The 115,343-nt window shown below is 56.0% G+C and carries 101 protein-coding genes and 8 pseudogenes (1 of these 109 only partly in view); 33 read left to right on the forward strand and 76 right to left on the reverse strand.

Annotated features, from left to right (window positions below):
- The 4 genes from AC54AG_RS24610 to AC54AG_RS24625 all read right to left on the reverse strand — a co-directional run.
- A protein-coding gene (locus tag AC54AG_RS24610) for a hypothetical protein (protein WP_496631872.1) crosses the window boundary here: on the reverse strand, positions 1 to 350 show its 5' portion. 46 nt of this gene lie to the left of the window's left edge; the window shows 350 of its 396 coding nt (coding positions 1-350); the start codon lies at positions 348 to 350; its stop codon lies beyond the left edge, outside the window.
- Positions 337 to 669, reverse strand: coding sequence for a hypothetical protein (locus tag AC54AG_RS24615; protein WP_485877350.1), 333 nt, complete (start codon positions 667 to 669; stop codon positions 337 to 339). Before AC54AG_RS24615 ends, AC54AG_RS24610 begins: the two co-directional genes overlap by 14 nt.
- A gap of 428 nt (positions 670 to 1,097) precedes the next feature.
- Complete coding sequence (locus AC54AG_RS24620; RefSeq protein WP_496631874.1) at positions 1,098 to 1,313, reverse strand: hypothetical protein; 216 nt, start codon at positions 1,311 to 1,313, stop codon at positions 1,098 to 1,100.
- 173 nt (positions 1,314 to 1,486) lie between these two features.
- A complete protein-coding gene (locus tag AC54AG_RS24625; RefSeq protein WP_496631876.1) occupies positions 1,487 to 2,026 on the reverse strand; it encodes a hypothetical protein in 540 nt (179 codons plus the stop codon).
- Between the two features lie 1,512 nt (positions 2,027 to 3,538).
- Between AC54AG_RS24625 and AC54AG_RS24630 the strand changes: the two genes are divergently transcribed.
- The 5 genes from AC54AG_RS24630 to AC54AG_RS24650 all read left to right on the forward strand — a co-directional run bounded on the left by AC54AG_RS24630 (position 3,539) and on the right by AC54AG_RS24650 (position 7,230).
- Complete coding sequence (locus tag AC54AG_RS24630) at positions 3,539 to 4,165, forward strand: helix-turn-helix domain-containing protein (RefSeq protein ID WP_456131213.1); 627 nt, start codon at positions 3,539 to 3,541, stop codon at positions 4,163 to 4,165.
- A gap of 13 nt (positions 4,166 to 4,178) precedes the next feature.
- Positions 4,179 to 4,994, forward strand: a complete 816-nt coding sequence (locus AC54AG_RS24635) for a ubiquinol-cytochrome C chaperone family protein (protein WP_152252951.1) — start codon at positions 4,179 to 4,181, stop codon at positions 4,992 to 4,994.
- A gap of 34 nt (positions 4,995 to 5,028) precedes the next feature.
- Positions 5,029 to 5,202 carry a hypothetical protein gene (locus AC54AG_RS24640; protein WP_193316777.1) on the forward strand — a complete coding sequence of 58 codons (174 nt, stop codon included), beginning with the start codon at positions 5,029 to 5,031 and terminating at the stop codon, positions 5,200 to 5,202.
- 27 nt (positions 5,203 to 5,229) lie between these two features.
- Positions 5,230 to 6,474, forward strand: coding sequence for a PIN domain-containing protein (locus AC54AG_RS24645; RefSeq protein WP_456131214.1), 1,245 nt, complete (start codon positions 5,230 to 5,232; stop codon positions 6,472 to 6,474).
- Between the two features lie 72 nt (positions 6,475 to 6,546).
- Complete coding sequence (locus AC54AG_RS24650; RefSeq protein WP_456131215.1) at positions 6,547 to 7,230, forward strand: hypothetical protein; 684 nt, start codon at positions 6,547 to 6,549, stop codon at positions 7,228 to 7,230.
- Between the two features lie 412 nt (positions 7,231 to 7,642).
- Here the strand turns inward: AC54AG_RS24650 and AC54AG_RS24655 are convergent, their stop codons facing one another.
- The 3 genes from AC54AG_RS24655 to AC54AG_RS24665 are packed head-to-tail and all read right to left on the reverse strand — an operon-like array spanning position 7,643 to position 9,776.
- Positions 7,643 to 8,002 carry a hypothetical protein gene (locus AC54AG_RS24655; RefSeq protein ID WP_496631880.1) on the reverse strand — a complete coding sequence of 120 codons (360 nt, stop codon included), beginning with the start codon at positions 8,000 to 8,002 and terminating at the stop codon, positions 7,643 to 7,645.
- Positions 7,993 to 8,700: a restriction endonuclease gene (locus tag AC54AG_RS24660; RefSeq protein WP_496631882.1), complete on the reverse strand. Its 708-nt coding sequence runs from the start codon at positions 8,698 to 8,700 to the stop codon at positions 7,993 to 7,995. The genes AC54AG_RS24655 and AC54AG_RS24660 overlap by 10 nt, the downstream gene beginning before the upstream one ends.
- Complete coding sequence (locus AC54AG_RS24665) at positions 8,697 to 9,776, reverse strand: integrase domain-containing protein (RefSeq protein WP_496631884.1); 1,080 nt, start codon at positions 9,774 to 9,776, stop codon at positions 8,697 to 8,699. The genes AC54AG_RS24660 and AC54AG_RS24665 overlap by 4 nt, the downstream gene beginning before the upstream one ends.
- Positions 9,777 to 10,980: 1,204 nt before the next feature.
- On the opposite strand from AC54AG_RS24665, the gene AC54AG_RS24670 reads away from it, so the two are divergent.
- The 9 genes from AC54AG_RS24670 (at position 10,981) to AC54AG_RS24710 (ending at position 20,603) form a co-directional block, all read left to right on the forward strand.
- On the forward strand, positions 10,981 to 12,033 hold the full coding sequence (locus AC54AG_RS24670) for a PRTRC system protein D (RefSeq protein WP_496631886.1): 1,053 nt from the start codon (positions 10,981 to 10,983) through the stop codon (positions 12,031 to 12,033).
- A gap of 3 nt (positions 12,034 to 12,036) precedes the next feature.
- Positions 12,037 to 12,318, forward strand: a complete 282-nt coding sequence (locus tag AC54AG_RS24675) for a hypothetical protein (RefSeq protein WP_496631887.1) — start codon at positions 12,037 to 12,039, stop codon at positions 12,316 to 12,318.
- A 9-nt stretch (positions 12,319 to 12,327) separates the two neighbouring features.
- Complete coding sequence (locus AC54AG_RS24680; protein ID WP_496631889.1) at positions 12,328 to 12,780, forward strand: hypothetical protein; 453 nt, start codon at positions 12,328 to 12,330, stop codon at positions 12,778 to 12,780.
- Positions 12,777 to 13,334, forward strand: a complete 558-nt coding sequence (locus AC54AG_RS24685; protein ID WP_496631891.1) for a PD-(D/E)XK nuclease family protein — start codon at positions 12,777 to 12,779, stop codon at positions 13,332 to 13,334. Before AC54AG_RS24680 ends, AC54AG_RS24685 begins: the two co-directional genes overlap by 4 nt.
- A 221-nt stretch (positions 13,335 to 13,555) precedes the next feature.
- Positions 13,556 to 13,996 (forward strand): tetratricopeptide repeat protein, encoded by a 441-nt coding sequence (locus tag AC54AG_RS24690; RefSeq protein ID WP_496631893.1) that lies wholly within the window; start codon positions 13,556 to 13,558, stop codon positions 13,994 to 13,996.
- Positions 13,997 to 14,275: 279 nt separating this feature from the next.
- Positions 14,276 to 14,824, forward strand: coding sequence for a hypothetical protein (locus tag AC54AG_RS24695; protein ID WP_496631895.1), 549 nt, complete (start codon positions 14,276 to 14,278; stop codon positions 14,822 to 14,824).
- A gap of 481 nt (positions 14,825 to 15,305) precedes the next feature.
- Positions 15,306 to 16,049 carry a translesion DNA synthesis-associated protein ImuA gene (imuA, locus tag AC54AG_RS24700; protein ID WP_496631897.1) on the forward strand — a complete coding sequence of 248 codons (744 nt, stop codon included), beginning with the start codon at positions 15,306 to 15,308 and terminating at the stop codon, positions 16,047 to 16,049.
- A gap of 16 nt (positions 16,050 to 16,065) precedes the next feature.
- Positions 16,066 to 17,451 carry a Y-family DNA polymerase gene (locus tag AC54AG_RS24705; protein ID WP_496631899.1) on the forward strand — a complete coding sequence of 462 codons (1,386 nt, stop codon included), beginning with the start codon at positions 16,066 to 16,068 and terminating at the stop codon, positions 17,449 to 17,451.
- 2 nt (positions 17,452 to 17,453) lie between these two features.
- A complete protein-coding gene (locus AC54AG_RS24710; RefSeq protein WP_496631901.1) occupies positions 17,454 to 20,603 on the forward strand; it encodes an error-prone DNA polymerase in 3,150 nt (1,049 codons plus the stop codon).
- Positions 20,604 to 20,642: 39 nt separating this feature from the next.
- Here the strand turns inward: AC54AG_RS24710 and AC54AG_RS24715 are convergent, their stop codons facing one another.
- A complete protein-coding gene (locus AC54AG_RS24715) occupies positions 20,643 to 20,972 on the reverse strand; it encodes a YegP family protein (RefSeq protein ID WP_496631902.1) in 330 nt (109 codons plus the stop codon).
- 142 nt (positions 20,973 to 21,114) lie between these two features.
- Entirely contained in the window at positions 21,115 to 21,324 is a 210-nt protein-coding gene (locus AC54AG_RS24720) for a DUF3892 domain-containing protein (protein WP_496631904.1), read from the reverse strand.
- Between the two features lie 562 nt (positions 21,325 to 21,886).
- Between AC54AG_RS24720 and AC54AG_RS24725 the strand changes: the two genes are divergently transcribed.
- The 5 genes and pseudogenes from AC54AG_RS24725 to AC54AG_RS24745 all read left to right on the forward strand — a co-directional run bounded on the left by AC54AG_RS24725 (position 21,887) and on the right by AC54AG_RS24745 (position 25,743).
- Positions 21,887 to 22,192 (forward strand): cyclic-phosphate processing receiver domain-containing protein, encoded by a 306-nt coding sequence (locus tag AC54AG_RS24725; RefSeq protein WP_496631906.1) that lies wholly within the window; start codon positions 21,887 to 21,889, stop codon positions 22,190 to 22,192.
- 137 nt (positions 22,193 to 22,329) lie between these two features.
- Positions 22,330 to 22,620 (forward strand): annotated as a pseudogene (locus AC54AG_RS24730) (integrase core domain-containing protein); the annotation flags it as partial.
- A gap of 115 nt (positions 22,621 to 22,735) precedes the next feature.
- Positions 22,736 to 24,070, forward strand: a complete 1,335-nt coding sequence (locus tag AC54AG_RS24735) for an HNH endonuclease (protein ID WP_496631908.1) — start codon at positions 22,736 to 22,738, stop codon at positions 24,068 to 24,070.
- Positions 24,071 to 24,204: 134 nt separating this feature from the next.
- A pseudogene (locus AC54AG_RS24740) lies at positions 24,205 to 24,474 on the forward strand (transposase family protein); the annotation flags it as partial.
- A 276-nt stretch (positions 24,475 to 24,750) separates the two neighbouring features.
- Positions 24,751 to 25,743: a hypothetical protein gene (locus AC54AG_RS24745; RefSeq protein WP_496631910.1), complete on the forward strand. Its 993-nt coding sequence runs from the start codon at positions 24,751 to 24,753 to the stop codon at positions 25,741 to 25,743.
- Positions 25,744 to 26,169: 426 nt separating this feature from the next.
- Here AC54AG_RS24745 and AC54AG_RS24750 read toward each other — a convergent pair.
- Positions 26,170 to 27,277: pseudogene (locus AC54AG_RS24750) on the reverse strand (IS3 family transposase).
- A gap of 117 nt (positions 27,278 to 27,394) precedes the next feature.
- On the reverse strand, positions 27,395 to 28,051 hold the full coding sequence (locus AC54AG_RS24755) for a TetR/AcrR family transcriptional regulator C-terminal domain-containing protein (protein ID WP_128142988.1): 657 nt from the start codon (positions 28,049 to 28,051) through the stop codon (positions 27,395 to 27,397).
- Positions 28,052 to 28,127: 76 nt separating this feature from the next.
- Here AC54AG_RS24755 and AC54AG_RS24760 point away from each other — a divergent pair, with 76 nt between their 5' ends.
- From AC54AG_RS24760 to AC54AG_RS24775, 4 genes and pseudogenes are all read left to right on the forward strand, one after another.
- Entirely contained in the window at positions 28,128 to 29,615 is a 1,488-nt protein-coding gene (locus AC54AG_RS24760; RefSeq protein ID WP_496631912.1) for an FAD-dependent oxidoreductase, read from the forward strand.
- A 284-nt stretch (positions 29,616 to 29,899) separates the two neighbouring features.
- A complete protein-coding gene (locus tag AC54AG_RS24765; protein ID WP_496631914.1) occupies positions 29,900 to 31,558 on the forward strand; it encodes a glycoside hydrolase family 13 protein in 1,659 nt (552 codons plus the stop codon).
- A 19-nt stretch (positions 31,559 to 31,577) separates the two neighbouring features.
- Positions 31,578 to 31,715, forward strand: a pseudogene (locus AC54AG_RS24770) (IS5/IS1182 family transposase); the annotation flags it as partial.
- Between the two features lie 1,190 nt (positions 31,716 to 32,905).
- A pseudogene (locus tag AC54AG_RS24775) lies at positions 32,906 to 33,088 on the forward strand (IS3 family transposase); the annotation flags it as partial.
- A gap of 453 nt (positions 33,089 to 33,541) precedes the next feature.
- Here AC54AG_RS24775 and AC54AG_RS24780 read toward each other — a convergent pair.
- Positions 33,542 to 33,670: pseudogene (locus tag AC54AG_RS24780) on the reverse strand (IS6 family transposase); the annotation flags it as partial.
- Between the two features lie 454 nt (positions 33,671 to 34,124).
- Here AC54AG_RS24780 and AC54AG_RS24785 point away from each other — a divergent pair.
- Positions 34,125 to 35,738, forward strand: a complete 1,614-nt coding sequence (locus AC54AG_RS24785) for a hypothetical protein (protein ID WP_496631916.1) — start codon at positions 34,125 to 34,127, stop codon at positions 35,736 to 35,738.
- Positions 35,739 to 36,194: 456 nt separating this feature from the next.
- Here AC54AG_RS24785 and AC54AG_RS24790 read toward each other — a convergent pair whose 3' ends face one another.
- Both AC54AG_RS24790 and AC54AG_RS24795 read right to left on the reverse strand, forming a co-directional pair.
- On the reverse strand, positions 36,195 to 36,812 hold the full coding sequence (locus AC54AG_RS24790; protein ID WP_496631918.1) for a hypothetical protein: 618 nt from the start codon (positions 36,810 to 36,812) through the stop codon (positions 36,195 to 36,197).
- 673 nt (positions 36,813 to 37,485) lie between these two features.
- The gene (locus AC54AG_RS24795; RefSeq protein ID WP_496631920.1) at positions 37,486 to 38,862 is read right to left on the reverse strand and encodes a hypothetical protein; all 1,377 of its coding nucleotides are present in this window, start codon (positions 38,860 to 38,862) and stop codon (positions 37,486 to 37,488) included.
- 398 nt (positions 38,863 to 39,260) lie between these two features.
- Here AC54AG_RS24795 and AC54AG_RS24800 point away from each other — a divergent pair.
- Positions 39,261 to 39,658, forward strand: a pseudogene (locus tag AC54AG_RS24800) (integrase core domain-containing protein); the annotation flags it as partial.
- A gap of 189 nt (positions 39,659 to 39,847) precedes the next feature.
- Here AC54AG_RS24800 and AC54AG_RS24805 read toward each other — a convergent pair.
- Both AC54AG_RS24805 and AC54AG_RS24810 read right to left on the reverse strand, forming a co-directional pair.
- The gene (locus tag AC54AG_RS24805) at positions 39,848 to 40,729 is read right to left on the reverse strand and encodes a hypothetical protein (protein ID WP_496631922.1); all 882 of its coding nucleotides are present in this window, start codon (positions 40,727 to 40,729) and stop codon (positions 39,848 to 39,850) included.
- Positions 40,729 to 42,273, reverse strand: a complete 1,545-nt coding sequence (locus tag AC54AG_RS24810; RefSeq protein ID WP_496631924.1) for a hypothetical protein — start codon at positions 42,271 to 42,273, stop codon at positions 40,729 to 40,731. The genes AC54AG_RS24805 and AC54AG_RS24810 overlap by 1 nt, the downstream gene beginning before the upstream one ends.
- Before the next feature lie 396 nt (positions 42,274 to 42,669).
- On the opposite strand from AC54AG_RS24810, the pseudogene AC54AG_RS24815 reads away from it, so the two are divergent.
- A pseudogene (locus AC54AG_RS24815) lies at positions 42,670 to 43,930 on the forward strand (IS3 family transposase).
- Positions 43,931 to 44,044: 114 nt separating this feature from the next.
- The gene (locus tag AC54AG_RS24820) at positions 44,045 to 44,302 is read left to right on the forward strand and encodes a hypothetical protein (protein ID WP_496631925.1); all 258 of its coding nucleotides are present in this window, start codon (positions 44,045 to 44,047) and stop codon (positions 44,300 to 44,302) included.
- 233 nt (positions 44,303 to 44,535) lie between these two features.
- Here the strand turns inward: AC54AG_RS24820 and AC54AG_RS24825 are convergent, their stop codons facing one another.
- From AC54AG_RS24825 to AC54AG_RS24845, 5 genes are all read right to left on the reverse strand, one after another.
- The gene (locus AC54AG_RS24825) at positions 44,536 to 45,969 is read right to left on the reverse strand and encodes a UvrD-helicase domain-containing protein (protein WP_496631927.1); all 1,434 of its coding nucleotides are present in this window, start codon (positions 45,967 to 45,969) and stop codon (positions 44,536 to 44,538) included.
- Positions 45,962 to 47,668, reverse strand: coding sequence for an ATP-dependent nuclease (locus AC54AG_RS24830; RefSeq protein ID WP_496631929.1), 1,707 nt, complete (start codon positions 47,666 to 47,668; stop codon positions 45,962 to 45,964). The genes AC54AG_RS24825 and AC54AG_RS24830 overlap by 8 nt, the downstream gene beginning before the upstream one ends.
- 844 nt (positions 47,669 to 48,512) lie before the next feature.
- Positions 48,513 to 49,754, reverse strand: a complete 1,242-nt coding sequence (locus tag AC54AG_RS24835; protein WP_496631931.1) for an RNA-guided endonuclease InsQ/TnpB family protein — start codon at positions 49,752 to 49,754, stop codon at positions 48,513 to 48,515.
- A gap of 122 nt (positions 49,755 to 49,876) precedes the next feature.
- Positions 49,877 to 50,875, reverse strand: a complete 999-nt coding sequence (locus tag AC54AG_RS24840) for a S49 family peptidase (protein ID WP_496631933.1) — start codon at positions 50,873 to 50,875, stop codon at positions 49,877 to 49,879.
- Between the two features lie 30 nt (positions 50,876 to 50,905).
- The gene (locus tag AC54AG_RS24845; RefSeq protein WP_496631935.1) at positions 50,906 to 51,601 is read right to left on the reverse strand and encodes a hypothetical protein; all 696 of its coding nucleotides are present in this window, start codon (positions 51,599 to 51,601) and stop codon (positions 50,906 to 50,908) included.
- Here AC54AG_RS24845 and AC54AG_RS24850 point away from each other — a divergent pair.
- Entirely contained in the window at positions 51,600 to 51,926 is a 327-nt protein-coding gene (locus AC54AG_RS24850; RefSeq protein ID WP_496631937.1) for a hypothetical protein, read from the forward strand. The genes AC54AG_RS24845 and AC54AG_RS24850 overlap by 2 nt on opposite strands.
- A gap of 7 nt (positions 51,927 to 51,933) precedes the next feature.
- Here the strand turns inward: AC54AG_RS24850 and AC54AG_RS24855 are convergent, their stop codons facing one another.
- The 28 genes from AC54AG_RS24855 to AC54AG_RS24990 all read right to left on the reverse strand — a co-directional run bounded on the left by AC54AG_RS24855 (position 51,934) and on the right by AC54AG_RS24990 (position 81,370).
- Positions 51,934 to 54,798 (reverse strand): conjugal transfer protein TraG N-terminal domain-containing protein, encoded by a 2,865-nt coding sequence (locus AC54AG_RS24855; RefSeq protein WP_496631939.1) that lies wholly within the window; start codon positions 54,796 to 54,798, stop codon positions 51,934 to 51,936.
- Positions 54,799 to 54,839: 41 nt separating this feature from the next.
- Positions 54,840 to 56,261 carry a conjugal transfer protein TraH gene (locus tag AC54AG_RS24860; protein WP_496631941.1) on the reverse strand — a complete coding sequence of 474 codons (1,422 nt, stop codon included), beginning with the start codon at positions 56,259 to 56,261 and terminating at the stop codon, positions 54,840 to 54,842.
- A gap of 10 nt (positions 56,262 to 56,271) precedes the next feature.
- Complete coding sequence (gene traF, locus AC54AG_RS24865) at positions 56,272 to 57,126, reverse strand: conjugal transfer protein TraF (RefSeq protein ID WP_496631943.1); 855 nt, start codon at positions 57,124 to 57,126, stop codon at positions 56,272 to 56,274.
- Positions 57,123 to 57,536: a hypothetical protein gene (locus tag AC54AG_RS24870; RefSeq protein WP_141169658.1), complete on the reverse strand. Its 414-nt coding sequence runs from the start codon at positions 57,534 to 57,536 to the stop codon at positions 57,123 to 57,125. The genes traF (AC54AG_RS24865) and AC54AG_RS24870 overlap by 4 nt, the downstream gene beginning before the upstream one ends.
- Entirely contained in the window at positions 57,530 to 58,843 is a 1,314-nt protein-coding gene (gene traN / locus AC54AG_RS24875) for a conjugal transfer protein TraN (RefSeq protein ID WP_496631946.1), read from the reverse strand. The genes AC54AG_RS24870 and traN overlap by 7 nt, the downstream gene beginning before the upstream one ends.
- A 2-nt stretch (positions 58,844 to 58,845) precedes the next feature.
- The gene (gene trbC / locus AC54AG_RS24880) at positions 58,846 to 59,559 is read right to left on the reverse strand and encodes a type-F conjugative transfer system pilin assembly protein TrbC (RefSeq protein ID WP_496631948.1); all 714 of its coding nucleotides are present in this window, start codon (positions 59,557 to 59,559) and stop codon (positions 58,846 to 58,848) included.
- A gap of 49 nt (positions 59,560 to 59,608) precedes the next feature.
- The gene (gene traU, locus AC54AG_RS24885; protein ID WP_496631950.1) at positions 59,609 to 60,616 is read right to left on the reverse strand and encodes a conjugal transfer pilus assembly protein TraU; all 1,008 of its coding nucleotides are present in this window, start codon (positions 60,614 to 60,616) and stop codon (positions 59,609 to 59,611) included.
- The gene (gene traW, locus AC54AG_RS24890) at positions 60,613 to 61,305 is read right to left on the reverse strand and encodes a type-F conjugative transfer system protein TraW (RefSeq protein WP_496631952.1); all 693 of its coding nucleotides are present in this window, start codon (positions 61,303 to 61,305) and stop codon (positions 60,613 to 60,615) included. Before traW ends, traU begins: the two co-directional genes overlap by 4 nt.
- A 14-nt stretch (positions 61,306 to 61,319) precedes the next feature.
- Positions 61,320 to 61,844, reverse strand: a complete 525-nt coding sequence (traF, locus tag AC54AG_RS24895) for a conjugative transfer signal peptidase TraF (protein ID WP_496631954.1) — start codon at positions 61,842 to 61,844, stop codon at positions 61,320 to 61,322.
- The gene (locus AC54AG_RS24900; protein WP_496631956.1) at positions 61,841 to 62,185 is read right to left on the reverse strand and encodes a hypothetical protein; all 345 of its coding nucleotides are present in this window, start codon (positions 62,183 to 62,185) and stop codon (positions 61,841 to 61,843) included. The genes traF (AC54AG_RS24895) and AC54AG_RS24900 overlap by 4 nt, the downstream gene beginning before the upstream one ends.
- A 5-nt stretch (positions 62,186 to 62,190) precedes the next feature.
- Positions 62,191 to 64,758 (reverse strand): type IV secretion system protein TraC, encoded by a 2,568-nt coding sequence (gene traC / locus AC54AG_RS24905; protein ID WP_496631958.1) that lies wholly within the window; start codon positions 64,756 to 64,758, stop codon positions 62,191 to 62,193.
- Positions 64,759 to 64,784: 26 nt separating this feature from the next.
- Entirely contained in the window at positions 64,785 to 65,447 is a 663-nt protein-coding gene (traV, locus tag AC54AG_RS24910) for a type IV conjugative transfer system lipoprotein TraV (protein ID WP_496631960.1), read from the reverse strand.
- A gap of 2 nt (positions 65,448 to 65,449) precedes the next feature.
- The gene (locus tag AC54AG_RS24915) at positions 65,450 to 66,226 is read right to left on the reverse strand and encodes a DsbC family protein (protein ID WP_496631962.1); all 777 of its coding nucleotides are present in this window, start codon (positions 66,224 to 66,226) and stop codon (positions 65,450 to 65,452) included.
- Complete coding sequence (locus tag AC54AG_RS24920) at positions 66,210 to 67,592, reverse strand: TraB/TrbI/VirB10 family type IV secretion system protein (RefSeq protein WP_496631964.1); 1,383 nt, start codon at positions 67,590 to 67,592, stop codon at positions 66,210 to 66,212. The genes AC54AG_RS24915 and AC54AG_RS24920 overlap by 17 nt, the downstream gene beginning before the upstream one ends.
- A 6-nt stretch (positions 67,593 to 67,598) precedes the next feature.
- Positions 67,599 to 68,405 (reverse strand): type-F conjugative transfer system secretin TraK, encoded by an 807-nt coding sequence (locus AC54AG_RS24925; RefSeq protein ID WP_496631966.1) that lies wholly within the window; start codon positions 68,403 to 68,405, stop codon positions 67,599 to 67,601.
- On the reverse strand, positions 68,356 to 68,958 hold the full coding sequence (traE, locus tag AC54AG_RS24930) for a type IV conjugative transfer system protein TraE (RefSeq protein WP_496631968.1): 603 nt from the start codon (positions 68,956 to 68,958) through the stop codon (positions 68,356 to 68,358). Before traE ends, AC54AG_RS24925 begins: the two co-directional genes overlap by 50 nt.
- Positions 68,959 to 68,974: 16 nt before the next feature.
- Positions 68,975 to 69,274 (reverse strand): type IV conjugative transfer system protein TraL, encoded by a 300-nt coding sequence (traL, locus tag AC54AG_RS24935; RefSeq protein ID WP_092804423.1) that lies wholly within the window; start codon positions 69,272 to 69,274, stop codon positions 68,975 to 68,977.
- Positions 69,275 to 69,318: 44 nt separating this feature from the next.
- Positions 69,319 to 69,699, reverse strand: coding sequence for a hypothetical protein (locus AC54AG_RS24940; protein ID WP_251373924.1), 381 nt, complete (start codon positions 69,697 to 69,699; stop codon positions 69,319 to 69,321).
- A gap of 171 nt (positions 69,700 to 69,870) precedes the next feature.
- Positions 69,871 to 70,440, reverse strand: coding sequence for an OmpA family protein (locus AC54AG_RS24945; RefSeq protein ID WP_496631971.1), 570 nt, complete (start codon positions 70,438 to 70,440; stop codon positions 69,871 to 69,873).
- A 137-nt stretch (positions 70,441 to 70,577) separates the two neighbouring features.
- Positions 70,578 to 71,201: a lytic transglycosylase domain-containing protein gene (locus AC54AG_RS24950; RefSeq protein ID WP_496631973.1), complete on the reverse strand. Its 624-nt coding sequence runs from the start codon at positions 71,199 to 71,201 to the stop codon at positions 70,578 to 70,580.
- Positions 71,202 to 71,290: 89 nt separating this feature from the next.
- Positions 71,291 to 71,797 carry a hypothetical protein gene (locus AC54AG_RS24955; RefSeq protein WP_496631975.1) on the reverse strand — a complete coding sequence of 169 codons (507 nt, stop codon included), beginning with the start codon at positions 71,795 to 71,797 and terminating at the stop codon, positions 71,291 to 71,293.
- Positions 71,798 to 71,952: 155 nt separating this feature from the next.
- The gene (locus AC54AG_RS24960; protein ID WP_496631977.1) at positions 71,953 to 72,567 is read right to left on the reverse strand and encodes an IncC plasmid conjugative DNA transfer DtrJ family protein; all 615 of its coding nucleotides are present in this window, start codon (positions 72,565 to 72,567) and stop codon (positions 71,953 to 71,955) included.
- A complete protein-coding gene (traD, locus tag AC54AG_RS24965) occupies positions 72,561 to 74,474 on the reverse strand; it encodes a conjugative transfer system coupling protein TraD (protein WP_496631979.1) in 1,914 nt (637 codons plus the stop codon). The genes AC54AG_RS24960 and traD overlap by 7 nt, the downstream gene beginning before the upstream one ends.
- 2 nt (positions 74,475 to 74,476) lie before the next feature.
- On the reverse strand, positions 74,477 to 76,291 hold the full coding sequence (gene mobH / locus AC54AG_RS24970; RefSeq protein WP_496631981.1) for a MobH family relaxase: 1,815 nt from the start codon (positions 76,289 to 76,291) through the stop codon (positions 74,477 to 74,479).
- Positions 76,292 to 77,050: 759 nt separating this feature from the next.
- The gene (locus tag AC54AG_RS24975) at positions 77,051 to 78,469 is read right to left on the reverse strand and encodes a hypothetical protein (RefSeq protein ID WP_496631983.1); all 1,419 of its coding nucleotides are present in this window, start codon (positions 78,467 to 78,469) and stop codon (positions 77,051 to 77,053) included.
- A complete protein-coding gene (locus AC54AG_RS24980; RefSeq protein WP_496631985.1) occupies positions 78,466 to 80,190 on the reverse strand; it encodes a VPA1262 family N-terminal domain-containing protein in 1,725 nt (574 codons plus the stop codon). The genes AC54AG_RS24975 and AC54AG_RS24980 overlap by 4 nt, the downstream gene beginning before the upstream one ends.
- 243 nt (positions 80,191 to 80,433) lie before the next feature.
- The gene (locus AC54AG_RS24985; RefSeq protein ID WP_496631987.1) at positions 80,434 to 81,015 is read right to left on the reverse strand and encodes a FlhC family transcriptional regulator; all 582 of its coding nucleotides are present in this window, start codon (positions 81,013 to 81,015) and stop codon (positions 80,434 to 80,436) included.
- Positions 81,016 to 81,022: 7 nt separating this feature from the next.
- Positions 81,023 to 81,370: a hypothetical protein gene (locus AC54AG_RS24990; protein ID WP_496631989.1), complete on the reverse strand. Its 348-nt coding sequence runs from the start codon at positions 81,368 to 81,370 to the stop codon at positions 81,023 to 81,025.
- A gap of 349 nt (positions 81,371 to 81,719) precedes the next feature.
- On the opposite strand from AC54AG_RS24990, the gene AC54AG_RS24995 reads away from it, so the two are divergent.
- A complete protein-coding gene (locus tag AC54AG_RS24995) occupies positions 81,720 to 82,415 on the forward strand; it encodes a S24 family peptidase (protein WP_496631991.1) in 696 nt (231 codons plus the stop codon).
- Positions 82,416 to 82,511: 96 nt separating this feature from the next.
- On the opposite strand, the gene AC54AG_RS25000 is transcribed toward AC54AG_RS24995, so the two are convergent.
- The 3 genes from AC54AG_RS25000 to AC54AG_RS25010 form a co-directional block, all read right to left on the reverse strand.
- On the reverse strand, positions 82,512 to 83,573 hold the full coding sequence (locus AC54AG_RS25000) for a DUF932 domain-containing protein (RefSeq protein WP_456131279.1): 1,062 nt from the start codon (positions 83,571 to 83,573) through the stop codon (positions 82,512 to 82,514).
- 166 nt (positions 83,574 to 83,739) lie between these two features.
- The gene (locus AC54AG_RS25005; RefSeq protein ID WP_456131280.1) at positions 83,740 to 84,762 is read right to left on the reverse strand and encodes a DUF7146 domain-containing protein; all 1,023 of its coding nucleotides are present in this window, start codon (positions 84,760 to 84,762) and stop codon (positions 83,740 to 83,742) included.
- Positions 84,763 to 85,104: 342 nt separating this feature from the next.
- Positions 85,105 to 85,644 carry a hypothetical protein gene (locus AC54AG_RS25010; protein WP_456131281.1) on the reverse strand — a complete coding sequence of 180 codons (540 nt, stop codon included), beginning with the start codon at positions 85,642 to 85,644 and terminating at the stop codon, positions 85,105 to 85,107.
- A gap of 677 nt (positions 85,645 to 86,321) precedes the next feature.
- Here AC54AG_RS25010 and AC54AG_RS25015 point away from each other — a divergent pair.
- Both AC54AG_RS25015 and AC54AG_RS25020 read left to right on the forward strand, forming a co-directional pair.
- The gene (locus AC54AG_RS25015; RefSeq protein ID WP_139248336.1) at positions 86,322 to 87,107 is read left to right on the forward strand and encodes a DUF1845 domain-containing protein; all 786 of its coding nucleotides are present in this window, start codon (positions 86,322 to 86,324) and stop codon (positions 87,105 to 87,107) included.
- 821 nt (positions 87,108 to 87,928) lie between these two features.
- Positions 87,929 to 88,330, forward strand: coding sequence for a helix-turn-helix transcriptional regulator (locus AC54AG_RS25020; protein WP_456131282.1), 402 nt, complete (start codon positions 87,929 to 87,931; stop codon positions 88,328 to 88,330).
- A gap of 4 nt (positions 88,331 to 88,334) precedes the next feature.
- Here the strand turns inward: AC54AG_RS25020 and AC54AG_RS25025 are convergent, their stop codons facing one another.
- From AC54AG_RS25025 to AC54AG_RS25045, 5 genes are all read right to left on the reverse strand, one after another.
- On the reverse strand, positions 88,335 to 89,531 hold the full coding sequence (locus AC54AG_RS25025) for a tyrosine-type recombinase/integrase (protein WP_072453988.1): 1,197 nt from the start codon (positions 89,529 to 89,531) through the stop codon (positions 88,335 to 88,337).
- A gap of 308 nt (positions 89,532 to 89,839) precedes the next feature.
- Positions 89,840 to 91,450 (reverse strand): glutamine-hydrolyzing GMP synthase, encoded by a 1,611-nt coding sequence (gene guaA / locus AC54AG_RS25030; protein ID WP_034752205.1) that lies wholly within the window; start codon positions 91,448 to 91,450, stop codon positions 89,840 to 89,842.
- Between the two features lie 66 nt (positions 91,451 to 91,516).
- Positions 91,517 to 92,977 (reverse strand): IMP dehydrogenase, encoded by a 1,461-nt coding sequence (gene guaB, locus AC54AG_RS25035; protein ID WP_034752206.1) that lies wholly within the window; start codon positions 92,975 to 92,977, stop codon positions 91,517 to 91,519.
- Positions 92,978 to 93,101: 124 nt separating this feature from the next.
- Positions 93,102 to 93,398 carry an RnfH family protein gene (locus AC54AG_RS25040; protein WP_496631996.1) on the reverse strand — a complete coding sequence of 99 codons (297 nt, stop codon included), beginning with the start codon at positions 93,396 to 93,398 and terminating at the stop codon, positions 93,102 to 93,104.
- On the reverse strand, positions 93,391 to 93,822 hold the full coding sequence (locus tag AC54AG_RS25045) for a type II toxin-antitoxin system RatA family toxin (RefSeq protein WP_034752216.1): 432 nt from the start codon (positions 93,820 to 93,822) through the stop codon (positions 93,391 to 93,393). Before AC54AG_RS25045 ends, AC54AG_RS25040 begins: the two co-directional genes overlap by 8 nt.
- 93 nt (positions 93,823 to 93,915) lie before the next feature.
- On the opposite strand from AC54AG_RS25045, the gene smpB reads away from it, so the two are divergent.
- Positions 93,916 to 94,365 carry an SsrA-binding protein SmpB gene (gene smpB / locus AC54AG_RS25050; RefSeq protein WP_034752217.1) on the forward strand — a complete coding sequence of 150 codons (450 nt, stop codon included), beginning with the start codon at positions 93,916 to 93,918 and terminating at the stop codon, positions 94,363 to 94,365.
- Between the two features lie 305 nt (positions 94,366 to 94,670).
- Here the strand turns inward: smpB and AC54AG_RS25055 are convergent, their stop codons facing one another.
- From AC54AG_RS25055 to ppsA, 5 genes are all read right to left on the reverse strand, one after another.
- Entirely contained in the window at positions 94,671 to 94,979 is a 309-nt protein-coding gene (locus AC54AG_RS25055; RefSeq protein WP_010397665.1) for an H-NS histone family protein, read from the reverse strand.
- Positions 94,980 to 95,590: 611 nt separating this feature from the next.
- The gene (locus AC54AG_RS25060; protein WP_034752220.1) at positions 95,591 to 96,535 is read right to left on the reverse strand and encodes an SPFH domain-containing protein; all 945 of its coding nucleotides are present in this window, start codon (positions 96,533 to 96,535) and stop codon (positions 95,591 to 95,593) included.
- Positions 96,536 to 96,550: 15 nt separating this feature from the next.
- Positions 96,551 to 96,967 (reverse strand): NfeD family protein, encoded by a 417-nt coding sequence (locus AC54AG_RS25065; protein ID WP_034752222.1) that lies wholly within the window; start codon positions 96,965 to 96,967, stop codon positions 96,551 to 96,553.
- Between the two features lie 177 nt (positions 96,968 to 97,144).
- The gene (locus AC54AG_RS25070) at positions 97,145 to 97,642 is read right to left on the reverse strand and encodes a Dps family protein (protein WP_034752224.1); all 498 of its coding nucleotides are present in this window, start codon (positions 97,640 to 97,642) and stop codon (positions 97,145 to 97,147) included.
- Between the two features lie 145 nt (positions 97,643 to 97,787).
- Positions 97,788 to 100,220, reverse strand: coding sequence for a phosphoenolpyruvate synthase (gene ppsA, locus AC54AG_RS25075; RefSeq protein ID WP_034752367.1), 2,433 nt, complete (start codon positions 100,218 to 100,220; stop codon positions 97,788 to 97,790).
- Between the two features lie 152 nt (positions 100,221 to 100,372).
- Between ppsA and ppsR the strand changes: the two genes are divergently transcribed.
- Positions 100,373 to 101,221 (forward strand): posphoenolpyruvate synthetase regulatory kinase/phosphorylase PpsR, encoded by an 849-nt coding sequence (gene ppsR, locus AC54AG_RS25080; RefSeq protein ID WP_034752226.1) that lies wholly within the window; start codon positions 100,373 to 100,375, stop codon positions 101,219 to 101,221.
- A gap of 38 nt (positions 101,222 to 101,259) precedes the next feature.
- On the opposite strand, the gene AC54AG_RS25085 is transcribed toward ppsR, so the two are convergent.
- The 14 genes from AC54AG_RS25085 to frr all read right to left on the reverse strand — a co-directional run bounded on the left by AC54AG_RS25085 (position 101,260) and on the right by frr (position 115,258).
- Positions 101,260 to 102,462 carry an aminotransferase class V-fold PLP-dependent enzyme gene (locus AC54AG_RS25085; protein ID WP_496632000.1) on the reverse strand — a complete coding sequence of 401 codons (1,203 nt, stop codon included), beginning with the start codon at positions 102,460 to 102,462 and terminating at the stop codon, positions 101,260 to 101,262.
- An 11-nt stretch (positions 102,463 to 102,473) separates the two neighbouring features.
- Complete coding sequence (locus tag AC54AG_RS25090; RefSeq protein WP_058049460.1) at positions 102,474 to 103,259, reverse strand: TrmH family RNA methyltransferase; 786 nt, start codon at positions 103,257 to 103,259, stop codon at positions 102,474 to 102,476.
- On the reverse strand, positions 103,256 to 103,894 hold the full coding sequence (gene rnhB, locus AC54AG_RS25095) for a ribonuclease HII (RefSeq protein ID WP_046684971.1): 639 nt from the start codon (positions 103,892 to 103,894) through the stop codon (positions 103,256 to 103,258). Before rnhB ends, AC54AG_RS25090 begins: the two co-directional genes overlap by 4 nt.
- A gap of 37 nt (positions 103,895 to 103,931) precedes the next feature.
- The gene (gene lpxB / locus AC54AG_RS25100) at positions 103,932 to 105,107 is read right to left on the reverse strand and encodes a lipid-A-disaccharide synthase (protein WP_496632003.1); all 1,176 of its coding nucleotides are present in this window, start codon (positions 105,105 to 105,107) and stop codon (positions 103,932 to 103,934) included.
- A complete protein-coding gene (lpxA, locus tag AC54AG_RS25105) occupies positions 105,091 to 105,882 on the reverse strand; it encodes an acyl-ACP--UDP-N-acetylglucosamine O-acyltransferase (RefSeq protein WP_319993058.1) in 792 nt (263 codons plus the stop codon). Before lpxA ends, lpxB begins: the two co-directional genes overlap by 17 nt.
- 1 nt (position 105,883) lies before the next feature.
- Entirely contained in the window at positions 105,884 to 106,378 is a 495-nt protein-coding gene (gene fabZ / locus AC54AG_RS25110; protein ID WP_034752234.1) for a 3-hydroxyacyl-ACP dehydratase FabZ, read from the reverse strand.
- Entirely contained in the window at positions 106,375 to 107,430 is a 1,056-nt protein-coding gene (gene lpxD, locus AC54AG_RS25115) for a UDP-3-O-(3-hydroxymyristoyl)glucosamine N-acyltransferase (protein WP_496632006.1), read from the reverse strand. Before lpxD ends, fabZ begins: the two co-directional genes overlap by 4 nt.
- A 25-nt stretch (positions 107,431 to 107,455) precedes the next feature.
- Positions 107,456 to 107,974 (reverse strand): OmpH/Skp family outer membrane protein, encoded by a 519-nt coding sequence (locus AC54AG_RS25120; RefSeq protein ID WP_051991282.1) that lies wholly within the window; start codon positions 107,972 to 107,974, stop codon positions 107,456 to 107,458.
- 52 nt (positions 107,975 to 108,026) lie between these two features.
- On the reverse strand, positions 108,027 to 110,363 hold the full coding sequence (bamA, locus tag AC54AG_RS25125; protein ID WP_034752241.1) for an outer membrane protein assembly factor BamA: 2,337 nt from the start codon (positions 110,361 to 110,363) through the stop codon (positions 108,027 to 108,029).
- An 83-nt stretch (positions 110,364 to 110,446) separates the two neighbouring features.
- The gene (gene rseP, locus AC54AG_RS25130; protein ID WP_496632009.1) at positions 110,447 to 111,808 is read right to left on the reverse strand and encodes an RIP metalloprotease RseP; all 1,362 of its coding nucleotides are present in this window, start codon (positions 111,806 to 111,808) and stop codon (positions 110,447 to 110,449) included.
- Positions 111,805 to 112,989, reverse strand: coding sequence for a 1-deoxy-D-xylulose-5-phosphate reductoisomerase (ispC, locus tag AC54AG_RS25135; RefSeq protein ID WP_070304012.1), 1,185 nt, complete (start codon positions 112,987 to 112,989; stop codon positions 111,805 to 111,807). The genes rseP and ispC overlap by 4 nt, the downstream gene beginning before the upstream one ends.
- Positions 112,990 to 112,997: 8 nt before the next feature.
- The gene (locus tag AC54AG_RS25140; RefSeq protein WP_070304011.1) at positions 112,998 to 113,831 is read right to left on the reverse strand and encodes a phosphatidate cytidylyltransferase; all 834 of its coding nucleotides are present in this window, start codon (positions 113,829 to 113,831) and stop codon (positions 112,998 to 113,000) included.
- On the reverse strand, positions 113,831 to 114,598 hold the full coding sequence (uppS, locus tag AC54AG_RS25145; RefSeq protein WP_034752255.1) for a polyprenyl diphosphate synthase: 768 nt from the start codon (positions 114,596 to 114,598) through the stop codon (positions 113,831 to 113,833). The genes AC54AG_RS25140 and uppS overlap by 1 nt, the downstream gene beginning before the upstream one ends.
- 99 nt (positions 114,599 to 114,697) lie before the next feature.
- Positions 114,698 to 115,258 (reverse strand): ribosome recycling factor, encoded by a 561-nt coding sequence (frr, locus tag AC54AG_RS25150; protein ID WP_034752256.1) that lies wholly within the window; start codon positions 115,256 to 115,258, stop codon positions 114,698 to 114,700.
- Between the last annotated feature and the right edge of the window lie 85 nt (positions 115,259 to 115,343).

Here is a 115,343-nt window from a genome sequence, read left to right on the forward strand (position 1 = left end):
CTTTGTCGCTCGTTCCTCCTCCATTGACGCAGGTGATATCTCCAACAGATACCACCTACTGTGTTGGCACAATCACATTTCCATCCACCATGCGCACGGCATAAGCGCATTTCGGCTGCCGTCTTGGCGAGGCGAATACCTTCCAGCCACAGTTCCTGCAGCGACTCATTGAATAGAAACACCAGCGGCATTTCCTCCCTTTCGTCGAAGTAGTCTTCGTAGCCTAAGTGCAGCGCTGCCCGAAATGCTTCCAGATGCACCAACTCATCGCTGTCCGGACGCCACCTCTCGGTCGCCTCCATGTATTGCCGGACGACAGCAAGACCATGAACCTCGTTAGCATCGTCCATCATCGCCTCCGTGAGGTTCTACCGCTTCGGCTGACTTCTGATGGCGCTTACGTTGCAACGCCCTTAACTGTTCAACACTGTCGCTGATAGCCGCTTGCGCAAACCCCATCAGCCAGGCATCCCGCAATCCGATCTCCTGGTTAAACAAGCGCGGCACCTGCTCATTGCCCCGCTTGTAGTCGTCATACCCCATCTCCTCAGCGCGATATAACATCACGCTCATTAGGTCGTGTCGACGCCGTTCATCGTAACGGATGTCAAGCGCGCGGCAATACTCGTGATAAATCAAACTAATTGTTATGTTGATGACTTCGTTCATGACAATACTCCTCAGTGCAAATGCCCTGCGCCGTCTTCCGTAGAACCACCGTGTCCATAGCAAAGATCCTTTGCTGAACACAGGTGTCCTGTCGTCAGGTCGCAAAAGCAAATGCACGTCCTGTTTGTTCGAATAAACTGCGCGCCGTCCCGAGTGACCACGCGCGCCCCTGGAGGCAGTGCCTCTAATTGTTCAATGAGCGGGTCAACTTCTCCAGCCGCGCTGGTGTATGGACTCCCACTCCTCTTCCAGAGTAAATAATGATGTTTCATGATGTCCTCCATGCTTGAGGGAATTGAAATGTCCTGGGCAAGCGATGCCAGCACACGGCAGGGAACCTGGACGATGCCAGCTTGGCGTATGCTGGCGACTTGAAATCTGCTCAATCCATGCCTATCCTGAGCAACGGTATCGGCATAGAAAGCCTTCTATGCCGAATCCAGGATCTGATGAGGGCCACGATTGGCAACAACATGCTGCAACTTGGCGTACATATCCGACTGACGGCGAGAGACGTGGAACGCTTGCGCTACGTCACTGGTTTTGAACCGGTGGGTATCAAAAGGCTCACCGATCTCGACGCTTACATCGAACAATGCAAACAGCATTTGCGGGGTCGTGCCGACGAGACGAGGTTGTTGCATAAGCTCATCGACGAAACGGTCGCCTCATGCCGCACATCGGCCGGCACAATACTTCACCGATCACCAGCTGGCTCCTAGTGCGTCCAGGCATGATGCGGTTCTCAGGCAGAAGGCTCACGATCCTGAATCTTTGCAGCGCGACCAGCGGCCGCTATGCCAGACTCGATCGTGAATCAACGCGCCCTGCCGCCAGCGCGCTCTGTCGGACGACGAGATGCGCTCATACCGGCCTGTTGCCCGGCGTCAGTTGCAACGGTTTCACGCAATGGGCGAGCAATCCCTGACGGTGACACTTCCTCGCAGGCCGCGAACGGGTCGGCATCCCCAGATGCCAACCTACCCAACTGAGCGGCTGCCTGATCCTCGCGTTCCGGCAAACAGGCCAACAGAACTGTTCCCATCGACCTGAACAACCTGCTCGTCAAACCGATCGGGACGCCGATCACCATATGGATTGCCCAACGGATCCCGGCGCCAATCTTGCGCAGGCGTGCCTGACGCGCTTTTTCCCTTCGCAACACATGTTTACAACGCAAATACAGACCACTATGCTGCAATCGCATTTCACCGTTTTTTTCCAGATGCGCCACCAACTCGGCGGCAATCACTGGGTCTGCCGCGCGCCGATAAAGACTCGCCCAAACCCGCTCCTCCTCAATGTCGACCAAGGAGCGCCGTCGCGTCCCTGCCCTCGCCTCTGCTTCGTGATGCATGATGTCCTCCGCAAAAACAAAAGGGAACGCCGGCATCCTATCGGATGCTAGTGCTCCCTCGTCTACACACGTCCCGCGCCCTTTAACAAGCAAACGAGACAATCTTTTTAGCACTCTCCCTCATCTGGCAACGAATAACCGCATGCGGGGCAATCAATGCTCCAGTGCTGATTGATCGTGCCAGACTCGGCGCTTTCCCAGCTGTGATACCTGGCCCGCTCATGCAAACATGCCGGGCACTCCGCTTCAAAGCGCTCATTGTCGAGTTCCATTCCGCCAGGCTCGACACTCCTTCCGAATACCCTGGTTCCCATGATGGTCTCCTCAGCAAGTGCCTTGTCTGGAGTGTAAGTCACTCCGGGCAAGGTGCCGCATCAGCTGGGTTCGCCGCAACCAGAGCTTCGTCGCGGTGTGAACAACACAGGTAAACAACGATCCGATGCCTGACCGCAGGTACGGGAACACACTGCCAGGATGACACTGATATGGCATCTGCGCGTACGCTGAAGTATGCGATATCCGAGGGTCGCCTGAGCCTGCCCGCAGCAGTGCACACACGACATGCACGTCCCCGTTCACCTCACGTAACCCGGTGCCGCCGAGTAAAATGCAAAGCGGGTATGGCTGATCCTGTAGAAATTGTCGTTGGGACATGATAGCTCTCCAAAAAAAGAAGGCACCATGGCCCCGTATGGGGACCGCGATGCCCCACACACGAGAAGATATGCATGGCTATCGTCCAATACCGATAGTCAAGCGAAAAAAGGCCCGCCATTCCTAAGAACAGGGGCCTAATCTGAGAAGTAACGAGTGAACTGTACTTCCATGGCGCAAACGATCCTTTGCTTGCGCACATCAGCCTGACAAATGCCAGGCAAAGATCGGTTGCCGAAGCAACGTGTCGAAGTCTTACTCGACAGGTAAATGACGGGTGACGACCGCAACGCTTGCCACGTGAGTGGCAAGATCCTGCCAGACATCCGCGATGGATGGAGCAGGAGCAATGTGAGAGCGATTCTCACAGAAAGCATTCACATTTTGTACAAAACGGTGAAATCTTCAAGCAAGCGAAAGCGGCAAGTTCACCGAATTTTAGCTGGCTAATATGCACCTACTCATTTTCCAGACAAAGCGAGTGCTGCAGGCCTTGCATCAAAGCGTCTTTGTTGATGGGTCCGCCAATCGGGGTCAATGCTCGTAGCTAGCTGGTCCAAATCCCTCATCAGGTCCGGTTTTGGGCACTCAAGAAGATTGGCCGCGAGGCTTGCTCTATCAGCAGAACCATAACCGTATTTTTGCACTAGGAATGCTGCCAGTTCCAGTGTTTCGGCACCTCGAGCCACATCTTTTTTTCGACTCTCTGCATAGCGATACATAGAATACCCACGACCACCTAAAAACGTAGCGCAGGAACTACAGTTCTTCCCATATCGTAGTGACTACGCTACAAAACATCTTGAATAGGTGTTTCTCAATCGATAAGCTGCGTTCATCTTATTGGAAAAGAGCAATATGCAAACGACTTATCTACCCGAGCGCAATGTCAGTCAGGTATTGCTAACAAATCTCATCAACGCACTTAAGGTCGCCGGCCCGGAGAACGAGGATGGCAATCCCACACGCCTCAAGCAGGTCGCCGTGCAGCGCGCTACTGGCATCGCCCGCAGCACGCTGAACGATCTTCTGAAGGCATGCGCCGATGGCGATGCCAACCCCGACCTACGTACGCTGTGCCGCCTGGCAAATGAACTGCACATTCCTGTGGCTTTTCTGCTGATGGGCCCACGTGAATGGCGCACGTTGCTGAGCACGTTTTCCAACATGGCGACGGGGGACATGCATCATGCCGCCGCGAAACGAGACTTTGGCAATGGGCTGCGTGGTCCGCAGGCCGCGCTGCAGATCCTGCGCGACGCCGATGTCTATCCACTGCCGGTTCCCAAGTTTGCCGATGCAGACGACAGCCCCGAAGTAGCCCGGCTTGAACGACAAAACGAGGCGTTTCGCCGCGCCACGCTCGTCACCGCGGCCCTGGTGCAAGCCGCCGGGTCGGATGCCGACATGCTAAAGCCCCTGACGCTTCTGGCCGCAGCGTATGCAAACAACGACAAATCCCGTTACCTGAACAATATTACTTGACCGAGGAGTTGCCATGCCACTAATTACCGATCCCGACCTGAACCAGTTATTGTCCGACGCCGCCAACGACGACCTGGGCATTCTGGCCGACTACATTACAGACAAGGGCACGGGCCGCATTTCCCTGTCGAGCGAGGTCTGCAACGTCCTGCACCAAGCCCGTACCAAAAACGACTTTCCGCAGGCGTCGCGCGCTTACATCGCTGAGGAACTGCAGCGATTTGGCGGCAATTCCCTCATGAATCTGTTCCGCGGCGGAGCGGGCGTGAGCTACAAGGAGGTGCTGTGCGATGTCGCGGAACACCTCAAGGCGGAATTCCGCAAGACGGATGATTGCGGCCGGATCGAAACCGCCATCCTCACCCGCTTGCTGGTGCAGTCGATGGAAAAAATGTCGGCTGCGGAGCGCGAAGACGTACTGAAAGACTTTGGTCAATCCGGGATGCCGATGGGCGCTGCCGGCCTGGCCGGAATGACCGCCGCGATTCTCGCCTCCGCTGCTCTGCGCTATCAGCTGGGCGCCATGGTTGCCGATGCTTCCGTCAAGGCCCTGCTTGGCCGGGGCCTGATCTTTAGCGCATCCGGCGCGACCGGACGAGGCGTGGCCGCCGTACTCGGGCCGCTCGGGTGGGCTATTGCCGGCATGTGGACGGTCTATGATCTGGCCAGTCCCGCATACCGTGTGACGGTGCCATGCGTGATCCAACTGGCATACATGCGCAACAAACCACTGGCACTGGGCCACGCATGTAACCGCTGCGGTGCGACGCTGGCATCAAACGCGAAATTCTGTAGCGCATGCGGTCAGCCTACCGGCGCCGTCAACTAACGCTCCCCTTTCATTCACCTGACCTGGAAAAGACATGTCGAACCAACTCAATTCACCACTCGATCACCTGGCAGCGCATGCGATTGCCTTTGCGGCAGGCGCCATCGTTGTCATCTCCGGCCAAGTGTATGGCCTGTATGTTCGCCGCAAGGCGCAGCGTGCAGCCAGCGACGTGCAAGGCAATATCAACGTAGGAGCCAGCCGCTGATCAGCGGTCAACTGAATCAAAAACATCATGGAACATTCTAATTACAACCCATTCACGATGCCCCTGGCGGCAGCCAGCGCGCAATTCGCACGCAATGCGACCGAATACGATTACGCGCACTCTACGCTTGCCTGGTACGAGGCCGCCTCCCCCGACGCGTTACACGCTAGCCTGCAGCGCGACAAACGAGTACTGACTGGTGTCGGCATCTCGCTGCAGGCATCGCGTACGGCGCTGAGCGAACACGACCTGAACATCACGCAGCTCAAGCAAGCCATTCCGTCGATCTGGCACCTGTTGTCAACTGAGCGAAAAGTCGCGGTGCGCATGCATGATGAGGCGGTGAACCAGCGGGGTCAGCTCGTGGCAACCGCAGACCGTCTCGCATTAGTGCAGGAAAGCACTGTCCAGAAAATACGGGAGCAAGAGCGGGAACTGGTGCGCTACCGGTCCTTCGATCCATTGCAGGCGCAGGCCAAGCTCGCGCTGATTCCGGCAGAGCAGGCGCATTTGACGGGCGTGATCGCGGATTTGACAGTCAAGGAGCAGAAGGTGGCAGCGGATCTGGCGCCGATGCTGGCGCAGTTGTATCAGCTCGATCAGGAAGAAACTAGTCTGATTCATCAGATCGGTCAGGCCAACGCATTTGACCAAGCCCTGAGCAGGGAAAGCGATGGCAGGGCACGCCGTGTCATTCACGAGCAATGCGACCGGTTGCTTGGCAACGCAAAGCCACGTGCTGCTGCCGCGATGCGTGAGAGAAAATTGAAGGGCGTGCGCGCGACGAAGGCGAAGGTAAAGGAGCGCCTCGAACTGGTGGCGCGCCGGCACAGCATGAACGTGCAAACGCTGGTCATCGATGGCAGCAATCTTCTGTATGCAAACAAGTCGAACGGCGAGAGGAGCCTGTTCGGACTATCGGCCCTCGACGCTTTGGTGCCGGAACTGGTCGCCAAGGACAAAAAAGTGATTGTGTACTTCGACCATGGTGCGCCCAATTTGTTGCGCAAGACACCGGCAGAACTGCGCCGGCGTTTTGCACGATGGACAGATGATGTCCACATTGCAGCGCCGGGCGAAAAGGCCGACGAAAGCATCCTGGCAACCGTTGACCTCGATCCTCACTCTTATGTCATCAGTGGCGATCGCTTCCGTGACCACGTGATGCAATACGACTGGCTCCGGGACCGCCTGCTCACGCCACACCTGACATCGGAACGGCTGTTCCTGCATGCTCTGGATATCCACCTTTCCCTGAAACCAGCGCCATAGTCGACCAGCCGCTGCGTCAGGTGGCGCGGTGGTAACGATGGCCCAATAATCACGATAGAAACGGAACAATGTATGGCACAAGGCAAGGCAGAAAACGACAGCAAAGCGGCGGGTTCGACCATCATGAAAGTCGTCGAGACGATTGCCATCACGCCCGAGGATGCACGCGCAATCGTGTGCCAGTACGAAATCCAGGCGCGGGCCAAACATGCTGACGCCAGCGACGACAAGATCAAAAAGCTGGTCGCCAACAAAATCATCAAGCGTTACGCGAAACTGGCAGCGACATCGGGCGGGGCTACCTCACTTGCTGGTGTCATACCAGGTGTCGGCACAGCGATCAGCATGGTGGGTGGCGGACTCGCAGACGTTTCCTTGAGCATGAAGTTTCAGATTGATATGACGATGTGCCTTGCGATGGCGCTGAAGGACAACCTGGCCAACGAAGATGCCAAGCACATGTCGTTCATCATCGCCTTGTGCGGAAGTCTTGAGAAAGCAGGTGTGGCAGGTGGGACAAAGATTGCGTCGCGGGCTGGCGTCAAAATGGTCGACCAGTATCTGAAAGGTACCGCGTTGGTCTTCATCAAGCAACTGTTTAGCAAGGTCGGCATCACCTTCACCAAATCGGCCACGCTCAAGGCCATTCCGTTCGGGGTAGGTGTCGTCCTGGCCAGCTCGGCTGGCTACGCCATGTCGCAATATGTCGGCAAATCCGCACGAGATTTTTTTCTGCTGGACGACGACCTGGATTGACGCGACGGTACCGGTGTCATAAAGCCGAAAGAAAAATCGATACTTCAAGGGTTTTTCTTCTAGCGGTGGGGCAGGAAGACGAACGACAAAGGCGCCTGTCTTTTTGAGCGGAATGCGTAGATTGCCAAGGGGCTACTTAGATGCCATTGCGGCCGACGATCTCTAATCCCTGCATCATCGTGTCCTTGCTTTGGCCGACCGTATTCATGAAAATCGAATGCACCAGGCTAAGCCCTCCCCTTACACACAAATTCAGCCTGCGCATCATTGAGCATGAAATCAACCTAGCTGGCCAATTTTAGCTTGGTATGGGTTATTTCATGGTCGCCTTTTTCATAAAAGAACATAAAAAATTAACCGTTCAACATTCATGTGCGTATCGCTGCTGGCACCATCGACCGGTACTGTGAATTCAATGTCCTTGCGGAAATAGATCGTCATGCGTCGCTCCCAGTCTCTTGTAACGCTCATGAACCAACTGATTAAAACAGCGCATGAATTTTCCCCCATCGTCACAAGTCACGATCACATGCTTTTCCAGGCGGCCACATCGCGAGACGCGCCGCGTATCAGCAATCACGCATGATGTGTGACTAAAATTGCATATAACAAATGGCCGCCCCTCCACCGGCGCATCATAATAAGCTTGCGCCGCGAGGCGGGCATCGGCCACTTCGATCCCCTTGCATCCGCTTTTCTCGATCACCGTGTAAGTGGATCCGGCTGTCCGGCATGCTCGCAACAACTGCTGGTCCCCCGCATTCAGTTCCATACGACGTCCTCCGCGCGCCTGCCCAGCACCAGTTTTACGAGACTAGCGCCGCTGACCAGCACTACTTTGCTTTTGGTCAGATGCGGATACACGGCAGCGCCACTGCGTCCGGTATGCAGAAATAGTCCCGCCCCAAAACCGTGATGGCAAATGGCCTCGCCAAAGGCCGCGACGTGGTGGTGATTCACATGGCCACCATAGCGCTTCGACTGCACAGCATACCAGCCCTGCCCAGGCAGCCACACCCTGCCGTCAATCCCGCCATCCCCGGAGTACCGCTGGTTGCGCAATACAAATAGCCCGGCGTCTTCCAGAGCCGAGAGCACCACCTCTTCGAACACCAGAGGATCCACACTGCGCAGATAAGCCAGGCACCGTGCCGCGTATCCCTCCCCCGTGAACTGCCGCACGGCCCGCAGCACCGCGCGCGACTGCGCGATACGCCGGCGATGTTCAGTGAGCCGGCGCAGCCGCACAGCATTGAGCAACTGCGACGCACAACGAACCAGCATGCCACTCACACCGCGCGAACTGGCCAGAACGGTTTCATAGCGTTCGCGCGGCGGACGCGGCGCGCCCGAGCCCCCAGCTTTTCCCTCTTCGATTCGCGCTCTTCCATCACCACTGGCCACGGCGCGCTTGACCCATCGCGCACGCGGATTCCCTGACGACCAACGCTGCCAATGTCCTCGTTTCATGATGCTGCTCCCATTAAATCGACGTCATCACTGCGCCGGCCCGCCGGCGAACCCAGATATGCATTGCTGATCTGCGGCCGATGGTGCCCCAGCTGTTCGGCCACCTGCCGATAAGCATCCGCCATCACCTCACGATCGATTAACAGTTCGCCGCCCCGCACAGGCGGCTGCACCTGCGTGATATCAAAGTACAGATCACCGGCGAACTGGTGCCGCAAGCCGTGTGGCGTGACGCCCAGGTCATTCTTGGTCAGCCCTACTGAACGCACCACATTCGAAAACAGGTCCAGCGACTGTTTCAAGGACAGTCCAGGATGGCCGATATGCCCCCAATCCTGCCGGGCGAGACAGCGTGCACGCGCCAGCGCTTGCCGTTGCTGGGCTGTACGCACTGCCGCGTAGCGCAGCCGGCCGCCCTTCGTCCCGCGCTTGATGCGCAAAAAGCTAATATAGTGATCGGATCGAGGATGTTGGGCCGGCAAGGCATACGCCGGTACTTCGGCGGCGCGCGGACAGAACATGACGGCTTCCTTGCGGCGCAGGCCAAACGCGATCATCATCGCCAGCTGCCCTCCCACGTGGCTGTCAACCGCATCGACGGCGGCAATGACCTCATCGACGGCGAGACCATGGCTCTCCCACCCCTTGTCGATCAGCGCCCCGTAGGAGCGGCGTACTAGAGCCGGATCGGTCACATAGCTCTCGGCATTGCGCACCAGGCCCGGCTTGCCGATCCAGCTGGCGAAGACCCGGATAAAGCTCATTTGCTGCTGAATGTAGGCCGCGCTGCAGGGGTATGCACGGCGCGGTATGGTCATCGGCATATCAAGTAGCACATCTGCCGGTAACGGCTGCGCCGTCCAGTACGCCATCAACGCGCGCACGTGCCGTTCCGCCAGGTTCTCCGGTATGGGCTTAAAACCCAATTTGCGCAGCAAAGCGAAAATACGGTACAAACCCTGGCTGCGCGCCTCCCTGGTGCTATGCGAAATCCCCTTCCCTAAATTGGCATGCCGCTCATTGAACGCGTCCAGCAACGCATCGAGCTGCCCCCTCCATTGTGTGTTGTGGGTCATGACTTCTCCCTCCTGATACTCAAGGATTGTCGACTTGGCATGCTGCACTGTCTGGCGCGCATGCCCCGGTGTGGCCATCAAGTAGCATCGGTGCCTGGCCTGCTGCGCCGACGAGGGAGATGTACTCTAGACATTCCAACGCGCTGTCCCTATCTCAGCGTCGATGGCGGATTTTCTATTTGCCCGAAGGCGCGGTGTCTTAAAAATGCTCATGCGAAAAACCAGCGAATTTCTCCTTCTGTGTTAGTCCCCGCGTCGTGCGCGAGCAGTGCGGCGCTGGCGCCACAAAGACATTTAGGTGCCCCGGCCACTCTCAATTGAACCAGGACCTTGCCCCCTCTTCCCTCACGGTCATCCCACCAGCCCTACCACCAGGCTGCTTCGTGATTGCGCACTAACCAGGTTGATCGAAGCTTCTTCGGCAACGTCACAACAAGGCACCGCGATAGGCTCTTCGTACAGCAGGAAGATTGAATAGGTGATAAATCACTCTCCTGCGGTTCGCGGCCGCAGGCGATACATCGACACTACCAGGATCGTAAATTAGCGACGGAGCGCCGCAAGGCCCTCTCCGATTTGACAAGCGTCTCTTGACGAGAAATCACGCGCGAGCAGTTACCCCCGGAGGGGCAGCCCGACCTACTTCTTCACTGACATACCACTCAACTCGACCGCAGGGCGCGGCCGATCAACTTCGCTTCGATAGACAGGTAACGACTGCAACGGCATACCACGCTTGCCAGCGCCACATTCGGAACGCGATGTTCCTGGAAGTGGGTCCAGACAGTCGTCACAGAATATGATCAGTTTTTTCGAATGTCAAGCCGATTTTCGGCCCTGAAAATTTGTGATTGAGGTCGAATTTATTTGGTAATCGCATCTGGCGAGGATTTCTCCCTATGAAGAATGCCGCGTGGCCATTCCTCTGATTGTAAATGGTATTGAACATCTGAACGGACTGAGCCAGATACACAGATGAGCGACGAAAATACGTCCGCGATGCGGCGCAATTCCAGCGCAGATCCGATGCGATTTCACGCCGACATGCACCAGTATAGCCGCGCCGCAGCGCGACTCCAGTCGTTCCCCAGCACGTCTGGATTGGCACTCATTACAAATTCTGGCAAAAAATCAGGGCTTTTCCCATGGAATACGTACCGCCCCACTATTACTGTTGATCACTTGCAGCAGTCAGGAGGACGAAGTGGAACCCATCGTGCGGGCCGTGGACATTGGCCGAGGAAATACCAAATTCATTGCAACGGTCAGCGCCGGTGAGGTGCGCTGCGCGATGTTTCCCTCGCAGGCCCACCCATGTGAAACGATCTATGAGCAGGAAACCTGGGGAACAAAACGCCGTACCGTCTGCGTCCCGGTCGACGATTTGAACTATGAGGTCGGGCCAGACGCTCACCTGGCTTCCGACATCTTCAATGCCAATGTGCTGCAGCACGACAGCTACAGTGCAACGCCCGAATATCTGGCTTTGCTACTGGGTGCGCTGCACTACATGCGTCTGGACCGGATCGATCTCCTGGTACTTGGCCTACCCGTGGCCACCTATAAGCTCAAGAAGCAGGTGGCGGCGTTGGAACGCCGCGTGACCGGTGAACACACCCTGGCGGAAGGCAGAAAGATCACGATCGCGCGCGTCAAAGCAATTGCGCAGCCATCCGGAGCCTTGATGTACTGCGGGCTGACCCATGGGCGCCTTGCACAGATGCGCAAGGAGCGCAATCTGATCATCGATCCAGGTCGGCGGACGTTTGACTGGCTCGTGACGCAAGGTATGCAACAAATTGACAAGCGCAGCCACTCGGTACCGCGTGGCATGTTTGACGTGCTCCACTCGATCATCGAAGGAATTAGCCGCGCCACCGGCTCTCATTACCGGGAATACGACGCAATCGATTTGGCGCTGCGGACGGGAAAGAAACCGGTCATCTTTCAAAAAGAGTACGACATCGCCCAACACCTGCCGCTCGCGCAGAAAATCCCGGAGCAGGCTGTCGCCGAGATGCTGCACTACGTAGGCGACGCTGCCGACATCAAAAATATTATTTTGGTCGGCGGTGGCGCCTTCTTCTATCGCAAAGCACTGAAAACCGCGTTCCCGCATCACGAGCTGCAGGAGCTCAAGGATCCGATCTTTGCCAACGTCAAAGGTTTTCAGTTTGCTGGAACAGAACTGGCCAAGCAGGTAGACGCTGCATCGGCTCGGACAGATGGCACAGAGCCATTAAACCTGACGACTTAAATCATGGGCACCCCCATCACTATCCGTTTGAGTGTAGAGCTGGAGCGGGCGGACAACCCTCCTCTATATGACGATCTCATCAAGTTTCCTAAGGGGCCGCGCCGGGTGAATCGTCTACGCACACTGGCCTATGCCGGACTGGTAGTACAGCAATCCGGGCAGACCACGTCGACCATGGAAGCACCGTGCCTCAGCAAACCAAATTCTGAACCAAACGCGCCGAATCAAGACACCGTCGCCGCCTTGGCATCGATGGAGCTTTTTGGCCCATCAAGAAGCGAATAGGAGTAATCCATGGAAAACGAAGAGCTACCGCGTATCAGTGCTAGCCAACTAGCCGAAATGGGGTTCTGCGAACGCAAGATCGTTTTGGCCGACAGGTTTGGCCCACGCTGCTCGCCCGAACGCGAACAGGCACGGGCCTTCGGAGAGCTTCAACACGTGAGGTTCTTTATCGAAACATTGGATTTGGCTGCCGCGCCGTTTGCGCCAATTGGCCTGAGAGAGCGCTCCGCTATCGAGGCCAACAGTTTACCTAGACGCCCGACCAAACTCTACATTTGGTTGAACAAGATATTGCCAAGAAGCCTATCGGCGGTGCGCAACATGCGCGTTCAAATGGGGCGATCCGTTCGAACGGTATTTTTGAGACTACGCCAACAACGGTGCTGTTCGCGACATCGACAAGTGCCACAAAGGCGCCAAGCGCGCCTTCGCCTTGTCACACGCATTCATGAAAAAAAATGAACACTTCGACTTATCTATCGATACTCTGGCATGTGAGTTGGGTGCTTCTGTTGCTCTGTGTTGTACGTGGCGTGCGAAGGCATGCCACGTGTCGAACGCGCCCCAGCTGGTTCCCGGACGAATTGCGTTACGCCAGCCTGGCTTACGCAGAGCAAACTTTCTCAATCGACCACCCCATCAAACTCCTCGCGCGTGTTGATCGAGTCTATCGCAACAAAGGAAGACTCACGTTAATGGAATACAAAATCCGACGTGTGGAGCGCGTGTTCATGTCGGACGTGATCGAACTTTCGGTCCAAAAGATGGTTCTGGAATTGGCAAGCGGCGCCAAGGTGAACGAGTATGGATTTGTCGTTGTTGAGCACCCTGAGATACCTGGGCGTAGAGCCATCAAGGTTTTCTTGCTTAATCACAAACAAATCACGGAATTTTATCACCGCAGAATAGCTTTATTGAGCCAAACGATTTCGGCCGATCACGCGGAATCAATATCGCAGTGTCGCCGATGTGAATTCTTGAAGGAATGCAAAAAGTATCCTGAAAGTACGGTATAGGCCATATTGTGCTCAGAGAATACCCTCTGTGAATGTCCCACGTGAGGATGCTTTGACTGGACAGTCAGAGTTTCTTGCGAGCGATAATAAATGCTATGAACTGCGATTTACTGATATGGCGCATAAAGAAGATGCGACAGCCTGGCTTTCTCCAAGAGGTCTCGTATTATGAACTCGATGACCGGAACCGGGCGCTTGAACAGCAGCAAAAGGGAAACTGAATGGACTTACCTTCCAATGTAAGCAAGCAGATCGACTTGCTATCAGAAATGGGCAATGACCTGGCCGATCAAGGCGAATTCAGCCAAGCAGCGGAGAGATGGACGCAGGCCCTTGATCTGCTCCCTGCACCACAGGCTAAGTGGGAAGCGTATACCTGGCTGAAAGCCTCCATTGGCGATGCGCTCCACCACCTTGCTGATTTTTCTGCGGCGCGCGAGGCATTATTCGATGCGCTAAATGGTCCTGATGGCCAAGAGAACCCGTTTGTGCATTATCGCCTTGCGCAGACGGAATTGGCCTTGAAAAATGAAGAAGCTGGTATCGCGGAATTGCTCAAGGCGTACATGCTCGACGGTGAAGAGATCTTTACAGAGGAAGAGGATGGGTACATTTTTTTGCAAAAACTTCGGGATGCCGGACTGGTCAGCTCGCAAACATAGTGGATTGTGTCGAGGTGCAAAATGCGTAAAGTTCTGATGATCGTCATCGTCATCTTACTAGCGGGTATTGCAGGATTGTTGGCAATGGACCGCTACGACAAGCACGTGGAAAAACAAAGGCAAAAGACGTTCGACGAAAAGTTTTTGAAATAATAAATCGGCGAGGGCACGGCCTGCAGCAGATCGGGCGACATACACCTAGACCATAGAGCCGAAAATATCGGTGACTTGGGAAGTGGGAAATATTACCGCTCTGAATACGGAGATATTGTGAAATTCATGAATATCGCATGGATTGAAATCATCGCACTAAATATCGTGGCTTGCGCCGAATTTGATCCATCACTCAATGGCTTGTTAAAGATCGACACCAATATAGCTGCGCCTTCCCACATACGCCAAGGCAATTTATATCCCAATAGAATTTCAGCCACCACTTACTCCAAAGAATCAGGATGCACGGTACTGCCGATTCATAAAAGTAGCGTCGATGTTGATACGCTTTATGGACGCGCAATGACCCGTTTCGGATTTAAGTCGCCTGAACAGATCACGTTTTACCGAAAAACGGTTGATCGAACTTACTTGGTTGATCAGGGATACAAGCATGAAAAGCAAAGCGGCGCTTTTTACCATTTAGCTCAAACTGTCTCGTCAGGTACACCTGGAAAATCAGGGGCAATGTGGCTCGATCTGACATTTGCTAAAAGTGGTTCTGGCAGTGACGTTACTGCCGAATTTTGCATCGATCCTGATGATCCAGTAATGTCCAGCAACAACATCCGCCAACAAATAAGTGCTCGAATTCAAGAGATTTTCGGCACCTGACGAGGTGCCAGCAGTGCGGGACTCGCACACCCGCCCGCTCCAGGCCTAGGTAAATCACACGTTCTTGGTTGCGCTGTATTGTCTATCTATGCAAGCTTCCAGGCGAGAACATTTGAGGTGAATCGCCACCAGTAGCTGAGACTTTCCTTATTCATAGTTTTTGGAAGTTGTAAAACCGATGGATCGTGCTATGGGCCTGGGTGTTCTGCCAAATACCTGGTGTGCGATCTCGTAGCTGCCTGATCTGACGACGAAATTGGCGTTGACCTGGTTATTCATCTGCCCTGCAGAGACTACCGTCGCGCTCAAGCAAACGATGCTTGAGCTTCGGCGATCCTCTTGACTCTTTCGTGCCATCACAACCGTTAGTTTTAACAATTCAAGAAATTCATGGACCTTGCAGTTTTTGACGTCCTCAGCATATACTGTATTTATGTACAGTAGTTTTGAGAATGATCCACAACCTCGCAAGCCAACCGCCATGCTTTCACCTTCCCTTCAACGTCGCAGCCCTACCACACTGGCCAATAGTGCCTTGCTGCGTGACGTCTGGCGGGCTAGTGAGCTGAGTCGAGGAACAACCAGCACTGTTACTACCGGTCACAGCGTCTTGGATCACGAACTTCCGGGCAACGGTTGGCCGCAATCGACCTTCACGGAGTTATTAGTTCAGCAAGCGGGTATCGGGGAAATGCACTTGTTGCGGCCAGTGCTGGCGCAACTATCGCAACATCGTCGGATTGCCCTGGTGCAGCCGCCGTACTTGCCCAACTCCGCCGCCTGCAAATTCATGGACCTGAGTTGCCCGAACCTGCTCTGGATACGCGCCCCCAGCACCGCAGATGCTCTCTGGTCCACCGAGCAGATCCTGCGCAATGGCAGCTGCGGCGCGGTGCTGTTGTGGCAAGCCAATATTCGCGACGAGGCACTGCGGCGCCTCAATCTGGCGGCGCAGACAACCGAAACGTTCTTCTGGCTGGTCCGGCCGATGAGCGCAGCGGCTGATGCCTCACCTGCACCATTGCGCCTGGCATTGCGCCCCGCCGCCGGCGGCATTTCCACTCACATCATCAAACGGCGTGGCCCACATCATGAGGCGCCACTCTTTATCCCGCTGGCAGACATGCCGGCACGTCAACGATTTTTGGACGATCAAAATGCGGTTCTGGTTCAGCGTACACCTCCCACTGTTGCCTCTCGAATGCCTCAGGCCGCGCTGGTGTGAGCCGGGGCCGTATGCGGTGGTCGAGAAAGGCCGCATCATCACAGTCTCGCAGCAAGCCTTTGCCGAAGGCGTGCGCGTCGGCATGCGCCCTGGCGGTGTAGCGGCCGTCTCGCCGGATAGCGTCATCCTGGAGCGCAATATTGAGCGTGAATTGATCACCAGCAATGCCATCGCGCTCGCCCTCCTCCAGTTCACCCCGGAAGTGGCGCATGCCGGCGACTTCAGCCTGTTATTGGACGTGACCGCCAGCTTACGCTTGTTTAGCGGGCGCGCCGCCATCAGCCGGCGCATTCGCGCTGCCCTGCAAGCGCTTGGGGTGACCGCGCAGCTCGGCACGGCGCCGACGGCCATGGGGGCCTGGCTGCTGTCGCGCTGGCAGCCGGCCAAACGCCAGATCATTGTGCGGCGCACGGTGCACATGCGCTCACTCGAGCGCCAGCTCGACCGCATGCCCTGCGCCTATCTGCCCAGCACGGCGAATCACCTCGAATGGCTAACGGACATTGGTGCTGATCATCTGGCGGCGCTAAGGCGCCTGCCCCGCCCTGGCATTCAGCGCAGGATGAACAAGCACGTGCTCGATGAACTCGACCGCGCCTATGGACTCGCTCCTGAACTGTTTGAATGGATCGCCATTCCCGAGACTTTTTCAGCGCGCATCGAAACTTTTGACCGGATCGAACACGCCGATGCCCTGCTGGACGGCGCCACGGGCCTCCTGCAGCAATTTGTCGGCTGGCTGGTCGCGCGCCAGCAGGCCGTGAGTGTTTTTGTTCTGCTGCTGGAGCACGAGCGCGGCAAGACTGCGATCCCGCCCACGCCGATCGAGATCGGATTGGCAGAGCCGACCTGGCGCGACGCGCACCTGATACGACTGTTGAAGGAGCGCCTGGCGCGCACGGAACTGGCTGCCCCAGTCATCGCCCTGCGCCTGGAAGCGCGCCTGCTGACCGCGATGGCGCCGCCGACGCAAGACCTGTTTCCCGAGCCGGGCGGCAGCCCCGCCGACTATAAGCGCCTACTGGAATTACTCAGCGCCCGTCTTGGCAGCGACAACGTCCTCTCGCCTGTCGAGCATCACGACCATCGGCCGGAGGAAAGCAATGCCTGGGCTACCGCCACCGAGAAGCGCAAGGCGGTCAACGCCGAGGATGAGGCGTTTGAACGCCCGTTCTGGCTGCTACCCAAACCCATCCCGCTGCTGCTGCGCGGCGAACGTCCCTTTTATGGCTCCCCACTAAAAATGCTCAAGGGGCCGGAACGCATTGAGGCCGGCTGGTGGAATGATCAAATCGCTGCCCGCGACTATTACATCGCGCAAGGCAGCGATGCGACTTGCTACTGGATCTACCTGGAGCGCGTCGTTGACGGCCGCTGGTATCTGCACGGGATGTTCGGCTGATCATGGACCAGCCGCCAATTTCCACGCTGCCGGACTATGCCGAGCTGCAGTGCATGAGTCATTACTCCTTTCTGCACGGCGCCTCTCCGCCCGATCAATTGGTGGCGCGCGCGGCGCAGCTGGGCTACCAGGCCGTCGCCATGGCCGACGAATGTTCCCTGGCCGGCGTGGTCAAGGCGCATGTGGCCGCGCGGGAGTGGAACATTCATCTCATTATTGGCAGCCAGATGAGGGTGACACCGGAGGACGGCACCCCGCCCTTCACTGTGCTGGTCCTGGCCATGGACCGCGACGGCTACGGCAACCTGAGCGAACTCATTACCGCTGCGCGCACGCGCGCCGACAAGGGAAGTTACCTAGTCTGGCCACGCGACATCGCCAACCCCACCGCCCCTCTCGCCCATATAAAAGGGCTGCCGGGCTGCCAACTCATCCTGTGCCCCAAATATAACGCCCCCTATGAAGAGATCGAGCGGCAAGCCGAATGGCTGGTGCGCAGCGCACCGGGCCGCGCGCGCGTCGCTTTGACGTTGCACCACCGCGCGCAGGATGATCGGCACCGCGCCATGGTCGAAGCCATCGGCGCCGAATTCAGCCTGCCGGTGGTGGCCACGGGCGACGTCGTCATGCACCTGCGCTCGATGAAAATCATCCAGGACACCATGACCGCGATTCGTCTGAATACGCCGGTGGCGCAGTGCGGCTATCAGCTGGCCTCGAATGCCGAAGCGCATCTGCGCTCGCGCCTACGGCTGGGCAACCTGTATCCGCGAGAGGCCCTGGATGAAACCCTGCGCGTGGCCCAGCGCTGCACCTTCTCGCTTGATGAACTGCGCTATGAATATCCAGGCGAGATTGTGCCTGAGGGACAGACCCCGGCCAGCTACCTGCGCGAGCAAGCCTATATTGGTGCGCACTGGCGCTACCCGCACGCCATTCCAGACAACGTGCAGGCACAGCTGGAATATGAGCTGGAACTGATCGGCGACATGCAATATGAACCCTATTTTTTGACGGTATTCGACATCGTGCGCTTCGCCCGCTCGCAAAAAATCCTCTGCCAGGGGCGCGGATCGGCGGCCAATTCGGCGGTGTGCTACTGCCTCGGCATCACCGAAGTCGATCCCTCGCGCGGCACCCTCCTCTTCGAGCGCTTTATCTCGCGCGAGCGCGATGAACCGCCCGACATCGATGTCGACTTCGAGCACCAGCGCCGCGAGGAAGTGATTCAATACATCTACCGCAAGTATGGCCGCATGCGGGCCGCCTTGACTGCCGTTGTCATTTCCTACCGCCCGCGCAGTGTCCTGCGCGACGTTGGGCGCGCGCTGGGCGTCGATTTATCGGTGGTCGACAAGGTGGCCAAGGCCTCACATAGCTGGGGTGGGCGGGCCGACCTGCAGCAGCGCCTTATTACTTGCGGACTCGATCCGCACTCCCCCATCGCCGAGAAATGGGCGGCAATTGCCGAGCGCCTGATGCGTTTCCCGCGTCATCTGTCCCAGCATCCGGGCGGCTTCGTCATTTCGCGCGGCCCCCTCTCCCGCCTGGTGCCGATTGAAAACGCCGCCATGCCGGACCGCACCGTGATTCAATGGGACAAGGATGACATCGATGAACTGGGCCTTTTAAAAATCGACATTCTGGCGCTGGGCATGCTGTCGTGTATCGCCCGCACCCTGGCTTTGATCTCGGAGCAGCGTGGCGAGCGTTTTGAACTGGGCGATATTCCCCATGAGGATGCCGCCACTTACCAGATGATCTCTAAAGCGGACACCGTCGGCGTGTTTCAGATCGAATCGCGGGCGCAGATGTCGATGCTGCCGCGCATGCAGCCGCGCGAGTTCTATGACCTCGTCATCGAAGTGGCGATCATTCGGCCAGGGCCGATCCAGGGCGGCATGATTAATCCGTATTTGCGCCGGCGCCAGGGCCTGGAAGCAGTCACCTATCCGAGCCCGGAGATCGAGGCGGTGCTGCGGCGCACACTGGGGGTGCCGATCTTCCAGGAGCAAGTCATGTCGATCGCCATGACGGCGGCGGGTTTTACGGCCGGTGAAGCCGATCGCCTGCGCCGCGCCATGGCCGCCTGGAAAAGAAAAGGTGGCCTGGAACAGTTCGAAGACCAGCTCATGAGCGGCATGGCCGAGCGTGGCTACAGCCTCGAGTTTGCCACCTCCATTGTTGGCCAGATACGCGGCTTTGCCGAATACGGTTTTCCGGAATCCCATGCGCACAGCTTTGCCCTGCTGGCCTATGCCAGCAGCTGGCTCAAGTGCCATCATCCCGCCGAGTTTCTGGCCGCCCTGCTCAACAGCCAGCCCATGGGTTTTTATAGCCGCTCCTCTCTGGTGCAGGACGCACGCCGGCATGACGTCGAGGTAAGACCCGTCGATGTCTGCACGAGCGGATGGGAAGCGTCCCTGGAACCGATGGCGGACGGCAGACTGGCGGTACGCCTTGGTCTCAATAATATCAATGGGATGATGCGAGAGGCGGCCTGGCGCATTGAGGAAGCCCGCGCTGCGGCACCATTCAAGAATACACGCGATGTCGCCATGCGCGCGCAACTCGATGCCGGGGATATGAAGGCGCTGGCGTCGGCCAATGCCCTGGTAACGCTGACGGGCAACCGCCGCATGGCCATGTGGGATGCCGCGGCGAGTGTGCCGGAGCGGGATTTGATGCGTGGGACGACCATTGCCGAACCCGTGCTGGAGCTGGCGCCACCGACGGAAGCCGATGACATCGTGGCGGACTACCGGCATGTCGGCCTGACACTGGGCCGTCATCCACTCGCTCTCTTGCGCGAGCGCCTCAATAAAATGCGCTTTGTGCCGTCGGATATCCTGAACACCTTCAGCGATGGCCAGCTGGCCAGGGGCTGCGGCATTGTTACGGTGCGGCAGCGACCGGAAACGGCCAAGGGGGTGATCTTCCTCACCCTGGAAGATGAATTTGGCACCATCAACATCATCGTCTGGCCCACGCTGGTGGAAAAGCAGCGCGCCGAACTGATGAATGCCTCACTCTTGGGGGTGTACGGTATTTGGCAATCGAAGAGCGGTGTGCGCAACCTGATTGCCAAGCGACTGGTCGATTGCTCGCATTTGCTCGGTCAGCTTGACACGAAGAGCCGGAATTTTCATTAAAGAAGCATCCGGCCCACTTCCAACATTAACTCGCTACGATCAGGCTTCGTCAACTATTTTAGAGGTCGGGCCATTGGTTTTGCAGGAGGCTATGCCATTGTCTCGACCCGCAGACGATGCATACATTTGGCTGTTGCCAATGATCTCGCCGTTGCCGGCTTTAAGAACAAAGTACGGTTGATCCGCTTTCGACGTCAGACGAACATAGCGGTCATCGCTAGGGCTGTTGCGTTGGCAAGACGCTATGCCATTCTGCGCCGCCTGCTTGGTGGTATAGGACTCACTGGTGAGTATGACCTCATGATTGTCCGCTTTCAGATTGAAGTGATAGTTCCCTGCGTTCTTCTTCAAATGATAATAACCTGGCATGTGATATTCCTTTGAATTGGTTGGAAATTTCAATTTATCGTATAAAATTCGGATATTTTCTAGCGATTCTAAATCTCAATAGTAGAATCGGATTGTTAGCGAGAATGGTGCAGTATTACACATTTGATGCATCGCTCCCCATTCACTGTCGATTGACATTATCCTTGACCGAACTATCCGGATTGTCCCTGACGTATTCCTGGCCGTTCACCTTTACGACATGCGCATCGGGATGCTTGCCGGCCTTGACTTCCTTGACGGCGACAGGACGTGGTACTTCTTTCCGGGAGCCAATGTGATAGGACTCATTGCGCCCGCCCGGTCCATCGTTGTTCCCTTTTATTTTCGTCATTCTGCGTCCTTCCAAGAGTTGGAAAAATCCGCTCTCTTTGTTCTGTGTGTTTGAGAAAAATAGTTGAGCGGTGGAATAAGGATACACCCAATTTTCAAAAATATATCGACTATGAAGTTTTTTCCTAGAGGTTTCCGGTTTTACGACCATTTTGAGAGAATGCCAGCACCGGCAATGGTATTCTAGCGTGGCGCTTGTTATTACCGCCAATCGATAGTATGTGGAAGCAGCCATGTGGGGAAAATATTGATCTTGAAAGGCGAATTTTCTGCGATCAACATCTGAATCGCCACCAGTAGCTTAGACTTCCCTGATCCATAGTTCTTGAAAGATGGGAACCCAATGGATCGTGTTATGAGGCTGGGTTTCCTGCCAGGCGCCTGGTACGCCTTCTCGGCGTCGGCTGATCCAACGACGAAATCGGGTATGACCTGCCTATCCCCCTGCCCTGCAGAGGCTCCTGTAGCGCTCAAACTAAAGATTGTCCGAGCTTCGGAGCATTCGCGCAGGGTATTATTGGCAGGGAAGAAATATTCATCAAATTATCTAAGGGAGCGAAGGAATGAAGGTTTATCTCGATGATGAGCGAAGTACGCCGGAGGGTTGGACCCGAGTATATTGGCCTGACGAGGCAGTAGCACTACTTGCCGCCGGCGAGGTTGCCGAGATCAGTCTTGACCATGATCTTGGGGACGACAAGCGCGGCACCGGCTATGACGTCATTCTGTGGATTGAGGAAGCGGTCGCGTTGCGCGGCTTTAGTCCTCCAATTATCTTCGTTCATTCGGCCAACAGCTCCGCACGTGAGAAGATGGAGGCAGGAATCGCTGCGATCCGCCGGTTGGCCACCGGACACAAAGTCAGTTAACGGCCAGGAACGGCGGCGGAAGCGGACGGTGCTATTGGAGCAAAACGCCATCGGTCGCTTGGACTCTCCTGATCCATGGTGCTTGAAAGATGAAAAACCAATGGATCGTGTTAGGTGCCTGTGTAGTGGTTTAATCCGCCCAGTACGCCAGTCGAAAATTCCGTCAGCGCTTGTGGCGCTATCGGATACGACAGAGTATGAGCCGTCGGGGAAATTGTTGGGATAACTCCCCGATGGAACGGCTGTTCCGCAGCTTCAAAACTGAATGGCTGCCGTCAACTGGTTACATGACGGCAAAGGAAGCACAACGGGACATCAGCCATTACCTGATGCACCGGTATAACTGGATACGGCCACATCAGTTTAATCACGGATTGGCACCGGCCGTCGCCGCAGAAAAACTTAACGTAGTGTCCGGGATGGGTTGACCACTACACCTGTGTCCTAGTTACCGCAATCATCGCTGCTCGTGGGAATCGTGCGCCTCGGTTAGAATTGCTGCTTGCAGCGGCCGCCGGCCGCCCATTCTCTCTGTCGATCAACATGCCGAAGAAAAACCAGAACGACCTACATGACTTCATCGCAGCTTGTGATTGTGTCAGATGTCGCGCCTTAACTTCCCTCAAAGTCGATGCAGGCGCCAACATACTCATCTCACGAATCAATACTGGCCGCATGTGCGAAATGGCGGTGGTCGCCGCTGCCGGAGAGGACGGGCTGACCAGTAACGAAGTTGTCGAGCACCGCGCTGCGTATGCCCGACACCTTGGGGTCGAATTGTCTGCCCGGAGCCGAAACCGGCCTGCGCCAGTTCACATCGCGTTTGCCATCAATCATTCGAACCACACCAAACCCGAAAAAAACAATAGGAATTCCATCAATCTTGGCCGAGCCCATGCTTCCTACCGTGCTGGGCGTTACCGCCTGCTCTGGAGCGCAGCGTCTGTTTCAGAACAGAGTGAGGTGTCGCCTGCGGCTAACACAAGCACATCCGACGCGCACGCGGGTACAATCAAACACGGTATCGCAATTGTCTGGTCGGAAGGAGTCGAGCGGATCGAACTCGATCTACACAACATCGGTCTGCATACTGTGGTTACCAACACGGTTCAGCAAATCAGAAAGCCCGCGCCGGGCTACCCTACTCGCTACCCTTATAGCACTACCTCGTCGGTAACCGCGGCGCGGGACGGCTCATTCCTCCTTGCCATTGGCTATGCTTACGAGGACAACAAGCACATCCGAAAAAACGATAGCTGGTGGGGCACCACAACTATCGTGCTGCACCCTGGTGACACTAAGGGAAAGGTCGAATGGACCCATGCAGGGGCTAATGCCAGCAGTGGCGAGTACGACTTTTACGCCACGACCTGGAGCGACGATGAGGAAGGCGTGGAAAATGACGACGCAGATGAAGGCGAGAATGCGCGCCGCGCTGATGAAGCAGAGATCGAAAGGCGCACAGACTTGACTTCGACCGAGAAGAGCCAGATGATCAAAGCCAGGCGCGGACAGGGTATCTTCCGCGCCGATGTGCTGCGCAAGGAACCACGCTGCCGGGTGACGGGTACCGACGATCCGGCCCACCTGCGCGCCAGCCATATCAAGGCGTGGGCGGCGTGCGATAACGACGCCGATCGGCTCGATGGCAATAACGGCCTTATGCTCGCACCGCACGTCGATCATCTTTTCGACAAGGCGTACATCTCGTTTCAAGATGACGGCACGCTGCTAGTCTTGAATGATCCTGGAGTGGAGACATTGCTAAAAGCGTGGGGCATTGATCGAGCGGTGCTGGCACCTCGGCCCTTCAACGCGGATCAGCGGGCCTTCCTTGCCGAACACCGCCAATTGCTGGTGCGCCGGCAGTGCAGCTAAGAGCCCACGTGCTGGCTGAGCTAAAGGTTGTCGGGCTCAAGATCGAATGAGCAATTCACCAGGTTCTGTTGCATTTGGGGGTGCGTGGCCGCTGCCTCGGGTAAGCTGTTCTATCGAAACTCTGACCGCACCGCATGCTCAACTGTAAAGGAATGCGATTCCCGATCGAAGTCATCTTGGTCTGCATCAGCTGGTATGCAGCCTATCCGCTGCGCTAGTGGCACATCGAGGAAATGATGAAGGAGCGCGGCGTATCGGTCGACCACTCTTCGATCAATCGATGGGCGGTCCGTTTCCTGCCACTCGTCGAGAAGATGGCTCGCAAGTATGAGCTCCCGGTCAGCCGCAGCTGGCGTATGGGCGAGACTTATATCGAGGTCAAGGGTGTCTGGACATATCAATATTGAATCTCCACCAGTAACTTAGGTTCTCCTGATCCATAGTTCTTGAAAGATGAAAAAACGATGGGTCGTGTTGGGCATGGGCGTCCTGCCAAGCACCTGGTGTACGATCTCGCAGCTGCCTGATACAACGACGAAATCGGGTCTGGCTGCCCCTGCCCTGCCCTGCAGTGTAGTGGCACACTTTCTTATTAAGTCATAGGTTGAACGTGGATTGTTCGATTCTATCTATTGTAACTCTACGAGGAGTTTATCCTTGTAGTATTGTTAAGGAAAAATATGGGTTGGAACGATCGGCAGGAAGAGTGGGATCAGATAAAATTGCCTTCGGAGGCAATTGACGAGACCTCTGGAATTCTCGAGATTGATGAGGATTGGCTGAGAAAAGCAACGCCCGCCCTGCAGCGCGAGGCGATGAAGGCATGGTTTCTTGCGCGTTATTGCGATCCGGCAAACGAGACGCCGTATATATCAGCCGAGGGAGGCTACATCTATATTCATGGCGGTCCCTATGATCCTCAAGAAGAAATTGGTCATCGATTTCAAGGCATTGTTGACGACGAAGCAATCGATGACGTGGTATCTGAAATGTATAGCCAAGTGGGAGGCGACTGGGCGCCTATACACTGGGAGAGAGATTTTGACAATTATGACGAAGATTTCGGCGTCGTGGTTGAAGAACCTAATACGCCGAGATTAGTATTAGATAGGCGACTGAGCCAAATTTCAGAGCTTCTTTCTTTGGATGGTCCGACTAACGCAATGGCCTTGGCTCGAATGTTCGCGTATAGCGGGACAATTACCGCCTTGGAGTCATTCCTGTGGGAGACCATGACGTATGCTGTTGAGAACGACGAAAAAGCATTGGAGGAAATCGTTACCAATATTGACCATTTCAGCGGTCAAAATTTAAAGCTAGGCGATATATTCAATAAACAGAAAGGCTTGAAGGACCTAGTGAAGGGATATTTGCAAGACACTGTATGGCACAAATGGGATAAGGTCGGACCAATGATCGTGCATGGACTGCAGGTCAAACCTCCATCCTTCAAGCCATTCATGGAACCCGTAAAAAAACGACATGACATTGTTCATCGAAGCGGTCAAACAAAAGATGGAACGCCGATCACTGTTGAGATAGAAGAGATCGTCAATTTGATGGAAGAAGTTAAAAAATTCGCTAGTAGTCTGTATGCGAAGATGGCTGAGCGCTTCTTCAATGAAGAGCTTGGAATTGAGGTTGCAGCGCCCGAGCAGAAAATCAAAAACTAATGCCTATCTGTCCTATTGAAAGCACCAATAGCTTGTCAGACGTCGCGATAGGCGCCGATGTTGTTGTGTACCCTCATGGCGACAGTGCGCATCCCTACCCTCGCTGCCCTGCAGATAGTGAATGCTACCGCGCTCAAGCAAGAGCTGGCCTCCCCTCCATGACGGACGGCGAGGGATGACATATCCAACCGAGTAAGCAGCAAAGGCCCTGCTTCTGAGTGCTTTAACAGCACAGTTGGCTACGACGGCCTGGGCACTATCTGCTTGGTGCGCTCGATCAAATCGGGCACTTTGCGCGCCGGCGGTGGAGTTGCGATCACGGCTGACGCGGCCTGGCACCTGACGGTATCACGCCAAAACAGAAGCTTGCCATGGCCGCTTAACTTCTACTTTTAGAGCGCTCTAAAAGTGGGGGTATTGTAGTGGTCAACCCATCCCGGACACTATATTAAGTTTTTCTTCGACGACGGCCGGTGCCAGTCCCTGGTTGAACTGATGTGGCCGTATCCAGTTATACCGGTGCATCAGGTAATGGCTGATGTCCGTTGTGCTTCCTGTGCCGTCATGTAACCAGTTGACGGCAGCCATTCAGTTTTGAAGCTGCGGAACAGCCGTTCCATCGGAGAGTTATCCCAACAATTTCCCCGACGGCTCATACTCTGTCGTATCCGATAGCGCCACAAGCGCTGACGGAATTTTCGACTGGCGTACTGGCTGCCTTGATCCGAATGAAACAGCAGGCCCTGCGGTCGACCTCGCTGCTCGTAAACCATTTCCAGCGCTTGCACAACAAGGTCGGCGTCGGGCCGTAGCGAGAATGCCCAGCCCACCGCTCGGCGAGCGCACAAATCCAACACCACTGCCAAGTAATACCATCGGCCTTGCGCCCAGACATAGGTGATGTCCCCGCACCAGGCCTGATTTGGCGCCTCGACTGTGAATTCACGATTGAGGTGGTTCGGAATATCGACCCGCTCCACCGTAGCCTGCTTATAGGCATGGCTGCCAGGCTGTTTGCAGACCAGCCCTAGCTCTTCCATCAAACGACTGACTTTGAAGCGGCCAATTGCCGTGCCTTCCTCGCGCATCATGCCCATGATGCTGCGGCTTCCCGCCGAACTGCGACTCTCGACGAACAGCTCGTGCACGCGGCTACGCAATGCCATGCGCTCAACATCAATGTGCCGGCTGCGCTCCCGATGCGCGTACAGGCATGACCGCGCTACGTCGAACACCGCGCAGATCAACTCGATTGATTCGTCACCACAAATCTGATCGATTACCTCGTACGTTCTATTCCTTCCGACATCAAGAGCGCGGTCGCCTTTTTTAAAATGGACTTCTCCCGCTCGAGACGCTCAATGCGCGCTTCGAGTTCCTGTATTCGCTGCTGATCAGGCGTCATTGCCTTACTCTGTGGCGTGATGCCTTGCCGCTCCAACTGAAGCAGCTGCAGCCGTTGGCGCAGCACTGACTCGCCGATGCCGACCGACCGGCTTGCCTCCGTATGGCTATATCCTTGATCCAGTACCAGGCATGCCGCCTACTGTTTGAACTCAGGGGAAAACGTACGTCTTTGCTTGCTCATCAAACACCTCTCCATGGCGAGCATTCTCGCCTAAATCAGTGTCTGGGATTAAACCACTACAGTTCAAGCATGGGAACTTTCTGCGATCTTCATGCGAAGACCGGCGATCAGCAGATCGAGGCCAGCGTCAAATCGCGCATCAAAATCCGGGCTGAATAAATCCGCTGCCGCAGCCAAAACATGTGGATAGCCCTTAGCCGCCAGAGTCTCAAACTGGTCACGGTGAGTTGCGATGGCCAGCGATATTTCACTAGGGTCAGCCAGCGGTTGCTCTTCCATCACGAAGCCCATTACGTAATAGATGATGCTGAAGGCCCCCCAAGACGCCAACCGAGTGGAGGCCCCAGCCTCGCGCAAAGGGCCGATCAACGCCTCGGCAACGCGAAGTGTGTTGTCGGTGATGACGTAGGTGCCGGCATATACGCGTGCACCGTCCCGCCGCTTGAGCAGCGCATTTCGAATCTCATGTGCGGTCACGCTGACCGCATTGAACCAAGCAGTCGAGGGGGACAGTTCGTCCGGATGCTCATGCGCGACCCCTTCAATCAAAGCGTCCGCTATGCCATTCATCAAAGCCTGCTTATTGGCGAAGTGCCAATACAGTGACGCTGCTTTGATGTCCAGTTCCTGGGCAAGACGGCGCATTGTAAGACCCTCTATACCTACCTCGTCCAGCAGGTCCAAAGCGGTGGCAATTACGGCTTCACGTTGTATCTTCATAAACTTCTTGTTTGACAGACTAACGACGTTAGATTAACATAAATTTTTTAACTAACAATGTTAGATTGAGGGGCAGATGAAAAATGAAAATGCGGGTGTGATCGTAGTAGGTGCAGGCCCTGTGGGTTTAACTCTGGCATGCGAGTTGCGCTTGGCAGGAATACGCGTCACAGTACTAGAGCGCCGTGACGCGCCAATAGCGCAGTCGCGCGCGCTAACCATGCACGGCAGGACGGTGGAGATGCTGGCCCAACGTGGCGTGGCTGACCGCTTTCTGGCGAACGGCATAAAGATTCCCAGCGGGCATTTTGCGGGATTGAAGACGCGACTTGACTTTTCGGTGATCGACACCACCTATCCCTACACACTGTTCATCCCACAGAGCGTGACCGAGCAACTGCTGGAGACATGGGCGCTTGAGCTAGGGGTTGAATTGCGCAGGAATGCTACGGTGGAGCGCATTGTCGAAACGGCCGATGGCATTTCCGTGATGGGGCAACAGCACAGCACCCCTTTCGATATTTCTGGCAGCTACGTGGTCGGTGCAGACGGCGCGCGCAGTCTGGTTCGCCAGCACGCAGGCATCGCCTTCCATGGTCTGCCGGCTACGAAGACTGCCATGCTTGGCGACGTTCGTCTGAGCGCACCGCCGTCTACGCCGGGATTCAGTGTAGGCAACGCGCTAGGTGGATTAATGATCGTTCCTTTAGGTAATGGTATGTTCCGCGTCATCGTGATCGATACCGGCCGAGTTGATGTGCCTGCGACCACGCCCGTCACGCTCGAAGAGTTGTCTGATTCGACCACACGGGTGGCCGGACAGGACTTTGGCCTGCATGCACCGACGTGGCTATCACGCTTCTCGAATGAAACCCGCTTGGCGAGTGCCTACCGCGAAGATCGAATCTTGCTGGTCGGTGATGCCGCACATATCCACCTTCCTGCGGGCGGCCAGGGTATGAACGTGGGCATGCAGGACGCGATGAACTTGGGCTGGAAGCTGGCGGGCGTAGTGAACGGACATGCGCCAGAGTCGCTGCTAGACAGCTACCACAAAGAGCGTCATGCCGTTGGTGCCGCGCTGTACCAAAATACCTTGGCGCAAAGTGCACTAATGATGAATTCGTTTGATGCTCCGGGACAGGCGCTGCGAGAGACGTTCAGTGAGCTGATGAAAATTCCTGCTCTTAATGCAGTGCTTGCGCATGACTTGTCCGGCTACGGGATTCGATACCCCGCCTCAGTTGTCGATATTCCGCACGGATGGGCGCTGCTGCCCGATTGGACAGGGCGGCGGCTGCCTGACTGGCAGCTAAAACTGGATAACGGTGGTCAAGCCTCGCTGTTCAGTTTTTTGCGGAGTGGCCATTGGCTGCTGCTACAACTGACGACCAGTGAGGATCGCGAGGGTGGCAACTACACGCCTGAGCTCGATATGCGATGGGTCGATACGATCAAAGCTGTGCCTGCGGACTCCCAAGTAACACCGGCAGGCGCGCATGCCTTGCTCATACGTCCAGACGGCTACGTGGATCACGCTGTGAGCATCAAAAGGAACGCGTGATAACCACCGTCAGGCCGAATCTGCACGCACTGTAAGTACTATATTCTAAGAGCCGGTCAACGTAGGGGTGAATCGCCACCGCTAGTTTAGACAATCCTGATCCATGGTTCTTGAAAGATGAAAAACCGATGGATCGTGTTAGGTGCCTGGGCGTCCTCCCAGGCCCCTGGCGTGCGATCTTGTAGCTGCCTGATCCAACGACGAGATCGGGTCTACCCTACCCCTGGCGATCCGTTGGCACCTTGCAAGACAGTGCCGCCAATCCATAAGCGAGAAAGATAATCATGTTGGATAAGAAATGGTGGCATAACGCCGTCGTGTATCAGATCTACCCACGTAGTTTTCAAGACAGCAATCACGATGGGGGCGGTGATCTGGCCGGCATCATCGGCAGACTGGACTACCTGCAACAGCTGGGAATCAACCTGATCTGGCTGTCGCCAGTGTACCGGTCGCCGATGGACGATAACGGCTATGACATCTCCGACTATCAGGATATCGCCGCTGAATTCGGCACATTGGCCGAGATGGAGCAGTTGATCGCAGAGGCGGCCAAGCGCGACATCCGTATCCTGATGGATCTTGTGGTCAACCACACCTCTGACGAGCATGCTTGGTTCGTCGAGGCGAAGAAATCCAGGGATAGCTCCTACCGTGACTACTACATCTGGCGCAATGCAGGCGCCGATGGCTCCCCGCCCGACCAGCAACGTTCGTATTTTGGCGGGAGTGCATGGGAATACGATGCCATCAGCGGTGAATATTACTTCCATCTGTTCTCGAGACGACAGCCGGACCTGAACTGGGAAAATCCCCAGGTGCAGGAAGAGGTGCATCGCATAATGAACTGGTGGTTGGACAAGGGCATCGGCGGCTTCCGCATGGATGTGATCGATCTCATCGGCAAACAGGTCGACCAGCAGATTATCGCCAACGGCGCACAACTGCACCCGCTGCTGCAGCAAATGCACCAAGCGACCTTGGCGGCACGCGATGTATTGTCGGTGGGCGAGACCTGGAGCGCCACCCCGGAGACCGCCAAGCTGTATTCCGACCCGGCGCGTCAGGAGCTGTCAATGGTCTTCCAGTTTGAGCACATCACCATGACCCACGATACCAAGGAGGGGAAATGGAAGCCGCGGCCGTTCGATCTGATCGAATTCAAGCAAATCATCAGTAAGTGGCAGACCGAGCTGGCCGATGCCGGCTGGAACTCGCTGTTCTGGAGTAACCACGACCTGCCGCGCGCCGTATCCAAATACGGCGACCCAGGCCGTTACCGGGTCGAGTCGGCCAAGATGCTGGCCACCGCGCTACATTTTCTCAAGGGCACCCCCTACGTCTATCAAGGCGAGGAAATAGGCATGACCAATGTCCGTTTCGATTCCATCGACGACTATCGCGACATCGAATCACTCAACCTCTACGACGAACGCACGGCCGCCGGCGTGTCACCGGAGACGATGATGGCCGGCATTCACGCCAACGGGCGGGACAATGCACGCACCCCAATGCAGTGGAACAGCACACACAACGCCGGCTTCAGTACTGGCACGCCATGGCTAAAGCTGAATCCCAACTACCCCGAGATCAACGTCGAGGCCGCGCTGGAACAACCCGATTCGGTCTTCTTCCACTACCAGAAGCTGATCGAACTGCGCAAGCACTGGGACGTCATGGTCTACGGACAATACCTGCCGTTGCTGGAGGAGCATCCGCAGGTATTCGCCTACCGGCGCAGCTTGGCAAGCCAACAGCTCGTTGTCGTCAACAACTTCTCCGGCGAACATGTCGAACTGGATCTGCCGGAAATGCTGCACGGCATTGCCGGGCAAGGCTTGATCAGCAACTATGTCCTGCGTGACAGCTGGACCGACCACCTCAGCCTGCAGCCATACGAATCGTTTGCTATAGCGTATATGTGTGAGACAGGACACGGGTAAGGCGTTGTTGTGCAATCACATCGAGTCGCGCGATCGCATGGGTAAATGGCGCTGGGTCGTCGAACGCACATTGGGCTGGCGGCACCGCTTCCGCCGATTATGCATCTGCTACGAACGCCGTGCCGATAGGCTTACGACAGTTCTACTTGTCTGCTAAAGTAAGCGCCTCAAAGGCTCCAGGTGGGCCGACTCACGTTTGGCAATGTGACACCGCATCAAGTATTTCAATCATTAATCCATGGACTAATAATAGTGACTGCTTCGAAACTAAGAATTGCTGAGGGGGGAATTTGTAGGGATGGCGGCTCTTTGGTGGCTGACTTCTATTGCGAGGATGGTTCGATACTATCGTTTCTACTTGAGGTGGCACTTGGGCAGCCGAAGTATCGACACCTACATGCCGGTGCAGAAATTCAGAACTCTTGTGAGCCAGCGTCACTCGTGACCAAGGGGAGTCCTAGAGATATCGAATTAACGTCAATGCTTCGCTCATGGGCAGCGGACTGCGAGTTTCGTCCTTCGATTGAAGCCCATTTGGAACGTGGGACTCGTCCACCGTTGGACTCCCAAGAGTATGGATCCTACTGGGCATTTTTGCTCATTAATAATTTGCAAAATCGCGAAGTCTAATCCATGTGTTTGGACTTCCCAAACTATAACCGGCGGTGACGGATGTCATATCCGACCGGCAGCAGCAGCAGCAGCAGCAGCAGCAGCAGCAGTAGCAGTAGCAATGTGCCAGCTTCAGAGCACTACGACGGCACCGTTGCATATAACAGCCTGGTCCATCATCTGCATAAAGCGTTTGATGAGATCGAGGATTTTGCGCGCCGCTGGTGGAGTTGCCTTTGCCGCTGACGCGGTCTGCCACTTGGCGACATCACGCCAAAATAGAGGCTGCCCGGGCCGCTTAATGAATCGCTCCCAGTAGCTAAGACTCTCCTGATCCATGGTTGTCGAAAGAAGAAGAGCCGATGATCGTGTTCGGGTCTGGGGTCTTGCAAAGCACCTGGCGTGCGATCTCGTAGCTGCCTGATCCAACGAGGAGATCGGGTTTGGCCCGTCTATCTCCCCTGCCCTGCAGAAACTCTTGCCGCGCGCCAGCAAACGCTGGCCTTCCAAAGTCATAACTGCCGGCGAAGGATGGCATATCCGACCGAGGCAGCAGCAGAGCGCCCACTTTGCGCGCGATAGCGGCACATTTGGCTACCATAAACTAGCCCGTCATCAGCTTCGCGCGCTCTGCCAAATCGGGGACTTTGCGCGCCGGCGGTGGAGTTGCGATTACGGCTGACGGTATCACGGTAAAACAGAAGCTTGCCATGGCCGCTTAACCTCTACTGTTAGCGCGCTCTAAAAACGGGGGGGGGATTGCCGTCAACTGGTTACATGACGGCACAGGCAGCACAACGGGACATCAGCCATTACCTGCTGCACCGGTATAACTGGATACGGCCACATCAGTTCAATCACGGATTGGCACCAGCCGTCGCCGAAGAAAAACTTAACGTAGTGTCCGGGATGGGTTGACCACTACATAGACTATCCTGATCCATAGTTCTCACCTATGGAATGTATTACGGGCTTGGGTGTCCCGCCTGACACTTGGTGCGCGATCTCGCAGCAGCCAGATTCACGGATGAGATATGGGTTGACCTGTCTATCCCCCCTGCCCTCCAGAGACTCCAGCGGTGCTCGAGCAAGAGCTCCCGGGGCTTCAACGGGTGGCACTAAACACTTTGCGGCGCTGTAATAGAGGTTGTGCGGGGCGCCGACTGTGACTTGATGCGTTGGTGGTGCCCGCAGTTTGGGGCTCGCCGCCAGGGCCGATCAAGGCTCTTGAACGTCGATCGGTACTACATCACATGGCGCTGATCGCGTTGTATTGGAGCGTGGCTTATACCATCCGCTTTGCTGATTGGTACGCGCCGATATGGATCGGGTTATATGTCAGGCCTTGCCGCGCTGGTTGATCGATGATTAGTCGACCGATACGCCACGCTCCTCCATAATTTCCTCGATGTGCGGGTAGCTCAGTGGGTAGGCCGTATATCAGCGGATGCTGACCAAGATGACGTCGGTCGAGAAACGCATTCCTTTAAAGTTGATCATGGCGCGCCGTCAAGGCTTCGATAGTGCAGCTATCCCGTGGCAGCGGTCGTGTCGCGAATGCGACTGAGCCACTCATACTAACCGGCCTTCACAAAATCCGGGGCGGTTCACTTCTGGTCCGGTACGCGTGCGAGACGAGGACGAACCGGTCGCTGTGTATTAACGTACTCCCGAAACATAATTGCGGGTGTGTTAGTCTAGGAATGACCTTCTGGCGTAGAGGGTAGTCCTGGCGTTACACGTGCTCCGCCGAAGAGGTAGTTTGGTCGTTATTTGGCGCTCAACATGCAAGTGTGTTTTGAACTGTGACAACGCCCCTACCAGAAACTCGATTCGTGAATTTCTCAAGATGCTGATTTTAAACATCTTTTTCGTCGCCACGGCAGAAATTTTCGCACCACTGTCACGCCGCCTTACGATTATAAATATCGCTCTGTGACATAGGAAGATGACCATGCGTGATGATGTACTTGACGTCTTATTGAGTGAAGGCCCCCAGCTAAGCGGCCAACTTGCCGTCGCCCTTGAAAAATGGCTCGGTATCACGCCGGCTGCTGCTCGGAAGAAGGTCGAACGACGAAGCACGGCAGTTCGCGAGTTGAAGCTACCTTTTTCACGCAGAGCGAAGTTTTTGTATGCGACAACTCAATACGGAAGCGATAAGTTTTGGGCACGTTTAGCTGAAGCGCTCGAGATGGGTAACGGTGCGTATGCGCGGGTTATTCGAGCACTTCATGCTCGCGGTGGCCTTCTCCCGCTGGCACATCTTGCCTCTGCAGCAGGTATATCGTCCGGGGATCGCCAAATTTCATTCGAACGTGTCTGGCAAGACCTTGTAGGCACTGAGCTCTTTCAGACTATTGAAGTACCTGGCTTGGGCGAGTGTTTCGCATTCGCGAAGAGAGGTGCATCTATTGATGAGCAGCTCCCTGGTGTACGCGCTCGATTGATTGTGGAAAGTGTGCTGCTTCAGTCCATCCAGGAATGGGCTGCGAGACTTGGGCTAGGTAGCTTTGCGAGCTTTAAGTTGCGAAGCCATCAACAGGAATCCGCGCCGACCGTCTCTGTTTTTCAGTGGGACTTGACGGCACCGTCCTATATTAGTGCGCTTGCTGCCTGGAATAACTCTGGCCGCCCGAAGCCGGGGTTTATGGTTTTGGACGTGCTTTTGAAAGAGCAGGTCGAACTAAATGACCTTAAGTCTTTCATCTACAAATGCAAGACACTGCGCCAAGTCCGTAACGTTCGCACGCTTCAATTTTTCGTCGCTCACCGATATACCCGCGAGGCGCTCGATGTGATGCGCCAAGAAGGCATTATTCCCGCTACTACTGAGTCAATATTTGGTACGGATGTCGCTAATGCTTTGATGGAGCTAAGCGGCATGCTGACGCAAGCCGCGACTCAAGCTGTTGACCTCGACAAGTTCGCGTATCTGTTCGACAAACTCGGAAAAGTCGAGGGCGCGGCTGGCACGCTTCGCGGGGCTCTCTTCGAGTTCGTCGTGGCAGAGGTGATGCGGAGAACGGTAGGAGGAGCCACCATCCTTATGAACAAGATTTACCGTAAGGACGGAAAAGACGTAGCGGAAGTCGACGTTAGGGTGCATGTCCCCGATCAGGAGATTAGATTCATCGAATGCAAAGGGCTATTGCCCGGCCGGCTGCTGCAGGATTCAGAAATCGAGGCATGGCTGACCAAGCGTATTCCGAACGTGAGAAACCAAACTCTCGACAACTCCGAATTCAAGAACATCACGCAAACCTTCGAACTGTGGCTTACCGGCGAGCTTTCGCCCGAAGCTCGAGAACGAATCTCGGCCGCACAGGCGCAGGTAGACCCGAAACGTTACACCATTAAAGTTTCGTTTGCTCGGGACATCGAAGAATCAGTGAAGTCATTCCCAGACCTTCGAAAACTTGTAAAGCAGCACTTCCTGGCCCATCCTTTGGCGGCGTCCCCTGAAGAAATAAATCCGCTTTCCAAGCGGAAGATTTCTCAAGCAGAGGCTGCTTTTTCGGACCTTACGCGTCGCGACTTTGGTGGCGAATCGCCACCAGTAGCTTAAACTCTCCTGAGCCAATGTTCTTGAACGATGTAAATTCTATGGATCGTGTTAGTTGCCTGTTTTTCCGCGAAGCAGCTGGTGTACGATCTCGTAGCTTCCTGATCCAACGGCAAGACCGAATTTGGCCTGTCTATCGCCCCTACCCTGCAGAGACTCCTACCGCGCTCAAGCAAAAACTTGTTGCTCGAACGATCGATGAATAGTCGACCGATACGCCGAGTTCCTGCCGCATTTCCTGGAAGTACCACCGGTTTAGCGGGTAGGCTGCATACTAGTGAATTCAGACCGAGACGACGTCGATCAGATAGCGCGTCCTTCTTAAGTTGAGCGTAGCGAGTCCAGTGTTCGGGCGTTGCAATCTATCCGATCGATCTCTGGCGGGTTGCTGATGCGACAGAGCTCCAATTTGTCGTCGGAATAGTGAATTTTTCAACGTTTTCAAATTATTCGAGAATTTTATTTATACTTGGAAGGAAGGCATACAGCCCCATTTTTGCAGATCGCTGCTGCAATTATTTTGCTATAAGAATTAATAATATCATATGTTTTTTTATTATTTTCTTTAACTCGCTTGCTCCAGTTCCATTGGGCAAACTTATATTCAATATCCAAATCTTCTCCAAGTGCATGTCCGGCGCGTTTAAAAAGCGCCATTGTGGAAACTAAGTCTAAATTTTTGTCCGTGAAGCGACTCTGATGAACGTGTGCGCCTCGGACACTTATTATACCTTGTAGAGGTTCAAAGACCACGCTATGTACTAAGGATGGTAGCAATGGATGTTCATATAATCTTGAAAGTTTTTTTGCATAGGCAGTAAGGCGTTGCTCAAGTATGTACATCTCTTGGAGATATGAGCCAACTAAAAACTTTAAGTAGCTATCTTTATCAATGTGTTTTGATCTAGGTGGTGCAATTTGAATGAGTTGTTGGACTAATTTTAGTGCATCCAATGCTTCGCCAATTTCTGTAAATCCATAAAAAATTGCTGAGAACTCCTCGTCGGTTTTCAGTTTTTTTACACCGTTGCGTCCCTCTATAGCAGGATTTAAATAATCCGCTGCGAAGTCAGCCATTAATCTCATTAAATCGACATATGTCGTTGTCATAGTCACTACCAATACTTTATAAATTTAAGTTGCCATTGTACCCATGTATTTGGCCCGCTCCACATCATCGAACGGTGTCGGCTGCTCTATCTGATCGAGGCATCAGCAGAACGTCTGCATCTGAGCACTACAACGGTACAGTTGGCTGAGACAGTCTGGCCCATCATCTGGTTGGTGCGATTCATGATATCGGGGATTTTGTTCGCTGGCGGTGGACTTGCCATCACGGCCGACGCGGCCTGGCACGTCACGGCAACACGCCAAAATAGACGCCCACTCGGGCCGCTTAATGAATTGCCGACAATAGCTTAGGTGCCTATCCCCTGCCCTGCAGAGACTCCTGCCGCGCTCAACCAAAAGCAGGCCTTCCCTAGCCATAGCTGCCGGCGAAGGATGGCATAGCTGACCGAAGTAGTCGCGAGACGCCTAACTCGGAGTGCTGTGGCGGCACAGTCGGCGAACACAGCCCCGCCCATCCCTTGCTTTGTGCGCTTGACGAGATCGGGAATTTTGCACGCTGGCGATGGAAATGTTCAAAGCCGTCGAGTAAAATTTTCGTTGCCATGGCATGCCCTCCCTCCACATCGAGATAGGATGCCACAACTTCGTTGTTGATTTTGCCTACACCTTCTTAGTCTTTTTATTCGGCGTTCTTAGCCTTGTCTTGCTCCCAATGAGTAATGCCCCTGACTTCTTGAACTTCGTCTCCAGACAACATTAAGGAGTGACGGTAGAGTTTCATCAGGTCGGGAATTCTGGCGAAGTCTTGTACTGTCTCCGCCCAGTCGAAATCACCCTCGAACGGATAATAATTCACACCATGGATTAGCACCCCCAATACCGAAGTCTTGGATGCGTCAAAAGTTAATAAATTATCCATGTGTTTGCTACGTCTCATTTCTTCGATGCTTACCCCCTCGACCGTTTCGTACAAAACATGTACGACACCTGGTTTATCTGGAGGAATCTGGCAGATCGCGTTGTTGACTAAACCTTTAAAGTGACGCGAACGCCGTTCAAGCGAAATGTCATTATGACACCGCCATTGAGCAGCCACACATTTGGTAACGCCTTCAACAAAAATATTCAGAAAAACATCCGAAGTACCCGGTCGGACTAAGCTTTCAGCTATGGTGGCAATGCTACGTTTCTCATTGCTGTCTATGTTACCGAAGACCAGCAACTCTTGTTGAGAGCTGTTGGCCCTCACAGAATTGCCGCGATAGTGACGTTTCAAGCGCATCTTATTAATTTGGCTGATCTCAGCACTGATCCGACCATCCCCAACTTTACCAATGCCCCGCTTGATAGCTAAATCCACCAACCTAATCACATCTGCAGCTATTACATCAGCGACTTCCGCGTGGAAGGTGAGATGAACGATACTCCAAGGGGCAATCTCAAGTAGGTGTATGCTTAATTGACTCCATATTTTTTCCCATGCATTTTTTTCGCTCTGCGAGTATTGTGTTTGCTTGTCTGCTCGTTTGCACTCGACGTACATCTCATCCACACCGTCGCTAACCAGCAAGTCGGGTGATTTTTTCGATTTCCCATCTGGCCAATCGATGCTGTTTTCCGGAATGAATGACACTCTATAACCGTTTTTCAAATAGAAGGATGCAGTAAGCAACTCAAATATCTGCGTCTCGGGCTTTGATTTATTTGACAATATTTTATCTAGAATTTGTTCTACATTGGGCACAACCCGAAGCTGCTTTGCGAATGCACCGATCGCCATTGTGTACGGGTATATTCGCCTAGTGCTGTAGACGCAGTCGCTATAGGGGAAATCAAAGGCCAATTCAGCTACTAGGATGTACCAGTCGATGTCATCTTCCGGTGGTACGAACAACTGAGACTCGATTGGCATTTTCATATCAATAATTGACTCCTTCGCCCGAATACGCTCCACTAAAGCAGTTCTTCTCGTTGCCCAGGCATCTGCACCGAGCCTATCTACCAGCAGTTTGTAGAAAGCTTTAGTTCTTGCACGCTCCACCTCACGAGTATCCACTTCAACTCCTTTCTGAATTTGTCCCAGTCATTAGCCACTAAGCAGCGGAAGTGATTTTTTTGATGTTAATGTTCCCGACCTTATGTAATTGGCCGAAAGCGGCTTGTTCGTATTCCCACACCCGCCGTAACGGACGAAGAAAAATATTATTGAATCGCCACCAGTAGCTTAGACTTTCCCAGTCCATCGTTTTTAAAAAATAAAAACCCAATGGATCGTGTAAGGTACCCGGGCTTCCTGCAAGTCACCTGATGTGCTGCCTGATCCAACGACGAGATCGGGTATGCCCCGTATGTTTCCCTGCCCATTACTTCATCACGCGCTGAGTAATTCTGCACATCTACGGTAACACGACCAACAAAACTATCGTCGACTTCCAGCGGTGGGTCAAGCTGACTTCGCCGATCAGGATCATCAAACTGCTGACCAACAACGGTTCGCAATTCACCGACCGCTTCACAACAAAAAACAGGAAGTCCAATGGCGAGTACGCATTCGATAAAGTCTCCGCTAACATGGGCCTCGAACACCGCCTTGCACCGCCCCGGTTCCGCAAACGAATGGCATGGTCAAACGATTCAACGGCCGTATCAGCGAATTGTTGCAGCAGACCCGATTCGACAGTCGGACCGACCTGGAGACGACATTGCTCAACTATTTAAAGCTTTACAACCACCACATTCCACAACGGGCTATCGGTGCCAAAACACCCATCCAGGCGCTCAAAGAATGGCAGCAAAAAAGGAAGATTCTATTCGTCAAGCGCGATTATGATCAAATGATACTGAACACGTAGAAGATTTTCGATGGTGGAACTATGTCGTGCAAACTCCCTAGATTGAGAAAACATCAGCATATATGTGCGGTGTATATCGTAACTTTGTGTGCGATATCTAAATCAAGTTGGTTTATTCCAGACACCACACCAGTTAAGTTGCAGTCTTGTTTAGCGCAGAATGGAGTTCCAATCTGCGTGGTGCGGGCATCAGAGGTACTTACTGGATAGATCTAGAATCATTTTCCCAAAAATCCGATTTCGATAATTCTTTGCAGTAACGTTTCTGAGAACCCATTCCAATCTAGTTTTATCTTGATCACCGCTTGCACTATAACTCATAATATTTGCTGCTATTTGTCGAATTTCATCAATTCTTGATTGGTATTGACCAGTAATATTAAATGTTCTAACGGTATTTGATTGACGACTATTCTTATTGTTAAATACTATATTAACATTGGCGGTGTCGAATAATGCAATGTTAGAACGCGCGTCAAAAGGGTCAATGTCGAGATCAATTTTTATGCTTTCGCGGTTACTGAGAGGATTAAGATGTGGTTGTTTATAAAAATCTGCCGTGCCTTTAAACGTGGAATTGCAGTGGTGGCAACTAGGCACAAAATTACCCAAGCTGATAGCAAACAGAGGGTAGCTTGCTTTATCGAAGAAATGATCAATTGCTGGTCGGATTACGCCTTTCCCACCTTTAAAAAAGGTCACTTCATTGGTTAAGTTGCAGTATGGGCAGGTTTCTATATTTAAGTGTTCGCAAAGTTTGTATGCGCACCAACGTACTGTACATTTTCTGGAAAACGTAGCGTAGTCGAATATTTTTCTAACGGCAGAATCAATAATTTCAGCTTGCCCAATCGGAATTAGCGAGAAAATATTCGCATACTGTTCCTGCAATACTCTGAAGTCAGCCTCATTTCCATCTCTTATTAAGTCGTGGTTATTGATTAAAAAATCATGTACCCCATGAGTAAGGGCAGCCTGTTCCTTTGTGCGTCGAGCGGCAACAAAATTATCAAAATATTTATCATGAAAAATTTTGGCACTTTCCCAGCATTTTGCAGCATTAACTATCATTAGCTAGCCTTCTTGAGAAGAAGTTGGCGAATAAATTCGTCATCAATCTGATTTATCAAGTCAACATCATTACCTGAGTACCAGTTTTTTTCTTTTAATTTTTTAATTGTGTTTTGGGCCACAATTCCGATTGATGGCGTACCAAAACTATAATTGATTATCTGCTGGATTGGTGCGCCAAAGCTTGGAAGTTTAGTGCCATTATCCAGTCTGGTGATTGAATCTCTCAATATATCCGATGCTAGTAAAGGTGAATGGCTAGCAATTACGACTTGTAGAGATTCAATCTTATTTTTTTTCTTCAAAATACCTAATCGCTTATCAAGCAATGAAATATATTCCCGCTGCCAACTTAAGTGCAGCAGTAAATCACCTTCATCAATGAATACTAGTATCTCCCTTTTATTTTTATTAACCAACTCTTGAATTGATTGTGATATATTTATCATTTGGTGCATGATTGCGGCCTGGCCAGAACTCATACTATCGAATCCGATTTTTATTAAGCCATTTTTATGAGCTGCATCAATTATTCTTTTATTGGCATCTGATCTCAAGAGTCTCGGTGTATTTACTAAAATTTCAATATTATTTTTTCGCAATTTAATTGCGCCGGATTCAGAGTAATTCAATATACTAATGAAATCCAGGACGTGTTGTCGGAGCGGCAAGATTCGTGCTCCAATTCGTGTTGATTTATCTACCAATCCCAAATCTTTATTTTGCAAGCCGTAAGCTATTTGCTTCCTATCGGTTGAAGAAGACGATTCTTTCAGTAAAATAGATGCTACAATCCAGTCAGCAATTACGTGATCATCGTTGGAAAAATACTCGCAAAGAAAGATTTTTGCTACATTTTCTTTCGCCACAATTACTTTTTTAGCGACTTCTTCTAATTCAAAGTTGAGATTTTCTAATTCATAGATGCGATTTATTAAAAAATCGTCGCCATCAGCGTTTGATGCATTTGATAGTTCACCTGTCAGTACAAATGTATTGCGATGTATTTTTGCGTAAAGGTTGTTGTAGTTTTTATATGCGCGATAAGATTCTATTAAATCCTCTGATAGTGATAAACCATTTATTCCAGATTTTTGAACCACCGAAAAATTTTGTTTTGCGAGTTCGAACGCCATTTCCAATAAATCAATTTTGTGTACGCTTCGTAAGCTACTTTCTAATCCCAGTAATTTTGAAATTGCCATATACTCTAAGGATGACTCAACAAAGCTTTGTTTGCTGTGTTCAGTGGAGGAGGCATCTATAAAAGCTACAGCGGTCTGTGGTCTCTTGATTGCTTGATGGAAAGGTGTTGCGGTGTAGTAAATTATGCCTAGATTCTCGCTAACGCCATCAGCGATGAATTCCAATGGAGAAGTACTTCTTGTTAAGTCGCGAATAATTGACTTAATGAGCGTTGTTTTCCCGCGCCCATTATCACCGATAATTAGATTTATGGAATCCAGTGCATATATTTCACGAGCGTATCGATTATACAAATTTATTGTTAAATCGCGTTTTAATGATTTTATTTTTTCTATCATTTATGTATCCTATAATTTAATAAGCGAATCCGACTTATACTCGCCGAGAATTTTATCTTCTCTTAATTTACAATTTTAACATTTTTATCAATTAATTATTTCATTGTGCGGTGCAGGACTGAGGGAAATAATTTATAAATTTGTGAATAATATAGTATTTGTATCATAATATCGCATTTTGTTGGTGTTTTGCAATTATGATTTAAATAGTTTATTGCGAATTGGATTCTAGCGGAACGTGCCGCGCATCCTTTTGGTGCAGCGCATTCCACATGCAATGAGAAGGACTGGTTAAAAAACGACTTATGATTCATTTGTTGCAGTTACTAATTGTAATAGTTCCTTGCTTCACCAGACACATCCTATGCGTTATCGGATAGGAGTAGGACTATGCATATGACTAGGAACAAGCAAACAAACGAGGTGGTGACGGTGAACCAGAAACGCCGCAGACGCTGTTCTGCGGAGGAAAAAGCAGCCTTGGTACATGACACTTACGAGCCGTGCAGGAACGTATCGTTGGTCGCGCGCAAGCAAGTACGGCATCGGTGCAAGCCAGTTATTCAACTGGCGTAAGCTCAAACGGGAAGGAGCGCTAACGGCGGTCACTGCTGGCGAATCGATGGTGCCGGCGAGCGAACTGGCCGCTGCGCGCGCAGATAGCCTAGTTGCAGCGCATGCTCGGCAAGAAGACGATGGAGGCGGATATCCTGAAGGAGGCCGTCGAGTTCGCTCGCGAAAAAAAAGTGGATTGCGCGCTCGCCCTTGTCGGGCAAGAACGACCAGTGAAGCCGGTCTGCTCTACCCTTGGCGTAGCGCGCTCACACGTCGCCCAGCTGCTGATTCGCCCCGCAGACTGGATCGACGGGCGCACCACTCAGGCGTTCCACCAGCCTGCCGACGCGCTCCTGGTCGACGCCGTACGCGCCGAAATTACAGAGCTGCCGACCTCTAGCTATCGCCGGGCTGGCACTCTGGTCAACCGCACGCGCGCCTTGATGGGCCTGCCAGCAATCAATCACAAACGGTTTTGTCGCGTGATGAAAGCGAACAGTTTTCTTCTACCCAAGGCGCCCAAACGCTCAGTAAGCAGCCGCGTGCACAATGGCATGGTGACGGTGGACGAACCCAATCAGCGGTGACGCTCGGACGGCTTTGAGATCGCGTGCGACAATGGCGAAGTGGTGACCGGTGTGTTCATGAAGGATTGCTGTGACCGCGAAATCATTGCCTGGCGCGCCTGGGCGGAACGTGGCCTGCCTGGCAAGCCCGTGCGCGACATGCTGGTGGAAGCGGTCGAGGCAAGATTCGGCCAGGCCAGCGTCGGATCGACCCGGCTGGAATTCTTGAGCGACAACGGTGGCGCCTACCGGCCCATGAAACGCACGCCCTGGTGCGCGCACTTGGGATTGAACCGGTGCACACACCGGTATGCAGCCCGCAGTCGAACGGCATTGCTGAAAGCTTCGTGAACACGTTTAAACGGGACTACGTGAACTTGATGGACCGCAGCAGCGCAGAAATCGTTCTGGCTCAACTGCCAGACGCCTTTATGCAATTCAACGAGGTCCATCCGCATTCGTCGCTGAAATGGAAATCGCCTCGCATGTTCAGGAGGGAGCTGGCGCGCCGGGCTCAGGAAAGCGGCGCTAACTAAACGATTGGCTGTGTCTGGTTATATGGGGGCAAGATCACGACCGACGGTGGAAATGTGTAGCCGACGGCCTCACAAATGGCTATCCTGAAATCCCATTATCTCTTGGAGAATTCAATGTCTGAAACTGAAGTGGTTCGCGTCGGCATTCACGATGCTAGCTCAACGGAGTTGCTGGCCGGCCCGATCTTCCTGCACCCGTTTCCGCGTCAGGGAGAAATCTTGGTGGTCGACGGCCAGTATTACCAAGTGCTGCTTACCGAGCGCGACTACAAGACGCAAGATGAAGCCAAGGTGTACGTGAAACCACTAGGACGCTACGACGATTATATGGTGGCCCTCTCATCCCTCATTTCAGGCGCAGCGAAACGCTAAGCCTGGTTGCCTGCTATTAGCGAAACTCGGGGGCAATGCGACCTCGTGGACGCATAGGAAATTGGCCGGAAGAAGTTTCCCGTCACTCCAAAATAGTCGTAAATCCGTCGCGCGGAATTTTCGGGGGAGCGGCGGCGAAGGACTGCTTCCGTAGGTGCGGATGCGGGCGGTCCCAATGGTCCAGTGTATGGGCTTGTTGCGATCCGAATAAGTAAGAAGTTTGTTCGGTGCACTTAAGCTGGAAGCGGATTGCCTGTAAAAATAACCGTCAAAGATTTTGCGCCACGGGTCATCGCAACATACAAATCTTTTACGTCAAGACTATCTGCGTCTAAAATGATCGCATGGTCATACTCCAAGCCCTTAACCAACAATGTCGTGCCAATGAGCCTTGTATGACGAATGGGCCTGCCAGTATGCCTCATGTCACGTTGATAGAGCTTCGCTGATTCGCTCAAAGTGTCGCCGTCACCGTCAATGTGCATTTTCAAAACATTCAGGAAACGATAGAGCAAATCCCTTCTGAATGGGGACGTTTCTGGATTTTCCTTGAGTTCCAGAAAGAAGGCGTTCAGGTTTTTCGTCGTGGGATCACCCAGATAAAGATTCGCCGCCTGCAACATGAGCGGATACTTAGTCGTCTTGATCTGCTTGGCGACTTCACCTTTTTTCGTTCCTGATGCAAGGGCATTGTCTACCCCCGTGAAACACTTCTTGGCAAAATCCAAAGCATGAAGGAACGCCGCTTTCGTGTCCTTCGCAGTGACCAGCTTCTTGATAATGGAGTGGAGTGCCTTCCCCTCAACTTCTTCAATAGAAGAGAACTTCCCACCCAACATACGAGCCAGAGCGTGCGTCTTTTCCTTTAGTCGTTGGTCGCCTCCGTGAAGAGCGATGACCGTGCCTTCGGCATCCAAAAGCTTCATGAGCGACGTGTGCTGTTTTTGAGGAAGGAAGTCCGCTCCAGTATAAACTCGCCTTACGCTTATCGGCACATCATTAACAAGGTCAAGCTTCAGACCTTGTTCCAACCGCTCACGGGACTTTTTCAACCAGGCACCAAGCAGAGGTGCTTTTGCGTTGTCCCACCGCCAAGGCGTTTCCAGCTTACCAAGACACTCAAAGTGGGGATAAATGCTGATGTCCCAGTCAACAGGCTTCTGGCCATTTTCAAAGTCAAAGATAGCCTGCATAGGATCACCCAGCACACGACATGGCAAGATGTCGGCCAACGTACACACAAGGTTGTGTTGAAGGTCTGAGCAGTCTTGATATTCGTCCACGTAGACGCCGGCATAGCTGCACACGATAATGTGTCGTATGAATGCCTTGGTAAGCAGGTCGGAACATGATTCGTAGAGCTTGTCCCACTGCTTGCTTGAAGGGTTGTCCACCTTCCAGCCTGAACCCTTGGGGTAGGCCAAGCACAGTCGCAAGGACCAACTGGCTATCGTGTCAACCTGGTACTGCGAGGATGGCACCTTTAACGCGGCCATCTTGGCCTTGATTGAATTGACACCCGCAAATGTGTGCGTCAAGATCAGTTGCCGCTTCATGGCAGTCTTGACCGCCATGGCAATCAGATGGGTCTTGCCATATCCAGCAGGGGCAATTACATACCCTTTGGTAGTGCAGTTCCCCAGCGTTATTGCCAGTTCGTCAGACATTGGAAGCCCATTTCCAGAGTAAGGCCAACTTGACCGCCGTGTCCTTTTTTGAAAAAACTGGATCTTCCAATGCTGGGCTGATAGTTGAGAACCACTTCTCGCCTCGCGTAATGTCTTTGAACCAGCCGCTGCCTTTCGCGGCACTGCCAATCGCCACTCTCATCTCTGGGCCGTCCTGCCATTCGTTTATGTCTTGGCTTAGCTCCTTGTGAAGTTTGGATCGCACGTTGTCATATACTGGAAAATGCAGATCGTCTTGTGCAAGTTTTAAGCTTGCTTTTATACTCGGCCAAGGTAAATCCTGGAAGGCTCTTTCCTCAAGCGACAGCATGTCACTCCACGCATAAACATTGATTTCCAGTTTGCGAAGCTCTTCTTCATCTGCTGGCGAAAACAGCTTCGGTGCGTCAGCGTCTGCTAAGACCGCTACGTCATAACACAAGGTCTTGAATGCTTTGGCAAGCCCTTTGACGTTGCTTGCACCTCCTGCATTAAGCAGGGCGACTCCATGATAGGAGAACGGATCGCCGCCCTTGCCAACTTGGTAGTCGTCAAAGCCTCTCAAAAATCCAACCTCAGTGGCACCTTCGCAGACAATGACCTTTTTCGCCAAGAATGCTTCTGCACTTGATCGAATTTTTCCTTGCGCTTCGTGCTCCGACAAGCTTTCAGAAAAGGCAGGAATGATCTTAACGACACCGGCCTTACTGTGGACGATGTAAAGCTCTTTCACAGTAAGCTCACGCAGCACAACCGGCGAATGCGTCGTCAAGAAATACTGGCCTCGCTTGTCCTCTCTGACGTGCTTGATCAGACGAGAAATCCGGTGCGGTTCCAAGCCAAATTCAACTTCATCAAACAAGGTGATGTGGCCTTCGTCCAAACCTACTTGTTGAATCCCGCATAGGAGCATGCGACGAGAGCCCAAGCCCAACTGACGCAGCGGAATGTCACCGTCATGCAGTGCCAAGCCTCCTACCTTCAAGTTGATGGAACTCAAATCCAAGTGCGCCTGGTATGCGGTATTGACCGGCACACCCAAGCGCTTGGCTATGTCCTGCGATTTCTCAGCAGCGGCGTCAAAGTTCTTTAGCGTTACCAAGCGGTCGACGTCTAGCGACGTGCGGGCAGTTCGTGAGGCCGTGGCAAGGAGTTCGTTCAAGCTTTGGGCTTCGGTCAGTTTCGCCAGCGCCGTGCCAGTCGCCCACGATAGCTGCCTTTCACTGTAAGCACCAATGAGCCCTACACTGACCTTGTTGCGATCTGCTTGCTTGAACGTCACGCCTTCAGGGGTGCGGTCAGTAAAAATAACCCACTTGGGTTCCAGTTCTTTGCCGACAGTCAGCCGAACCGTCAGGACAGCCTCAAGGTGATCAGCGGATTCATCAAAGAGCTTCTGAGTTCCGCTATGCCAGCCCCGTTGATGTTGACCATATTTTTGCAAAGAACAGAAGTCGGGTGCTAAGTCGCCAAAGGTAACTTCAATGACGATGTTGTCTGCAACCTTACACTGGTGGAAATCCGCGTCGGTAAAAGTGGGATTCCATTGAGGGTAAAAAGCGTAGCGAATAGCCTCCAAAATGGTGGACTTGGACGAGTCGCCCTTACCAATCAAGCAAAAAATATCCGTTGGCGGCAGGCTCCATTCAAGCTCTTTAACTCCGCGAAAGTTCTTGATCGTTATTCTTCTAATTTTCACGTAGCAAAATCCTAAATTTTTGAAATTATCTAATACAACGTCCTAGATCGTGCCTCACCCTGGCGGCCCAGAACGAGTGAGTTGGCTCAGCGCGGCCCTTCACGAGCGCTGTATTGGCTCGGTCCGCTACTGGCCGAGCTCCGCCGATGACTAGAGGATAACATCTTGCTTATGTGAAAAATACGCGAAATCTCACAAGCTGAGTGGTGGCGCTGCATGAGAACGAGTGGGGCGTTCAATGCGACTGAGTGGCGGCGTTCGTCGTATAACTTTCGCGCGCGAAAGTTCCACAGAATTTGGTGAGCGTGCGCACCGACATTACGAGTAGCGCAGCGTGTAGATGCTGCGAACCAACTTGTCGAACTCGAAGATAGCTCGCCGTGTCGGATTCGGCGCTGTATGGGTGCATCACTTGTGGATCTGCGTACGCTGGGTCATTTCCTTGAGGGTCACCACTACCACCTCGATTGTGAATCGCCAAGAATTCACTAGACACTCGCAAGTCGTTTGAAATGCGGTTTTTTGTAGGATCGAGTGGAGCTTGTTGTTGAAACGGTGACGTACGCGCCGTTACCGCCATTCCGATCCGTAGTCCGTACATGTCTGGCTGGTATGGTACCGACTACCGTCAGATACCGCGCGGCACGAAGTCATCGTCGAAAACTTCCCGTTCGGCCTGCCGGTGCTCGCCTCTCTGACCAGCACTGTCGGCAATAGCCCGATGAAATTGGAAGAGGCGGCCTTGCGGGTGATCCCTGGGCCGGCAGGCACGTCGGCAACCGACTTCAACAAGTTAGTATTTCTCGCCAGCATTTGCCCACTCTTTGATTGACATCCACCCTGCCTAAAGGACAGAGATTTCTACGGCGCGGCGCGATGAGTTGCGACGCGCTTCGGTGGGTTCCTGCTTCTTCGAGCGGCCTGACTGCGCCATCTCTCCACAGGCTAGCAAGCGGTGCCCCCGCTCAACAATGTTAATCGCGCCCACCACGTCTGCGTGATTTTTGTAGCCGCACTCGACGCATAGGAATTTCGCCTGGGTCTGCCGATTGTCTTTTGATATGTGCCTACAAGTCGGGCACGTCTGGCTAGTGTGGTGCGGAGGCACGGCAAGCAGCATGCCCCCACTCCATTCCATCTTGTAATTGAGCTGCCGTCTAAACTCGCCCCATCCCTGATCGAGAATGGCGCGGTTCAGCCCCGACTTTTGGCTGACCTTCTGGCCCGGCTGTTCGACAGTGCCTTTGGCGGACCTGGACATATTCCCTACCTGCAAATCCTCAATGCAGACGAGCACGTGATTTCGGCTGACTGTCGTGGTAATTTTGTGCAGGAAGTCTTTACGGGCATTGGCGATGCGAGTGTGAATCCGTCGAACTTTGGCGATTGCCTTTTTCCAGTTGCTACTAAATTTTACCTTTCGGTTCATGCGGCGCTGGTAGCGCGCCAGACACTGCTGGTGTTTCTTGAAACTGTTGAGCGGCGCGATGAAGCAGCCATCGCTCAGGGTGGCAAAACGAGCGATACCGACATCTATTCCAACGGCACTTGTAGCGATAGGAACCACCGGATCTACCTTGCGCCGGGTCTGTATTGAAATGAACCACTTACCAGCAGCCTGGCTTATGGTTGCATTCACTGGCTCACCAACAATGTCCCGGCTCTTGCGGTACCGTAGCCATCCTAATTTGGGAAAACGCAGGCGGCTATTGGTTTGTTCGATTCTAATCGCCCCTTTTGCTGCCACGCGGAAGGAGTTTCTGTCGCCCTTGCGCTTGAATTTTGGAAATTTTGCACGGCCAGCAAAGAAATTCGCGAAAGCTTTCTCTAAGTCCTTCAACGCATATTGATGTGCTGAATAAGGTGCGGCAGCAAGCCAAGGGGTTTCGCAACCGTTGCGCCATGCTGTCAGATATTTCGCCATGGCCACATAGCTGATGAATTTGTTGCCGGCTGCGTGATTTTCTTTTTGCAGTGCTAAGGCTTTGTTGTAGAGGAACCGGCATGAACCAGCGAAGCGGCGCATGGCGCGCTCTTGTTCGCCGGTTGGTCTCAACTCGAACCTGTAGGCTTGATATCTTTCCATGATTCTTCAAGCTTACTCGTGCGAAGGCAGTATCGGCCACAAGAAAGCTAGCCAATTTGCGCCGTATTTTTGCTTGACATGGATTGCATACCGTACGGAATTGCACCTCCGCTCTCCCACCCCTATCTAAGCTTAAACTCCTGCCTCGCGATGATGTCGTCGAACGCAGAAGTGATCGAGGTTGAGATCAGGGCACCCATTTGGCCAAATCCGCCAGGATGTGGTCCAAAGTTGAATGCAGTCCCCTCCTTTTGAGCATCCACGAAGTCATCCACCGTGCCGATGGCATCGATCAGGCCAATTTCCTTTGCCTCTAACCCGCTCCAGATTTCCCCGCTGGCGTAGTTGACGTCGTGCCGCAGGACGCGGCCGCGCCGTTCTTCTAGTTCGCGCAAAAATGTCCGCCCTACCCTGTCCACCAAATCCTGCGCCTTGGCTTGCGCGTCCTGACTAGGCGGTGTGAACGGATTCAAGAATGCCTTCAGGTGACCGGATGCATATACCTGCTGCGAGATTTCCAGGCGGTCCAGCGCACGCGACAGTTGCCATGGCGCGACGATGGCGCCGATCGACCCCACCAGACTGTATTTCCCCGCGATGATCTTGTCGGCGTGCAAGGCAATCATGTAGGCAGCCGAGGCGCCAACGTTGCTGATCGCCGCCACTACCGGTTTCGGGTGCTTTTTCCTGAAAGAGTGAATCGCGTTTCCGATACGCTCGGCCTCGACCGGAGCGCCGCCAGGGCTGTCTATTGCCAGAACTATCTGCGTAACGTTGCTTGACTCAAACGCCCGCTTCAGGGCCGGCACGATCTTGTCTGCAGATGCGAGTGAAGTTGCGGCGATCTCGCCTTCGATGTGCACAATGCCTATGACCGGGCTGAAGGGACCTATTTTAAACTGCAACGTTTGCATGAAAAAGTACAGGCCGAACAAGAGTGGCATGAGAACGAGCAACGACTTCAGCGTCAAGGTGAGGCGGTGAGCAAATTTTCGATCCCGTTCAAGCGCCAGGCGTTCTTCCCTGAATCCCGCACGTTGTTCGCGTATCTCGGCCAACATAAGTAGTGCGAGATTGGCGGCCTGCAGTTCAGCTTGACTCTTATCGTCTTTATTTTCCATGGCGTTTCCTTGGGGGCTAGGCGCAATAAGTTAGCGACAACTGCCCCCCCAACCCAGTACGACAGTTTCCCAGGTCATCTTGTCACCGCACGTTTTTTTTTCTTCTTCTCTCCGGTTTGGCTGTGCACTTCGCATCGGCCCGCCTTCCTCGATCATTGCTTCCGTCGGTTTTGCTTTTTCCATTTCAGCTAATGCCGCAGTGGCTTCTTTGATCTTCGAGATCGGGCATTCCAGCATGAAAGCATGTGGGCGTTCCTGAGTAGCAGCAGATTCTCGTTTTACCGCATAGGCGCTACATAGCTGAGCTGTAACGGCGCGAAAATATTGCTCGTCGAATTCTGTTCCATCCTCGGAGTGCAAGAGCAAAACCTGGCCATTTGTACACGTCTTTGTGACGAAGCGAAGGGCGAGCCGAGCATAAATGTCGCTCTCATCGCGCGTGCCGGCTTCAACGAAGGTCCTTTGCCCTAACCGACTCGTGGTCTTCGGCGCTAAATCGCAGACCGAGTCATCCGTCGGTTTTTTTGCGAGCGCTACAGCATGCGACGAAGTTGAAAAAAGACTTAAAGAAAGGAAAATCATAATTGCTACACATTTCCTGTTATACATGATTTTAATTTCCTGCCGTAAAGTTATTCGGTCTGAATTTATATTTGCATACTTGAAAAAAGAAAAAATATTACTATTATTTCCTTTCTTTGTCACCTGTTCGCGGAGGAAGCTCATGATTCATTTAAAGAAAGTATTGATGTGTGGAATTGTCGGAGCGATCTTCGGTGGCGTTCTCGGATATGGCGAATTCACAATGGTAACAGCTATTTTTTCGATAATTGGTTTCATTTTTATTGTAATGTTATATGGATTGATTTATCTTATACAGTATATTATTACTGTATTTCACAAATACAGTGAGGAAACCATATTGCACTCTCATGCTCATCGATACGATACCGATTTTTATGATGAAAATATCATAAAAAATCCGTCATACAGAATCGATGAGCATGGCAATTCTAGTTTAGATGCCAGTTGGTTATCTAGAGAGCATTAATGTACGTCTATTTATTTAATAATTTATTCAACTTATCTTTTGCCTTTCTTTTTAGATTTTGGAAATGCTTGTCAACGACATCGGGATCTTCAGTAACTTGTTCATTTGCATTTCCAAAAAGAGATCTATCTGTCGCAATGTGTCCTGATGGGTTTTCTTTAATGCGTGTAGATTTGTAAAAATCCTTCTTTGATTGATTTACTTCTCGGTCCAAAGCGTCATATTTGTTGGAAATTTCCTTCTGCAATGGCGATGGGGATTCTTTGATTCTCGCTTGTTCCTTTTCAACCCAGCTTTTTCCTTCTTGTTGCAAGCTTGTGCCGTTTGCATCGGCAACCTCCTCGCTGCCCCCTGTTTTCCCGGAAGGTTTTTGATTCACCTTTAATTTGTTGTCTTTGTGAATTTTTATTAAGTCCGAATTCAAAGACGGGTCGGATTTATCACGATGATAAATTTCTCGAACAGTTTTAAATGAATTCGGAAGATTAGATGTTGTGCTAGGAATAATCGGTGACTTCGCGATACTACCTAAATGCGAATCAAATAGTATTTTAGCGGAAGCGCTACTTTCGCCGTGTGAGAGTAGCGCTTCAAACAAGTCGATGTTTTTAGGATTTTTTGCAAGATCGATGCTCATTAATTCACCGCGCTCAAATGCCCCGGAGACAGATCTTGAATATTCTTCTTGTTCTCGAAGCGTTGCATCCGCTCTTTCAGATCTGGAAACAGAATTCGTCAATCTTGCAGCGATCTCTTGCCCATTTCTATGGTCCGATATTACCGAATTTAATAAGCTAGTATTTTTCGCAAGCATTTCTCCCCATTCTTTAAATTTTGTTACTTCTTCACTACTCAGTTTGTTTTTGATCTCTTTTAGTTGTTGGTCAATCGATGCGACGTAATCCTTGGCACCACGAGCAGATATACCGACGCTTCCGACTCCAGGTATGCCGGGCTTAAACTCAACAGCGCCGCCAAATGCGACGGTTGCTACTTGCTGTTCGGTGGCCCCAGTTGCTTTCGCCACATTCTCGGCCACTTGGCGGAGCTCGTTCGTACGTTGTCCAAAACCTTCTGTTCTAGCCCTGTTTGTACCTTTAGACGCGTTTTGAATATCAGAGGTTCCTTGCGAATGTGTTAGCGCGTCCGATAGGGCTGCGGCTTTATCATTGGTGGCTGCGACGGCCTCAGACTTTGCCGCGCTAGCGGACTTCCTTGCAGCTGCAACGTGCTGTTGCGTAATCTTGGCGTCGACAATCTTCGAAACAGGCCCCTCATTGGCAAATGCTTTTCCTGCCGTGATTCCAGACAGAGCGCCATCTGTATATGTGTTCCCCGAAAAATCATTTTGCCGACTACTGAAGAACGGTGACGAGCGGACAGGCGCCAAGGTCTTCTGATCCATGGCGACATTTCCCATGGATACGTTGCCTGTTGCCGCCGAATTGGTGGCACTGGTCACATTGCTTTGCAACAGGCGCATGCCGTCGACGAGCGCGGTGCCGAAGTTCTCCATGCGCTTGAGGGCAGCCCAGGCAATGAAAGGAATGCTGATGGTCATATAGCCGACGACGGCTTCGCCCGAAATGGCGCTGGAAAAAATGGTCGAGGAAGTAGTCAGCGACAGTGCGTTCACCCCGTTGCCTACGCTGGCCGCGGCGGCCAAATCGCGCATTGCATACATGGTCGCAGCGTAGTTGAGGATGGCATACAACGGCGGCCAAAGCTGGATCCAAATAAGCACAGACGCATAGTTCTTGAAGCCAGCCACGGTATCTTTGCCGTTAGCCAACATAAGGAGCAGGATCAGCAGCGGGAACATCGCGTACGCCACCACTTCGACCACGTTGCGGATGACGGGCAGTGCTTGTTCAGCTATTTTTCCAGCATTGATCCACGCAGCATTGGTCTGAACCACCGCCTGCGCGCGGCCGACAGCCAGCAGCATCGTGGCCGGATCGTTGTCCTTTTGTCCAGCCAGAAGGCTAGTGTCGTTCACAGCATTGATGAACGCATTTTGCCGAATAATATCGGCAGCGGTGGCCGAGGCGTCGGCAATTTTTGCTTTCAGATAGGCTTGCTGTATCTGGTCCGCGATCAGGGCCGAGGCTACCGTCCCAGGAAGCGTCGGATTCATGCGGAATGCCAATGTGCCCTGGATGCGCTGAACTTCGGCCGGCATTTTCGCCGATAGCTTTGTATATGCCTGAGGACAGGTGAGCACTTCCGAGGCACCGGCCGCATTCGTGACGCTGCTAAACCGGGCGGGATTCGGGTCGCCCATGAGACTCCACACATCGCCCGAGGTCGCAAATGCGTCCGGTGACAGGTAGCCAGAGGCCAGATCATAAATAGTACAATTATGTATAAAATTGATAAGATCCGTTCGGAAATACGGACTTTGGAATACCACTTTGGAAGCCTCACGCACCATCCGGCTCCCAAACATCAGTCCGTTTTGCTGGTACGTGAGCTTGTCCGGCATGCCGGCCGGCCCCGGGATCACCTGCATGGCCGTTTCTTCGAGTTCCGTCAGACTATTGCCGACCGTACTGGTCAGCGAGGCAAGCACCGCCAGGCCGAACGGGACGTTGTCGACGAAGACTTCGGCCGAACCTCCCGTCTTGTCGACAATACCGACAGTGACCTTCGGCACCAGGAGCACTGAAAATACCAGGACAACCGAGGCGAGCCACTTCCAGCCCACCATCTTTTCCGGGGCGAAGGCATAGCCCACCAGTGCGGCCACGAAGCCACACACGGCGACGATGCCGAGGGCATTTCGGTAGGTGTTGGCGCCGACCATGGCGGCCACTGCATTCATCAACCCGTACAAACTGTCCGAGTTCTGGTATGCGAAAATTTCCCACATGACTATTTACCTCCTCTACCTTATATTTCCCCACCTTTTAATCACCGCAGATAGGCGGCCTGGCGTCCCAGCAGATCGAGTACCTGCTGCGGCATATTGGCGCGCATTTGCCGCGACAGTTGTTCCAGGTGGTTAGACACCACCGTGATGGAACCTACTTTCTGGTAGACGAGGGCCTTTTCGCGGGACAGCTGGGCCAGCATGTCCTTGGCGCGTAACCGGATTTCTTGCGCTCTTATCTTTTGTTGGGTGTTTAACGTGAAATCCTTTTCGAGCGCCCCCATACCCAACCTGAGGTTCTTCTCGAGAAACATGTAGGCGTAATCCGCGGCAATCACATCCCGATAGGTAGCAATCAGCTGCTCATTGGCTGTCGCAGAAGGAAACGATGCGCCGATCGACAGCATGCGGTAGACAGGCTCGCTGGTCTGGTTCACAAAACCGACCTCCGGCGACATGTTGGGAATCGGTGTGCGCGTCTCGATTTTGTAGGCGATCGAACGCATCAGCTTTTCGACCTTGACTGTAAACGGGGTATGGACGTACGCGGGGTCGATGGTGACTTGGTCGCAGTTCGTGTAGTTGTTGCAGCGCAGAATCGTTTGGTGGACGTTGCCGCCCCCGGCATCCGACTGGCCATAGAGCAGCTGGGAGATCGACGTGAAGGTCGGTCCGATGGGGTTATCGTCTCGTCCTTCCGGATAGAAAATAACGGTCCCGACCATGCTCATGATCATTTCCCGCTCCTTGTCGTCCAGGTAGTTGCCGGCGAGCTTGAGTGATTCCCAGGTGAGGTTGCCGACGAACGGGGCCTTGTTTTTGACCAGGGGATCGGAAGATTTGCGCGCCGTCTCGAGAATGGAACCTTTGTCGGATTTGCAGCGGACGGCTGCGGCGGCATAGTCCGATTCGAGGCCCAGCGAGACGGCGATGTCCTCGCAGGCCTTGCTGGAGCTGAACCCCGTGGCCTCGGCGGCCGACGAGACCAGGGATTTGGCGGTGTTGCAGGAATTGATTTGTGCATTCGTCATCATGGACTCGAGGTTTTTGGTCCACTTGGTGATACCGCCGAGCAGCGGGGACACCGATTCGAGCGCGAGCTGAAACGCTACGCCTGGTAGCGCGGAGGTGACATTTTTCAGCATGTTCTTGAATTCGGCCGCCGAAATGTAGGAGAACGAGCCGCCGAAAAGATCGATGCCACCGCAGCCGGCTTTGGCCGTCGGGTAGTTGATGGCCATCAGCTGGTATGTCTTGTTCGGCGCGCGCAGCATCAGGCTGCCGCCGCTATAGGTGTTGTAGACCTGGCCACGGAAGGCGCCCGGCGCAGAGTAGTTGCCGATGGCGCCGAGGTCGTTGAACATCTTGTTGACTTCGGCATTCAGGTCACCGGCCAAGGCTGGATGGGTGTACAGGGTACTGGTGGACAGGGATAGTGCGATGATGAGTTTGCGCATAGGCATGATGAGCTCCTTAACGAGATGAGTAATTGGTTGTCAGCGGCGCTTCGACGGCTTCTGCGGCGCGCGGCCGCAGGGCATCGATCCGTTCTACCAGCTGGCCTTCCGACAGCACACCGAAACCGACCGGCATAATCCTGCCGGTGATGGGTTGTGCCAAAAACAGCGCCGGAACTTGCTTGACGTTGAGCGTGGCGGCAGTACCGTTGTCGGTGCGGGCGTGGGCAAAGCCCGGCACCGCGCCGCCATCCAGGCTGACTGGCAGCACCTGGATACGGTACTTCGTGGAAAACGCCCGCAATACCGGTCCATAGGCATGGCAGTACGGGCAATCACCACGGAAGAAGAACATCAGGATGTGGTCGGTCCCGATGTTGGCGAGAGCGGAGGACCGCTCCTGCATTTGCACCTGTTCAAATACCTCCAGCGCCTGGGCATTCACGGGTCGACCCTGCGTGGTGGGGTCCAGGTCCGGATTGGCCCACGCCACTTTCTGCGACAGGTCGGCGAACAGCGAGGCATTCCTGAGGACCTTCGATTCGAGTTCCATGTAGCGGCGCACATTGGCGACAGTCGGATGCACGACGGCGACGGCCTTGAGCTGTTCCAGTTGCAGCTGCAGCTCATGCAGCGCCTTGACTTCAGGCGGTGGCTGCGGCGTGGTGGGTTTTGGTAGCGCGACTGGCGCAGGCGTTACTACTTCCTTCTGCGGTTCGTGCACTGCCGGGTCGTCATAGAAATGCCAGCCGCGCCGCACATCGGCCTGCGCGCCAGCAGCGCGCCCTTGTGCAGGGACACTGGCGGGAACCTGAGCGTGTACGGCTCCGCATGCGAGCAGCACTGCCAGACAATATTGGTGCCTCATCATGGGGTTTTCTCCAGGCGCAGACTGGCGGGCGGCTGGCCATTGCGGCAGTAATTGATACCGATATCGATCGTTTGCTTGTGTAGTGCCTGCCCTGCGGCGAGCCTGACGCCTTCCTGCCAAAACCGGACGTTGAGCCGGCGGCAGCCGTCCTGGGCGTAGCGGGCCAGTGTCGTGACCTCCATGAAGAGCGCAGAGGTGGCAGAAAAGCGCTGGGTGATCGCGTCTGCCAGTTCTCCCGTCAGCTTGCCGGCTGCGCGGCCGTCGGGTGCATCGATGGCCGCCAACATCAGTACTTTCGGATCGTTCACCGCCACGCGTGGCGCGGTTTCCGGGGCCGCACTGGTTGCGGCGCAGAGCATGGCGGAGCAAAGGGCAAGAGAAACTTTGTACGTCGTGGTTCGATTCAGCATTTCCCTCTCCCCAGATAACAGGTCGGCGCGCGCTGGGCGGCAGCGTCCTTGAGCGCCGCCGCGTTGGGCAGCGTCGGCACGATGGAGGCATAGAACTCGGTCAGATCCAGCTTTGCGAAGTCGATGCTTTGCAATTGATCCACGTTAAAGCCGGAACAGGCAGGATTTTTTGGTGCTCCCCAGCCCATGCCGAGCTGCGCCCTCCCCTGTTCGTTGATCATCCTGGCCAGGCGCGAGTTAAAACAGCATTTAGAGGTCGTGTGCTCGATGCACGACACGCATTTGCCCAATACCCGGATGCAGGAGCTGCACCAGGTGCCGACGGTGTGACATAGCTGGGCGCCCTCCTTCATCGCCAGCTTGCCCTCGCCGGCGTTGCAGGACATCATCGACACCGCGATGTACATCACCGCCGTGATTGCCAGCGTCCAGGGCGTGAACGCGATCGCCAGGTGTTCGGTGGTGGCCAGCGTGATGGAACCTGCCGGCAGTGCCGTGCCATTGACGGCCACGGTCACACCGAACGTCGTATAACTGCCGCTAAAACCGCCACTGGTCAGCAGTGCCTTGGCGCCTTGCGTGATGAACTCGCGGTTGCCGCTGTTCATCAGGATGTCGAATACCAGGCGCGAGCCGATGCCAAACAGGGACTGGTTAGTAAAGTGGGCCCCGGCGCCATCTGTATAGCAGCAGTTTTTGAGGAGCCGGTTGCGGCACGTATTACCCTCGCCATTGAACAAGGTCATGGTCTTCGGATCGAGATAGACGCCGGCCTCGCGCACTGCCTCCATGTAGGTCATGACCTGCGCAAAATCGACGTCATTCGTATAGCTGGTGCTGAAGCATTGCGTACCGAGACAAAACGTTTTTGGCGCACAAGTGGCGCCAGCAGGGCAGCCGGTGGTGTACGCCGCCAGCGTCGTCTCGGCACTCAAGGGATCGCGGGCGATGGCTTGCGCGGCGGAGATAGTCGGATCGGTGGCCAGCACGGGCGGGCGCGGCGTGTTGGCCGAGTTCAGGGCTCCCACTTGCGCCGCGCAGGCCGGGTCGCCGGGTGTCAGGGCGCAGGCCGCCAGGTGGGTATTGGCATCGCTTTTGAGGTTGCTCTTGCCGTGGTAGACGGTTTCGGGTGGCGTCAGCGTGTAGCCGGGGACGTGGGCAGTGGCGCTCTGGGTGGTGACGCTGGCCCGGGCCGCCTGGTTGGCAGCCGTGGCGCCGGCCAGATCCTGGTTCACTTGCGCCAGGACAATGGCAGGCTGCATGCTGCTCAAGCAGCAGGCGGTCGTCAAGGCGATCAGGCGGCGCATGGCTATTTCCTCATCTTCTCCAAGAGGCGGCCGGCGCTGCCGGCGAAGCGCGGTGCGCGTTGCTGGATGGTTTTGAGCGCGTATTCAAGCGAGACGTCGCCGGCGACGCGAACATAAGCATCCGGCGCGAAACAACTCCCTGCCCCGCAGGCCTGGGCGGGCGCGCCGGCACTGAGTAAAACGAAGGTGGGTGCCTGGCGTACGGCAAAGCGGTCAAATGCCTGCGGATCGATTTGCCATGCCACCTTGCGCTCGCCCATGATTTTTTGGACATGCACCACGGTTTTGACCAGTGATCCGTCGTCCAGGCCCCGTAGTAACAGGGTCGCCTGCAGCTGTGCAGCTTGCATTGCCAGCTTGTGCAGCGCAGCTTCCGGCATAGCGAAGGTCACAAAGACCAGCAGCCGGTCGCCATTCAACGCGGCAAGCGCGATCGGTTTAGATGCCGCTTCGTAGCCTTTGGCAATGGCGCCCAGATCGACGGGTGGCGTTGGGCGAGGCTGCGGCAAGGCGTCGATCCGCATCCGTGGCGTAGTGGAAATAGGCCCTGGCGGCGGGTCTTGCGGCATGGGATGGGTGTGCATGGCGCGCGCGATATCCTGCTCGGTGATGACCGGCTGGAGCTGTTTGGCGCGTTCGATGTCCGCGTCGGTGATCGTTGGTATCGCCTGCGCCGCCACGGCCTGGGCCAGGAACAGAGCAACGAGCCCTACCATGGCACGCAGCGCAGCAGGCCTGACGCCCACTGGGGGCACTTGGATCGGATTAGTAGCCAACACAGCAGTTCCTTTTTCGAAACAACATAAACGCAAAATCTTCGCCTTTCACGGGGTATTCCTTGCCCGCTCCCCAGGCGATGGTGGTGCGACCAAAAGGCTGGCAGCATTTGCCCAGTTCCTTGTCGGTGGCCGGAATGGGATACGTCAGCTGGGATTTGTAGGCCGTCTTGTCCATTTCCGGCAGGAAGTACGGTCCGCACAGCCCTTTATGGCCATGCATGCCCCATGTCAGCAGCTCGCGGTGCATCTTGGCTGTGAGGCGCTGCATCATCAGTTCGGCGGTGCGCACCCCTCCCACGTGGTAGGCCGCGTGGCCATCGAGCGGGAAAAGACCTCCCTGGCAGCCGGCGCACCAGAACAATTCCGGGCGGCCAAATCCCGCCGTGGCGGCAACGCAGTCCGCAGCGCAGGCGGCGACGGCGCCGGGATTGGCGAAGAGGACCGTTTCCGGATTGATAATTAAGGTGAGCTCATCATCGTTCCACAATGGATCGACCTCGGTCATGTAGGCGATATCGAAGGAGCCGGCCTCCAGGCAAGGAAAATCGGCGACCGCCTTGAGCCAGTACATGACCGGATTGACATAAAAATGCGCCTGGTAGAAGGCGTCCTGGGCGCCGCCTGCGTCCGTGGCCCGGGCGGATTCAGGCGCAGGGATGCCCGGATTGAGATCGATGCCACCCAGGGACACCAGGCAGAATGGTTTGCGCACCACTTCCACGTGGCGCACGGGTTCCCAATAGCCGATGGACAGGCCGATCACCGGATTGACTTTGCACGAACAAATCGGACTGGACGGATTGGAGGTGTCTTCCTGGCCGCCCAGGTTGCCCAGGGTGACGCTGCCCAAGGAGATCGGCAGGATGCATGACCAGCAGATATCCGTGATCGGGTTCGGAAAGGCGCCAGTACAGGTACCGACCGGCGCCGCCTGGGCATGGCCTGCCACGATGAGGAGCAGGATCAAACCGATGGTATGTTTTAGTAGGCTCATCTGGCCACCTCAATTTCGTCGATGCGCAGGCGCATGCCTTCCTGGTAGACCATGGCCGGGACATGCCGGATGCCAAAGCGCCCTACTAATCTGCCCTGCTGATCGAAGTAGATCCGCGTTTTCCACTGTTTCATCAGCTCCAGATACGAACCGCCGACGAGTACCGGCTTGATCCGCGCGCCATCGCGCTGAAGCAGGCTGCGCGCCATCCTTGCCTGTGCCGGATCGCGCGCGTCAAAAAACAGCAGCTTTTTCGACATGGACGTGATCGTGAGCGGGTTGGTACGGGTGCCTGCGGGGAACAGGACGTGACCTTGTGCGTCGAGGATGTTCCTGTCGAGCACATAGGTGGGGTCAAAATAAACGGTTCGTGGTGCCTTCGCCGGCGTTAAACCCGCCACCGGCGCCGGGTTGGCCACGGCCGCCCTGCCTTTGGCGATCGCCTGCTCCTGCAGTGCGTGAAGCTGGCCGCTCTTTTCCAGCGCGCGCAGGCGCTGGGCGATCATGTCGAGCAGGTTTTGCTCGGCAATCGGATACGTCGGCCCGATCGCAGCCAGCTCCTCGGCCTTTGTCCGTGCTCCCGTGAGGCTACTGGCCAGCAACAGGATGAAGACGGTATGCTTGGTCAGCTCACCGCATGGCAGGCTGTGAAAACGCTGTGTCGCGGGTGGAGTCTCAAGTAATGGCATGGTTTGCTTTTCCTTCAAAAGATCGGAATGACGACGCCCAGGACCGCATCGGCGCGTACCAGGCCATTGATGCTGTAGCGTGAATCGAAGCTGTCCGGGCTGGTGCCTTGCACATAAAAATACGATGGCGGAATCACCATCTCGGCGATGGGATCGAGCCGGAGATGTTTGACGTTGGTATGGGTCTTGGCAATGCCGACCTCCTCGCCATTGACGAAAACGTGGCGGTCCCGGACGGTCACTTTGTCGCCGGCCACGCCGCGCACGATCTTGAAGAACGGCTGGTGGTGCAGGCCGGGGAAGATGCGGTCCGCCGCCCCTTCGAATGCATAGACGACATAATCACCGCGACGGATGCCCTTCGCCCGGTAGTCGACTACTGCGACCGTGTAGGGCAAGCTGGGGGTCACGTTAAACAGGATAGGCAGGCGCGGGGTGGCATCGATAAACAGACGCACATAGGCGAGTGTCCAGATCACAAGCAGCACCAGGTACAGATACCAGCGTCTGCGCGCATGCCTAAAAAAATCGCGGGTCACAGTTTCACCTTTTTCCTGAGCAATGGAGTGAGATCGATCAGCGTTGTGCGGCTGCCGATCACCGCCGTTTTGTCGACCACCAGGCATGCGCACTCTTGCGGCAATTGCGCCAACGCAGCAGCAAAACGGGGGACGAATCGTTCAGCGTCAGATATCGCCTGCCGTCGCTCTATGTCGGTACGGCTGTTCGTCATGGCTTTAAAGACCTGTTCCTGCTTTGCATTGAAGACGTTCGCCACGTCGACGACCCCGATGACCAGCATCGGCCGCAGCACCAGCCGGTCATATGCCGCAATGCCGATCGCCACGAAGCAGGCCGATACGAAGATGTTGATCAGCATGATTCTCATTGGAGTCCCCTGTCGGCCAGTACCCGGGCGATGGCCTCGTCGATGGAGTAGCCCTGGGCACGCAAGGCATCAATCGGCTTGTTATCGGCGAGTTTGTTCGAGAAAAGCAGCTGTGTGGCGTGATCAATGACCAGGCGTACGACGCCTTCACCGATCGGCGACGAGACATACATTTCCGCAAAGGCGCCGGCCTCGGTGCGTAGCGATTTAAGTAGCCGCTTTTTGGCCGCATCCATCACGATGCGCTTGTTGCTTTCCAGGATTTCAATCGACTCCGGTTTTTGCCGCAGCAAGAACACCCAGTCGGAGCAGTTGAAAGCGGCTGTCATTTGCACCGAACCGTAATAGTCATCGGCACCCTGCGTCGCCGTGCCCAGTGCACCACCGTATTTGCGCGCGCGGCGGGCAGCTTCTTCCACCACGGCGGCCTTGACCGGGTCGTCCGCACCGATCTCGCCAAGCTGTTGCTTGAGTTCATCGATGATCAGGAGCTTCTTGCGATCGCGGTTCAGGTACATCTCGCCGGTGATCTGGTACATCAGCAGGATATTGACGACGGCATGCAGATCTGGCTTGCGTTTGAGCTCTTCGTTTTCGATCACGACGAAGTCATTCGAAAAATCGACGTTATTCTGGCCCTCGAAGAATCGCTCGTATTGCCCGTCTTTCGAGTACGGATTGAGCATGATGGCAAGATCGCGGATGCGGTCATCGCCTTTGATTTCGAGTTCAGCAATACTGCCGGTCTTGAATTCGTCGCGCAAAGCGGTGATCGTCAGATCATTGCCGTACGACTTCCATAGCTTCAGCAGGACCGTTGAAATGGCCTTATATTGCACTTCTTGCAATTGCTGACTCATGGAACACATCTTCGCCAGGGCGGGCAACAGCATATCGATGTCTTCGTGAATGTCATTGACCGCCGTAAACGGGTTCAAAATGATCTTCGAGCGGGGGCTGAACTCGACATGCGTGCCATTGGCTTTCTTGCACAGCTTCTCGAATGAGCGCCCGAGATCCAGCAGGCGCACTTGCGCACCGCCGGATCGGTATGACCAGGCTATCTCGTTGAGGGTGACGGACTTGCCGGAACCTGGGGCGCCGACGACGGCAAAATTGTAGTTACCCAGGTCGTTGTCATACAGGTCCAGCGTCACGAGCTGGCCGCGGCGGCCGGCGAAGATGAGCGTTGGCGTGTCGGTTCCTCGCCATTCCGCCAGCAGGGGCGCGAGATGGATGGCGTTCGCCATGGATTTGCGCGTCACCCGCTTCATCTTCTTCATGTCATTGTGGAATGCGGGCGTCAGGGTCATGGGCAAGCTCGCCAGCAGCGCCTGGCGGTGCATGTACACATCGGCATTGAGTTCAAAGCCGCTGGCACGCCAGATGGCCTTGGCCGCTTCTGCCGCCGCCGTCGCCTCGGCGGGCGGCGAGAAAATGGCCAGCTGGTGGTACATCGAGACGAGGTTGCCGCCGACATCCATGGCATTGGCGACTGCATTCCAGTCTTCCTGCTTCTTCTGCACGTCCGGCATGATGGCGGCCATTTTGCTGCTGGCGTTCTGTGTCGCGCGGATATGGTTCGCCGTAATCAATGTCCGCGTCGTGTTCGTATCGAGGACGTGCACGCCCATGGTGAGCAGGAACGGCGCACGGTACTGCAGTGCCGGTTGCATGGCGTGGCCGATGAGCGCACCCATCTGCCAGAGGGGGAAACGTCCAGGAAACGATTTAATGGAGAAGAAGCGTGCTTCCACCTGCTGCGGCTTGCCTGGCTTCGAAAACCGGATGCCTTCGTTGGTCGGCTCCTGGACGGTATCGAAGTCCACGATCTGATCCCGCAGTTCCCTTCCCTCATCGTAGTTTATCCGTGGGATGAAACCATCTGTGAGCCGGTGTGGATTGGTGAACAGTGCGCACCAGTTGATTAAGTCGGCCGCTTCGCATACTTTGCTGGGTAAAGAGGCGGCGTCAAGGGTGCTTGCCATTGAGTCACGCAAACTGATGGCCGCTTCGCGCTGGCCGATATCATCGGCGCGTCCATCCGTCGTGACGCTCATCATCAGTCGAAAGTCGCGCAGCGTAAAATGAAATCCCTTCGTCAGGGATTTTTGGCTTCCGGCCAGCAGATGTTGCACGCGCTGGCGCGCCAGCTGGCGATATAGATTGCTGTTCCGGGCCGGTCGGCCCCACTGCTGCGAGTTTTCATACTGATCCTCGTCTTCCATGCGCATGTTGGCATATTGGATCAGCGGGGCGCGGATGTCTGGCGAGCCAAACAGGTGAAATTGCACACCCGTGTTGGCGGGACAGTTGGTATACAGGCTTTGCAGCACTTCCACCATGCGCTCATCAGCGCCACCCTGGGGCATGAGTTCGAGCATGAAACCAAGCTGGTGATGGCGATTGATGAACAGCTGCTCGCTGTCGACATAGGGACCGTATGGTAGCCAGCTGGCAAACTGATCCTTGGCAAACTCCTCGCCTCGGCTTAATCCAAACAGATCCCAGATGCCAGCGCCGATCCCTTCACCAGCTTTTTCAGGCATAAAAAACTTGAGCATAGTTGTCCTCTCTGCATCCAACACCGCTATGGGTTTGTTGCCGGCGCTTGAGACGGCGCGCCTTCTGGAGCCGTCGTGACGGCCCCGATGGGAGGATCGGTAAGCGCTCCCGCTGGCGGTGAGGTTGGCCGTGTTTCGGCACCGGAATTTGCCGGTCCGGAGGGAGATGCCGTCCCCGGAGATGACGCCTGCTGAGGTGTGGGCGGTTTCAGGGGCGCATAGGCATCACGGATCTGCCGCTGGGCATGGGCAATCTGCCACCGGCCTGGGTCTGTCTGCAGGTAGACAAAGGACTGATCGTGGAGATCATGGTCGCTGTCCTCCCACGGTTTGATCCAGAGCCGCATGACACGCGGCGGCGAGCGCAGTGCGGCGGGCTCGAACGCAGGCGGTCCCTGCATGGAACTGGCGCTGGAGGCCGCTTTGGCCATCGTGTACATGCTGCGCGGGGCTGCGCGTGGTGTTCCTTTTGTGGAAACCCCTTTGGCCGCCGCGCCGCCGCCCGATGTCAACGAGTTGTAGTAATTGCCGGATACGGAATTGCACTGCACGCCTTCGGGCGCCTTGCAGGCATACTCGGACTTACCGCCCAGACCCGTCATGTCACCGCACCCGGCAAGAAGCGTCAGGCAAACCGCTGCGGCGGACAGGTTTTTGACGCGGAATGAAATCGATGGAATTTGCTGCATGATTACTCCTTGGGGTTCTTACTGGCTTGGCGGCTGGAGCCGGCCTGCGCCAGATGGGCCTCGATCGCGCTGGCATTGATAAAGCCGGTTTCCCGTGCGCCGTCAGTGAAAAAAATGGTTGGCGTACCCTGCACCCCCAATTTGCTGGCCAGGGCTAGGTTGCGGTCGAGCGGATGGGCGCATTGGACAGGTGCGCCCTGCCCGTCCAGCGCGCCGCTGACGGCGCTGCGCCAGGCAGCCAGGCGGTCGGGAGCGCACCAGATGCGCAAAGGTAAAACCTGGTCCTGGAATGGCACCATGAAGTTATAGATGCGCAGGTTGGGGATATTGACCAGTTCAGGTTCGAGCTGGCGGCAATACGGACAATGTGGATCGGTGAAGAGATACAGGACGCGTTCGCCCTTGCCCTGCGTGGTGACGATCGCATCGGCCAACGGCAGCTGGCGTACATCGCTCGCCGCTGCCGTCGGTGCTGCCGGGCTGGCAGCGTTGCTCCGCTGCTGCAGTTTCGGTGCGGTCAGGTCGCGCATGGCGCGCAGGTCGACCAGGCGGCCGAAGATCATGTAGTCAGGGCGGGTATCGGCGACAAAGCCGACGTTCTCTCCCATCCACACCTCGAAGACGTGGGGGATCGGCGTCGCCGTGACCGTATCAAAGGCAGTGCCGGGATAGGATCGCTTCAACGCGGCGAGCAGTGCGTCCTCGGCCGTACTGGCGTGGGAGACAAAAGTGGCCGCGCAGGCAAGTGCGGCGAGACCCAGTCTAGTCGGTATCATCATTGGGAACCTCCATCGTACGCTCGGCAAGGCCGAGCTGATCCTGCCGGTCCGCGTCGCTGCGTGACATGGGCCGCGCGGGAATACGCACGCCACGGGTCAGCACCACGTCCACTTTGCGGCCCGCATGCACCTCGATGACGGGAAACGTCTGTTCGGCCAGCCGGATGTAATAGTTGGCCAGGTTGTTGAGCGCGCTCCCCATGCCGCTGCCAATGCCACGGCGGAACTGGTCGCCGGTGCCGCCGGTCGTCGTCGACAGGGTGCCAAACGGCGAAGTCGTAAATGAGCTGTTACCTTGTGCAAAACCCTGGCCGATGCCGCTGACGATCCCTGCGCGCAGTCCATTGGCCAGCAGCTGCCCCTGTTTGGAAACAAGCGTGCCGCGCAGCCCCAGGTTGCCATCCTCCCCAAAGATGTTGCCCTCGATCTTGACCTCGACCACCGAGCGGTCGTAGCGGATGCAGGAGAGCACGTCAGTGCGCAGGTACGCGCGTTCGGAACTGATGTCGCCATAGCCGGAAGCAACCACAAAGCACTCCTTGACGTCCGCACGGAACTGATTCGGCAGGATAGCGGCGGCTGAAATCTTGATGAGTGCCGGCAGCGGATTGCTTTGGGCCTGGCCGCCTGTCGGCGCATCGATCCCGCCGAGCAGTTCTCCCGGCAGGATGCCGACTGGGAGGAAGTCGTCCAGCGTGTTTACTGGTTTCACCACATTGCCCCCGGCCTCCTTGGCGGCCCCGGTGTTCCCGCTGGAGTCTGTCGCGGCGCCCAGAGACACGCGGATCATGGGGGCGGGCGTCTCCGGTGGCTCGTTTGGCCGCAGTACGCCGGTGTTGCCACTGGCTGCGTCGGTGGCGGGTGGGCCTGGCGGCGCGTTGCCGCCTAGTGGCGTGCCGGGAGGGTACTGCAACGGAGCGGCCACAGGTGGCTGTGGTGTTGGCGGCGTAATGGGCGCAGGCGGCGCTGGTGGGGGCCCTTGTTCTGCCGTGGCGGCGGTTTTTGCTTCCAGATCCGCCAGGCGCTTGAGCAAGGCTGCTTCGACGGCCTTGCGATCGCTGTTAATTTTGTCTTGCGCTTCCTTGTCACTATCATATTGGGCCAGCTTCTTGCCGGCATTGCCGACCCATTGATCTTCTGGCGAGATCTGGCCCGGCACCATCATGCTGGCATCATCCACATTGACGGTGGCACGTTTATCGGTCGACTTGGGAAGCTGCCGGGCGGGGCTGCCGGACTCGGAATAGGCCAGTACCGCCCACAAGACGCCAATGCAGGCTGTCACGATACCGGCGGCGGCCAGGTACTGCTGCTGCCTGGGCGTCAGCCGTGCCGTGCAGGATTTCAATGTTTGCATGATGCGCATGGCGGTTCACTCCCCTGCCCTGATGACATAAACCCGCGTGCTTTCATTCGGACGCAAGTTGAGGTTGTCGATGGCGACCGCCAGGACATCGCCATCGTCGCGGTCAAATTCCTGTTCTGCGAGCACCAGCGGCGCGCCGCTGACATTGCTGAGTACATAGGTCTCGCCGATGAGGCCACGGCCTTCAAACTGGCGGATGAGCTTCATTTCTGCTTCCGCCCACAGCAGGCGCGCTTCGTCGCGCTCTTCCATCCGGACGTCGTCGGGCACCTGCTCGGAAGCCATGAACATCAGCATCGATTTCAGGGAGCGGATGAATGTGGCGGACCTCGCTGGCGCCGCACCGACGGCATTGGCTGCCCTGGCCTGGCGCCTGGCCGCCTTGTCCGAGATCACGATGGTGTCTGCGGGAACCTCCGCGCGGTTCAGGCGCAAGGTGTAGGTGGCCATGGCGGAAGAAATAAACAGGTTGATCGGCTTGGCAGCAGTGCCCACCGGCTGAATATAGATCTCGCCTTTGGCCAGGTCGCAGGCAAGCGACAGCTGGCCGCCGGGATTGACGGCCGTGCCGGCGCCCGGCGCTACGGGCAGGCTGGCGTCGGCAGGTTTGGACGCACAGTTGCTGCTTGAATAAATGTTGCCGACGACGTCGATGATCTTGCTGCCCTCGATGCGGATGCGCGTCGGTTCATGTGCGGCGATGACCGCCTCGATGGTGGCGCCGTCCCTCACCTCTCTGGTCTGGTCGGCCCAAGCGGGAAGCTCAACGAGCCCCAACAGCAGCCACGCCAATGGCAGTATCCGGTTTTCCATCTTTCAACTCCTTAAAATCTTTCAAATGCACGCGTGCGCCACGGAAGACGAAGTCCGCACGGTAGGTCTTGAGGTTGTCAGAGGTATTGGCCCCGTTCACCTGGGTTTTGAGGTAGCCGGTCATCGTGACCGATTGCGTTTCTTCGTCCGGCACCAGTTGCTGCATCTGGAAATACGTGCTGGCATTGAGCTTCTTCAGTCTTGCCGCCTCCAGATCCTGGCGGGTCTTGATGCTGCCGGCGTTCTCCGGCAGGCACCAGCTGAGCAGCATGTCCTTCTTCCATTCGATCGACTTCGGCGTGACGTCCAGCATCAGGTAGGCGATATAGCCGGACATCTGCACCAGATAGTCGTTGCTGGCCTTGCCGTCCTCGATCCAGAATGTTTTATTGATGGCCGGCGGCACAATGACAGTGCGCTCCGTGCCCACGATGCGGACAATGATGGTCAATGCCAGCATCAGGCAAACAGACAGGATGCCAATGGCCAGGCGCTGGTCAAATACGCGGCGCCGCAGGGCGGCCAGGTCATCCTGATAGGTTTCCAGTTTCACGGTGCTCTCCTTGGTCCTACCCGACCATCTTGCGGATATGCGAAGGCGGGGTCGAGCGCATGGACGTCAGCGGACTGACAGGCAGGTACCAGTACGCCCAGTGCAGGACAAAGGCCGGATGCTTGTCCGCTTTTTTGCGGCTGAGCCAGCGCGACACGGCGACGCCGGCGCAGACCGCGAGGAAAAATCCGAGTTTGCTGCTGGCCAGATAGCCGACAAAGATCGAAAGGAGGACGGGAAAGGCGACATCAAAGTCCCATAGGCCAATCTTCCATTGGTCGTCCAGCCGCCGGGGAATATAGGTATCGGCTTCCATGGCGTCCTCCTTTGCTCAATGTGCGGTGTCTGCGCCAGCCTGGTTCAGATCGTGGCGCCCATGATGGAGCCGCCGATGACCAGCCCGACCGCGCCGAAAATCGCCAAGCCGATGTAGAACAGCACCGGACTGAAGTTGCGCAGGGCGGACAGCGAGATCAGGGCCACCACGAAGCCGATGAAGCCGACCAGTGCTTTAACGCCCGGGGCCAGTGCGGCCAATTGCGTCAGTGCTGCCGTCAGCGGGCCGGTGATGCCGGTGAACGTGACGAGGTCGATGGCGGTAGCGGGGATCGCAGCGAGCAGGCCCAGGGTGATCAGGGTCAGCAGTGCCAGGACCTTTGCAGTAGTGGAGACGCGCAGGCCAAGCGGCCGCTTGCCATGTTGTTTGAAGGGGAGAACGGTGATGTATTGCAGGGTGTTCATGTGCATTCCAATCGTGATCGTGAAGAAAATTGCCTAAAACTGTCTGTGCGGGCGGCGAGGTGATGCGGCACGACGGCGTAGGGGGACCACGGACGGGGCATTGCCACGCGATCTTGCCCGGCCGGCACGCGCCCCGTGCCGAAGTCAGGTTGATCAGGTGAGTTGGGGTTCTCATCTCTGCACCTGCCGAGGTGCGTCGGCGGTGAGGCTGAGCTCTACCCTCCGGTTGTTCTGGCGGCCCGTTTCGGTCGCATTGGCGGCGGCGTAACAGCAAGCGCCGTTGCTTTCCACCTCAAGCTGGACAGCAGGCACGTGCAGATGGCGGCGCAGATAGCGCTCGACCCTGGCTGCGCGCTGGTGTGCGATGGTATCGTTCAGGGCCGGCGTTCCGGTGTTGTCTGTTCTGCCAGCGATACGAATATGGGACGCTGGCTGCACCAGCGTGAGAAATTGCTGCAGAACGTGTTGGGCCGTTCTATCGAGGCGGGAAGAGCCCGGCGCAAAGTACACCGCAAGTTCGGTGACATCGGGCAAATCATGTTCGTTCGCTGCACCGGTTCCCACGGGTGTCCCAGCCATTGTCCGCTGGGTGCTGGCTGCCGCGATCGGGGCTTGCGGCACCTCATCAATGTGCGCTTCCCGTCTTGCCAGCGTCTTGGGCGTGCGCGTAGGACAAGCTGGATCGATACACAGGCCGTAGTTTGCCTGTCTACCGTAGTGAAGCTGGGTGATGTGCTGCATGTGGGACCCAGGCGTGGCTGCGCGAGTAGACAGTCCTGCAGCTTGTGGATGGGTAGGCACATTTTCGCAGGAGGCCATCAGCAAGCTGGCTACAGCCATTCCTGTGGCAGTTAGTGTGGCATGAGCAATAGAGCGTCTCATGTCAACCCCACTACCACCAGCGCAGGCTGCGTTGGGGCGACCGATTCAGCTCGCGCATTTTTCTGAGTCCGGTACTTGGCCTGCGGTGTAGCGCGGCGTACTGCCGGCGGCTTGGTATTGGTCAGAAAGCCGTATACGCGCCAGGCGTAGCGGGTGCGCGTAGCCTGGCATTGGGCCGCATCAAGCTTGGTACACGAGGCGTTGTATGCGCCGATCGCCTCCCAGGTATTGCCGTACCTGTGCAGCTTTTCCACGAGAATGCGGGAACCAGCATGAATGTTTTTACAGGGCTCATACAGTTCTCGCTCGGTCACGCCCAAATTGCGTAGGACTCGTGGATCAGAATTGACACCCATATAACCGATATCCACGGTACCAGTTTGGCGCAGATGGCGGCGATTGACGGCGTTCGGATCCAGTGACGATTCCGCTTGAGCAATCGCATAGAGCAGCGGTGCCGGCACATTGTGGCGAACGGCGGCTTGTTCCCAGCAAGCCCAGGCAGGACCCGGACAAACGACGAGGAGCGCTATGAAGCATGAAAGAGGTCGTTCCATGGCAAGGAGCAGGCATAAACCCGAAAGCGTTGATCCACCCGGCGCGCGCAGGCGCCAGACCATCGAGGGTGCACATCGGGTAAGCCTGGCATCAGCCTGGCAGGGTCACTTCGGGTCGCATATCCGTTGACGGTATGCCTTGCACCTGCCCTTTATGGCAGATGCGATATTGCTCGCTCGGCGATGTTACGCCGTGCCTGTTCAAATATTTTCCCTTGCGCCCCCTCTTCCTGCAGGGCCAGGGCGATGCATGCTGTCGTAAACTGCCCCAAGTCGAATCGAGGATGGGGATGCCGGTTCATTTCTGACTTCTGCAGCGCCAGCAACAATACATACTGGGCACGCCAAATTTCCTCCTGTCGACGCGGCATGCATTGATCGCGCAACACCAACTGGGTATGCAAAAAAGAAAAAATCTGCTTCGCATGTTCGGCCTGCGCGCACACTATCGCAACACACGCACTAATCAGATCGGGATACCGCAACTTTGGCGAACAATTGTGCTGATGGCTGAACAGTTGGTCTAAGTGACGAAATTCCTCCATCCATACCAGCGTCCCGATGGTGTCCTCGCACCGCGTGGATGCGACAGCAGAACGATGGGCAGCGGCCGTGTGAGCAGAAGATGAGGATGGCGTCGAGCGAAATTCAGTATTCATGGCGACTCGAAATCAAAATGGACTGCGTATGACATCATGCTAGCGTATCGCAGCCCCAATGTTTGTCCAAAAAGTCGCGCTTTTTGTGGACTATTTGGATGAACCCAAGCCCCACTCGGCGTGTAGCCACAGTTACTGGACTTCTACCTTCACACTCACGCATACTGCGCCACCATTTGCCCTGCCAGCCACGCGACCACACACAACATGGCGGGCAACAGAAGCGGGGACAGTTGAACAGGAAGCACACACGCTACTGCCATCAGACAAATCAGCAAAATCGCCATGCCCATGGCTGCTGCGAACCACTCCGGGTGCTGCTTGGCAAACTCCAAACGTTTAATACGCCGGCGCACCAAGGCATCCACGATGCAGGCTGTGATCAGCACCAGGAACGGTACCCACCACTGCACGAGGCCTGCCAGTCTGTACAGCGCCAGCATGGTCAGCGTATCGAGCGAGCGGAAATAGCTATTCTGAAACAGCTGCAGACGCACCCGGCCCAGGCTATCGGCGACGGGTTGTGCTACCGGATCGCGCGTCACCTCGTGGATGTTGGCCGATGCCGGTTGAGAGTCCAATGCAGCTTGATACTGAAACATGCGGCTCAACACGCGGCGTGCATACAGATCGCCCCAGCAGTCTGCACTGGCCATATGCTCCGCGCGGATCTGCGCGACAAATCGCTGAGGCGGGAAGGCTGACGGCAGGTACAGCACCAGCATCAGGAGCACGCTCAGCGAAACAATGGCCATCAACCGAATCAACATGCTTCACCCTCCTCCTTCTGATCGCGGCTTACATCGTCCGCGCCCGGGTCAATTAGCGTAAACCGCCCTTTGTAGACATGGCCGCCAGACACTGAGGCGAAGAACTGCAAATTGGGTAATTTACCCAGAATCGATGCCGGTACCAACTCGTTGACTTCCTCGCTCAACTGCGTTGAATCGACTGCCGTAAAATCCGTAAAGTGACCGTCCCTGGCCGTGTTGTGCCCGAATTTCATGCTATGGATGGTGGTCTGGCCCAGCGTTTCATTGATGAACTCCTGAGTGGGCTGATCTTTGGTTCGGAAGGCGATGAGGTTGTTCAAGTTCCCCAATGCCATGCGTGCCGCCTCCTGGCTACCAAGGCGTTTCGCCAGGTCGGCAATCGTCTGCATGGCAGCCGTGGTGTACAGCCCTCCCTCGGCACCTTTATTCAGTATTTCGATTAGTGGTTGATTGATCACGTTCGATAGCTCATCCACAAACAGGGAAATGCGCCGCTCTCCTCCCAGGTTGTAGCGAATTCCTGAACGGGCAGCCAGGTCGGCCAGCGCCATGGCGCCGATTGCCGTTGCAACAGAAGGATCCGGCAACGAGTCCAGACAGAGAAGTAGTACATGTCCCGCGCGCTCGATCTTTTCCAGATTCATGATCGGCCGCTGATCATCCGCATCAAACGGGTCGGGAGACAGGCTTTTTCCAAGATCCCCGGATGTCAACATGGACAAGATCGGTAAGAGATTGGCGGTTATTTTTTGATAATGTTCGCGGTTATGCTGGAATACCCGGACTTGCGAACTGACCACCGGATCACGCCTGGCCTCATGCACATGGTGATCGTAGTAGGTGACATACGCCAAGAGTTCATGGCTCGCGGCCGGTGTCGGCGATTTGATCTGCCCTTTCCGCGCCTTATCGAGCAAGCGCGCCATGTCGGGCGCACTACGCCACTGCATGCCAAGGAGCTGTTCGTAAAAACGCTCAAGTGCCTGTTCCAGGATCGGTTCGACACCTCCTTCAATGTATTGCTTCAGCTTCGCCAAATTCGGACGCTTCTCCAGTTGCACCATCCCTTGCACGACGACATTCACAGCGTCCCAACCAAATGCGCTGAACGTTCCAGCAGTATCGGGTGGCATGATTGACTGAATACGGGAAGCGACTTCGGTAGGTTTTTGCCAATTGAACGTGAAGTCGAGACGAACACCCGTTTCCGGAAAGGCTGGATGAAACCAAAGAAAACTGTCTGGCTCGCGATACAGTTGACAGGCCTTCATGACCAGTCTCTTGAGGCGGCGTGAATTTTTCGGATCAATAATAATGACGACATCGCCACGACGGATAGACTGAAAAATCAACCAGCCAAGGCATACCCCTTTGCCAGACTGTGTAGTTCCGACCACCAATGTACCCCCTTCAAAGTTCTGAAGCGGCCGCATCAACAAGTGCTCTTCCGACTCAACACCATGAATCCAGGGCAAGCCAATCTCTGCGTCTGATTGTGGATTGGGTTGATATCCCAGAGCGCGTATGAGCCAGGGAGAAATGGTCATCGCGCGATAGTCGATCTTGATCAACTCATAAAGCCGCTGAGAGTGTAGTGGCAACCAGATAAAGCCCAAACCGAATACGACCTGTTCAGGATCGCCTGTCCATGTGGTGAGCCGGGAAATTGAAACCATTTCCATCGCGCGGCCAGACAGCGCGGCACGCGTACGTACTACGCGCAAGGCTTGCCGGCAGCGGATCAACGCTATGAGTATTGAACAAAAGATGAGAAGAAAACCCGCACGCGGTGGCAAATGATCGGGTATCAGAAAGTAAAAAATGGCGGCAGCGAGCATCCATGCCAGGGCGGCAACGGCCTCAATGGGACTACGCCATGGCATTTCATACTGTCGCAGCAACATGGTCAACCTGCGTTCGAATTGATTGGGGTCTCCCCTACTCCATCCATGCCGTCGATGAATTGACGAGCGATAACCATTCCAGCCAGTTGCTTGCCATGCGGGTTGCGGTATTCAACAGATTCGGTTCCTGCCGGTCCCACCACCAGCATGTTGGCATCGGCAAGTGCGCGTAGCGCCATCTTCGCATCCACCAGTCGCGCCACGAAGGCGTCTAAGGGGACAAACAGGCCGGACGCCAGGGGATAACATGCTGGTGGCAAGCTCGTCTCATTGAGAGACTGCACGATCGCCTGCAATACCTTGGCAATGCCTGGATGTAGGCGAATCGGTGCGCGTAACGCGTATGTTTCCGTTGCTGGCTGGCTTGACTTGATATCCTTGACTTTCTTCACCTTTCCTTGGCGGCCATCTGTACTTGGTTCGATACCTGTGTCTCCCGCAGTTGGTATCGGTGCGATGGTTGGCAACGACAATTGACGATCGCTAGCATCCGGCGGCATCTCCTGTGCCCCGCTCTCTCCCTGAGCCTGGGACGGCGCCGCCTTCGCCTGCCGTGGTTTAGTATCATGCTCCGTAGCTCGCACCTCGTCATGAGTGCAGTCGACAGCAATATCCATGTCCAGCGGCACTGGTGGCGGGTGTAACACAGCAAGGACAACGCCTGGCGTCACCAACTTCAACGCCTCCAAGGGCTCAGGTGCGCTTGGTGGCCGGATCGACCAAACACACTCATTTGGATTCTTTGGCAGGACGATCCCGGCATCGCTCAAAATTTCCATGGCATCGACTGGCGAGGCAGGCAAGCCGTACAATCCCTCGTCCTCCAACAAGGTGAGTATGTCGCTCATTCCGTTCGGCCACACCAGAAACAAACCATCCCGCCCGAGCCACATGCGGGACCGATCCGAATTGGGCACCCATCCCTGATGAGACTGCACCAGCTCGCGCATCGCGTTTAGGAGAAACCTCGCAAGGTAGGCTCTCGCCCGCGCCCTACCTGCCGGCGCATCAGCGTCGCGCAAGTCGCGGTGTATCACCAAAGTTGATGCTCGATTGACGAGATGGTCAATGACGTTATGATCGTGATACCTCACCTCACCACTGACCGCCGCAAGCATATGGGCGACGATCGTCGAGCCGTCCTGGGTCAGGTAGGCCAACGTGTCGGTCGGCAGGATCATCGGTAGCGCGAACAGCGACAGGGAGCGGCATTCCTGCCTGGCCTCCCCCCATTTGACAAACAGACGGCCAACCTCGTGTTTGTGGATCCATTCCCCGAGGGATGTAAGGTATGGTTGCCACACGGTTCCATGCGCGTCACTGACAACGACAGTGTCCAACGCGCGGTAGAGGTATGCGCATAAGCCTGCGGTGAAGGTGCCGAAGCGCCAGCGTGGCTCCAACTGTCGACGAGTAGAAATCGTCGCTCTGCCAGCAAAAATCTGCGAATCGGTCGCTTGTAATGCAAAGAACGCCGTCTCCAGCCCCAGGCGTGCTAAACCTCCTGGGCGAGCAAAAAAACTGTCCTGCGTCGCAGGCAATACGTTCACGTAAGCGATGTACTTCCTGATGAGCGGGAGCATTTCCTTGGCAAAGGCATTCGCATCGCCGCCATAAGCCAATTTAATGCGCCCCAGGATATCCCGATTATCGTCCAAGATCGCATCGACAATACGGGGACGCATCCCGCCGTCACGCGTTTGAGCGGGTTGGGGCAGTGAACGTTGCGGACAGATGGGCGCGGCCTGCCGGCCGCGATCATATTGACGATTGCGGCCAAGCCGACCCAGGTATTTGAGGAAATTCACAGCGGCCATAAGGATCACTCACGTGGCTACATGAGCATTATGGCTATGCAGATCGACCTAGGTCCAAGTGAAAGCCGGCCTTTCACTGCAATCATTCAACGGCAGAATGGCCAGAAATGCGCCGACGCAGAGTAGCCTTCCAGAACCTTTAGACGTACCTCCACCAAATAAGTGGGTACGAGCTCAAGCAATACCTGGTGAATCCACAACCAAAAGCGGTTGCAGTCTGCGGAAGGGATGCAGCCAATCAAAGGCACTCAAGTACCGTTAACACTGCCTCGATCTAACATGATCAGGTGATGTTCGCGTGGCCGCCGATGTACCTCTCCATGGAAACCCTGCCTCAACCCGGCCGTTATCCCTTCGTGTAATAGGCGTCAGCAGATCATGCCGTTCGCACCTCCAAGCCCGTGCGACAGATACTCCAAAGGCATTTCAGTTCATAACAATAACAGTCACAAGATATCAGTCAACGTGGCGCCGTCGTTGATATCCAGCCGTTAACTTTTTAAGGACGATAGATGTACTGGTAGGTGTGTAGAGATAGCGACCTAAGCGCATTGGACAACATTACCTTTAGCCATAACCTCAGTCCTATTGTGAACACTCTTCCCGTCCTACCGCTGATCGCCGCGTCCCTGCGTGTCTACCCTAAAATGAGTGCTCACGACCTCGATGTTGAGTGTCCGCCTTCATACAAGCATACACCGCAGCTACAAGCCGGGCCAACCATTTATTATCGAAAAAGCACAACCTTCCAGACGAGGCTCACGATGTATTCACCTCGTAGTAGTGATACCTTGTATTGGCGTAAGCATCAGCGTCCGGCTCAATGGAGGCTGGCAGCGCTTGGTCACTTCCATTTGCAAGCGCTGTCCCATGCTGCACAAGTCGTAGGCACGATTTAAGCCTGTTTCTCTCGGTCACCAATTCCGTCAATGAGTTGAATGATTGTTGCTCCACCGTATCGATGGCTTCGAGTAGCGTACGTTCCTCTGCAAAGCGCTCGTCATTGGCTAGGGAGGAGAAATACATGGAAACAGGAAAATCCAAGGCACAGGCGGCAGGCGCAAACATTGCATGACTGCTTTCATGCTTGCCGTAGTTCCACTCAGACCATACTTGATATGCGGAGGAGCACATCACCATCTTCCCCTCAAAATTGGACGAATTAGCGAGCGGAACAAGGATGTTTGCGACCGGTGCGGCTGCTCTATGCGAATAGTCAAGCGATAGCGCGTTAAAGAATGCAACCCAGTGCTCTTTGGATAGCAATTGAAGTACCGACGCCAAGGCCTTATCCAAGGTGGAATTATTACCTGGAACCTTGAACAGCGCTTGCATCCATGCTGCCCAGTTCGCAACCGAAGTTTCCGCAACTTGAAGAAGAAGCCCCTGCAGTATGCTCTGGGAATTCTCAGCTGGGGCAACTGAACGGTCTTGCCAAAAGTTAGCCACACTAACGAATTTGAAGACCAGGTTATCGACTCTGTTTGCAAGGACTATAGCTTGCGTTTCCAGCACAGTACAAATCATCAGCGAAAAAAGAATGTCATTTCGCCTCTCAATAATAGTAGCGAGCTCAGTAGGATCTGCGTTGTACATTAATGTCACTGCTGCCCAAAAATCTGGAGCCGGGAAGACGTTCGTGTGCGGAAGCATCTGCCACAATCTCTCGAAATTTCCGCTTTTAGCAAAAGATCCAAGTTGCTGGCGGAATTCAGGAAACCGCCGCTCACTAAACCCAGGTTCTACGTCGGTACTTTCTATGAGGCGTCCTAGCCCAGCATTTAGCCGTCCCGATGCGATTTGAGCCGAGATACTGGAGAGCCCAGAAAGCTTCACATCTAGTGCAGTTACTGCACTAAGCAGCGCTCGAAGCTTATTAAACGAGTTTTCTTCAGTGGTTTCCCAATTGCGAAGTGCACTCAGCAGCCACCGTACAGCGGCCTCCCACGCTTCGGACGAAGCGGCATCAGGAGATATCCCCGATGCAAGCATGTAGCGTAAAAATGGGAACTCGTCCGCAATGTTGTGGCCGATTGGTTCGGCGTCAAATGCCTGTGAATCAGACTCCATGTTGAACTGGACAAGTAATTGGCTAAGGGCCACCGGCGCAACAGAGGCTCCCGGTGTCAAAGCAGCTTGAAAGCGGGTCTGGGCAAGACCTATTGCTAACGGGCTCATGGCGTGTTCCATACGAGATAGTCGCTACCACTCAGTTCATCCCAAAGCTCCAGAAACGCCTGGCGAATCAATTCCCCATCGGCGACCTTTTGAAGAATATGGTGTTTTTGTCCAAAACTGTTGACCGATGTACCAAGAGACCATGCTTTCGCTGGCCCTGCGTCGGAAGGAAAAATCAAAAAACGGTCATGAAACGGCCAGCCAGCGTTCCCTTTCCGTATTCGGAACTCCAAACGCAGATCTTTACAGCTGGTTACCGAGTTCTTGAACGTCTCGAGCTGCTTATCCCTCCAAGATTGCTTGGGAGTTGGCTTCACTTGTGAGTTGATCCCTATCCATCTTGCATAGGGCAGAGCTCGGAACCAATTTTCTATCTTCTGGCAAGTAGAGTCTGCTTGGCAATTACTCTCTTTATCCTTTACTATCGGTGGTTCCATCCCTGCAGTGAGCGCTCTCAAGTCTGCCTCCTTGTGCGGGCAGTAGAAGAGCGTAGTAAGAATATCCTTTGCGTCGAGATATGGGTCCCACAGCCACGCTCCGGTCTTGCCATGTGTTCGAAGTAGTGCGTGAATGTCCTTGAGCGCATCCACTCCATCTGCTCCGGAGTTTCCGCCGTATTGAATGAACTCTTTCCGCTCACGGAGACTTTTTAAGCTATCTCTGAAAACTCTGTTCTGTCGCCAGTGCTCACGGGGGTTCGAAGTGGAGAACCCAACAATGTTCGGAGCCTGTTCTTCAATGAGCGGAACTGTGACTAACTCTAGCGTCCCATCTGATAATGGTAGACAGAATTCCCGTGTGCTGATGCCTTGTCCTACGACATGAATATTCATGCCGATACTCGTAATGAAAGTAGTTTGTGAAGAGGCTCCGAGCACGAGTTTATGCTGATCGTCCCATAGTACGTATTTGGCCCCACCTCCAGGTGAGTGAATCGGGAAGGTTACCTGCAAACCGACGGCATTTTCGGAGCCGTATCCTTCCACAGTCTTGTCTTCATACTTCTCGCACGAAACTCTTAATTGTCTTGCGGGCGTGCCGTTTTTCCAAACTGGCTGCACATGAAAATCGCCACTTCTTGAACTGGATACCTTTGTCGTCACGACAGTTACGGGTAATTGAATGAGGATATTCCCAAGTCGATCGGACAGACCATCAATACCCATCTTGACGAAAGCCGTAATGTTCTCTGCCAGTTGTTTGAGAAGTTTTGGCTCTGTCAATAAAAATTTCACATCTATTTTATGATCGTCGAAAAGTTCGAGAACATGAGAGCCTTCCCAAAAATTATTTTTGAGTACACCGTTCCATGGATGTGAAACCGCAGTATCAGCAGGAACAAATTGCGGTGGTAGAGGGGCAAGCACGCCAACATGCAATTCTTTAATACCTGGTTTCCACTTGCCTGAGATACTGAAATTCTGAAGTGCTTGCAGAACCTGATGCGTAGATACCCGGTAACGCACGATACCAAACTTCCATGGGACACCAGGCAGCTCAATACGCTTTTTTCCATTCAGTATCACTGGATTTTTTGCTTGATCTTCTGGTGGGGTGCTGGGTTCCGCAACCAGTAGACTCATGAAGTTCGTTATCTGTCCAGGCCTATCATCGTGAAGTCCAAATACTTCTGTCACTTCGAAGCTGTTGTAATGGCCAATCACACCTGGCTCCAGCAATTTTTGCAGGTGGCTAATATGTTCTTTAATACCCCAAAGCATTGTATCCCCTTACTTATGTACTACACCGCATCTATTGGTGAACATCGGATGTTTTCATCTCAATTCGGCGCCAACATAAAAATGTTACCTATCGTGGACAATCAGAAGGGTTCAGTGTACGGGCTTGTTACTTTCTGAGCAAGCAGATGACTTTGTTAGGCCCATTAGATCTGATATTGGGAAGTAATACACAATATTTAGCCACCTCTTCCGAGCACCACTGAGATGAGGATGGTGCAATGATTAAATTAGGTTAACGGGTAATTGCAAGTCTGGCTTCCTCGCAAAGTTCAATTGAATACGGGAATCAGTAGCATAGCGTTTGATGAGCTTGCAAAACACACATCCGGAGTGATCCGCCGATGTATCCCCCAGTGCGATCAGATAACGGCAGCGGCACCGCGGGCAGGTATGCAGAGCCAACTGCGATGAATGGTGGGTCCAAATGCCTTCCACACTAGCGATCAGCTCGAAAGCACGGTCGAACGAGATGCTGGAACGGCCACTCCACCGCTCTCGATACATCTTGTAGGCGCAGACCATGGCCTTCCGTGCCGAACATGCATGCTGTGTGCGCAGGAACTGAAAAATACTAGCAATCAGCGACGCCTCAGCGCGTTGCACCAGCGTTGCCATATGGTACCAATCCTGCGAACTGGGCCATCGCCCTCCGGTGGCCGCCCGGTCATTGTAGAAATATTCCCGCAGCAGTGTTCCACTCAATCCGGTCAAATAGGCAACGGTTTTCATCCGCGCACCCAGTTCGACACAGGACTTTGCAAGCTGCAGGGCCTGTATGTGCCGCTCCGCATGTTCGTATGCCATAGGTCACCTATGGCATACGAACATGAGCTGCAGCGGCCTGGCCGACACGCGCTGCGCCAAGGGCGACAACCGGTTCAACATTCCCGACGCGGCACAACGTCATGGCCAATACGGGCGGCGTTTCAAGGAGAGTTTTAAAATTAGCGATCGGCTTAAACAGGCTTTCATGCGACATGTTCGCAGCCAATAGTTGCAATGAGTCAACGCTCATTGCCGCGAGCGTCTCGGCTGATGCAGTGTCAAGGTGATAGGTGCAACAAGTGGCCAGGGGGTCATGCTTGAGACCCACCTGGATAGTGAGTAAGTAATTCAAGTTGAGGTACTGCACTTCCGTGTATCGAATCGCGTCTTCCATGGTCCACCCCGCTTTGCCCCGCAATGGCGGGGCGTGGTCATTAATCCGGTTTCCGCTGTGCACATCTGCCGTATCGCTCAACTGATAGGCGAAGTCATGGTTACGAGGACTGCGCGCAAAGGCAATAGCACATTAAAAAAGACTACTCCGCAAAAATCCAAAGGTCAATAGCAACTGCTAATCGAATTAAAATATTTACGTGTGGCTTGGCAAAAATTCACTGGAGGAAACGCGATTCCCGCCCTAAAATCAAACTCAACCAAATGAAAACCTGATCGTAACAACTGCTACAAATAATCTACAAATAAACCAGGGTCTCTCCCTTTACCCCTGCCAGGAGACAAAAACCGTGACGATAAGCAATAACATCCCGCTTACTAAAGATGCCGTCCGCGAACTCGACGTTGATATCGTCCCTGGTGTCCGGAAACGGCTGATTGCAGAACTCGACCGACGGGAAGTACTTCCAAACCAGCGCGAGCACTTCCTTAGTGACATTACCGGGCGAGCGCTGCAAACAGTGGCGCGCTGGATCGACGAAGAAAAACCAGGTCTGCCCGATCTGAAATCCCTCGCCATTGTCTGCCTTCAATTCGATATGGATGCGAACTGGATCTTGGGATTGACATCGAATCGTCTCCCGTTCCCCAAGCAACAACTATCGGCACGAGTTCAGGAACAGGTGTATGCTCATGAAACGCCCGCCTTTGACTGGATCGGTCACTTGCTCACGCACACCGCGTCATTCACCGGCACCAATCAAGTAGGAACGATGAAGGGGGATGACATGGTTCCACTCATCCATGATGGCGCACCATTCTTTTTTGATGGAACAGTGAATGAGGTAGAGGTTAATGGGATCTATGTATTGGATTACCAAGGAAAGCGCCTTGTGCGGCACATCGAAATTGTGGTGGGGGAAGGCTTATTACTTCGTTGCGAAAACCAACGCTACAACCCGACCCTTGTAAAAATATCAAAAGCAATGCTGACCCTAAAAATATTAGGGCGTGTGAAAGCAGCAATTAACATCAACCGTTTTTGACACAGTGAGACGCGCAACACGCTTCATTGACTGAAATTCCCCGGCAGCCAAGCAACCGGGGAACTTCGTCGTCATGGCTTTGAGCCGCATGCCACGCTACTTTGCGTCAACGACCTCGCTCCACTCCTTATTCGAGAATTCGAGCATTTTTCCACCAAACTCCTCAAATTCAGTGGCGCGATCATAGTCATCCACTTCCTGCGAGTAACCTGTCACCGCATTGAGCAGTCCATAGCCGTTCAGTTGCTGTTCGGCAATCAAATGGCGTAACACGCCTGCCCGCTCCGACTCATTTAATACGAAGCGATTCGCTAATACCTCCACTGCCTTCACCGGATCTCCCATCAATGTGATGCCCATGGTCTTGCGCATCTTCTCCGATATCAGTTGAAAGGTGGTCTCCGACACCGCAGTCTGCACCATGTCCCGCGCTTTCAGAAAGATCGCGCGATCTTCGGCCTCGACTGTGTCATCTTGCAGAACAACGTCATCGCCACACTCCAGTAAACGCCCAGCATGATTTTTCCGCATCGAGCGCTCACAAGCGATCAGCCCATTGCTGCACTTCAGGCGATAAATCAACGGCTCGACCCGCAGCCGTCCCACGCCAATCTCCGAGTTGCTGACCACCACGCCGGCCTGCAATACGTCACCTGGTGCCACTTCATGCGTCACCTCGGCACTGACCACCTTTAAATACATCTTGGTTTCAGTCAGCTCCACCGACTCAAAACGGGCACCGGGCAGTTTGAGCAAGATCGGCAAAATACTCTGGGCCAGATCGATGTTGTCAAGCCGACGGAAGCGCGACGACAAAAAGGCTCTGGCCTGTCCCGCCAAGGTACGCACCATATAGCTATCTTTGGCGCAAATTCTGAACCACGCATTGATATTTTCATCGAGCAATTCAGTATCAAACGAACGCATGCGCTTAAAATACAGCAGCGGGATATCCAGTTTCTTTGCCAGCTGCGCGCAGGCAAAATCGTTCATTAGGTAGCGCTTTTTACCATAGGGTTCGTCAATGACGAGATTGCACTGCCCTGCCGCAGTCGTCTCGCTCACCAGCTTCGTCGCCGGCACGATCATGTCCTTCTTGAGCGCCGCCTGCCGCTCAAGTTCGACAACAAGTTGTTCCAAAGGACGTCCTGTTTTCATCACAACCTCCATGAAAAAAGCGGGCGATGCAACTCCCTGGCGGGAGCGCATTCCCCGCAGGGTCAAGCACGCGGAATTCACTGAGTTCCACGTGGGCGCACTATCGCGCCAACATGCGGCGACCAAACGACCACCGCGCCAAATTCACTGCTTTGCTCTGAGCACCTCACGCCGCATAACACGTACGGTGTGAAATCGTCAGTAGCACCTCTGCCCAATCGGCGCCCGCCGACTTCGGTACAAACACCTCGGCTAATTTCCTTGCCTGTCCTGCATGGGATTTTAGGTAGCGTCGCGCAAGGCTATAGGCCGCAGCCTGCCCATCAAAAAATGCATGCGCATCGTTGTCGGCGTAAATTCGTAGGTGTTTGACTGTTTCCGGGATCCACAGCTTTTCCAGGTTTCCAGCACTCATCCCCGCCCACACCGGCTGATGCGAGCGCTTCATGACCGCCAGCGCCGTCTCGATGCCTTCACACACCGCCAATTCCTCTGTGGATGGCGCGAGTCTAATTGCCGCACCACCTATCCCAGCACACAGCAGCTTCTTGACCGCGCATTCGCGGGCCTTCTCGCCATTGCTTAAATATGTCCGATGTAACGACACCGTGTGGCCGCTCTTGTCCTGCACGCAGGCCACCATGGCAGGGTACCGTCGAACCATCACGGCTTGACCAGTGAGCGAATTGCGCTCGTAGTAACCCAACGCAGGGTGCATACGCAGCGTCGATGGGTACCGCTCCAGGTTGACGCCACGTTTCTGCAGATACCTGTCGACCTCGTCTCCCGGCGACACCGGCACCGTTTCGGCCAAAATTTTCCGAATCAAGCTTTTGCGTTCCGCGCAGGAGTCCTGAGCGAGCGCGATCAGCGGCCTAGGCGCAGTAGTACCAAGGTAGGCATCCACCCTACTCAGCGCATCAACCGCATTCAATCCTAGGCAGCCCATCAACAACTTAAATCCGCCACCGGCGCCGCAGCCGCGGCAAATATAATTACCGTGGCCAAACTTGTCCGTGTATTGAAACCGGTCAGTGCCGCCGCAATCTCCCAATGGGCACGGCTGATTGCGTTGGTTGAGCACTTTCGCATCCACGCCCAGCGCCAGCAGGATTTCCGTCCACCGTCCAAACGCGCGCTCTTTGACCTGCTGAAAATGCGCGTTGAATTCTTCCTTGCTTCTCTTCATGTCGACCTCCCCAGGTAGACCCCGAGAGAATTGCCTACGCTCCGGTACGACACGCGACGCGTAAACAGCCCCCCACGCTCAATGGCAAGGCCAACTCGCCCCGACAGCAGTTCGTTAAAAGTGAGAAATATTTCTCTTCGTTCCGGCCGGCCACGCTGTGGGTCGACCTGAAAGCCACCCGGTACCAGGGACAACCGTACTGACCGTAGTTCTTGTCCGAGGTAGAAAACACGACCCTGCTGTCCAGCAACGATCTCGCTTTCCTTGACGCTGAACGTCAAATCGTCGATGTCCCGTATCCGACAAAAGCGAACGGGAGGAAATGCGGCGGCAATGGTGGCATCACGCATGGCGCTCTCCCTTCTTGCCAGCTAAGCGTTCATCCTTAGCGCCATGGCCATTCAAGCAATCCACATCCTCCGTTGAATTCAACGAAGCAAAAAGATCGGACTCATGGAGCTTGATCTGCTCATTCATCCATTGTGGATTTTTGAATAAGTTCTCCGAAATCCAATCCGGCTTTGCCATGACGGCTTGGCGAACCCACGCAGGATAGTCGTGCAGCGCACCCATAAACCAGCGGCACAAATGGGAACCAATCCAATCGCGCACTTCCTGCGCATCAACGGCGCCGATGAACGGCAGCTTCGACAATGGGCTACCACTCACCACCTTCATGCAATTGACGAAGGAAAACGGCCGCGTATCGCGAACCGGATCTGTGAACACCCAACGAACCAATTCAAACTTCTCATCCAGCGGCGTGCGTGGGTCGCTGAGCAAACTTACTTTGCGTAATAGCCACCAGTGCAATGCCACCAACTCCTCTTCCGAAAATTCAATCACATCGTCGTGGCTTTCGCACGCCGATACTTTGCTCACAGGTGCCCGTAACACGCCCGGCTGGGAAGGTATGGTCCTATCCTGAAGGACGCGACAATGGTTGATCTGAGTTCTGCTCATGATTGCCTCGCACAAGAAAGAGAGACGAGGCGACTCCCTCGCGGGACGCATCGTCCCAAAGGGGGAAATAAATCATCCGGTTGCTGCGATGCACCGGAACTTCAATTGACTGGCTTGATACTGTCGGCTGATGCCGTTTCGGCGGGGATGCCAGCTACCGTCCTGAAAACGCATGCAAAGTGCTTTGACGTAACTGCGCGGTGCGCGTGGCGCGTGGCGCGTCAAAACACTCTCGGCATTCAGGAACACGGACGTCGCACCTGGTAACAGGAGACTGTCCAATCGGTACAGCAGCGCGATGGGCGCAATTGATAAGGCTTGCCGGACGATGCAGGGCTAGCTACTGCAAACATTGACTGACTTTAGGCTGCCCTAACCTGCGTGTCAACTTAGGTTCGACGAAAAACGCTACCGGCACATTGGCGGATGTGGAAACACGCTGTTGCATACGCATCAGAACGTTTTTCGACATTCCTTAGCTGACGTGCGTAGTACTCGCAAATACGCTTCCAAAGCTCCGTGCATTCCTCTTGAATCACCAGAATGGCGAGTACACCATGTCATGTAGCCCCACGAGCATTATTGAGGACATCATCATGAACCACCCAGCTCCCACCCATTTGATCGTCACGCGTGATCAAGGCGAAACCAACAGGAAGTTGCTGGCCAAGGAGGCCGTCGCCGATCTGACACGCGTCGAATCAGCGAGCCGCAAAGTCAATATCACGCTCGCCAGTCCAGAAGGCAAGCGCTTGTACTTGCGTTGCTTCTATGTATCACAAGCGAATTTCCATTTTATTTCCGTCTTTGCCAGGATGAAATTACCAGCCGAGGATGTCGACAAAGTGGAACAGGAATTGCGCACCATGCTCGACGCGCGCGTCGCCCTGGCGAACCAGCGTATCGTCGCTTTCGAAAAACTGTGCCATCAACACGGCATCAACGACTTGGCTAGCTACGACATCGAACCACTTGCCATCGAAGCGAAAGTGTTTTCCATGTTCGGCAGGCGCTTACTGGAATTGATCAGCAAAGTCGACCAGCTCATGCCCATGCTCGAAACCTTGTGCATTGATGAGGCGATCTCGACAAGCGAACTGATCACCGAAAAATCGCAGATCAAGAAAACCGTACGGGCAGTGACCGCCACCACGCGCGCGCTGTCCCTCGGTCTACTCAAACGCATCAATGCTCTGCCCGTATCCGAGCGAAAACCCACCGCACCGAGCACTCCGCCCTCCCCGGGCGATGGCTCAGCTGGCTCGTCCGCTGTCAACGGAGCGCATCAACGACCAGACCACCCAGAGCCCAATCCGGGTCCTGGGCGCGTTTTAAGCACTCCAGCCACCCCGTTCAGCGACGAAGTGCCGACAAGCCCCTGACGAGCCTTACAAGCCTTCCTACCGGCATCCCGGATAGGAAGACTATTACATCAACCAGCCGGCACGGAGGATGCCATGTGCCTCACAATGTTACTCCGCAGTGAAGCGCCAGCAGCACCGGCATGGTGCTTAGCGGCGATGCAAACCGCGTTTGGTCCGTCCTATCGAGTGGAACCAGGGGGCGACGGCATGTCGCCTCTGGATATGCCGCAACTACCAAGCGGCATAGTAACAATAGTGATCGAGCAGGTATCCAGGTTCGTCCCGCAGGATGTCCGGCGCCTAATCGAATGGTGCCATGCACATGACAAGGTGGTGTTGGCAAGTGGGGTTTTAACAGAGGAAGAACGGGAACACTACGGACTCAGCCATAGCATCGCGCTGGACATCATTGCCACACATGCGCCGCTCTGTATTGAATGGCGTTCCTGTGCCGGCACGCTCCACCTTTTCGAAGAGATGTTCGTGCCAACGCTAAAAGCCGTCCAGCGCACTGCCCACCTCTGTTGTTCCGGCCTACGCTGTCAGCAGCATCGCAGTAGCGCGGTAACCAGTGCTCGACGCACAGGGACACCTCACAAGGGTCCGGAGCGCAGAAGACATCCCGTAGGCTATGCCGATGGCCACGGCAACCGTTTCTCACAGAGTGATCGTCCATCCACCACGCGTCACTGACATAGGTCTCGTGCCAACCACCAAATGCCTTGAATTGCCAGCTGACTAAGCCGGTTTTCAACTTGATGTCCATGATTAGCACAGACACCATGGCGCAGAATCATCTTTCATCTTTCATCTTTCATCGCTCATGGAGACAAGTCATCATGAAATACATCCCCCCTTCGAACCCATCGCCCTTTGCCACCTCGATGCTCCCTACCGCTGGCCAGCGGGCATATGTCGGCGGTCTCATACGCCGGCGTCGCTCCACCCCGCAAGTCGGCCGCCCACCTCGTATTGCACGTGTCCTGACCGAGAACGAACTCAAGGTACCGGGCCGGGTTCTCATCAAACGCCGCCAGTTGTTGCAAAAAGTGCCGCTATGCGAGCGCACTATCCTGAACCTTGAAAAAAGAGGGCAATTTCCCCGACGATTTTGTATTACCTCGCGTCTGGTTGCCTGGGACCTTAAAGAGGTGGACGCATGGATCGCCGAACAGCAGACGGCTGCACGTCTGCCTGGCGTGCAGCAGGCACACCCGGTGCCACGCAGCCCTTCCAGGTAACCCCTTAATCTCGCAGCTTTGTCCAGGCGTCGATCATGTCTGCCCACTCCTGCAGCATGGTCCGGCGCTGGACCGCGTATTCAGCCTTGTTGTAGACGGCTCGCACGCCCCTCTGCTCGTGGGCGAGACATTTTTCGATCCAATCGGTGTTGTAGCCAGCTTCATGCAAGAGCGTGCTGGCCGTTCGGCGCAGATCATGCGGTCCAAACTTACCTAACTGCTTCCCCTCCTTCTGCGCCAGTTTATACGTCAGGGTTAGCACCTGGTTGAGCGTCGCGCTGCTCATCGGTAAATCGGAGTCATACCGTGAAGGTAGGATATATTCGGATCCGCCCGCAAAAGTCTTCAGCGCAATGAAGATATCCAGAACCTGCCTGGATAGGTAGACCACGTGCGGATTGCGTCGCTTCATTCGCTCCTTGGGAATCGTCCAAAGCGCCTCGCTAAAGTTTAGCTCGCTCCACGTGGCGTTCGTCAGTTCGCTCTTGCGAACCATCGTCAACAGCAGCAGTTTGGCTGCAGCCCGGATCGATGGGCTAGTGCCGATGCGCTCCAAGTACTGGTACATCAATCCGATCTCATCTGGCCCCAATGCGCGGTCCCTAGGCTCGAATTTGGCGATGGCAGTAGGACGCACCAGATCGGCAGGGTTCTCGACCTTCTGACCACGCTCAATGGCCCATCGATAGACCTGCAGCACCACCTCACGGGAATGAACCGCTGTCGCTGGCGCGCCGCGTTCCACAATGGCGTCGGCCAACGCCCGCACATCCTCGTGTGTGATCTCGGCCAACTTCTGATTGCCAAACTTGGGCTTCAATTCGCGCTCGTAGACGGCCGTGCGCATGTCTCGCGTGGAGTCGGCCATTTGATAACCACGCAACCACTTTTCCGCCCACGCGCCGAATGTCTCGGCGTCCTTGACGCGGGCCTTATTCCGCGCCTTTTCTTTCGCCGGGGACTTCCCCGCCGTGATCAGTTTCTTTGCCTCGCCCAGCTTCTCGCGCGCCTCCGCCAGCGTCATGCCGCCGATTCCATAGCGGCCGAAGGTAACGGTCTCCTGACGGCCGTTGATTACATAGTTATAACGGAACGAGATTGAGCCGGCAGTCGTGACGGCCACATACAGGCCATCGCGGTCGTTCACCTTGTAGAGTTTGTCCTGTGGCTTGAGATTGCGCAGTTTGGTATCGGTCAGCATGGCATCTGGTCATGAAGGGCTGAAATACCATGATCAAAAAGCGGATGAAGATTTCTTACAAGTCCTTGATTTTAATGAACTTTATACGAAATTGATACCATGACAGAATCCGGAAGCATCGCATGGTATCGACCGCCGATCATGCATCGTTGTGAGATCATACCATTAATAACGCCATGAAAAAAACAGTGCTTAAGCGCGCCAATCGTTGCCAGGCAGTGCCAGACAAAATAACAAAAAAGCCCGTGAAATCACGGGCTTAGGTGTGGTTTACTGCCTATCAGTGCCAGCAGTTGCTAGACATCAAATCATTCCCACTCGATGGTCGCCGGCGGCTTGCCCGAGATATCGTAGACGACGCGGTTGATGCCGCGCACTTCATTAATGATGCGGTTCGAGACCTTGCCCAGCAGGCTGTGCGGCAGGTGTGCCCAGTGGGCCGTCATGAAGTCCTGCGTTTGCACGGCGCGCAGGGCCACCACGTATTCGTAGGTGCGGCCGTCGCCCATCACGCCCACCGATTTGACGGGCAGGAAGACGGCAAACGCCTGGCTGGTCGCTTCGTACCAGTTGGTCGGAACGCTATCCTGGTCGAAACCAGGAACCACGACCGGCTCATACGGCGTGTTGCGCAGCTCTTCGATGAAGATGGCGTCGGCGCGGCGCAGCAGGTCGGCGTAGTCTTTCTTGACTTCGCCGAGGATGCGCACACCGAGGCCCGGGCCCGGGAATGGGTGGCGGTAGACCATGTCATGCGGCAAGCCCAGGGCCACGCCGAGTTTACGCACTTCGTCCTTGAACAGTTCGCGCAGAGGTTCGAGCAATTTCAGCTTCATGGTGTCCGGCAAGCCGCCCACGTTGTGGTGGCTCTTGATGGTCTGGCCTTTTTTACCTTTACCGGCCGATTCGATCACGTCCGGGTAAATCGTGCCTTGCGCCAGCCATTTGGCGTTGACCAGCTTGCCCGATTCCACCTGGAAGACTTCGACGAATTCGCGGCCGATGATCTTGCGCTTTTGCTCAGGATCGGTGACGCCGGCCAGGTGGCCCATGAACTGGTCTTCCGCATCGACGCGGATGACTTTCACGCCCAGGTTCTTGGCAAACATGTCCATCACCATCTTGCCTTCGTCCAGGCGCAGCAGGCCGTGGTCGACGAAGACGCAGGTCAGCTGGTCGCCGATGGCGCGGTGGATCAGCGCTGCCGCGACGGAGGAATCGACTCCACCGGACAGGCCCAGGATGACATCGTCGGTGCCCACTTGCGCGCGGATCTTTTCCACCGCTTCGCTGATGTAATCGGGCATGTTCCAGTCCGACTTGCAGCCGCAGATTTCATGCACGAAACGGCCGAGCATGGCCTTGCCCTGCACCGTGTGCGTCACTTCCGGGTGGAATTGCACGCCGTAGAACTGGCGCTCTTCGTCGGCCATGGCGGCGATCGGGCAGCTCGGAGTGTTGCCCATCAGCTTGAAGCCTGGTGGCATTTCCAGCACCTTGTCGCCATGGCTCATCCACACTTTCAGCATGCCGTGGCCTTCGTCGGTGACGAAGTCGGCGATACCGTTGAGCAGCTTGGTATGGCTGCGGGCGCGCACTTCGGCGTAGCCGAATTCGCGCACCAGACCGTTTTCCACTTTGCCGCCCAATTGAGCCGCCATGGTTTGCATGCCGTAGCAGATGCCCAGCACGGGCACGCCCAGCTCGAACACGGCTTGCGGCGCGCGCGGCGAGTCGCCGTCCAGGGTGGAATTGTGGCTGCCCGACAGGATCACGCCGGCGGCGCCGTAGTTGCGCACGAATTCATCGCTGACGTCATACGGGAAGACTTCGGAAAACACGCCGGAATCGCGCACGCGGCGGGCGATCAACTGGGTGACTTGGGAACCGAAATCGAGAATGAGGATTTTAGAATGCATGATGGGGACTTTATCTGAGGTCATTACAAAACCGGCGCACTAGGCGCCGGTCTGGTGTGTCGCTATTTACTCGGAACGGTAATTCGGCGCTTCCTTGGTAATCTGCACATCATGGACATGCGACTCGCGCATGCCGGCCGAGGTGATTTCCACGAATTCCGCTTTTTCGCGCAGTTCGTCGATGGTGGCGCAACCGCAGTAACCCATCGATTGACGTACGCCGCCCACCAGCTGGAAGATGATCGCCAGCACGCTGCCTTTGTAGGCCACGCGGCCTTCGATACCTTCAGGCACGAACTTGTCGGCCTTCATGGTGGCGTCCTGGAAATAACGGTCAGCCGAACCATCAGACATCGCGCCCAGCGAACCCATGCCGCGGTACGATTTGTAGCTGCGGCCCTGGTACAGGATCACTTCGCCCGGTGCTTCTTCCGTACCGGCAAACATGGAACCCATCATGACGGTCGAGGCGCCAGCGGCCAGCGCTTTGGAAATGTCGCCCGAGAAGCGGATACCGCCGTCGGCGATACACGGCACGCCCGTGCCTTCCAGTGCTTCGGCCACATTCGAGATGGCCGTGATTTGCGGTACGCCCACACCGGCGACGATACGCGTGGTGCAGATCGAGCCAGGACCGATACCGACCTTGACCGCATCGGCGCCGTATTCGACCAGCGCCTTGGCGGCAGCGGCCGTAGCGATATTGCCGCCAATCACTTCGACTTGCGGATACTTGGTCTTGATCCAGCGTACGCGGTCGAGGATGCCTTGCGAGTGGCCGTGGGCCGTGTCGACCACCAGCACGTCGACGCCTGCAGCGACCAGCAGGTCGATGCGCTCTTCATCCTTGGCGCCCACGCCGACGGCAGCACCGACCAGCAGTTTGCCCTGGCTGTCTTTCGACGCGAACGGGTGCGAAGTCGACTTCTGGATATCCTTGACGGTGATCAGGCCGCGCAACTCAAACGCGTCGTTGACGACCAGCACGCGCTCGAGGCGGTGCTTGTTCATCAGGCGCTTGGCTTCGGCCGTATCGGCGTCTTCCTTGACGACCACCAGCTTTTCGCGCGGGGTCATCTTGGCGGAAGCTTCCGCGTCGAGTTCCTGCTCAAAACGCAAATCGCGGTTGGTGATGATGCCGACGACTTCCTTGCCTTTGACGACAGGGAAACCGCTGATGCCGTATTGTTCCGTCAGCGCGATCACGTCGCGGATTTTCATTTCCGGCGGAATCGTGATCGGATCACGCAGCACACCTGCTTCGAAACGCTTTACGCGGGCCACTTCACGTGCCTGGTCCTTCGGATTCAAATTCTTGTGGATGATGCCGATGCCGCCTTCCTGGGCCATCGCGATTGCCAGACGGGCTTCCGTCACCGTATCCATGGCTGCGGACAGCAAGGGAATATTCAAGGTGATATTGCGGGTCAGGCGAGTTTTGAGGGACGTATCGGCGGGCAGAACGTTGGAGTAGGCTGGGACGAGCAGCACGTCATCGAATGTGAGTGCTTTTTGAAGTAGACGCATAGCATTTCCTATTGGCGCAAAAGCAGATTATACAGAAAAAAGCGCCCTCCGTCCTTGCAGCATAGAAAAGATATTTGAAAATAGCCAAAAATGGCGCGCGCCAGGCAGCGGCCACCCTGCCCGCTCAGCCCTTGGCAGGCTTGCCGCCAGCCCTGCGCCGGCGTGCCTCTTTCGGGTCCGCCTGCAAGGGGCGGTACACCTCCACCCGGTCATGTTCGTGCAAGACCGTATCGAGCGGCTTCTTCTTGCCATAGATACCCACCATATTCACGGCCAGGTCGATGCCGGGGATCTCCTGCAGCAAGCCGCTCTGCGCCACCGCCTGCTCGATGGTGGTGCCGGCAGGCACCGTCAAGGCGCGCAGGAAGCTGCTATCCGGCAAGGCATGGCAGACTTGCACGTGGATGCTGGCCTCAGCCATATACGGTCTCCGCGCGCTTGCAGAAGGAATCGACCATGCTGTTGGCGATCATGCCGAAGACGGGGCCGATGATCTGCTCGAGTACGCGGCTGGAAAACTCGTAGTGCAGGTCCAGTTCGATCTTGCAGGCATCTTCACGCAGGGCCTTGAAGGTCCACACGCCATCGAGGGTCTTGAAAGGGCCGTCCACCAGCTTCATCTTGATGGATGACGGCGGCACGTTCTCGTTGGACGTGGTGAAGCTTTGGCGCACGCCGTGGTAATGTATGCCCACGCTGGCGACAACCGTGTTCTCGCCCCGCTCGCGAATCTCGACCGCACCGCACCAGGGCAGGAATTTGGGATAATCCTCCACCGCCGCCACCAGCGCGAACATTTGTTCGGCGCTATAGCCGAGAAAAACTGATTTATGTACTACTGCCATTGAAGAACCATTTGCTATGATGTTGGATACATTTGATTTTATCGCGCTTGCGCGAGACAGTAGTTTAACCGACCCGCGCACATTTACCATCTCATGACCATAGCAGACAACAGAAAAGCCTTCCACGACTACTTTATCGAGGATCGCTACGAAGCGGGCATCGTGCTGGAAGGCTGGGAAGTCAAAGCCATCCGCGACGCCCGCGTACAAATCAAGGAAGCCTACGTCGTCGTCCGCGGCGATGAACTCTTCCTGTTCGGCGCGCACATCAGCGCCCTGCCGACCGCCTCCACCCACATCCATCCGGAAGCCGTACGCACGCGCAAGCTGCTGCTGCACCGCACGGAAATGGATAAACTGATCGGCAAGGTGGAACGCTCCGGCTACACCCTGGTCCCGCTCAACCTGCACTACAAGGGCGGCCGCGTGAAATGCGAAATCGGCCTGGCCAAAGGCAAGAAGCAGCACGACAAACGGGCTGCGGAACGCGACCGCGATGGCGCGCGCGAAGTGCAAGCGGCAATGAAATCGCACCGCCGCTGATCCGGCACTGCGCGCAGCGTGCTGCGCCAATACCAACAAGCCCGGCTATATGCCGGGTTTTATTTTGCCGATTGCCTGCGGCAAGCGGAAATGCATAACGTAACGGGATAAAAACAGGGAAAGGAAGAGATACGGCGGAAATAAGACTGGTATTGACGAAAATACCGGGAAGATAAGCGATGTGAATCAGCTTTGCCTGCCTGGCCAAATACGATCACGAGGAAAGTTCCGGATGCTTGCGTGCTGCCTGGCATTACCCCTGCACTACTCCACAGGACAAGCATCCGAATGAATGGCGTATTACATTACACCTTCAGCAGATCACGCGACTTGCCCGAATCGGTCCATTCTTTGACCCATTTCGGTTGACGGCCACGGCCAGTCCATTGTTGCGTCGCATCATCCGGATTGCGATAGCGCACTGCAACCGTGCCGGTTTTAGCGCGGATACCCGTACCAACCAGATCTTTCACGGAAACGCCGACGCTCTGGGCGATCGCCAGGATTTGTTCGCGCGCCTTGGACAGATCGTCCTGTTCGCGTTTCTTCATTTGCTTCTTGATGTCGTCCTGCAAGGTGCGCAGTTCGGACAGGGATAAGCTGGACAGATCCATGATATTTCCTTGTGTGAGTTGAAAAATATAACTGAACAGTTAAATTCTATCCAATTGTAACGCGACTGAGGTGATTTTTTTGAAGATTTGATTGTTTTTTACAATTCTTTTACCAAAAATCCTACTCCCCCCGGCTTTCAAGCGATGCTGTCTTCAACCAAGTGGGGCGGACATCACACACGGACCGTCTGCGCAAGCACCTCTGTTTTGTGCGGCGGCGATTCAATACAGCGCCATCGGCCGCATTTATTCTGCAGTATTTTTTGTTTCATTGCAATTTATAGTAATTCTAAATTGCAATTCAAAATATACATGAGGCCAATACTATCGGCCATCGCCCATCCGCCCCAAACCCCGCACCGGCATCCGTAGCGGACATCGGTGCAGCAGATTCTACTTCAATCAAAAAGATAAGCGTCGCACGACAACATATAATCCCGAAAGTGCGCACAGCATAGCATAAAGAAAATATTTTCAACGTTACTGGTTCAAGCGCAGATACTCGATCCCTGCTGCCACCACATATTCCGGTAGCGCAAATGAAAACTGCCCACCATATGGCGGGCAGTTTTGACGGCAAACTTGCTACCAGTTTGCTATTCGCCAGGCAATCAGGGAATAGCCACGCCGCCTTTCGGCTTCTGCGTTTTCACCACCTGCATCGCCGTGGCGATCAAACCGCTCATATCACCGAGATTGGCCGGCACGATAATCGAGTTATTCGTTTTCGCCAATTGCGCGAAGGCGCCCACATACTGCTCGGCTACTTTCAGGTTGACGGCATCTTCGCCGCCCGGCTCGCGGATGGCGGCCCCCACCTGGCGCAGCGCCTCGGCGCTGGCCTGCGCCAGCGCGACGATGGCCGTGGCCTGGCCTTCGGCGCGGTTGATCGATGCCTGCTTTTCGCCTTCGGAACGGGCGATAGCCGCTTCGCGCTCTCCGCTGGCGATATTGATCTGCTCCTGCTTGCGCCCTTCCGAAGCGGCAATCAGCGCGCGCTTTTCGCGCTCGGCCGTAATCTGCGCCTGCATCGCATGCAGGATTTCCTTGGGCGGCGTCAAATCCTTGATTTCATAACGCAATACCTTGACGCCCCAATTCGCCGCCGATTCATCGATGGCATTCACGATGGCCGTATTGATATGGTCGCGTTCTTCAAATGTCTTGTCGAGCTCCATTTTACCGATTACCGAGCGCAAGGTCGTTTGCGCCAATTGCGTAATGGCGGCAATATAATTCGACGAACCATACGAAGCACGCATGGCATCGGTTATCTGGAAATACAGAATGCCATCGACCTGCAATTGCGTATTGTCGCGCGTGATGCACACCTGCGGCGGCACGTCGAGTGGAATTTCCTTGAGCACATGCTTGTAAGCGATACGGTCAACAAAAGGCACGACAATATTCAGGCCAGGACCCAATACCGCATGGAACTTGCCCAGGCGCTCCACCACCCAGGCATGCTGCTGCGGCACGACATTGACCGTCTTGAAGACAAATACCAACGCCAGCAATAACAAGATCAGCGACACGCTTCCGATACTTACTTCCATAATTTATTCTCCAGGTTATCCAACAATCAAACGGCTGCCGCGCACGGCCCGTATGGTGTAATGACCGGCCTGCGTATCGCTGCCGGGAATCAGTTCCACATCCCACAAGGCGCCGCGATACATGACGCGCGCCGCGCCATCGACCCAATGCGCGACAGCCACGCTTTGGCCGATATCGAGATTCACATTCGGATCCTGCGCCGCATCGCGCCGCGCCGCCTTGCCAAAACGGCTGCGCCGCAATAACAGGGTGGCCGCCACGCCGACAATAGCGGCCGTCAGGGCCTGCCAGCTGCCATTTCCGCCCGCCAGCGCCACCAATCCGCCGGCACTGACGCCGATGGCGATCATCAGCAGATAAAACGTGCCCGTAAACAGCTCCAGGATCAATACCGCGCCAGCCGCTACAAACCAGCCTACCCATTCAGCCATGATGCCTCCATCTTTGTAAATCCGAAAATAAAAAACCCCGCAGCCTATATAAGCGACGGGGTTTAATGCGCTGTGCTGCCTGATATTATTCTTGCCAAACACCTATATACAAGCAGTCTAACGCAATTCCAGATGGCGTCAATAGCCAGGGGCGAATTAGCGCCGCCAGCCCGGCAATTACTCTTCCAGCAGGCTGCGCAGCATCCACGCCGTCTTTTCATGCAGATCCAGACGCTGCGTGATCAGGTCGGCCGTCGGCTGGTCATTGGCTTTTTCCAGCAGCGGGAACAGGCGGCGCGCCGTACGCGCGGTCGCTTCCTGTGCCGATACCAGATGGCTGACCATGTCCAGCGCCGGCGGCACGCCGTCGATTTCCTTGATCGAAGCGAGCTTGACGAATTCCTTGTAGGTGCCCGGCGCCGGGTAGCCGAGGGCACGGATGCGCTCGGCGATCAGGTCCAGCGCGGCCCACTGCTCCGTGTATTGCGTCATGAACATCAGGTGCAGGGTGTTGAACATCGGCCCCTTGACGTTCCAGTGAAAATTATGGGTCATCAGGTACAAGGTGTAGCTGTCGGCCAGCAGGCCGGACAGGCCTTCCGCAATCTTCGCGCGGTCCGCCTCGGAAATGCCGATGTCGATCTTTGCAACTTTGCTCGGTTTCTTGCTTGCCATGTGAACTCCTGTTTCAATGTATTGGTGGAATCATTTTAGCTGATCTGGCGCAAGCCCATCGGATACTGCCGTGCGCCGCATGGCAGGCATAAAAAAACCCGCTGCCGGGTGAGCGGCAGCGGGTTTCAGACGGCGGTAAAGATGCTTACGCTTTCAGCGCAGCGAGCTTTTGCCAGGTGTCGATCACCGAGTCGGGATTCAGGGACATCGATTCGATGCCCTGCTCCATCAGCCAGACGGCGAAGTCAGGGTGGTCCGAAGGACCCTGGCCGCAAATGCCGATGTACTTGCCGCGTGCCAGGCAAGCCTTGATGGCCAGGGCCAGCAGGGCTTTCACGGCAGGATCGCGCTCGTCGAAGTCGGCGGCCAGCAATTCCATGCCGGAATCGCGGTCCAGGCCCAGGGTCAGCTGGGTCAGGTCGTTCGAACCGATCGAGAAGCCGTCGAAATGGTCGAGGAACTGGTCGGCCAGGATGGCGTTCGACGGTACTTCGCACATCATGATGACGCGCAAGTCGTTCTCGCCGCGCTTCAGGCCATTCTTTGCCAGCAGGTCGATGACTTTCTCGGCCTGGCCCAGGGTACGCACGAATGGCACCATGATTTCCACGTTCGTCAGGCCCATGTCGTTACGCACGCGCTTCATCGCTTCGCATTCCATGTTGAACGCTTCGGAGAAGTCGGCCGACAGGTAGCGCGCCGCGCCGCGGAAGCCCAGCATCGGGTTTTCCTCGTCCGGCTCGTAGCGCGAACCGCCGATCAGCTTCTTGTACTCGTTCGACTTGAAGTCGGACAGGCGCACGATGACTTTTTTCGGCCAGAACGCGGCGGCGATGGTGGCGATGCCTTCGGCCAGCTTGTCGATGTAGAACGCCTTCGGCGAAGCGTGGCCGCGCGCCACCGATTCCACGGCCTTTTTCAGGTCGGCGTCGATGTTCGGGTACTCGAGGATCGCGCGCGGATGCACACCAATATTGTTATTGATGATGAATTCCAGGCGCGCCAGGCCCACGCCCGCATTCGGCACGGACTGGAAGTCGAACGCCAGCTGCGGATTGCCCACGTTGAGCATGATCTTGGTGTCGAGCTTCGGCAATTCGCCGCGCGATACTTCCGACACTTCCGTTTCCAGCAAGCCATCGTAGATCTTGCCTTCGTCGCCTTCGGAGCACACGACGGTGACGAACGTGCCGTCTTTCAGCACGTCGGTCGCGTCGCCGCAGCCGACGACGGCCGGCACGCCCAGTTCACGGGCAATAATTGCAGCGTGGCAAGTACGGCCGCCACGGTTGGTGACGATGGCCGATGCGCGCTTCATGACCGGTTCCCAGTTCGGGTCCGTCATGTCGGCAACGAGCACGTCGCCTGGCTGCACACGCTCCATGTCGGCCGGGTCGTGAATCACGCGCACAGGGCCGGCGCCGATCTTCTGGCCGATGGCGCGGCCGGACGTCAGCACGGTGCCCGTGCTTTTCAGCTTGAAGCGCTCCTGCACGTCGGTCGCCTTTTGCTGCGACTTGACGGTTTCAGGACGCGCCTGCAGGATGTACAGCTTGCCGTCGCGGCCATCCTTGCCCCACTCGATGTCCATCGGACGGCCGTAGTGGTTTTCAATGATGACGGCGTATTTGGCCAGCTCCACCACTTCGCTGTCGTTCAGCGAGTAGCGGTTGCGCATTTCGACGGGCACGTCGACGGTTTTCACGGAACGGCCAGCTTTCGCTTCGTTCGTGAATTCCATCTTCAGCAGCTTCGAGCCGATATTGCGGCGGATCACAGGCGACTTGCCTTTTTCCAGCATCGGCTTGTGCACATAGAATTCGTCTGGGTTGACGGCGCCCTGCACCACGGTTTCACCGAGGCCATAGCTGGAGGTGACGAAGACCACGTCCTTGAAGCCCGATTCCGTGTCGATGGTGAACATCACGCCGGCCGCGCCCAGGTCGGAACGCACCATGCGCTGCACGCCGGCCGACAAGGCCACTTCAGCGTGCGTAAAGCCTTTATGTACGCGGTACGAGATGGCGCGGTCGTTGTACAGCGACGCGAACACCTGTTTCATGGCCTCGAGCACGTTGTCGATGCCGACCACGTTCAGGAAGGTTTCTTGCTGACCAGCAAAAGACGCGTCCGGCAAGTCTTCCGCCGTGGCGGAGGAGCGCACGGCAAACGACATTTCCGTGTCGGAATCGGCCACCAGCTTGGCGTAGAACTGGTCGATTTCGGCGGCCAGGCGTGGCTGGAATGGCGTTTCCACGATCCATTGACGGATCTCGGCGCCAGCTTGCGCCAGCGAGCGCACGTCATCGATGTTCAGCCCTTCGAGGCGCTGGGCGATGCGTTCGGCCAGCGGCAAGCCACCATTGGCGCTATACGACAGGAAATCGCGGAATGCCTGCGCCGTGGTGGCAAAGCCACCGGGCACGCGCACGCCGGCTTCCGCCAGTTGGCTGATCATTTCGCCCAGGGAGGCGTTCTTGCCGCCGACGGATTCGACATCCGTCATGCGCAAATGCTCGAACGAGGCAACATACACCGCGTCCTTGTCTTCCTGCTGTTGCGATACTGCGTTGGTCATAATGACACCCTTACTGATGATAGAAATCTTTACGCGCGGCGCACAGACAGTCTTCTTGTTATTCTTGGCGTCGTGCAGCACAATCATACCGTTGCAGCCATTTTACCTTGTGCGGCGCAAATTGACGACGCACAATCTTGATCCGAAAACCCATGACACAAGAACCACGCCCTCCTCTGCCCTCCGCGGCCCGCACCGTCTTCTTCGTTTCCGACGGCACCGGCATCACCGCCGAGACGTTCGGCCACTCGGTGCTGACGCAGTTCGATCTGCGCTTCCGCCAGATCCGCCTGCCCTTCATCGACACCATGGACAAGGCCCATGAGGCGGCGCGCAAGATCAACGAGGCGTTTGCCAGCGACGGCCAGCGTCCGATCATTTTCTCCACCCTGGTGAAGAACGATCTGTCGGCCGTGATCCGCAAGTCCAGCGGCATGCACATGGACCTGATCCAGACCTTTGTCGCCCCGCTGGAGCAGGAACTGGGCGTGATGTCGACCCATACCATCGGCCGCTCGCACAACATCGTCGACAGCGAGGAGTACAAGAACCGCATCGAGGCGATCAACTATTCGCTGGCGCACGACGACGGCCAGTCGCACAAGAACCTGTCATCGGCCGATGTCATTCTGGTGGGTGTTTCACGCTCTGGCAAGACCCCGACCAGCCTGTATCTGGCCATGCAATATGGCATCAAGGCGGCCAATTATCCGCTGATTCCCGACGATTTCGAGCGCGACAAGCTGCCATCGGCCCTGCTGGAATTTAAGAATAAAATTTTCGGATTGAGCATTACGCCCGAACGTTTGTCGGAAATACGCAACGAAAGACGCGCTGGAAGCAAGTATGCGGCCATCGAAAATTGCCGTTACGAAGTCAACGAGGCGGAAAAAATGATGAAACGCGAGGGCATACGCTGGCTGTCGTCGACCACCAAGTCGATCGAAGAGATCTCCACGACGATCCTCCAGGAAATCAAACCGAACCGCCGCGAATACTGAGAAAAGCACCTGACCAGACCTGCTGCGCGTCGGTTTTGTCAGGTGGTCGCCTCGCTGGACAGCACCGTCAGCGCGGCCACCAGCTGATCGAGTTCACCGGTGGTGGTCGTGATGGCGACCGTGGCGCGCACGACATCGGTATCGCCGATATTGCGCTGCACGGTAAAGACGCCGAAACGCTGCAGCAAGGCTTGCTGCAGATCGCGCGCGCTCATGCCATCGACTGCAAAGGCGACCAGCGCCGTACCACGCCTGGCATCGGGCGGCGACAACATGCGCACGCCCGGCAGTTGCGCGGCGCGGCTGACCCAGTAATTGCGCAGCCAGGCCAGGCGTTCGTTCTTGGCCGGCGTGCCGCCCAGGCGCGCATGGAAATCCAACGCGGCGGGCGCGGCCAGGATGGCGCCGATCGGGGGCATGCCCATGTGCAGGCGGCTGCGGATATCGTCCTGCGGATAATCGTCGTCGCCATAGTGCGGCTCGATCTTGTGCAGCTGCGATGCGCGGATATACACGACACCGAGTCCCGCCGGCGCCCCCAGCCATTTGTGCAGATTGAAACCGGCGAAATCGACGCCCATGGCCTGCACGTCCACGTCGACCTGTCCCAGCGCATGGGCACTGTCGAGCAGCACGTCGATGCCGTGCTCGCGCGCCAGCGCCATGATGTCCTTGAGCGGCAGTTGCTGGCCGTTGGCCGGCGTCACCTGCGACAGCAGCAGCAATTTTGGATTGACGGCCTGGCGCATGGCTTGCGCGTAACGGGCGATGATCTCGTCATCGCTGATGGGCAGGCTCAATGTGACTTGCGTGCTGGTGACGCCACGGCGCTGCGCCAACCAGCGCATGGCCGTGCGCATGGCCGGATAATCGAGATTACTCCACAGCACCGTATCACCTGGCGCCAGACCATGGTATTGCGTGATCAGCACCTGCATCGATTCGGTACCGCTGCGGGTCAGCAGGATCTCGTGCGGCTGCGCGTGGATCAGCGCGGCGACGCGCTGGCGCAGGATATCCACATGCGTGCGCGTGAACTCGCCGCGCACGAAAGGGCTCAGTTGCTCGTTGGTGTAGCGCACGGCCTGTTCGAACGCCGCTTGCACGGGCGCGGCCATGGCGCCGAAATAGCCATGTTCGAGATTGACGATGGCGTCCGGCGGCGCGGGATACAACGCGGCTACCTGGCGCCACCAGGCCTCGTCACGTGCGGCACCATCGGCAAGCGGAGGAAAAGACATGGCTACCCTGTTCAGGACTGGCCCTGGCGCAGCTGCTCGAAGAAGCAGACGGCGGCGCAGGCGGCCACGTTCAGCGATTCGATCTGGCCCAGGTGGGGAATAACCACCTGGTGCGTGGCCATAGCCAGCAGGTCGTCGGCCACTCCCTGCCCTTCATGGCCGAACAGCCAGGCGACCGGTTGGCGCAGGTCGACGTCGTACAGCTGCTTTGTGGCGTAGCCGCTGGTAGCCAGGGTCGCCACCTTGGCGCCCGCAACGAGCGCGGCCAGGTCGACGTTTTCAAAGATATCGAGCACGAAGTGTGCGCCCATCGCCGCGCGCAGCACCTTCGGCGACCAGCAGAAGGCCGTGCCGGCGCTGCAGTAGACCTGCGTGATGCCGGCGGCCGCCGCGCTGCGCAAAATCGACCCCACGTTGCCCGGATCTTGCAGGTTATCGAGCAGCACGGCCGACACGCTCAGTGGCTGCGTGACGGCCCGTTCCGGCGTCTCGATGAGGAACATCACGCCCACGCCGTGTTCGACCTGGCTCACGGCGTTATACAGCGCGTCGGGCAAGCCCAGTACATGCGCGCGCTGGCTTTCCAGCTGGCCGACGATGTCCGCCACTTCCGGATTGCGCAAGGCGCTTTCGCTGACGATGCACTGCTCCGGCATGCCGCGCAGCTGCAGGTACGACTGGCACAGGTGCACGCCGTCGAGCAGGGTGCGGCCGGACTTGCGGCGCGCCTGCGAACTGCCCGCCAGCTTCAGCAGATCCTTGTATTGCGCATTGTCGCGCGAAGTGATCGTCTTCATGCCGCCACCTCCTGTCCGCCAAACAGCGCGATCACATTGCGTACGGGCGCGAACGAGCGGCGATGCACGGGCGAGGCGCCGTGCAGGTGCAAACGCTCCAGGTGCAGCTTGGTGCCATAGCCCTTGTGCTGGTCGAAGCAGTACTCGGGATAGGCCGCATGCAGGTGCACGAGGGCCGCGTCGCGCGCCGTCTTGGCCAGGATCGAGGCGGCGGAAATCGAATCGACCTTGTCGTCGCCACCGACGATGGCCATGCCGCGTATCGGCATCACGGGACAGCGGTTGCCGTCGATCAAGGCCAGGGTCGGCACGGTGGCCAGGGCCTCGACGGCGCGGCGCATGGCCAGCATCGACGCCTGCAGGATGTTCAGGCGGTCGATCTCTTCTTCCGACGCTTCGGCGATGGCCCAGGCCAGGGCCTTGGCCTTGATCTGCGGCGCCAGCAAATCGCGCTTGGCTTCGCTGAGTTTTTTCGAATCGCGCAAGCCGTCGATGGGCTGCTGCGGGTCGAGGATCACGGCGGCGGCGAACACGGGGCCGGCCAGCGGACCGCGGCCTGCCTCGTCGACGCCACAGATGATTTCATCGAGCGAGAATGGCAAGTCGTCAAACAGGCCGGGATAGATATTTTTCACGTTGAATCTTTGGTAGGAACTGCGATTGAAACGGTGCTCACTTGCGGTTGGCGGCGATGACTTGCATGACGGCGTTGGCGCTTTCCTGCGCGCTGTCGCGCAGCAGGCTGTGATGCATGTCCGTGAAGCGCTGCACCAGGCGCAAACGGCCCGGCACGTCGCTCAGCTGCTGCCACATGGCCTCGGCCAGCGCTTCGGGGCTGGCCGCGTTTTGCAGCAGCTCGGGCACCAGGTAATCGCGCGCCAGTATGTTCGGCAAACCGATCCACGGCTGGTAGCCCATGTGGCGCATGATTTCCCACGAGGCGCGCATCATCTTGTAGGCGATGACCATGGGCTTCTTGTACAGCGCCACTTCCAGCGACGCCGTACCGGATGCCACCAGCACCGCATCGGCGGCGCAGATGGCCGTGTGCGAGCCGCCGTCCGTGAGCAATATCTCGACGTCCTGCAAGCCCGCTTCCGCAATCAGTTGCAGGAAATACTGGCGCTGCTTTTCGCCGGCCATGGGCGCGACGAAACGCAAGGAGCGGTCGCGCGCCAGCAGCAGCTTGCAGGCGCCGACAAAGGCCACGGTATTGTATTTGAGTTCACCCATGCGGCTGCCCGGCATCAGGGTCACGACATTCGCGTCTTCGGGCAAACCCAGGACACGCCGCGCGGCCGCTTCATCGGGCTGCAAGGGAATCATCTCGGCCAGCGGATGGCCGACATAGGTGACGGGCACGCCCGCCTTGCGGTAGATCTCTTCCTCGAATGGGAAGATCACCAGCATGTGCGACACGGCCTTGATGATTTTCTTGATGCGGCCACCGCGCCAGGCCCAGATCTGCGGCCCGATGTAATGCACGGTGGGGATGCCGCCTTCCTTGAGCTGCTGTTCCAGTCCCAGGTTAAAACCCGGATAGTCGGCGCCGATGAAGACGGCGGGACGCTCGGCCAGCAGCTGGTCGCGCAGCGCGTTCTGGATGCCCTTGATCTCGCGGTAGCGGGGAATGATCTCGAACAGGCCACGCACGGTCAGCTTGTCGAGCGGCCAATCGGACACAAAACCCTGCTTGGCCATGTGCTCGCCGCCGATGCCATGGAAGCGCGCGCCGGGCAGCTGCGGCACGAGGCCCGACAGCAGCCGGCTGGCCAGCAGGTCGCCCGACACCTCGCCGGCGACGATGGCGACCGACAGGTCGCTAGCATGGTCAGCGGACAATGCCACGCGACGCCACGCCAAGGAATTCGCGCATGGCGCGAATATGTTCCGCCACCTCGGGCGACGCTGCCGCTTCTTCTTCGAACAGGGCTGCCTTGGATTCTTCCAGGGTCAGCCCCGAGCGGTAGATGAGTTTATACGCGGTACGGATGCCGTTGATCTGCTCGCGCGTAAAGCCGCGGCGTTTCAAGCCTTCGATATTGACGCCATGGGCCTGCGCCGGATTGCCGTTCAACAGGACGAATGGTGGCACATCCTGCGTCAGGCTGGTGCTCATGCCGACAAAGGCGTGCGCGCCGATCTTGCAGAACTGGTGCACATTGGCGAAGCCGCTCATGATGACCCAGTCGCCGATTTCCACGTGGCCCGCCAGCTGCGCGTTATTCGAAAAAATCGTGTTGTTGCCCACCAGACAGTCGTGCGCCAGGTGCACATACGCCGAGATCCAGTTGTCATTGCCCAGGCGCGTGACGCCGCCGCCTTGCACGGTACCGGTGTTGAAGGTGCAAAATTCGCGGATCGTGTTGCGGTCGCCGATTTCCAGGCGCGTCGCCTCGCCCGCCCATTTTTTATCCTGCGGCTGCGCGCCGATGGAGGAAAACTGGAACAGGTGGTTGTCGGAGCCTATCGTCGTGTGGCCATCGATGACCACGTGCGGGCCGACCCTGGTGCCAGCGCCGATGCGCACGTGCGGACCGATGATGGTGTACGGACCCACCTCGACCGAGCTGTCGAGCTCGGCCTTCGGATCGATGACTGCCGTGGAGTGGATGGCCGCCATGTTACTGTCCCGCTGGCTGGCTCGCAGACTGGCTCGCATCTTGCGCGCTGCGGATGGTGCACATCAGTTCCGCTTCCACCGCCAGCTTGCCGTCGACCGTACCGACGGCCTTGTATTTCCAGATGCCGCGCGAAACGCGCAGGATTTCCACATCCATCTTCAGCTGGTCGCCCGGTTCGACAGGACGCTTGAAGCGCGCATTGTCGATGCCGACGAAGTACACGACCGAATTTTCGTCCGGTTTCACGCCCATCGACAGGAACGACAGCAGGGCCGCCGTCTGCGCCAGCGCTTCGATCATCAGCACGCCTGGCATCACCGGCTTGTGCGGGAAATGGCCCTGGAAGAACTCTTCGTTGACCGTCACGTTCTTGATGGCGGTGATGGTTTTATCCGCTTCCCAGTCCAGCACGCGGTCGACCAGCAGCAGCGGGTAGCGGTGCGGCAGCAGCGATTTGATGGCGAGGATGTCGAGGGTCTTTTTTTCAGTAGTCATTTTTCGTCTTGCGTGGTCAGTGTTTTAATTGTTTTTTCAAGCGCGCGGATTTTCTCGCGCATGCTTGACAGGTTGCGCACGATGGCGGCGCTCTTTTCCCAGTCGGCGTTCTTCGCCAGCGGATAGAAACCCGTGTACTGGCCGGGCTCCGCGATCGACCGCGAGACCATGCTGCCCGAGCCCACGTGGACGCGGTCGGCGATGGTCAGGTGGCCCAGCACCATGGCGGCGCCGCCAAAGGTGCAGTACTTGCCGATGATGGCGCTGCCGGCCACGCCGACGCAGCCGGCCATGGCCGTGTGCGCGCCGATATGGCAGTTGTGGCCGATCTGGATCTGGTTATCGAGCTTGACGCCATCTTCGATGATGGTGTCGGCCAGTGCGCCACGGTCGATGGTGGTGTTGGCGCCGATATCGACATCGTCACCGATCACCACCCTGCCCGTCTGCGGAATCTTGATATACACGCCGCCTTCGTTGGCGAAGCCGAATCCGTCGGTGCCGATCACGGCGCCCGAATGGATGATGCCGCGCTGGCCGATCACGCAGCGCGCGTGGAAGGTCACGTTGGCGAACAGCTGGGTGCCGGCGCCGATGACGGCATCGCGGCCGATCACGCAGCCGGCGCCGATGACGCAGCCGGCGCCGATCACGGCGCCCGCTTCGATCACGGCGCGCGGTCCGACCGAGGCAGTGGCGTCGACCCGCGCGCTGGCATCGACGATGGCGCTGGCGTGGATACCCACGGGTGCCTTGATCTCGGCCAGGGCGGCGAAGTACTGCGCCGCGCGCGCGAAATACACATAGGGGTTCGGAGTGACGATGCGCGCGCCGGCGTAGTCGCCGCCGATCAGCGCGTCGTCGGCCGGCGTGAGTATCAGCGCCGAGGCACCGCTCTGGGCCGCCTGTGCGCGGAATTTGCTATTGCTGAGAAAGCTGATGTGCGAAGCGCCGGCGTCAGCCAGCGGCGCGATCCCTGAAACTTCCAGGTTCGGATCGCCCGCCAACTGTCCGCCGAAGCGTTCGACCAATTCACCTAGTCGAGTGCCCATCTATAAGACCCTTAATAAATTGCTGTTACTTGTCCAGCGCCTTCAAAACCTTGTCGGTGATGTCGATGCGCGGGCTGGCCCACAGGGCTTCCTGCAGCACGATGTCATATCCTTCGATATGCGCCATCTGCTGGATGATGGTGTTGGCTTTTTCCGCGATGGCGCTGCGCTCTTCGTTCGTGCGCTGGTTCAGGTCTTCGCGGAACTCGCGCTGGCGGCGCTGCAATTCCTTGTCCAGCTCGAAAAACTCGCGCTGGCGCTTGGCGCGCTCCGCCTCGCTCAGGGTCGGCATGTCCTTTTCCAGGGCTTCGTTGGCCACCTTGAAGCGGGCCGCCAGTTCCTGCACGGCTTTTTCGCGCGAGCGGAACTCTTCGGCCAGCTTGGCGCTGGCCAGCTTGGCCAGCCTCGACTCGTTATAAATACGTTCGCTGCTGATCCAGGCGATCTTCGACTCCTGAGCCTGCGCCTGCACCGGCAACAGCGAACTCCAGCACAATGCGATCACGGCAAGGGTCTTGGGCAGGGTAGCGGATGCGGTGTTCATGATACTCCATGGTCAAAAAGTAAAAGCTGTCGCCCCCGTTCAGATGGCCCGGTCAGAAACCGGTGCCCATCTGGAACTGGAAGCGCTCCAGGCGGTCCGTCGGCTTGGCGTTCAGCGGCTTGGCGTAGCTCAGCTTGAGCGGGCCCACCGGCGAAATCCAGCTGATGCCCAAGCCAGCAGAATAGCGCAATTGCGACAGACGCATTTTTTCGCCTTCCTGGTAGACCTGGCCGCCGTCAAGGAAACCAAACCAGCGCAAGCTGCGGTCATTGCCCGAACCGGGGAATGGCATCTGCAGTTCCGCGTTCGCGATCAGGCGCGAAGCGCCGCCCAGTGCATCGTTGGTGCTCGGTTCGACCGCGCCCAGCGAGGAACTCAGGTAGCCGCGCACCGAACCGATACCGCCGCCGTAGAAGTTCTTGAAGACCGGATAGACGTGATTGCCGATGCCGTGGCCGTAATCGAGCTCGCCCTTCAACGCCAGGGTGACCTTGCTGAACAGCGGACGGAAATACTGGTGCTCATAAATGGCACGGAAGTATTTCTGGTCGCCGATCAGGTCAGCCTCCAGGTTGACGCGCTGGTAGCGGCCGATCGATGGCGTCAGTGCGCTGTCGCGGCTGTCGCGCTGCCATGCCGCCGTCAGCGGGATGGAATTCGTCGTGGCCGAACCGATACCGTCGGACGGGCCGCCATTGTCGACCACGTACTGCTTGAAGCGGATCGGGCTGGTGACGTCGGTTTCGATGCGCGAACGCTCGGCGCCGATGCCGAAGAAGACGGTGTCGACTTCCGAGAACGGCACGCCGAAACTGACGCGGCCACCTGTCTGCTTGATCTTGTAGCTGCCGATGTTCAGCGCCGGCGGTTCCGTCGTACGCAGGTAGACTTCAAAGCTGCGCGAAATGCCATCGTCCGTGTAGTACGGATTGGTCTGCGAAAACGCGATCGTGCGGCTGTAATGGCTGGTATTGAGTTCGATGCCGACCGTGTTGCCGCTACCGGCGAAGTTGGCCTGCGAAATCGATGCCGACAGCGTGAATTTTTCCGATTGCGAGAAGGCGCCGCCGATCAGGAAGTTACCGGTTGGTTTTTCCACCACCGTCACGTTGACGTCGACCTGGTCGGTCGTGCCCTGCGCTTCCGGCGTGTCGATGGTCACGTCCTTGAAGTAGCCGAGACGGTCGACACGGTCGCGCGACAGCTTGATCTTGTTGCTGTCGTACCAGGACGATTCGAACTGGCGGAATTCGCGGCGGATGACTTCATCGCGCGTGGTGGTGTTGCCGGCGATATTCATGTGGCGCACGTAGACGCGCTTGCCCGGGTCGATGAAGAAAGTGAAGCCGACTTCATGCTTTTCGCGGTTGATTTCGGGATTGGCGTTGACGTTGGCAAACGCATAGCCGAACGTGGCCAGGCGGTCCTGGATACGCTTGTTCGTGGCCGTCAGGCGTGCGCCCGAGTAGATTTCGCCTTCGCGCATCAAGTTCAGCGCTTTCAGTTCTTCTTCACGGCCGAACATCTCGCCTTCGAACTTGGTGCCGGCGATCTTGTACTTCTCACCTTCGGTGATGTTGATCGTCAGGTAGATATCTTTTTTATCGGGCGTGATCGACACTTGCGTCGAATCGACCTGCATCTCGATATAGCCGCGGTCCAGGTAATAGGACTTGAGCGACTCGATGTCGCCCGTCAGCTTGGTCTTCGAATACTGGTCGGCCTTGGTGTACCAGCTGAACCAGCCGCCCGTGTTCAGGGCCAGCTGCTCGCGCAGTTCCTTGTCCGTGAAAGCTTTGTTGCCGACGATGTTGATCTGCTTGATGCGGGCCACGTCGCCCTCGTCGACGGCGAACACCACGTTGACGCGGTTACGCTCGATCGGCGTGACGGTGGTGGTGATCTTCACGCCGTACAAGCCATGCGACAGGTACTGCCGCTTGAGTTCCTGTTCCGCGCGGTCGACGGACGCCTTGTCGAAAATTTTGGCTTCACCGACGCCGATTTCCTTCAGCGCCTTGACCAGCACGTCCTTTTCAAATTCCTTGGTCCCGGTAAATGCCACGGAAGCGATGGCCGGGCGTTCCTCTACCAGCACCACCAGCACGTCGCCATCGGCTTCCAGGCGCACATCCTTGAACATGCCCGTCGCATACAGGGCCTTGATGGCGGCAACGCTCTTCTCGTCGGAGAACGTTTCGCCGACCCGCACCGGCAGGTAGGCAAACACGGTGCCCGCTTCAGTACGCTGGATCCCTTCGACCCGGATGTCCTTGACAGTAAATGGCTGGACGGCCAGCGCATGGCCGGAACAGAAGGCCATGACGGCGGCGCCGATCAGGGTGCGGCGAAAGGAAGGCAAGGCAAAACGAGCAGAATGTAATTTCATTGGGGTTATTCAATGGGTAAATCAATGGACAACATACACAAAAGATTGCTTGTGCGACTCACGCAATGGCATCAACCACCGCCCTAACTCAGCAATCGCAACACGTCATTAAAGACGGCAAGCACCATCAAGGTCAGCAACAAACCGATCCCCAGGCGCTGGGCAATCTCGCCTACGCGCTCCGGCAAGGGGCGTCCGGTCAAAACTTCCAGCGAATAATACAGCAAATGCCCGCCATCCAGAACAGGAATGGGTAGCAAATTCATCACGCCCAGACTGATACTGATGAAGGCGATGAAGCTCAGGTAGCTTACCAGGCCGATGCGCGCCGTCTGGCCCGCGTAATCGGCGATGGTAATGGGCCCCGTCACATTCTTCAGCGACACCTGGCCGGTGATCATCTTGCCCAGCATTTTCAGGCTCATGACACTGGTATCCCAGACCTTGGCGGACGCCTTGCCCACGGCAGAAAACGGTCCCGATGCCACGGTGATCATATCCGGCACCTGTCCCAGCTTTGCTTGTATCTTACCAACTGTTACAGCTCCCTCCGCCCCGGCGCCCGGCACGGCGTCCGGCGTAATGGGCAAGGTCAGATCCTGGCCCTGGCGCAAGAGCTGCAACTGCAAGGTCTTGCCCGGCGCCTGGCTCAGGGTGGCGATGACGGCCGCCACGTCGTGCACGGGCTGGTCGTCGATGGCGAGGATCTGGTCGTTTTTCTGCAGGCCGGCACGCGCGGCGGCGCCATCGGGCATGATTTCCATCAGCGTGGGCGCGGAACGGGCCAGGGTCAGACCCAGCTTGCCCAGCACGTCGCCTTCCAGGTCCGTCTCCGTCAGGCTGGCCGTCGGCAACGTCGCCTCCTGCTGGCCACGGTCGGGACGGCGCACTTCGATGCGCGCCGGCTGCTTGTCGAGGGTGGCCTGGATCAGTTCCCAGCGCAGCTCGGACCAGCTGGCCACGGCCTTGCCGTTGACTGTTTCAACGGTATCGCCGCTGCGCAGGCCGGCCGCATAGGCGGCAGTCTGTTCGGCCACGGGGCCGAGCTTGCTCGACGGTTCTTCGATGCCATGCATGAACAGGCCCGCGTACAGCACGATGGCGACGAGGAAATTGGCCAGCGGGCCAGCGGCCACGATGGCGATGCGGCGCCACACGCTCTGGCGCGTGAATTCGCGCCGCAATTCGCTTTCCGGCAAGTCGCTGAGGTCTTGCGCACGGCTGTCGAGCATGCTGACATAGCCGCCCAGCGGCAATGCGGAAATCGCCCATTCCGTCTGGTCCTTGCCAAACTTGCGCGAATACACCACTTTTCCCATGCCGATCGAGAAACGCAGCACCTTCACGCCGCACCAGCGCGCCACCAGGTAGTGGCCCAGCTCGTGCAAGGTAATCAGTGAACCGAGCGCGACGATAAAAGCCAGCAAGGTGGTGATGAGCGTCATGCAGCCAGCCTTTGGGCAATGTACGCTTGCGCGGCCGCTCTGGCCAGGCGGTCCTGCTCCATCACGGCTTCGATGCTGGAAGCGGCGCCGTGCGGCACCGTCTCGATCACGTGCGCGATGACCCGGTCGATCTGGCGGAAGCCGATCCGCTCGTCAAGAAACGCTTGCACGGCCACTTCATTGGCCGCGTTGAGCAGGGCCGGCGCCGTGCCGCCCGCGCGCAAGGCGTCAAACGCCAGTGCCAGGCAAGGGAAACGGCGGAAATCGGGACGTTCGAACTGCAAGGTGGCCACTTGGGCCAGGTCCAGCTGCGCCACGCCGGAAGCGATGCGCTGCGGATACGCCAGCGCATGGGCGATCGGCGTGCGCATGTCCGGATTGCCCAGCTGGGCCAGCACGGAACCGTCGATGTAGGACACCATCGAATGGATCACGCTTTGCGGATGGATCAGCACTTCGATCTGGTCGGCCGGCGCGCCGAACAGCCAGTGCGCCTCGATCACCTCCAGGCCCTTGTTCATCATGGTGGCCGAATCGACGGAAATCTTGCGCCCCATGGCCCAGGTCGGATGCTTGCACGCCTGGTCCGGCGTGACCGTGTCGAGCGTCTCGACGTCGCGCGTGAGGAAGGGACCGCCGGATGCCGTCAGCACGATTTTCGCCACGCCCGCGGCGCCTGGCGCGCGGCCATGCGCGTGCGGCATGCATTGGAAGATGGCGTTGTGTTCGCTGTCGATCGGCAGCAGCACCGCGCCGTTGTCATGCACGGCATCGATGAACAGCTGGCCGGACATGACCAGCGCTTCTTTATTGGCCAGCAATACTTTCTTGCCAGCACGCGCCGCCGCCAGGGTGGGCGCCAGGCCGGCCGCGCCGACGATGGCCGCCATCACGCCCGTCACCTGCGGCGCGCTGGCGATGGCGCACAGGGCTTCCACGCCATACTCGACTTCCGTAGACACGCCCTGCCCGCGCAGCAAGCGCGTCAGTTCAAGGGCCGCGTCCGCCGTGCCGACGACGGCGCGCTGGGGACGAAATTGCAGGCACTGAGCGGCCAGTTCGGCCACGCGGCTGTGCGCGCTCAGCGCATATACGCTGTATTGCTCGGGATGACGCGCGAGCACGTCCAGGGTGGACACGCCGATCGAGCCGGTCGCGCCAAGGATGGTGATGTATTGCATGAGTTTCCTTAAAGCCAGCTGGCCACGAGGGCGGCAAATGGCAGGACCGGGATCAACGCGTCGATGCGGTCGAGTACGCCGCCATGGCCAGGCAGCAGGTTGCTGCTGTCCTTGATGCCGGCGCGGCGCTTCAATTGGGATTCGAACAGGTCGCCGACGATGCTGGCGGCGACGATCAGCAACAGCACCAGCAAGGCCACGAGCCAGCCGCGGCGCAATTGCAGCTGCACGGCGAAGGTATCTTGCAAGACCGGCAGCGATGGCGCGGCGATAATCGTGATGGCAGAGATGAGCAGCACGGCGATACCGCCGCCGATGGCGCCCTCCCAGGATTTGCCTGGGGAAATACTTGGCGCCAGCTTGCGCTTGCCGAACGCCTTGCCCGAGAAATAGGCGCCGATATCGGCGATCCACACGAGGGCCATGACGGACAGCAGGTACAACGGGCTATGCAGGAACAGGGCGATGATGGCAACGAAGCAGCCGACGATGGTCACCGGGTACACGAGGCTGAGCAAGGTATTGCCCAGGCCTTCGGTCGGCGGCAAGCCTGTCGCCAGCGAAGGCACGAAGCGGATCAGCCAGATGGCCACGCACAGGGCGAACCAGAAATTGAGCTGCGCCATGCCGTTACCGACAAAGAACGTATACGCGAAGGCGGCAGTCCAGATGGCGGCGATCAGCAGCGCCTGGCGATTCTTGAAGATGCGGAAGCTTTCCCAGACGGCGGCGCCGAAGAACGCCGTGGCGATCACGGCGAAGGCGGGGAAATAATTCAGATACAGAACGGGCAGCAAGACCGCCAGGAGGACCAGGGCGGTGATTATCCGTGTTTTCAGCATCAGTTTGTCTTTTCAGTTAATTGCGCGCTGGTACGGCCAAAGCGCCGTTCGCGCTGCTGGTAAGACGCGATTGCCGCGTCGAGGCACTCGTCATTGAAGTCGGGCCAGAAAGTCTCGGTGAAAAACAACTCAGTGTACGCCAGTTGCCACAGGAGGAAATTGGAAATGCGCTGCTCGCCGCCCGTGCGGATGAACAGGTCCGGCTCGGGCGCGTAAGCCATGGCCAGGTGCGGCGCCAGTTGCTCTTCCGTGTAAGCGTGCCCGGCAGGCTGGCCATTGGCGCCAGCCTCGGCCGTCATTTTATTGACTGCCTGCATGATGTCCCAACGGCCGCCATAGTTGGCGCAGATGGACACCGTCAGGCGCGTGTTGTTCGCCGTCTTGCGCTCCGCATTGGCGATCAGGGTTTGCAGCTCTCCATTGAAGCGCGACAGGTCGCCCACCACCTTCAGGCGGATGTCGCTGGCATGCATCTTGACCACTTCGCGTTCCAGCATCGTGACGAACAGGCGCATCAGCATCGACACCTCTTCTTCCGGGCGGCGCCAGTTTTCCGAGCTGAAGGCAAACAGGGTCAGGTATTCGACGCCGCGTTCGAGGCAGGTCTCGACGACACGGCGCACGGTATCGGCGCCCTTGACGTGGCCAGCCACGCGCGGCAGGAAGCGCTTGGTTGCCCAGCGGCCATTGCCATCCATAATGATTGCCACATGGCGCGGCACCGTGCCCACCTCAGGTACTGCCGTTGTCGAACTCGAATAGATCATGAAAACACGAATACCAAAAATAAAAGATAACTATTATGCTCCAAATAGCACTGCCCGGAAAAGCCATGCTTTCCCGGGCAGCGTCAAAAGGACTGAAAACTAGACCGTCAGCACTTCTTTTTCTTTGTCGACAACCATCTTGTCGATGTCGGCAATAAACTTGTCCGTCAGCTTCTGCACTTCTTCCGACGAGCGGCGCTCATCGTCCTCGGAGCAGGCTTTTTCCTTGACCAGTTTCTTCAGCGACTCGTTCGCATCGCGGCGAATATTACGCACAGCAATCTTCGCGTCTTCCGCTTCGCTCTTGACCAGCTTGACCATTTCCTTGCGGCGCTCTTCCGTCAGCGGCGGCGTCGGAACGCGGATCAGGTCACCCTGTGCCGATGGATTCAGGCCCAGGTCGGCGTCGCGGATGGCTTTTTCGATGGTCGAGGCCATTTTCTTTTCATACGGCTGCACACCGATGGTGCGCGCGTCGATCAGGGTCACGTTGGCAACCTGGGTCAGCGCCGTCGGCGAACCGTAGTAGTCGACCATCACGTGGTCCAGGATACCCGTATGGGCGCGGCCGGTACGCACTTTGGCCAGGTCGGCACGCAGTGTTTCCAGCGATTTCGTCATGCGTTCCTGGGCATTCTTTTTAACGTCAGCTAAGGACATTACTGTACTCCTGTAGTGACGCCTGTCAAAACCTGCTGCGCGTCGGCATTTGCGGCCTGCGATGCTCACCGTACCTTCGTACGCT

It is taken from the genome of Janthinobacterium sp. BCJ23 (assembly GCF_059617945.1).

Excerpts from the sequence above, each read along its gene's own strand:
- AC54AG_RS24615 (WP_485877350.1), bottom strand. The coding sequence starts at position 669 with ATGAACGAAGTCATCAACATAACAATTAGTTTGATTTATCACGAGTAT.
- AC54AG_RS24620 (WP_496631874.1), bottom strand. The coding sequence starts at position 1,313 with ATGCAACAACCTCGTCTCGTCGGCACGACCCCGCAAATGCTGTTTGCA.
- AC54AG_RS24625 (WP_496631876.1), bottom strand. The coding sequence starts at position 2,026 with ATGCATCACGAAGCAGAGGCGAGGGCAGGGACGCGACGGCGCTCCTTG.
- AC54AG_RS24630 (WP_456131213.1), top strand. The coding sequence starts at position 3,539 with ATGCAAACGACTTATCTACCCGAGCGCAATGTCAGTCAGGTATTGCTA.
- AC54AG_RS24635 (WP_152252951.1), top strand. The coding sequence starts at position 4,179 with ATGCCACTAATTACCGATCCCGACCTGAACCAGTTATTGTCCGACGCC.
- AC54AG_RS24640 (WP_193316777.1), top strand. The coding sequence starts at position 5,029 with ATGTCGAACCAACTCAATTCACCACTCGATCACCTGGCAGCGCATGCG.
- AC54AG_RS24645 (WP_456131214.1), top strand. The coding sequence starts at position 5,230 with ATGGAACATTCTAATTACAACCCATTCACGATGCCCCTGGCGGCAGCC.
- AC54AG_RS24650 (WP_456131215.1), top strand. The coding sequence starts at position 6,547 with ATGGCACAAGGCAAGGCAGAAAACGACAGCAAAGCGGCGGGTTCGACC.
- AC54AG_RS24655 (WP_496631880.1), bottom strand. The coding sequence starts at position 8,002 with ATGGAACTGAATGCGGGGGACCAGCAGTTGTTGCGAGCATGCCGGACA.
- AC54AG_RS24660 (WP_496631882.1), bottom strand. The coding sequence starts at position 8,700 with ATGAAACGAGGACATTGGCAGCGTTGGTCGTCAGGGAATCCGCGTGCG.
- AC54AG_RS24665 (WP_496631884.1), bottom strand. The coding sequence starts at position 9,776 with ATGACCCACAACACACAATGGAGGGGGCAGCTCGATGCGTTGCTGGAC.
- AC54AG_RS24675 (WP_496631887.1), top strand. The coding sequence starts at position 12,037 with ATGGGCACCCCCATCACTATCCGTTTGAGTGTAGAGCTGGAGCGGGCG.
- AC54AG_RS24680 (WP_496631889.1), top strand. The coding sequence starts at position 12,328 with ATGGAAAACGAAGAGCTACCGCGTATCAGTGCTAGCCAACTAGCCGAA.
- AC54AG_RS24685 (WP_496631891.1), top strand. The coding sequence starts at position 12,777 with ATGAACACTTCGACTTATCTATCGATACTCTGGCATGTGAGTTGGGTG.
- AC54AG_RS24690 (WP_496631893.1), top strand. The coding sequence starts at position 13,556 with ATGGACTTACCTTCCAATGTAAGCAAGCAGATCGACTTGCTATCAGAA.
- AC54AG_RS24695 (WP_496631895.1), top strand. The coding sequence starts at position 14,276 with ATGAATATCGCATGGATTGAAATCATCGCACTAAATATCGTGGCTTGC.
- imuA (WP_496631897.1), top strand. The coding sequence starts at position 15,306 with ATGCTTTCACCTTCCCTTCAACGTCGCAGCCCTACCACACTGGCCAAT.
- AC54AG_RS24710 (WP_496631901.1), top strand. The coding sequence starts at position 17,454 with ATGGACCAGCCGCCAATTTCCACGCTGCCGGACTATGCCGAGCTGCAG.
- AC54AG_RS24715 (WP_496631902.1), bottom strand. The coding sequence starts at position 20,972 with ATGCCAGGTTATTATCATTTGAAGAAGAACGCAGGGAACTATCACTTC.
- AC54AG_RS24720 (WP_496631904.1), bottom strand. The coding sequence starts at position 21,324 with ATGACGAAAATAAAAGGGAACAACGATGGACCGGGCGGGCGCAATGAG.
- AC54AG_RS24725 (WP_496631906.1), top strand. The coding sequence starts at position 21,887 with ATGAAGGTTTATCTCGATGATGAGCGAAGTACGCCGGAGGGTTGGACC.
- AC54AG_RS24735 (WP_496631908.1), top strand. The coding sequence starts at position 22,736 with ATGCCGAAGAAAAACCAGAACGACCTACATGACTTCATCGCAGCTTGT.
- AC54AG_RS24745 (WP_496631910.1), top strand. The coding sequence starts at position 24,751 with ATGGGTTGGAACGATCGGCAGGAAGAGTGGGATCAGATAAAATTGCCT.
- AC54AG_RS24755 (WP_128142988.1), bottom strand. The coding sequence starts at position 28,051 with ATGAAGATACAACGTGAAGCCGTAATTGCCACCGCTTTGGACCTGCTG.
- AC54AG_RS24760 (WP_496631912.1), top strand. The coding sequence starts at position 28,128 with ATGAAAAATGAAAATGCGGGTGTGATCGTAGTAGGTGCAGGCCCTGTG.
- AC54AG_RS24765 (WP_496631914.1), top strand. The coding sequence starts at position 29,900 with ATGTTGGATAAGAAATGGTGGCATAACGCCGTCGTGTATCAGATCTAC.
- AC54AG_RS24785 (WP_496631916.1), top strand. The coding sequence starts at position 34,125 with ATGCGTGATGATGTACTTGACGTCTTATTGAGTGAAGGCCCCCAGCTA.
- AC54AG_RS24790 (WP_496631918.1), bottom strand. The coding sequence starts at position 36,812 with ATGGCTGACTTCGCAGCGGATTATTTAAATCCTGCTATAGAGGGACGC.
- AC54AG_RS24805 (WP_496631922.1), bottom strand. The coding sequence starts at position 40,729 with ATGATAGTTAATGCTGCAAAATGCTGGGAAAGTGCCAAAATTTTTCAT.
- AC54AG_RS24810 (WP_496631924.1), bottom strand. The coding sequence starts at position 42,273 with ATGATAGAAAAAATAAAATCATTAAAACGCGATTTAACAATAAATTTG.
- AC54AG_RS24820 (WP_496631925.1), top strand. The coding sequence starts at position 44,045 with ATGTCTGAAACTGAAGTGGTTCGCGTCGGCATTCACGATGCTAGCTCA.
- AC54AG_RS24825 (WP_496631927.1), bottom strand. The coding sequence starts at position 45,969 with ATGTCTGACGAACTGGCAATAACGCTGGGGAACTGCACTACCAAAGGG.
- AC54AG_RS24835 (WP_496631931.1), bottom strand. The coding sequence starts at position 49,754 with ATGGAAAGATATCAAGCCTACAGGTTCGAGTTGAGACCAACCGGCGAA.
- AC54AG_RS24840 (WP_496631933.1), bottom strand. The coding sequence starts at position 50,875 with ATGGAAAATAAAGACGATAAGAGTCAAGCTGAACTGCAGGCCGCCAAT.
- AC54AG_RS24850 (WP_496631937.1), top strand. The coding sequence starts at position 51,600 with ATGATTCATTTAAAGAAAGTATTGATGTGTGGAATTGTCGGAGCGATC.
- AC54AG_RS24845 (WP_496631935.1), bottom strand. The coding sequence starts at position 51,601 with ATGAGCTTCCTCCGCGAACAGGTGACAAAGAAAGGAAATAATAGTAAT.
- AC54AG_RS24855 (WP_496631939.1), bottom strand. The coding sequence starts at position 54,798 with ATGTGGGAAATTTTCGCATACCAGAACTCGGACAGTTTGTACGGGTTG.
- AC54AG_RS24860 (WP_496631941.1), bottom strand. The coding sequence starts at position 56,261 with ATGCCTATGCGCAAACTCATCATCGCACTATCCCTGTCCACCAGTACC.
- traF (WP_496631943.1), bottom strand. The coding sequence starts at position 57,126 with ATGATGAGGCACCAATATTGTCTGGCAGTGCTGCTCGCATGCGGAGCC.
- AC54AG_RS24870 (WP_141169658.1), bottom strand. The coding sequence starts at position 57,536 with ATGCTGAATCGAACCACGACGTACAAAGTTTCTCTTGCCCTTTGCTCC.
- traN (WP_496631946.1), bottom strand. The coding sequence starts at position 58,843 with ATGCGCCGCCTGATCGCCTTGACGACCGCCTGCTGCTTGAGCAGCATG.
- trbC (WP_496631948.1), bottom strand. The coding sequence starts at position 59,559 with ATGGTAGGGCTCGTTGCTCTGTTCCTGGCCCAGGCCGTGGCGGCGCAG.
- traU (WP_496631950.1), bottom strand. The coding sequence starts at position 60,616 with ATGAGCCTACTAAAACATACCATCGGTTTGATCCTGCTCCTCATCGTG.
- traW (WP_496631952.1), bottom strand. The coding sequence starts at position 61,305 with ATGCCATTACTTGAGACTCCACCCGCGACACAGCGTTTTCACAGCCTG.
- AC54AG_RS24900 (WP_496631956.1), bottom strand. The coding sequence starts at position 62,185 with ATGCTGATCAACATCTTCGTATCGGCCTGCTTCGTGGCGATCGGCATT.
- traC (WP_496631958.1), bottom strand. The coding sequence starts at position 64,758 with ATGCTCAAGTTTTTTATGCCTGAAAAAGCTGGTGAAGGGATCGGCGCT.
- traV (WP_496631960.1), bottom strand. The coding sequence starts at position 65,447 with ATGCAGCAAATTCCATCGATTTCATTCCGCGTCAAAAACCTGTCCGCC.
- AC54AG_RS24915 (WP_496631962.1), bottom strand. The coding sequence starts at position 66,226 with ATGATGATACCGACTAGACTGGGTCTCGCCGCACTTGCCTGCGCGGCC.
- AC54AG_RS24920 (WP_496631964.1), bottom strand. The coding sequence starts at position 67,592 with ATGCGCATCATGCAAACATTGAAATCCTGCACGGCACGGCTGACGCCC.
- AC54AG_RS24925 (WP_496631966.1), bottom strand. The coding sequence starts at position 68,405 with ATGGAAAACCGGATACTGCCATTGGCGTGGCTGCTGTTGGGGCTCGTT.
- traL (WP_092804423.1), bottom strand. The coding sequence starts at position 69,274 with ATGGAAGCCGATACCTATATTCCCCGGCGGCTGGACGACCAATGGAAG.
- AC54AG_RS24940 (WP_251373924.1), bottom strand. The coding sequence starts at position 69,699 with ATGAACACCCTGCAATACATCACCGTTCTCCCCTTCAAACAACATGGC.
- AC54AG_RS24945 (WP_496631971.1), bottom strand. The coding sequence starts at position 70,440 with ATGCAGCACATCACCCAGCTTCACTACGGTAGACAGGCAAACTACGGC.
- AC54AG_RS24950 (WP_496631973.1), bottom strand. The coding sequence starts at position 71,201 with ATGGTCTGGCGCCTGCGCGCGCCGGGTGGATCAACGCTTTCGGGTTTA.
- AC54AG_RS24955 (WP_496631975.1), bottom strand. The coding sequence starts at position 71,797 with ATGAATACTGAATTTCGCTCGACGCCATCCTCATCTTCTGCTCACACG.
- AC54AG_RS24960 (WP_496631977.1), bottom strand. The coding sequence starts at position 72,567 with ATGTTGATTCGGTTGATGGCCATTGTTTCGCTGAGCGTGCTCCTGATG.
- traD (WP_496631979.1), bottom strand. The coding sequence starts at position 74,474 with ATGTTGCTGCGACAGTATGAAATGCCATGGCGTAGTCCCATTGAGGCC.
- mobH (WP_496631981.1), bottom strand. The coding sequence starts at position 76,291 with ATGGCCGCTGTGAATTTCCTCAAATACCTGGGTCGGCTTGGCCGCAAT.
- AC54AG_RS24975 (WP_496631983.1), bottom strand. The coding sequence starts at position 78,469 with ATGAGCCCGTTAGCAATAGGTCTTGCCCAGACCCGCTTTCAAGCTGCT.
- AC54AG_RS24980 (WP_496631985.1), bottom strand. The coding sequence starts at position 80,190 with ATGCTTTGGGGTATTAAAGAACATATTAGCCACCTGCAAAAATTGCTG.
- AC54AG_RS24985 (WP_496631987.1), bottom strand. The coding sequence starts at position 81,015 with ATGGCATACGAACATGCGGAGCGGCACATACAGGCCCTGCAGCTTGCA.
- AC54AG_RS24990 (WP_496631989.1), bottom strand. The coding sequence starts at position 81,370 with ATGGAAGACGCGATTCGATACACGGAAGTGCAGTACCTCAACTTGAAT.
- AC54AG_RS25000 (WP_456131279.1), bottom strand. The coding sequence starts at position 83,573 with ATGAAAACAGGACGTCCTTTGGAACAACTTGTTGTCGAACTTGAGCGG.
- AC54AG_RS25005 (WP_456131280.1), bottom strand. The coding sequence starts at position 84,762 with ATGAAGAGAAGCAAGGAAGAATTCAACGCGCATTTTCAGCAGGTCAAA.
- AC54AG_RS25015 (WP_139248336.1), top strand. The coding sequence starts at position 86,322 with ATGAACCACCCAGCTCCCACCCATTTGATCGTCACGCGTGATCAAGGC.
- AC54AG_RS25020 (WP_456131282.1), top strand. The coding sequence starts at position 87,929 with ATGAAATACATCCCCCCTTCGAACCCATCGCCCTTTGCCACCTCGATG.
- AC54AG_RS25025 (WP_072453988.1), bottom strand. The coding sequence starts at position 89,531 with ATGCTGACCGATACCAAACTGCGCAATCTCAAGCCACAGGACAAACTC.
- guaA (WP_034752205.1), bottom strand. The coding sequence starts at position 91,450 with ATGCATTCTAAAATCCTCATTCTCGATTTCGGTTCCCAAGTCACCCAG.
- guaB (WP_034752206.1), bottom strand. The coding sequence starts at position 92,977 with ATGCGTCTACTTCAAAAAGCACTCACATTCGATGACGTGCTGCTCGTC.
- AC54AG_RS25040 (WP_496631996.1), bottom strand. The coding sequence starts at position 93,398 with ATGGCTGAGGCCAGCATCCACGTGCAAGTCTGCCATGCCTTGCCGGAT.
- AC54AG_RS25045 (WP_034752216.1), bottom strand. The coding sequence starts at position 93,822 with ATGGCAGTAGTACATAAATCAGTTTTTCTCGGCTATAGCGCCGAACAA.
- smpB (WP_034752217.1), top strand. The coding sequence starts at position 93,916 with ATGACCATAGCAGACAACAGAAAAGCCTTCCACGACTACTTTATCGAG.
- AC54AG_RS25055 (WP_010397665.1), bottom strand. The coding sequence starts at position 94,979 with ATGGATCTGTCCAGCTTATCCCTGTCCGAACTGCGCACCTTGCAGGAC.
- AC54AG_RS25060 (WP_034752220.1), bottom strand. The coding sequence starts at position 96,535 with ATGGAAGTAAGTATCGGAAGCGTGTCGCTGATCTTGTTATTGCTGGCG.
- AC54AG_RS25065 (WP_034752222.1), bottom strand. The coding sequence starts at position 96,967 with ATGGCTGAATGGGTAGGCTGGTTTGTAGCGGCTGGCGCGGTATTGATC.
- AC54AG_RS25070 (WP_034752224.1), bottom strand. The coding sequence starts at position 97,642 with ATGGCAAGCAAGAAACCGAGCAAAGTTGCAAAGATCGACATCGGCATT.
- ppsA (WP_034752367.1), bottom strand. The coding sequence starts at position 100,220 with ATGACCAACGCAGTATCGCAACAGCAGGAAGACAAGGACGCGGTGTAT.
- ppsR (WP_034752226.1), top strand. The coding sequence starts at position 100,373 with ATGACACAAGAACCACGCCCTCCTCTGCCCTCCGCGGCCCGCACCGTC.
- AC54AG_RS25085 (WP_496632000.1), bottom strand. The coding sequence starts at position 102,462 with ATGTCTTTTCCTCCGCTTGCCGATGGTGCCGCACGTGACGAGGCCTGG.
- AC54AG_RS25090 (WP_058049460.1), bottom strand. The coding sequence starts at position 103,259 with ATGAAGACGATCACTTCGCGCGACAATGCGCAATACAAGGATCTGCTG.
- lpxA (WP_319993058.1), bottom strand. The coding sequence starts at position 105,882 with ATGGCGGCCATCCACTCCACGGCAGTCATCGATCCGAAGGCCGAGCTC.
- fabZ (WP_034752234.1), bottom strand. The coding sequence starts at position 106,378 with ATGACTACTGAAAAAAAGACCCTCGACATCCTCGCCATCAAATCGCTG.
- lpxD (WP_496632006.1), bottom strand. The coding sequence starts at position 107,430 with ATGGGCACTCGACTAGGTGAATTGGTCGAACGCTTCGGCGGACAGTTG.
- AC54AG_RS25120 (WP_051991282.1), bottom strand. The coding sequence starts at position 107,974 with ATGAACACCGCATCCGCTACCCTGCCCAAGACCCTTGCCGTGATCGCA.
- bamA (WP_034752241.1), bottom strand. The coding sequence starts at position 110,363 with ATGAAATTACATTCTGCTCGTTTTGCCTTGCCTTCCTTTCGCCGCACC.
- rseP (WP_496632009.1), bottom strand. The coding sequence starts at position 111,808 with ATGACGCTCATCACCACCTTGCTGGCTTTTATCGTCGCGCTCGGTTCA.
- ispC (WP_070304012.1), bottom strand. The coding sequence starts at position 112,989 with ATGCAATACATCACCATCCTTGGCGCGACCGGCTCGATCGGCGTGTCC.
- AC54AG_RS25140 (WP_070304011.1), bottom strand. The coding sequence starts at position 113,831 with ATGCTGAAAACACGGATAATCACCGCCCTGGTCCTCCTGGCGGTCTTG.
- uppS (WP_034752255.1), bottom strand. The coding sequence starts at position 114,598 with ATGATCTATTCGAGTTCGACAACGGCAGTACCTGAGGTGGGCACGGTG.
- frr (WP_034752256.1), bottom strand. The coding sequence starts at position 115,258 with ATGTCCTTAGCTGACGTTAAAAAGAATGCCCAGGAACGCATGACGAAA.